This is a genomic window from Pseudomonas sp. BF-R-19 (assembly GCF_019956445.1).
In the GTDB taxonomy this organism is placed as follows: domain Bacteria; phylum Pseudomonadota; class Gammaproteobacteria; order Pseudomonadales; family Pseudomonadaceae; genus Aquipseudomonas; species Aquipseudomonas fluorescens_BH.
This window is the reverse complement of the sequence record NZ_JAHBDN010000059.1, coordinates 170588-284278: the sequence shown is the minus strand read 5'-3', so window position 1 is coordinate 284278 and position 113691 is coordinate 170588. Positions and strand designations below refer to the sequence as shown.

The 113691-nt window shown below is 59.7% G+C and carries 101 protein-coding genes, 8 tRNA genes, 2 pseudogenes and 1 riboswitch (1 of these 112 running past the window's edge); of the genes and pseudogenes, 73 read left to right on the top strand and 38 right to left on the bottom strand.

Annotated elements, in window-relative coordinates; all coding sequences use genetic code 11:
* Together KGB28_RS31700 and KGB28_RS31695 are read right to left on the bottom strand one after the other, a co-directional pair.
* Window positions 1–1218, bottom strand: partial view of a hypothetical protein gene (locus KGB28_RS31700; RefSeq protein ID WP_317853308.1) — the 5' portion only. The gene continues 1008 nt to the left of window position 1, outside the view; 1218 of the gene's 2226 nt are visible here — the first part of the coding sequence; the start codon lies at window positions 1216–1218; its stop codon lies beyond the left edge, outside the window.
* On the bottom strand, window positions 1196–4024 hold the full coding sequence (locus tag KGB28_RS31695; protein WP_317853307.1) for a dermonecrotic toxin domain-containing protein: 2829 nt from the start codon (window positions 4022–4024) through the stop codon (window positions 1196–1198). The genes KGB28_RS31700 and KGB28_RS31695 overlap by 23 nt, the downstream gene beginning before the upstream one ends.
* A 309-nt stretch (window positions 4025–4333) precedes the next feature.
* Between KGB28_RS31695 and KGB28_RS17495 the strand changes: the two genes are divergently transcribed.
* From KGB28_RS17495 to astE, 7 genes are all read left to right on the top strand, one after another.
* The gene (locus KGB28_RS17495) at window positions 4334–5554 is read left to right on the top strand and encodes an aspartate aminotransferase family protein (protein ID WP_150756321.1); all 1221 of its coding nucleotides are present in this window, start codon (window positions 4334–4336) and stop codon (window positions 5552–5554) included.
* Between the two features lie 214 nt (window positions 5555–5768).
* Entirely contained in the window at window positions 5769–6788 is a 1020-nt protein-coding gene (aruF, locus tag KGB28_RS17490) for an arginine/ornithine succinyltransferase subunit alpha (RefSeq protein WP_046042322.1), read from the top strand.
* A 79-nt stretch (window positions 6789–6867) separates the two neighbouring features.
* The gene (gene astA / locus KGB28_RS17485; protein ID WP_110658819.1) at window positions 6868–7893 is read left to right on the top strand and encodes an arginine N-succinyltransferase; all 1026 of its coding nucleotides are present in this window, start codon (window positions 6868–6870) and stop codon (window positions 7891–7893) included.
* A complete protein-coding gene (astD, locus tag KGB28_RS17480; protein WP_223446697.1) occupies window positions 7890–9359 on the top strand; it encodes a succinylglutamate-semialdehyde dehydrogenase in 1470 nt (489 codons plus the stop codon). Before astA ends, astD begins: the two co-directional genes overlap by 4 nt.
* Window positions 9360–9525: 166 nt before the next feature.
* A complete protein-coding gene (gene astB, locus KGB28_RS17475; RefSeq protein ID WP_223446644.1) occupies window positions 9526–10872 on the top strand; it encodes an N-succinylarginine dihydrolase in 1347 nt (448 codons plus the stop codon).
* 61 nt (window positions 10873–10933) lie between these two features.
* Window positions 10934–11224 (top strand): topoisomerase II, encoded by a 291-nt coding sequence (locus KGB28_RS17470; protein WP_223446642.1) that lies wholly within the window; start codon window positions 10934–10936, stop codon window positions 11222–11224.
* A gap of 12 nt (window positions 11225–11236) precedes the next feature.
* Entirely contained in the window at window positions 11237–12247 is a 1011-nt protein-coding gene (astE, locus tag KGB28_RS17465; protein WP_223446640.1) for a succinylglutamate desuccinylase, read from the top strand.
* A 143-nt stretch (window positions 12248–12390) separates the two neighbouring features.
* Here astE and KGB28_RS17460 read toward each other — a convergent pair whose 3' ends face one another.
* Complete coding sequence (locus KGB28_RS17460; protein ID WP_223446638.1) at window positions 12391–12900, bottom strand: 6,7-dimethyl-8-ribityllumazine synthase; 510 nt, start codon at window positions 12898–12900, stop codon at window positions 12391–12393.
* Between the two features lie 103 nt (window positions 12901–13003).
* Window positions 13004–13174, bottom strand: a riboswitch (FMN riboswitch).
* Between the two features lie 196 nt (window positions 13175–13370).
* Here KGB28_RS17460 and ltaE point away from each other — a divergent pair.
* The 7 genes from ltaE (at window position 13371) to KGB28_RS17425 (ending at window position 19338) form a co-directional block, all read left to right on the top strand.
* The gene (gene ltaE, locus KGB28_RS17455; RefSeq protein WP_223446636.1) at window positions 13371–14375 is read left to right on the top strand and encodes a low-specificity L-threonine aldolase; all 1005 of its coding nucleotides are present in this window, start codon (window positions 13371–13373) and stop codon (window positions 14373–14375) included.
* 146 nt (window positions 14376–14521) lie between these two features.
* On the top strand, window positions 14522–17143 hold the full coding sequence (alaS, locus tag KGB28_RS17450; RefSeq protein ID WP_223446634.1) for an alanine--tRNA ligase: 2622 nt from the start codon (window positions 14522–14524) through the stop codon (window positions 17141–17143).
* A gap of 91 nt (window positions 17144–17234) precedes the next feature.
* Window positions 17235–18476 (top strand): aspartate kinase, encoded by a 1242-nt coding sequence (locus tag KGB28_RS17445; RefSeq protein ID WP_007971040.1) that lies wholly within the window; start codon window positions 17235–17237, stop codon window positions 18474–18476.
* 188 nt (window positions 18477–18664) lie between these two features.
* The gene (gene csrA / locus KGB28_RS17440; protein ID WP_002554426.1) at window positions 18665–18853 is read left to right on the top strand and encodes a carbon storage regulator CsrA; all 189 of its coding nucleotides are present in this window, start codon (window positions 18665–18667) and stop codon (window positions 18851–18853) included.
* Between the two features lie 62 nt (window positions 18854–18915).
* Window positions 18916–19006 (top strand) — tRNA-Ser (locus KGB28_RS17435).
* A gap of 107 nt (window positions 19007–19113) precedes the next feature.
* A tRNA-Arg gene (locus KGB28_RS17430) sits at window positions 19114–19190 on the top strand.
* A gap of 71 nt (window positions 19191–19261) precedes the next feature.
* Window positions 19262–19338, top strand: a tRNA-Arg gene (locus tag KGB28_RS17425).
* Window positions 19339–19357: 19 nt separating this feature from the next.
* Here the strand turns inward: KGB28_RS17425 and KGB28_RS17420 are convergent.
* Window positions 19358–19876 (bottom strand): cell envelope protein SmpA, encoded by a 519-nt coding sequence (locus KGB28_RS17420; RefSeq protein WP_223446695.1) that lies wholly within the window; start codon window positions 19874–19876, stop codon window positions 19358–19360.
* Window positions 19877–20197: 321 nt separating this feature from the next.
* Between KGB28_RS17420 and mgtE the strand changes: the two genes are divergently transcribed.
* Window positions 20198–21640 carry a magnesium transporter gene (gene mgtE, locus KGB28_RS17415; RefSeq protein WP_103397747.1) on the top strand — a complete coding sequence of 481 codons (1443 nt, stop codon included), beginning with the start codon at window positions 20198–20200 and terminating at the stop codon, window positions 21638–21640.
* Window positions 21641–21739: 99 nt separating this feature from the next.
* On the opposite strand, the gene KGB28_RS17410 is transcribed toward mgtE, so the two are convergent.
* The gene (locus tag KGB28_RS17410) at window positions 21740–22066 is read right to left on the bottom strand and encodes an Arc family DNA-binding protein (protein WP_003178899.1); all 327 of its coding nucleotides are present in this window, start codon (window positions 22064–22066) and stop codon (window positions 21740–21742) included.
* Between the two features lie 410 nt (window positions 22067–22476).
* A complete protein-coding gene (locus tag KGB28_RS17405) occupies window positions 22477–22656 on the bottom strand; it encodes a PA3371 family protein (RefSeq protein WP_223446632.1) in 180 nt (59 codons plus the stop codon).
* 365 nt (window positions 22657–23021) lie between these two features.
* Between KGB28_RS17405 and KGB28_RS17400 the strand changes: the two genes are divergently transcribed.
* Window positions 23022–23098: transfer RNA gene (locus tag KGB28_RS17400), tRNA-Arg, on the top strand.
* 543 nt (window positions 23099–23641) lie between these two features.
* On the opposite strand, the gene KGB28_RS17395 is transcribed toward KGB28_RS17400, so the two are convergent.
* Window positions 23642–24355, bottom strand: a complete 714-nt coding sequence (locus KGB28_RS17395) for a response regulator transcription factor (RefSeq protein ID WP_223446630.1) — start codon at window positions 24353–24355, stop codon at window positions 23642–23644.
* Window positions 24352–24510: a hypothetical protein gene (locus KGB28_RS17390; protein WP_191628043.1), complete on the bottom strand. Its 159-nt coding sequence runs from the start codon at window positions 24508–24510 to the stop codon at window positions 24352–24354. Before KGB28_RS17390 ends, KGB28_RS17395 begins: the two co-directional genes overlap by 4 nt.
* Before the next feature lie 613 nt (window positions 24511–25123).
* Here KGB28_RS17390 and KGB28_RS17385 point away from each other — a divergent pair.
* The 4 genes from KGB28_RS17385 to KGB28_RS17370 all read left to right on the top strand — a co-directional run bounded on the left by KGB28_RS17385 (window position 25124) and on the right by KGB28_RS17370 (window position 30290).
* Window positions 25124–26728 (top strand): tetratricopeptide repeat-containing response regulator, encoded by a 1605-nt coding sequence (locus tag KGB28_RS17385; protein ID WP_223446628.1) that lies wholly within the window; start codon window positions 25124–25126, stop codon window positions 26726–26728.
* Window positions 26725–27417, top strand: a complete 693-nt coding sequence (locus tag KGB28_RS17380; protein WP_223446626.1) for a sensor histidine kinase — start codon at window positions 26725–26727, stop codon at window positions 27415–27417. The genes KGB28_RS17385 and KGB28_RS17380 overlap by 4 nt, the downstream gene beginning before the upstream one ends.
* Before the next feature lie 201 nt (window positions 27418–27618).
* Window positions 27619–28863, top strand: a complete 1245-nt coding sequence (locus tag KGB28_RS17375) for a glutamine synthetase family protein (RefSeq protein ID WP_223446693.1) — start codon at window positions 27619–27621, stop codon at window positions 28861–28863.
* A 62-nt stretch (window positions 28864–28925) separates the two neighbouring features.
* Entirely contained in the window at window positions 28926–30290 is a 1365-nt protein-coding gene (locus KGB28_RS17370) for an MFS transporter (RefSeq protein ID WP_223446625.1), read from the top strand.
* 63 nt (window positions 30291–30353) lie between these two features.
* Here the strand turns inward: KGB28_RS17370 and KGB28_RS17365 are convergent, their stop codons facing one another.
* From KGB28_RS17365 to flgA, 4 genes are all read right to left on the bottom strand, one after another.
* Entirely contained in the window at window positions 30354–31100 is a 747-nt protein-coding gene (locus KGB28_RS17365) for a flagellar brake protein (protein WP_223446623.1), read from the bottom strand.
* Window positions 31101–31193: 93 nt separating this feature from the next.
* A complete protein-coding gene (locus KGB28_RS17360; RefSeq protein WP_223446621.1) occupies window positions 31194–31661 on the bottom strand; it encodes a flagella synthesis protein FlgN in 468 nt (155 codons plus the stop codon).
* 48 nt (window positions 31662–31709) lie between these two features.
* Entirely contained in the window at window positions 31710–32036 is a 327-nt protein-coding gene (gene flgM / locus KGB28_RS17355) for a flagellar biosynthesis anti-sigma factor FlgM (RefSeq protein ID WP_056728065.1), read from the bottom strand.
* A 166-nt stretch (window positions 32037–32202) separates the two neighbouring features.
* Entirely contained in the window at window positions 32203–32961 is a 759-nt protein-coding gene (gene flgA, locus KGB28_RS17350; protein WP_223446619.1) for a flagellar basal body P-ring formation chaperone FlgA, read from the bottom strand.
* Between the two features lie 83 nt (window positions 32962–33044).
* On the opposite strand from flgA, the gene KGB28_RS17345 reads away from it, so the two are divergent.
* The 6 genes from KGB28_RS17345 (at window position 33045) to flgE (ending at window position 38173) form a co-directional block, all read left to right on the top strand.
* Window positions 33045–33977 (top strand): chemotaxis protein CheV, encoded by a 933-nt coding sequence (locus KGB28_RS17345; protein ID WP_223446617.1) that lies wholly within the window; start codon window positions 33045–33047, stop codon window positions 33975–33977.
* A 45-nt stretch (window positions 33978–34022) separates the two neighbouring features.
* Window positions 34023–34850, top strand: a complete 828-nt coding sequence (gene cheR / locus KGB28_RS17340; protein ID WP_223446616.1) for a protein-glutamate O-methyltransferase CheR — start codon at window positions 34023–34025, stop codon at window positions 34848–34850.
* A 367-nt stretch (window positions 34851–35217) separates the two neighbouring features.
* Window positions 35218–35625, top strand: a complete 408-nt coding sequence (gene flgB / locus KGB28_RS17335) for a flagellar basal body rod protein FlgB (RefSeq protein WP_223446614.1) — start codon at window positions 35218–35220, stop codon at window positions 35623–35625.
* Between the two features lie 3 nt (window positions 35626–35628).
* Window positions 35629–36072, top strand: a complete 444-nt coding sequence (gene flgC, locus KGB28_RS17330; protein WP_007980123.1) for a flagellar basal body rod protein FlgC — start codon at window positions 35629–35631, stop codon at window positions 36070–36072.
* A gap of 15 nt (window positions 36073–36087) precedes the next feature.
* Window positions 36088–36810 carry a flagellar hook assembly protein FlgD gene (gene flgD / locus KGB28_RS17325; RefSeq protein WP_223446613.1) on the top strand — a complete coding sequence of 241 codons (723 nt, stop codon included), beginning with the start codon at window positions 36088–36090 and terminating at the stop codon, window positions 36808–36810.
* 31 nt (window positions 36811–36841) lie between these two features.
* Window positions 36842–38173 (top strand): flagellar hook protein FlgE, encoded by a 1332-nt coding sequence (flgE, locus tag KGB28_RS17320; protein ID WP_317853306.1) that lies wholly within the window; start codon window positions 36842–36844, stop codon window positions 38171–38173.
* A gap of 304 nt (window positions 38174–38477) precedes the next feature.
* Here flgE and KGB28_RS17315 read toward each other — a convergent pair whose 3' ends face one another.
* Window positions 38478–41372, bottom strand: a complete 2895-nt coding sequence (locus KGB28_RS17315) for a ribonucleoside-diphosphate reductase subunit alpha (RefSeq protein WP_223446609.1) — start codon at window positions 41370–41372, stop codon at window positions 38478–38480.
* A 740-nt stretch (window positions 41373–42112) separates the two neighbouring features.
* Between KGB28_RS17315 and KGB28_RS17310 the strand changes: the two genes are divergently transcribed.
* Window positions 42113–42835: a response regulator gene (locus KGB28_RS17310; protein WP_007980115.1), complete on the top strand. Its 723-nt coding sequence runs from the start codon at window positions 42113–42115 to the stop codon at window positions 42833–42835.
* Window positions 42832–44442 (top strand): ATP-binding protein, encoded by a 1611-nt coding sequence (locus KGB28_RS17305; protein ID WP_223446608.1) that lies wholly within the window; start codon window positions 42832–42834, stop codon window positions 44440–44442. The genes KGB28_RS17310 and KGB28_RS17305 overlap by 4 nt, the downstream gene beginning before the upstream one ends.
* Before the next feature lie 140 nt (window positions 44443–44582).
* On the opposite strand, the gene KGB28_RS17300 is transcribed toward KGB28_RS17305, so the two are convergent.
* The gene (locus KGB28_RS17300; RefSeq protein WP_223446606.1) at window positions 44583–45308 is read right to left on the bottom strand and encodes a 4'-phosphopantetheinyl transferase; all 726 of its coding nucleotides are present in this window, start codon (window positions 45306–45308) and stop codon (window positions 44583–44585) included.
* A gap of 233 nt (window positions 45309–45541) precedes the next feature.
* On the opposite strand from KGB28_RS17300, the gene KGB28_RS17295 reads away from it, so the two are divergent.
* From KGB28_RS17295 to KGB28_RS31825, 4 genes are all read left to right on the top strand, one after another.
* Window positions 45542–46144, top strand: coding sequence for a hypothetical protein (locus KGB28_RS17295; RefSeq protein ID WP_223446604.1), 603 nt, complete (start codon window positions 45542–45544; stop codon window positions 46142–46144).
* Window positions 46145–46264: 120 nt separating this feature from the next.
* Window positions 46265–46942: a response regulator transcription factor gene (locus tag KGB28_RS17290; RefSeq protein ID WP_223446602.1), complete on the top strand. Its 678-nt coding sequence runs from the start codon at window positions 46265–46267 to the stop codon at window positions 46940–46942.
* Entirely contained in the window at window positions 46939–48285 is a 1347-nt protein-coding gene (locus tag KGB28_RS17285; protein WP_223446600.1) for an ATP-binding protein, read from the top strand. Before KGB28_RS17290 ends, KGB28_RS17285 begins: the two co-directional genes overlap by 4 nt.
* A 198-nt stretch (window positions 48286–48483) precedes the next feature.
* Window positions 48484–49239: a polysaccharide deacetylase family protein gene (locus tag KGB28_RS31825; RefSeq protein ID WP_263296781.1), complete on the top strand. Its 756-nt coding sequence runs from the start codon at window positions 48484–48486 to the stop codon at window positions 49237–49239.
* Between the two features lie 82 nt (window positions 49240–49321).
* Here KGB28_RS31825 and KGB28_RS17270 read toward each other — a convergent pair whose 3' ends face one another.
* A complete protein-coding gene (locus KGB28_RS17270) occupies window positions 49322–50320 on the bottom strand; it encodes an AraC family transcriptional regulator (protein WP_223446598.1) in 999 nt (332 codons plus the stop codon).
* A gap of 338 nt (window positions 50321–50658) precedes the next feature.
* On the opposite strand from KGB28_RS17270, the gene KGB28_RS17265 reads away from it, so the two are divergent.
* Window positions 50659–51993: a dicarboxylate/amino acid:cation symporter gene (locus tag KGB28_RS17265; RefSeq protein WP_223446597.1), complete on the top strand. Its 1335-nt coding sequence runs from the start codon at window positions 50659–50661 to the stop codon at window positions 51991–51993.
* A gap of 144 nt (window positions 51994–52137) precedes the next feature.
* Window positions 52138–53319: a CaiB/BaiF CoA transferase family protein gene (locus tag KGB28_RS17260; RefSeq protein WP_223446595.1), complete on the top strand. Its 1182-nt coding sequence runs from the start codon at window positions 52138–52140 to the stop codon at window positions 53317–53319.
* Window positions 53320–53439: 120 nt separating this feature from the next.
* Here KGB28_RS17260 and KGB28_RS17255 read toward each other — a convergent pair whose 3' ends face one another.
* The gene (locus tag KGB28_RS17255; protein ID WP_048394212.1) at window positions 53440–53934 is read right to left on the bottom strand and encodes a SprT family zinc-dependent metalloprotease; all 495 of its coding nucleotides are present in this window, start codon (window positions 53932–53934) and stop codon (window positions 53440–53442) included.
* Between the two features lie 157 nt (window positions 53935–54091).
* Window positions 54092–54694, bottom strand: a complete 603-nt coding sequence (locus tag KGB28_RS17250; RefSeq protein WP_056728028.1) for a Yip1 family protein — start codon at window positions 54692–54694, stop codon at window positions 54092–54094.
* Between the two features lie 277 nt (window positions 54695–54971).
* Between KGB28_RS17250 and ttcA the strand changes: the two genes are divergently transcribed.
* Window positions 54972–55796 carry a tRNA 2-thiocytidine(32) synthetase TtcA gene (gene ttcA / locus KGB28_RS17245; RefSeq protein ID WP_008051493.1) on the top strand — a complete coding sequence of 275 codons (825 nt, stop codon included), beginning with the start codon at window positions 54972–54974 and terminating at the stop codon, window positions 55794–55796.
* A gap of 123 nt (window positions 55797–55919) precedes the next feature.
* The gene (locus KGB28_RS17240) at window positions 55920–56594 is read left to right on the top strand and encodes a DNA-3-methyladenine glycosylase I (protein ID WP_223446593.1); all 675 of its coding nucleotides are present in this window, start codon (window positions 55920–55922) and stop codon (window positions 56592–56594) included.
* 118 nt (window positions 56595–56712) lie between these two features.
* Here the strand turns inward: KGB28_RS17240 and KGB28_RS17235 are convergent, their stop codons facing one another.
* From KGB28_RS17235 to arsC, 3 genes are read right to left on the bottom strand one after another with little or no spacing between them, the layout of a single operon-like run.
* A complete protein-coding gene (locus tag KGB28_RS17235) occupies window positions 56713–57138 on the bottom strand; it encodes a DUF2069 domain-containing protein (protein ID WP_223446591.1) in 426 nt (141 codons plus the stop codon).
* A 1-nt stretch (window position 57139) separates the two neighbouring features.
* The gene (gene wrbA / locus KGB28_RS17230) at window positions 57140–57736 is read right to left on the bottom strand and encodes an NAD(P)H:quinone oxidoreductase (RefSeq protein ID WP_223446589.1); all 597 of its coding nucleotides are present in this window, start codon (window positions 57734–57736) and stop codon (window positions 57140–57142) included.
* On the bottom strand, window positions 57733–58086 hold the full coding sequence (arsC, locus tag KGB28_RS17225) for an arsenate reductase (glutaredoxin) (protein WP_223446587.1): 354 nt from the start codon (window positions 58084–58086) through the stop codon (window positions 57733–57735). The genes wrbA and arsC overlap by 4 nt, the downstream gene beginning before the upstream one ends.
* 114 nt (window positions 58087–58200) lie before the next feature.
* Between arsC and KGB28_RS17220 the strand changes: the two genes are divergently transcribed.
* A complete protein-coding gene (locus tag KGB28_RS17220; protein WP_223446585.1) occupies window positions 58201–58668 on the top strand; it encodes a TlpA disulfide reductase family protein in 468 nt (155 codons plus the stop codon).
* 62 nt (window positions 58669–58730) lie between these two features.
* On the opposite strand, the gene KGB28_RS17215 is transcribed toward KGB28_RS17220, so the two are convergent.
* From KGB28_RS17215 to KGB28_RS17200, 4 genes are all read right to left on the bottom strand, one after another.
* Window positions 58731–59135 (bottom strand): META domain-containing protein, encoded by a 405-nt coding sequence (locus KGB28_RS17215; RefSeq protein ID WP_223446583.1) that lies wholly within the window; start codon window positions 59133–59135, stop codon window positions 58731–58733.
* Complete coding sequence (locus tag KGB28_RS17210) at window positions 59135–59569, bottom strand: hypothetical protein (protein ID WP_007988765.1); 435 nt, start codon at window positions 59567–59569, stop codon at window positions 59135–59137. Before KGB28_RS17210 ends, KGB28_RS17215 begins: the two co-directional genes overlap by 1 nt.
* Before the next feature lie 77 nt (window positions 59570–59646).
* Window positions 59647–60639, bottom strand: coding sequence for a 2-hydroxyacid dehydrogenase (locus KGB28_RS17205; RefSeq protein ID WP_223446581.1), 993 nt, complete (start codon window positions 60637–60639; stop codon window positions 59647–59649).
* 95 nt (window positions 60640–60734) lie between these two features.
* Window positions 60735–63488, bottom strand: a complete 2754-nt coding sequence (locus KGB28_RS17200; protein WP_223446579.1) for a response regulator — start codon at window positions 63486–63488, stop codon at window positions 60735–60737.
* A 215-nt stretch (window positions 63489–63703) separates the two neighbouring features.
* Here KGB28_RS17200 and KGB28_RS17195 point away from each other — a divergent pair, with 215 nt between their 5' ends.
* From KGB28_RS17195 to KGB28_RS17160, 8 genes are all read left to right on the top strand, one after another.
* Window positions 63704–64423: a response regulator transcription factor gene (locus KGB28_RS17195; protein WP_150726125.1), complete on the top strand. Its 720-nt coding sequence runs from the start codon at window positions 63704–63706 to the stop codon at window positions 64421–64423.
* Window positions 64413–65834: a sensor histidine kinase gene (locus KGB28_RS17190; protein WP_223446577.1), complete on the top strand. Its 1422-nt coding sequence runs from the start codon at window positions 64413–64415 to the stop codon at window positions 65832–65834. The genes KGB28_RS17195 and KGB28_RS17190 overlap by 11 nt, the downstream gene beginning before the upstream one ends.
* A gap of 168 nt (window positions 65835–66002) precedes the next feature.
* Complete coding sequence (gene cysM / locus KGB28_RS17185; protein ID WP_046043004.1) at window positions 66003–66905, top strand: cysteine synthase CysM; 903 nt, start codon at window positions 66003–66005, stop codon at window positions 66903–66905.
* Entirely contained in the window at window positions 66905–68257 is a 1353-nt protein-coding gene (gene rlmD, locus KGB28_RS17180; protein WP_223446575.1) for a 23S rRNA (uracil(1939)-C(5))-methyltransferase RlmD, read from the top strand. Before cysM ends, rlmD begins: the two co-directional genes overlap by 1 nt.
* Window positions 68258–68379: 122 nt before the next feature.
* The gene (gene relA, locus KGB28_RS17175; protein WP_223446574.1) at window positions 68380–70623 is read left to right on the top strand and encodes a GTP diphosphokinase; all 2244 of its coding nucleotides are present in this window, start codon (window positions 68380–68382) and stop codon (window positions 70621–70623) included.
* A gap of 134 nt (window positions 70624–70757) precedes the next feature.
* Window positions 70758–71591, top strand: coding sequence for a nucleoside triphosphate pyrophosphohydrolase (gene mazG / locus KGB28_RS17170; RefSeq protein WP_150754052.1), 834 nt, complete (start codon window positions 70758–70760; stop codon window positions 71589–71591).
* Between the two features lie 28 nt (window positions 71592–71619).
* Window positions 71620–72162, top strand: a complete 543-nt coding sequence (locus KGB28_RS17165) for a DUF2058 domain-containing protein (protein WP_150754051.1) — start codon at window positions 71620–71622, stop codon at window positions 72160–72162.
* 221 nt (window positions 72163–72383) lie between these two features.
* Window positions 72384–73331 carry a hypothetical protein gene (locus tag KGB28_RS17160; protein ID WP_150754050.1) on the top strand — a complete coding sequence of 316 codons (948 nt, stop codon included), beginning with the start codon at window positions 72384–72386 and terminating at the stop codon, window positions 73329–73331.
* Between the two features lie 67 nt (window positions 73332–73398).
* Here the strand turns inward: KGB28_RS17160 and KGB28_RS17155 are convergent, their stop codons facing one another.
* The 6 genes from KGB28_RS17155 to KGB28_RS17130 all read right to left on the bottom strand — a co-directional run bounded on the left by KGB28_RS17155 (window position 73399) and on the right by KGB28_RS17130 (window position 80871).
* Window positions 73399–73587 carry a hypothetical protein gene (locus tag KGB28_RS17155; RefSeq protein ID WP_150754049.1) on the bottom strand — a complete coding sequence of 63 codons (189 nt, stop codon included), beginning with the start codon at window positions 73585–73587 and terminating at the stop codon, window positions 73399–73401.
* A 333-nt stretch (window positions 73588–73920) separates the two neighbouring features.
* On the bottom strand, window positions 73921–75141 hold the full coding sequence (fabB, locus tag KGB28_RS17150) for a beta-ketoacyl-ACP synthase I (RefSeq protein ID WP_046042997.1): 1221 nt from the start codon (window positions 75139–75141) through the stop codon (window positions 73921–73923).
* Between the two features lie 11 nt (window positions 75142–75152).
* A complete protein-coding gene (fabA, locus tag KGB28_RS17145) occupies window positions 75153–75668 on the bottom strand; it encodes a 3-hydroxyacyl-[acyl-carrier-protein] dehydratase FabA (RefSeq protein ID WP_150754048.1) in 516 nt (171 codons plus the stop codon).
* Window positions 75669–75915: 247 nt separating this feature from the next.
* Entirely contained in the window at window positions 75916–77817 is a 1902-nt protein-coding gene (locus KGB28_RS17140) for an ATP-binding protein (protein ID WP_150754047.1), read from the bottom strand.
* Window positions 77814–78746: an ABC transporter substrate-binding protein gene (locus KGB28_RS17135; protein WP_150754046.1), complete on the bottom strand. Its 933-nt coding sequence runs from the start codon at window positions 78744–78746 to the stop codon at window positions 77814–77816. Before KGB28_RS17135 ends, KGB28_RS17140 begins: the two co-directional genes overlap by 4 nt.
* A 1-nt stretch (window position 78747) precedes the next feature.
* Complete coding sequence (locus KGB28_RS17130; protein ID WP_150754045.1) at window positions 78748–80871, bottom strand: TonB-dependent receptor plug domain-containing protein; 2124 nt, start codon at window positions 80869–80871, stop codon at window positions 78748–78750.
* Window positions 80872–81066: 195 nt separating this feature from the next.
* Between KGB28_RS17130 and KGB28_RS17125 the strand changes: the two genes are divergently transcribed.
* The 5 genes from KGB28_RS17125 to KGB28_RS17105 all read left to right on the top strand — a co-directional run bounded on the left by KGB28_RS17125 (window position 81067) and on the right by KGB28_RS17105 (window position 85268).
* Window positions 81067–82092, top strand: a complete 1026-nt coding sequence (locus KGB28_RS17125) for an NAD(P)H-dependent glycerol-3-phosphate dehydrogenase (RefSeq protein ID WP_150754044.1) — start codon at window positions 81067–81069, stop codon at window positions 82090–82092.
* A 31-nt stretch (window positions 82093–82123) separates the two neighbouring features.
* Window positions 82124–82471 carry a DUF4389 domain-containing protein gene (locus KGB28_RS17120; RefSeq protein ID WP_007974561.1) on the top strand — a complete coding sequence of 116 codons (348 nt, stop codon included), beginning with the start codon at window positions 82124–82126 and terminating at the stop codon, window positions 82469–82471.
* Window positions 82468–82923 carry a phosphohistidine phosphatase SixA gene (gene sixA, locus KGB28_RS17115; protein WP_150754043.1) on the top strand — a complete coding sequence of 152 codons (456 nt, stop codon included), beginning with the start codon at window positions 82468–82470 and terminating at the stop codon, window positions 82921–82923. The genes KGB28_RS17120 and sixA overlap by 4 nt, the downstream gene beginning before the upstream one ends.
* Window positions 82924–83121: 198 nt before the next feature.
* Complete coding sequence (locus KGB28_RS17110; protein ID WP_150754042.1) at window positions 83122–84789, top strand: AMP-binding protein; 1668 nt, start codon at window positions 83122–83124, stop codon at window positions 84787–84789.
* Window positions 84790–84821: 32 nt separating this feature from the next.
* On the top strand, window positions 84822–85268 hold the full coding sequence (locus tag KGB28_RS17105; RefSeq protein WP_150754041.1) for a hotdog fold thioesterase: 447 nt from the start codon (window positions 84822–84824) through the stop codon (window positions 85266–85268).
* A 659-nt stretch (window positions 85269–85927) separates the two neighbouring features.
* Here the strand turns inward: KGB28_RS17105 and KGB28_RS17100 are convergent.
* A complete protein-coding gene (locus KGB28_RS17100) occupies window positions 85928–87037 on the bottom strand; it encodes a TadG family pilus assembly protein (RefSeq protein WP_150754040.1) in 1110 nt (369 codons plus the stop codon).
* Between the two features lie 21 nt (window positions 87038–87058).
* Window positions 87059–87469, bottom strand: coding sequence for a TadE/TadG family type IV pilus assembly protein (locus KGB28_RS17095; RefSeq protein WP_150754039.1), 411 nt, complete (start codon window positions 87467–87469; stop codon window positions 87059–87061).
* 1214 nt (window positions 87470–88683) lie between these two features.
* Between KGB28_RS17095 and KGB28_RS17090 the strand changes: the two genes are divergently transcribed.
* The 5 genes from KGB28_RS17090 (at window position 88684) to KGB28_RS17070 (ending at window position 92991) form a co-directional block, all read left to right on the top strand.
* On the top strand, window positions 88684–89490 hold the full coding sequence (locus KGB28_RS17090) for an alpha/beta fold hydrolase (RefSeq protein ID WP_150754038.1): 807 nt from the start codon (window positions 88684–88686) through the stop codon (window positions 89488–89490).
* Window positions 89487–90341: an alpha/beta hydrolase gene (locus KGB28_RS17085; RefSeq protein WP_150754037.1), complete on the top strand. Its 855-nt coding sequence runs from the start codon at window positions 89487–89489 to the stop codon at window positions 90339–90341. Before KGB28_RS17090 ends, KGB28_RS17085 begins: the two co-directional genes overlap by 4 nt.
* A gap of 50 nt (window positions 90342–90391) precedes the next feature.
* Window positions 90392–91051 (top strand): glutathione S-transferase family protein, encoded by a 660-nt coding sequence (locus KGB28_RS17080; protein ID WP_150754036.1) that lies wholly within the window; start codon window positions 90392–90394, stop codon window positions 91049–91051.
* 8 nt (window positions 91052–91059) lie between these two features.
* Window positions 91060–91866: a DUF4892 domain-containing protein gene (locus KGB28_RS17075; RefSeq protein WP_150754035.1), complete on the top strand. Its 807-nt coding sequence runs from the start codon at window positions 91060–91062 to the stop codon at window positions 91864–91866.
* Between the two features lie 69 nt (window positions 91867–91935).
* Window positions 91936–92991 carry an AI-2E family transporter gene (locus KGB28_RS17070; protein WP_150754034.1) on the top strand — a complete coding sequence of 352 codons (1056 nt, stop codon included), beginning with the start codon at window positions 91936–91938 and terminating at the stop codon, window positions 92989–92991.
* 79 nt (window positions 92992–93070) lie between these two features.
* Here KGB28_RS17070 and KGB28_RS17065 read toward each other — a convergent pair whose 3' ends face one another.
* Together KGB28_RS17065 and KGB28_RS17060 are read right to left on the bottom strand one after the other, a co-directional pair.
* Window positions 93071–94120, bottom strand: coding sequence for a sensor histidine kinase (locus KGB28_RS17065; protein WP_150754033.1), 1050 nt, complete (start codon window positions 94118–94120; stop codon window positions 93071–93073).
* The gene (locus KGB28_RS17060) at window positions 94120–94878 is read right to left on the bottom strand and encodes a response regulator (RefSeq protein ID WP_150754032.1); all 759 of its coding nucleotides are present in this window, start codon (window positions 94876–94878) and stop codon (window positions 94120–94122) included. Before KGB28_RS17060 ends, KGB28_RS17065 begins: the two co-directional genes overlap by 1 nt.
* Window positions 94879–95174: 296 nt before the next feature.
* Here KGB28_RS17060 and pyrF point away from each other — a divergent pair, with 296 nt between their 5' ends.
* Entirely contained in the window at window positions 95175–95873 is a 699-nt protein-coding gene (gene pyrF / locus KGB28_RS17055; protein ID WP_008016546.1) for an orotidine-5'-phosphate decarboxylase, read from the top strand.
* Window positions 95874–95999: 126 nt separating this feature from the next.
* Here pyrF and KGB28_RS17045 read toward each other — a convergent pair whose 3' ends face one another.
* Window positions 96000–97004 (bottom strand): NADP-dependent oxidoreductase, encoded by a 1005-nt coding sequence (locus KGB28_RS17045; RefSeq protein ID WP_150754031.1) that lies wholly within the window; start codon window positions 97002–97004, stop codon window positions 96000–96002.
* A 236-nt stretch (window positions 97005–97240) separates the two neighbouring features.
* Here KGB28_RS17045 and KGB28_RS17040 point away from each other — a divergent pair, with 236 nt between their 5' ends.
* The 4 genes and pseudogenes from KGB28_RS17040 to KGB28_RS31815 all read left to right on the top strand — a co-directional run bounded on the left by KGB28_RS17040 (window position 97241) and on the right by KGB28_RS31815 (window position 101725).
* Window positions 97241–98002, top strand: a complete 762-nt coding sequence (locus tag KGB28_RS17040; protein ID WP_150754030.1) for an SDR family oxidoreductase — start codon at window positions 97241–97243, stop codon at window positions 98000–98002.
* Between the two features lie 264 nt (window positions 98003–98266).
* Complete coding sequence (locus tag KGB28_RS17035; RefSeq protein ID WP_150754029.1) at window positions 98267–99652, top strand: PLP-dependent aminotransferase family protein; 1386 nt, start codon at window positions 98267–98269, stop codon at window positions 99650–99652.
* 108 nt (window positions 99653–99760) lie between these two features.
* Window positions 99761–100864, top strand: a pseudogene (locus KGB28_RS31820) (HAMP domain-containing protein); the annotation flags it as partial.
* Window positions 100844–101725 carry a methyl-accepting chemotaxis protein gene (locus KGB28_RS31815; protein WP_411740589.1) on the top strand — a complete coding sequence of 294 codons (882 nt, stop codon included), beginning with the start codon at window positions 100844–100846 and terminating at the stop codon, window positions 101723–101725. The pseudogene KGB28_RS31820 and the gene KGB28_RS31815, both read left to right, overlap by 21 nt.
* Window positions 101726–101949: 224 nt before the next feature.
* On the opposite strand, the gene KGB28_RS17025 is transcribed toward KGB28_RS31815, so the two are convergent.
* Window positions 101950–102708 (bottom strand): hypothetical protein, encoded by a 759-nt coding sequence (locus KGB28_RS17025; protein WP_191633627.1) that lies wholly within the window; start codon window positions 102706–102708, stop codon window positions 101950–101952.
* Window positions 102709–103092: 384 nt separating this feature from the next.
* Between KGB28_RS17025 and KGB28_RS17020 the strand changes: the two genes are divergently transcribed.
* From KGB28_RS17020 to KGB28_RS17005, 4 genes are all read left to right on the top strand, one after another.
* Window positions 103093–103168: transfer RNA gene (locus KGB28_RS17020), tRNA-Glu, on the top strand.
* Window positions 103169–103170: 2 nt separating this feature from the next.
* Window positions 103171–103246: transfer RNA gene (locus KGB28_RS17015), tRNA-Gly, on the top strand.
* Between the two features lie 104 nt (window positions 103247–103350).
* A tRNA-Glu gene (locus KGB28_RS17010) sits at window positions 103351–103426 on the top strand.
* Between the two features lie 3 nt (window positions 103427–103429).
* Window positions 103430–103505: transfer RNA gene (locus tag KGB28_RS17005), tRNA-Gly, on the top strand.
* Between the two features lie 58 nt (window positions 103506–103563).
* Here the strand turns inward: KGB28_RS17005 and KGB28_RS17000 are convergent.
* Entirely contained in the window at window positions 103564–104433 is an 870-nt protein-coding gene (locus KGB28_RS17000; RefSeq protein WP_150754026.1) for an AraC family transcriptional regulator, read from the bottom strand.
* Between the two features lie 403 nt (window positions 104434–104836).
* On the opposite strand from KGB28_RS17000, the gene KGB28_RS16995 reads away from it, so the two are divergent.
* The 9 genes and pseudogenes from KGB28_RS16995 to KGB28_RS16955 all read left to right on the top strand — a co-directional run bounded on the left by KGB28_RS16995 (window position 104837) and on the right by KGB28_RS16955 (window position 113106).
* Entirely contained in the window at window positions 104837–105034 is a 198-nt protein-coding gene (locus KGB28_RS16995; RefSeq protein ID WP_150754025.1) for a Flp family type IVb pilin, read from the top strand.
* Window positions 105035–105226: 192 nt separating this feature from the next.
* Complete coding sequence (locus tag KGB28_RS16990; RefSeq protein WP_150754024.1) at window positions 105227–105751, top strand: prepilin peptidase; 525 nt, start codon at window positions 105227–105229, stop codon at window positions 105749–105751.
* Between the two features lie 2 nt (window positions 105752–105753).
* Window positions 105754–107082 carry an AAA family ATPase gene (locus KGB28_RS16985; RefSeq protein ID WP_150754023.1) on the top strand — a complete coding sequence of 443 codons (1329 nt, stop codon included), beginning with the start codon at window positions 105754–105756 and terminating at the stop codon, window positions 107080–107082.
* Between the two features lie 15 nt (window positions 107083–107097).
* Entirely contained in the window at window positions 107098–107916 is an 819-nt protein-coding gene (gene cpaB, locus KGB28_RS16980) for a Flp pilus assembly protein CpaB (protein WP_150754022.1), read from the top strand.
* A gap of 141 nt (window positions 107917–108057) precedes the next feature.
* Window positions 108058–108471: pseudogene (locus tag KGB28_RS31675) on the top strand (pilus assembly protein TadG-related protein); the annotation flags it as partial.
* Window positions 108465–109685: an AAA family ATPase gene (locus KGB28_RS16970; RefSeq protein WP_150754020.1), complete on the top strand. Its 1221-nt coding sequence runs from the start codon at window positions 108465–108467 to the stop codon at window positions 109683–109685. The pseudogene KGB28_RS31675 and the gene KGB28_RS16970, both read left to right, overlap by 7 nt.
* Before the next feature lie 3 nt (window positions 109686–109688).
* Window positions 109689–111131, top strand: a complete 1443-nt coding sequence (locus KGB28_RS16965) for a CpaF family protein (RefSeq protein WP_150754019.1) — start codon at window positions 109689–109691, stop codon at window positions 111129–111131.
* The gene (locus KGB28_RS16960; protein WP_150754018.1) at window positions 111128–112114 is read left to right on the top strand and encodes a type II secretion system F family protein; all 987 of its coding nucleotides are present in this window, start codon (window positions 111128–111130) and stop codon (window positions 112112–112114) included. The genes KGB28_RS16965 and KGB28_RS16960 overlap by 4 nt, the downstream gene beginning before the upstream one ends.
* Before the next feature lie 29 nt (window positions 112115–112143).
* On the top strand, window positions 112144–113106 hold the full coding sequence (locus KGB28_RS16955) for a type II secretion system F family protein (RefSeq protein ID WP_150754017.1): 963 nt from the start codon (window positions 112144–112146) through the stop codon (window positions 113104–113106).
* Between the two features lie 302 nt (window positions 113107–113408).
* On the opposite strand, the gene KGB28_RS16950 is transcribed toward KGB28_RS16955, so the two are convergent.
* Window positions 113409–113678 (bottom strand): DUF3613 domain-containing protein, encoded by a 270-nt coding sequence (locus KGB28_RS16950; protein WP_057713690.1) that lies wholly within the window; start codon window positions 113676–113678, stop codon window positions 113409–113411.
* Between the last annotated feature and the right edge of the window lie 13 nt (window positions 113679–113691).

Below are 113691 nucleotides of genomic sequence, written 5' to 3'. Positions count from 1 at the left end.
TTGACGGGTCTGCTGGAAGTGCTGTTTGAGGCGTTCACGGGTTGCGCTGGAAAACGGATTGTTGCCCAGGTCGAAGCCCTCCTGGGTGCTTTGTTGCAATGTGAACAGTGCGCCGGGCAACTCGTTGATCTGGTTGTCATTGAGCAGGGCGGTGCGCAGGCGCGGTCGAGTCAACAAGTCGCGTGGGAGTTCAGTGATGCCCGTCTGCGATAAATCGATGTAATTCAAATCGGGCATGCTGCCGACATCGGGTGCCAGGCCCAAGGGGTTGTTGAATAAGTCCAGAGTGGTCAACCGATGCAGGCCTGAGAGTTCGAGCCGGCTTTCGGGGCTGAGAGTGATCGCGCAATTGCTCAGAATGAGTTCTTCGAGTTGCAGCGATGCAAGGGTGTCCGGCAAGTGGCCAAGGCTGAAGTTGCGCAGTTTCAGGATGCGTAAACCGGTAAAACTGCGCAGAAACTCATGCACGCCTCGCGTGGCACTACTGCCTTCCAGGGTCAGCATTGTGACACCGCTGAAGTCGGTGCTCAGGGTCGGCAATTGGCCGATGATGGGTTGAAAGAAGTTGAAGTTGGCCGTTTCAAGGGCGGTATCGGGAACGGTCCATTGCTGTCGCCAGCAGTCCATCAGATCGAAGGTGAATTGTCGGCGGACCTGCTTTTGTGCCGCGAACTGTTCGGGAGTGATCCTGATTGGCGTGTCTGGAATGAACAGCGGAATTTCATCGCGCCAGGACGACAGCGTCTCCAGCAGTTGCGCGTGTTGAGCCATGAGCCGACTCAGCTCTGCCCGCGGTCCACTGGGATGCAGTTGCAGGCGTTCGACGAAGGCGTCGAGCTCTTCAGCGGATAGATGGGGAAACAGTGTCTGCGCCCGGGTTTGCAAGGTGGGTGTGTTGCCTGGCATTCGACGATACCCGTCACTGCCACCGAGCAAGCGCATCACCTTTGGGTCGTAGGTGGGTTTGAGCTCGGGGTGTTGAATCAGCAGCGCGCGCAATGCATCACGGCTCAAGGCGTGCTGGCGAATCAACTGCTTGAGCCGTTCACCTTCACCGATATTCAGATTCAAGGCGGCGCGTTCGCTGTCCGGCATGGCCTGTAGCAGGCAGGTGTAAAGCGAGCCCATGCCGCTGAGTTCTTCGCCGTCATGATCGAACGCCTGATACGAGCCTTCTTCTCTGAGTACCAACACCTTACGCAGGGGGGGCGTCGGCACTGCCGACGCTGTCGATCAGGAGACCCTCATGGGCGTACTGGCGGATTTCCAGGCGTAGCTCTGCCGTCCAGCCCGGCAGTTTTTCCAGGGTGTGCAAGGCCAGCCGGTCAGTGTCGAGGTTGTTCTCGGTCGATGGCAAATCAAGCCCCTCGTAGGCGCGTGTCACGCGCACTTGCAATCCGGCCTCCCGGCTCAGCTCGGCCAGGCGAGGGGCAATGGTTGCGTTTTTTAGCTGCTGCAGTTCCAGGTCGCTTGCTGTGTCCACAATCGCTCGTGCAACGCTGCGTGGCAGTCCGGGCTCGGCATCCATGACCACTTGTACGGCTGCGCGAGCGCCATGTTCGAGTCTGCGATAACGCTGATCGAACAGGCCTTGCCGTTTCTGTTCGGCAAGCCGCGCGAGTATCTTGCGCAACCGCTGCGCCCGGTTTTCGGGGGTTGAGGAGGGGTGGCCGAATTCTTCGCCCATCAGCGTTCTGGCTTCGCTGTCCGACAGGGTCAGGAGAAAGGTTTTCAGCAGGTCGCCGTCGGTGAGGCGGGCGGTATCGATTTGTACGACGGGCACATCGGGCGCCGGGCTTTGCCAAAGGGTTTGCGCATTGTCGTCGAGCAGTCGCAGGCCTTTGTCTGCTGGCCAGTAGCCGTTTTCATTGAGCAGTTCCAGCTGTGTCACCGGGTCAGCCTTGAGGAAGTGTTCCGGCTGGTCGCTGCCGATCTGATCGATAAAGGCTTGTATGTCCTGATCGATCCCGAAGCGTTTGAGTGTGTCGGCCAATAGCGGCGGCACCTTTCCGGTATTCACGTGCATCTTGCGCAGGACATCTTCGTGGCTGCCGCTGATGTTGAGGATGCGCTCGCGGGTGCTGGCCGAAAATCGCTGCATGTCCGGGCCGACACGGTGCAGTACGGTGGACTGGTCCCAGTTCAACGGCTGGTCGAGTTCAGTTTGCCAGGCACCGCTGCCGTTGTGTCGCAGTTGTGGTTTGTAGGCGTCAGGGCGGGAGGGGTGGTCGATGCGGTACTCGCCGGTTAGCGGGTCCTTGCTCACGGCGTAGTGTTTGTTTTCCAGGGGCAGCAGGTTTTTGCCCTGATGCGGGTGCAGCCCCAGTTCATCCGGTTTTGCATCCTTGGGTAACACTGCAGGGTGTTCATAGGTGCTCAGGTCGGGCTGCCAGTAGCGGGTGTCGCCGTCAGGCCGTTTTACCGTATTGAAGCGGTCGATGAATTCAACGATTTCCCGGGGCAATACTGAGCGAAACTCGCCGGCGGCGATCGCACCCCCTGCGGCAAAGGTCCCCAGTTGCAATGCGGACTCCACCACCCCCATCAAGTGCCCGAAGGCCTCGCGACTCTGTCCCTCGGCCCAGTCGACCACGCTTTCGAAGGTTTCGTCGAGCAACTGGTAGGCCATGTAGCCCAGCATCAGTTCGCCGAGAAACGGCACGAATGGCAGTGCCACGAACGCGGCGATGTTCAGCAGTGCCGAGGCAATTTCCGTGAAGGAATCCCACAGTGCCCAGCGGGCTTTCTGGTCGACCGTTGCAGTGGACACCGCGATCACCCGCGCATCGTTGAGGATCTTGTCGAGCTTGCTCTGGTAGAGGTGAGTCCACAGTTCTGCTGTGACAGGCGTTGCCACGATCTTCAGATCGGCGCGCGGGTTGGGCTGTTCCCGCCAGGTCGGACGAGAATCGCCTGGCTGGACCGGTTGCCAGGTGATCGGGACAAGTAGCTGGTTCAACTGGGCGAAAAAGTGACCGCGATCCTCATGGTTAATGAAGCGGCTGAAAAACTGTTGATACCTGGGGTCGCGCAGGCGCTGGCCCAGTTCCGAGGCGAAGGCCGCGGACGAGGGGTATTCCTTGATCGGCTGTTCGGGGTCGCCCGGTATATAAGCCACCACGCGAACCACTTCCCGGGCGCGCTCCAGGTCCGGGGCAAACAGCAGGATGCCGGTGAGGCGCGCGTTGAGGATCGTCAGGTCATGACAGCGCCATGGCTGCTTGTGCAGGCGTAGATGCGGCAGGTTGTCGAGCAGGCCGAGAATCAGGCTGTGGGTGCCGCTGCCCAGGAGTTTTTGCATCTGCGCCAGGTGTAATGCAGCGGTGATTGCGGATTTCTGGCTGTCGCGGATTTTCCCTTGCAGCAGCGCCGAGTCCACCGGGTTGCCGATACTCAGGTTGTCTTGCAGATAGGTTTTATAGCGTTGGCCAATGTCGAGTTCCCGGCACATACCGGTAAATACCGTGACAGGCATTTTTTCCAGGATCAGCGGCAAGGTCAGGAATTGCCCGTTGGAAGACGGCGCGGTGATGTACGTCGAGGCAGGCTCAAAGGCATCGAAGCGGGTCTCGGCACTTTCGAAGTTGTGTAGTGCGGCGTCCAGCAGCGATACCGTCCAGGTGCGCGCAGCGCCCGACTTCAGCCGTAACCACGGCAGGTGATCAGGCAGGTAGAGGCGCAAAAAAGTTTCGCGCACATTCACATCCAGGCCGAAGCGGCGCTTGAGTTCGGCCTTGAGCAACGGTTCGGCGAAGTCCGCGGGGTTCTGCAGGTTGGCCAGAGCCTTGTCGACCTGATTCTGGCTGGAGACCTGTCGGGCGATCAGCCTGGCGAGTTCGGTGTGGTGATGTTTCGACGCATTCCGTAGTCCGGCGGGCAGCGCGGGGGTGATGTTGCGCAGCGCCCCACGTCTGTGCGGCGCCGCCTGACGGAGCCAGGAGGGGATGACATTCTGCAGATGCTGGAAATGAGCGTCCGGCCTGAAAGCGTCGGAGGCAATAGTGGCAGTGGATTCGGTAATCATCGGGTCAGTGGCCGTTGGCTGTGAAAGACCACTAGGAAAACCCGCGAAGCTGGACGCTGTGCGGTACATATTTACCGCACTCGGACCCTTGGCAAGCGTTACAACGCAGCAAGCCTGCCGCAAACGCCCGCCGCCAGTTAAACTGCGCCTTTGCGACCCTATATGTCGCATTGCCGTAAACCCGGGAAAATCCGGGGTTTGCGCTATAAGAAGTTGTCGCTTGGCGGCAAGGCCGGGCTGAAAACTGTCCTTACAATCCTCACCAAGCTCGCCAGTTTCAGGCGAGTGTTTTCTCTTCAGGAGACTCCGATGTCCGTTGAGCACGCTGCGGTACAACGCGCCGATTTCGATCAGGTAATGGTTCCCAACTATGCGCCTGCCGCATTCATTCCTGTGCGTGGCGCCGGTTCCCGCGTTTGGGACCAGTCCGGTCGCGAGCTGATCGACTTCGCCGGCGGGATCGCCGTTAACGTGCTGGGCCACGCGCATCCGGCGCTGGTCGGCGCCTTGACCGAGCAGGCGAACAAGCTGTGGCACGTGTCCAACGTGTTCACCAATGAGCCGGCCCTGCGCCTGGCGCACAAGTTGGTCGACGCCACGTTTGCCGACCGCGCCTTCTTCTGCAACTCCGGCGCCGAAGCCAACGAGGCCGCCTTCAAGCTGGCCCGTCGTGTCGGTTTCGACCGTTTCGGCAGCGAGAAGTACGAGATCATCGCCGCGCTCAACAGCTTCCACGGCCGTACCCTGTTCACCGTGAACGTCGGTGGCCAGTCGAAGTACTCCGACGGTTTCGGCCCGAAAATCACCGGCATCTCCCACGTGCCGTACAACGATCTGGCCGCGCTGAAAGCCGCCATTTCCGACAAGACTTGCGCCGTGGTGCTGGAACCGATCCAGGGCGAAAGCGGTGTGATCCCGGCTGAACTGGAATACCTGCAAGGTGCCCGCGAGCTCTGCACCGCGCACAACGCGCTGCTGATTTTCGACGAAGTGCAAACCGGCATGGGCCGTACCGGCCATCTGTTCGCCTACCAGCATTACGGCGTGATCCCGGACATCCTGACCAGCGCCAAGAGCCTGGGCGGCGGTTTCCCGATCGCGGCGATGCTGACCACCGAAGACCTGGCCAAGCACCTGGTCGTCGGCACCCACGGCACCACTTACGGCGGCAACCCGCTGGCGTGTGCAGTCGCGGAAGCCGTGATCGACGTGATCAACACCCCTGAGGTGCTGGCTGGCGTCAACGCCAAGCATGACAAGTTCAAGGCCCGCCTTGAGCAGATCGGCGAAAAATACGGCCTGTTCACCAAGGTTCGTGGCATGGGCCTGTTGATCGGTTGCGTCTTGAGCGATGCCTGGAAAGGCAAGGCCAAGGACATCTTCAACGCCGCTGAGCAAGAAGGCCTGATGGTCCTGCAAGCCGGCCCGGACGTGGTGCGTTTCGCCCCGAGCCTGGTGGTGGAAGACGCCGATATCGATGCTGGTCTGGACCGCTTCGAACGTGCCGCAGCAAAACTGACGCAAGCCTGATAGTCCTTTCGACGCCTGCAAGTCAGGCGTCGAACCCAATTTTTGTTCCGGGCCGGATCAAATGTGGGAGCGGGCTTGCTCGCGAAAGCGGTGTATCAGTCAACATTTTTGCTGTCTGACCCAGCGCTTTCGCGAGCAAGCCCGCTCCCACAGTCTCCTGCGGAGATGGCCCGGGATTTTTCTTCTGTAAGTTCTGAGATTAAGGAGTGACACCATGCTGGTGATGCGCCCCGCGCAAATGGCTGATCTGGGCGAGGTACAGCGTCTGGCTGCGGACAGTCCGATTGGTGTCACTTCCTTGCCGGATGACGTTGAACGCCTGAGCGACAAGATCGCGGCAAGCGAAGCCTCGTTCGCCGCTGAGGTGAGTTTCAACGGTGAGGAAAGCTATTTCTTCGTCTTAGAAGACTCTGCTACCGGCAAGCTGGTCGGTTGCTCGGCCATTGTGGCATCGGCCGGTTATTCCGAGCCGTTCTACAGCTTCCGCAACGAAACCTTCGTGCACGCCTCCCGCGAGTTGAAGATTCACAACAAGATCCACGTGCTCTCGCAGTGCCATGACCTGACCGGCAACAGCTTGCTGACCAGTTTCTATGTGCAGCGCGAGCTGGTGGGTTCGCCGTGGTCGGAGCTCAACTCCCGTGGCCGTTTGCTGTTCGTGGCCAGCCATCCGGAGCGTTTTGCCGATTCCGTGGTGACCGAGATCGTCGGTTACAGCGATGAAAACGGCGACTCGCCATTCTGGGATGCCATCGGTCGCAACTTCTTCGACCTCAACTACGCCGAAGCCGAGCGTCTGTGCGGGCTGAAAAGCCGTACGTTCCTCGCCGAACTGATGCCGCATTACCCGATCTACGTGCCATTGCTGCCGGACTCCGCGCAAGAAGCCATGGGCCAGGTACACCCGCGGGCGCAGATCACCTTCGACATCCTGATGCGCGAAGGCTTCGAGACCGATCACTACATCGACATTTTCGATGGTGGCCCGACCCTGCATGCCCGTGTCTCGGGGATCCGTTCGATCGCCCAGAGCCGTGTGGTGCCGGTGAAGATCGGCGAGCCGGTCAAAGGCGTCGGTCGCCAGTATCTGGTCGCCAATGCCCAGTTGCAGGATTACCGCGCAGTGATGCTTGAGCTCGATTACGCGCCAGGCAAACCGGTGACCCTGGACCTGGAAGCGGCCGAGGCCCTGGGCGTCGGCGAGGGTGCCAGCGTGCGCCTGGTGGCGGTTTAACAGCGGCCTGGCCTGATTGCTTGTTTAGAAAGCAGCGAAGTTTCACGGGTGGCGCAAGCGGCCCGTTTGAGGAGATAGCATGATCGTTCGTCCCGTACGCAGCAGCGATTTACCCGCTCTGATCGACCTGGCCCGCAGCACCGGCACCGGCCTGACCACCTTGCCGGCCAACGAAGAGCGGCTGGCCCATCGGGTCGGCTGGGCCGAGAAGACCTTTCGCGGCGAAGCCGGGCGGGGCGACGCGGACTACCTGTTCGTGCTCGAAGATGACGACGCTCGCGTGGTGGGTATTTCCGCCATTGCCGGCGCCGTCGGCCTGCGTGAGCCCTGGTACAACTTCCGGGTCGGTCTGACGGTCAGCGCTTCGCAAGAGCTGAACATCTATCGTGAAATCCCGACGCTGTTCCTGGCCAACGACCTGACCGGCAACTCCGAACTGTGCTCGCTGTTCCTGCACGCCGATTACCGTAGCGGCCTCAACGGCCGCATGCTGTCCAAGGCGCGGATGCTGTTCATCGCCGAATTCCCGCAATTGTTCGGCAACAAGATCATTGCCGAAATGCGCGGTGTTTCCGACGAGGCCGGGCGTTCGCCGTTCTGGGAAAGCCTGGGCCGGCACTTCTTCAAGATGGAGTTCAGCCAGGCTGACTACCTGACCGGCGTGGGCAACAAGGCGTTCATCGCCGAACTGATGCCGAAATTCCCGCTGTACACCTGCTTCCTGTCGCCGGATGCACGCAACGTGATCGGTCAGGTTCACCCGGACACCGAACCGGCGCTGGCCATGCTCAAGAGCGAAGGTTTCAGCTACCAGGGCTACGTCGACATTTTTGACGCGGGCCCGGCGATCGAGTGCGAAACCGGCAAGATCCGCGCCGTGCGTGACAGCCAGGCACTGGTGCTGGCCGTCGGCACACCGGGTGACGACGCTACGCCATTCATCATTCACAACCGCAAGCGCGAGGACTGCCGCATCACTGCTGCGCCGGCACGTCTGGCCGCCGGCACCCTGGTGGTCGATCCGCAGACCGCCAAACGTCTTCAACTCAACGCTGGCGATCAAGTGCGCGCCGTAGCGTTGTCCGCTGCTCGGGAGTCGAAATAATGAAGTCGCTTTACATCGCAGGTGAATGGCTGGCAGGTGGGGGCGAAGCCTTCGAGTCGCTGAACCCGGTGACCCAGCAGGTGCTGTGGTCCGGCGTCGGCGCCACCGCCGCTCAGGTCGAGTCGGCTGTGCAAGCGGCGCGTCAGGCGTTCCCGGACTGGGCGCGGCGTACCCTGGAAGAGCGTATCTCGGTACTGGAAGCCTTTGCCGCAGCGCTGAAGAATCACGCTGACGAACTGGCCCGCACCATCGGCGAAGAAACCGGCAAACCCCTGTGGGAAGCGGCGACCGAAGTCACCAGCATGGTCAACAAGATCGCGATCTCGGTGCAGAGCTACCGCGAGCGTACCGGCGAGAAGAGCGGCCCACTGGGCGATGCCACCGCTGTGCTGCGCCACAAACCACACGGTGTGGTGGCGGTGTTTGGTCCTTACAACTTCCCGGGGCACCTGCCGAATGGCCACATCGTGCCGGCACTGCTGGCCGGTAACAGCGTGCTGTTCAAGCCAAGCGAACTGACACCGAAAGTCGCCGAGTTGACGGTCAAGTGCTGGATCGAGGCTGGCCTGCCGGCCGGCGTATTGAACCTGCTGCAAGGCGCTCGTGAAACCGGCATCGCCCTGGCGGCGAACCCGGGCATCGACGGGCTGTTCTTCACCGGTTCCAGCCGCACCGGCAATCACCTGCATCAGCAATTCGCCGGACGTCCGGACAAGATCCTCGCGCTGGAGATGGGCGGTAACAACCCGCTGGTGGTCGATCAGGTCGCCGACCTCGATGCCGCGGTTTACACCATCATTCAGTCGGCGTTCATCTCCGCCGGCCAGCGTTGCACCTGTGCCCGTCGCTTGCTGGTGCCACAAGGCGCCTGGGGCGACTCGCTGCTGGCGCGCCTGGTGGCGGTCAGCGCGACGATCGAAGTCGGTGCTTTCGATCAGCAACCGGCACCGTTCATGGGCTCGGTGGTTTCCCTTGGCGCGGCAAAAGCGTTGATGGATGCGCAAGAACATCTGCTGGCCAACGGCGCCGTGGCGCTGCTGGAAATGACTCAGCCTCAGGCTCAATCGGCCTTGCTGACCCCGGGCATCCTGGACGTGTCCGCTGTTGCCGATCGTCCTGACGAAGAGCTGTTCGGCCCGTTGCTGCAGGTGATCCGCTACGCTGATTTTGCAGCGGCGATCGCTGAAGCCAACGACACCGCCTACGGCCTGGCCGCCGGTCTGCTGTCGGACTCCGAAGCGCGTTACCAGCAATTCTGGCTGGAAAGCCGTGCCGGTATCGTCAACTGGAACAAGCAACTGACCGGTGCCGCAAGCAGCGCGCCGTTCGGCGGCGTCGGCGCCTCGGGCAACCACCGCGCCAGCGCCTACTACGCGGCGGATTACTGCGCTTACCCGGTGGCCTCGCTGGAAACGCCGAGCCTGGTGATGCCGTCGGCCCTTACGCCTGGCGTGAAAATGGCGTAACGCCCATTCGCGGGCAAGCCCGCTCCCACAAGGACTGCGTCGAACACAAAATTTGTGAACACTGCTGAACCTGTGGGAGCGGGCTTGCCCGCGAAGGCCGCGACTCGGTCGCACTGAACAGTTAGTTACTGAAGCCATAACAACAGATTCTCGTGGAGCCTCGCTGATGAAATCCTATGAAGTCAATTTTGACGGTCTAGTGGGGCCGACCCATAACTACGGCGGCCTGTCCTACGGCAACGTCGCGTCCCAGAGCAACAGCCAGCAGTCTTCCAACCCCAAGGAAGCGGCGCTGCAAGGCCTGGCAAAGATGAAAGCGCTGATGGAAATGGGTTTCCAGCAAGGCGTTCTGGCACCGCAAGAGCGCCCGGATGTGGCCGCACTGCGTCGCCTGGGTTTTGGCGGCACCGATGCTGAAGTGATCGAGCGCGCTGCCAAAGACGCGATGCCGCTGCTGGTGGCCAGTTGCTCGGCTTCGAGCATGTGGGTGGCCAACGCCGCCACCGTCAGCCCGAGCGCCGACACCGCTGACGGCCGTGTGCATTTCACCGCCGCCAACCTCAACTGCAAATATCACCGCAGCATCGAACACCCGACCACCAGCCGCGTGCTGGGGGCGATGTTCGCTGACCAGAAACACTTCGCCCACCATGCGGCCTTGCCAGCCGTGGCGCAGTTCGGTGACGAAGGCGCGGCCAACCACACGCGTTTCTGCCGTGAATACGGCGAAGCCGGTGTCGAGTTCTTCGTGTTCGGCCGCAGCGCGTTCGACACCCGCTACCCGGCACCGCAGAAGTACCCGGCGCGCCAGACCCTCGAAGCGTCCCAGGCCGTAGCCCGTTTGCATGGCTTGAGCGATGACGGCGTGGTCTACGCCCAGCAGAACCCGTCGGTGATCGACCAGGGCGTGTTCCACAACGACGTGATTGCGGTCGGTAACGGCGAAGTGCTGTTCTATCACGAGGACGCGTTCCTCGAGACCGAGAAGATGCTCGCTGAATTGCAGAGCAAACTCGCCAAAGTCGGTGGGAAATTTCAGTCAGTCTGCGTACCGCGTTCCGCGGTAAGCGTGGAAGACGCGGTACGTTCCTACCTGTTCAATAGCCAGCTGCTGTCGCGTCCTGACGGCTCCATGCTGTTGATCGTGCCGGAAGAATGCCGTGGCAACGAGCGTGTCTGGCAATACTTGCAGGGTTTGACCAGCTCCGGCGGCCTGATCCGCGAAGTGAAAGTCTTCGATCTCAAGCAGAGCATGCAGAACGGCGGTGGCCCGGCTTGCCTGCGGTTGCGCGTCGCACTCAACGAAACCGAACTGGCGGCCGTCAACCCAGGGGTTATCATGACGGCACCGTTGTACGGCACACTGACCGAATGGGTCGAGAAGCACTACCGCGACCGCATGACCGAAAACGATCTGGCGGACCCGCAATTGCTGCTTGAGTGCCGGACGGCACTGGATGAACTGACGCAAATCCTTAAACTGGGCGCGGTTTATCCATTCCAGATCAATTGATCGACGGCGCGCCGCCTTCTACGGCAGCGCGCTGCTTCATCTCAAACGAGAGCGTAAAGACATGAGCGATACCCTGCAGCTGATCCTTGAAGACACCGACGGCGAGCAACTGACGACTGTCTGCACCCGCGTCGCGGTCATGTGGCAAGGCAAAGAGCTGTGGATCCAGCAGGACGGCCGCGGCCAACTGTTGATCGGCGTGGACGTCGAAGAAGGCGACGCCGAATACGCCAACCTGCTGTTGCGCCCATTGGCGACTAATCTGGTAAGTCTGCAACTGGAGATGGAACCGGCTGAACTCGGCGACGACGAGGATCACGTTCACGGCCCGGATTGCAACCACGACCACTAAGGAAACCGCTCTATGCTCGCCCTCGGCAAACTGCTTGAACTGACCCTCGCCGGCCGCGAACCGGCGGAGAAGACTCAACTGACTGTCGAAGGCGTGCGCATGCGCTGGTTGAGCGAAGGTGCGCTGGAAGTCCGGCCACCTGAAGCGCGTGACAATGGCCTGGACCTGCTGCTGTCGGCGGGGATCCATGGCAACGAAACAGCGCCGATCGAGTTGCTCGATCGCCTGTTGCACGACATTGCCCGTGGCGACTTGAAGCCGCGCGCACGTATCCTGTTCCTGTTCGGCAACCCGGAAGCGATTCGCAAGGGCGAGCGTTTCGTCGAGCAGGACGTCAATCGGCTGTTCAACGGTCGTCACGAACAAAGCAGCGGTTGCGAAGCCCTGCGTGCCTGTGAACTGGAGCGTTTGGCAGCGAGTTTCTTCAGCCTGCCGGACCGTCAGCGTCTGCATTACGACCTGCATACGGCGATTCGTGGCTCGAAAATCGAGCAATTCGCCTTGTACCCGTGGAAAGAAGACCGCCAGCATTCGCGTCAGGAACTGGCTCGTTTGCGCGCCGCTGGCATGGAAGCGGTGCTGCTGCAGAACAAGCCGTCTATCGTGTTCAGCGCCTACACCTACGACAAGCTGGGTGCCGAGGCCTTTACCCTGGAGTTGGGCAAGGCGCGGCCGTTCGGTCAGAACGCCGGGGTCAACGTCTCGCTGCTGGAGAAGCGCCTCAAGCAGATCATCGAAGGCACCGAGCCGGAAATGACTGAAGAAGCACTGGACGGTTTGCAGCTGTACAGCGTGGCGCGGGAAATCATCAAGCACAGCGACAGCTTCCGCCTGAACCTGCCAGCGGACATCGAGAACTTTTCGGAGCTGGAAGTGGGCTACCTGCTGGCGGAAGACATCGCCAACACCCGCTGGATCATCGAGGAGGAGGGCGCCCGGATCATCTTCCCGAACCCCAAGGTGAAGAATGGTTTGCGTGCCGGCATCCTGGTCGTGCCGACCACCGACGAAAACCTGGCTTGAAATCAGCGTAGAACCAATGTGGGAGCGGGCTTGCTCGCGAAGACGGTGGCACATCCAGCATCGATGTGACTGTTACACCGCTTTCGCGAGCAAGCCCGCTCCCACATTTGGTTTTGAGTGAGGCCATAGACCTCACTTAGCCTTTAGACGGCTACTGCGCGCGGCTCAGTGCGACGCAGGCTACGGATCTTCAGCAACGTATCCGCACAGGTCTTCGCCGCTTCCTGGCCTTTATGCAGGAAATGCTCGAAGAAGAACTTCTGGTGCTCTTCGCCGGCATGGAAGTGGTGCGGGGTCAGGGACACCGAGAACACCGGCACTTCGGTTTCCAGTTGTACCTGCATCAGGCCGCTGACCACCGACTGGGCGACGAACTCGTGACGGTAGATGCCGCCGTCCACCACCAGGGCTGCCGCGACGATGCCGGAATAACGACCGGTCTTGGCCAGCAACTTGGCGTGCAGGGGCATTTCAAAGGCGCCGCCGACTTCGAAGCAGTCGATGTCGGACTCCTGATAACCCTGGGCAATCATTTCGGCGACGAAGCCTTTGCGGCTCTGGTCGACAATGTCTTTGTGCCAGCAGGCCTGGATGAACGCAACGCGCTCGCCGTGATGGTGTTTGCTTTTGCTGTCGATTGCGGTGGGTTGCATGTTCTGACTCCTGTTTGTGTGAAAAACAGGGCGTTATGAATCGAAGGGGATCTGAGGGTACGCACGCTCGCACGAATGCCGGCGGACGGCCCTTTGTTGTCAATCCCGTTCTCTCTTCATCCGGACTATGACCGTCGGCCCCGGGATCACACCGGGTCTGCTGACCTTGCTGCCAGGCACCGCCGAAGCCGTGCTGTCACCAAGCGCTCGCGGGCTATGCGCATTGTGCGCAATTACCGCCGGTGGGGAGTTGCACCCCGCCCTGAGAACGTTTTTGCCGCCGGAATGTTTGGCGGCGCAGCGTTTTTATCACATATTTCCGGTATGCGCATGACCCCTTTTGGATGATTGTCATCGACTTTTCCGTTGGTTTAATCGGCCTTTTCCTACGCGAGGGTTGATTAATCGTCGCCATGCCCGCAGTAATTCTTTCCTGAAAGGGATTTCCCCTGCTTACCGAGGCCAGATTCATGAGCGTTATCGATCTTCGCAGCGACACCGTCACCCAACCTTGCGCCGGCATGCTCGAGGCAATGACCAAGGCCGCCACCGGCGATGACGTGTATGGCGAAGATCCGACGGTCAATCACCTGGAAGCCGAACTGGCCAGGCGCCTGGGTTTTGCCGCGGCACTGTTCGTACCGACCGGCACCATGAGCAACCTGCTGGGGTTGATGGCCCACTGCGAGCGCGGGGACGAGTACATCGTCGGCCAGCAGGCCCACACTTATAAGTACGAAGGGGGTGGCGCGGCGGTGCTTGGCTCGATCCAGCCACAGCCGCTGGAGGTGCAGGCCGATGGTTCGCTGGACCTGGCGCAGGTTGCAGCGGCGATCAAGCCGGATGACTTCCATTTCGCCCGCACCCGTTTGCTGGCGCTGGAAAACACCATGCAAGGCAAGGTCCTGCCGTTGGAGTACCTGGCGCGGGCGCGCAGTTTTACCCGCGAGCATGGCTTGCAACTGCACCTGGACGGCGCACGCCTCTACAACGCGGCAGTGAAACTGGGCGTGGATGCCCGGGAAATCACCCAACATTTCGATTCCGTCTCGGTGTGCCTGTCCAAAGGCTTGGGTGCACCGGTCGGCTCGGTGCTGTGCGGCTCAGCCGAGTTGATCGGCAAAGCCCGGCGACTGCGCAAGATGGTTGGCGGCGGCATGCGTCAGGCCGGCATTCTGGCGGCGGCGGGCCTGTATGCACTGGATCACAACGTAGAGCGCCTGGCCGACGACCACGCCAATGCGCAATACCTGGCCGAAGGCCTGCGTGCGGCAGGCTTCGAGGTCGAGCCGGTGCAGACCAACATGGTTTACGTGCAGATGGGCGACCAGGCCGAGGCCATCAAGGCCTTTGCCGTCGAGCGCGGGATCAAGCTCAGTGCCGCCGCACGTCTGCGCATGGTCACGCACATGGACGTCAGCCGTGCGCAAATCGAGCAAGTCGTCGCGACATTCGTCGGCTTTTCGCGCAAGTGATAGCGTTAGCGCTCCAATTGAGCGTTTCTATCGTATAAACACGCTGTACCCCGCGCGCAGGGCCGATATAATGCGGCCCTTTGCCGTCGCTTCGTCTGTTGACGTTTCGAACAGGCCTTTGGCCGCAGCCTCCGTGGAAGAACCTAATGAAAAGCGCAGAAATCCGTGAAGCCTTCCTTCGCTTCTTCGAAGAGCAAGGCCACACCCGTGTAGCCTCCAGCTCTTTGATTCCGGGCAACGACCCAACCCTGCTGTTCACTAACGCGGGGATGAACCAGTTCAAGGACTGCTTCCTGGGCCAGGAAAAGCGCGCGTACACCCGCGCCGTCAGCAGCCAGAAATGCGTGCGCGCCGGCGGCAAGCACAACGACCTGGAAAACGTCGGTTATACCGCTCGTCACCACACCTTCTTCGAAATGCTGGGTAACTTCAGCTTCGGCGACTACTTCAAGCGTGACGCCATCACCTACGCCTGGAACTTCCTGACGTCCGACAAGTGGCTGAACCTGCCAAAGGAAAAGCTCTGGGTCACTGTCTACGCCAGCGATGACGAGGCGTACGACATCTGGACCAAGGAAATCGGGGTTCCGGCCGAGCGTATGGTGCGCATCGGCGACAACAAGGGCGCGCCGTACGCCTCCGACAACTTCTGGACCATGGGCGATACCGGCCCGTGCGGTCCTTGCACCGAGATTTTCTACGATCACGGTGCCGACATCTGGGGTGGCCCACCGGGCTCGCCGGAAGAAGACGGCGACCGTTACATCGAAATCTGGAACAACGTGTTCATGCAGTTCAACCGCACCGCCGATGGCGTGTTGCACCCGCTGCCAGCGCCGTCGGTCGACACCGGCATGGGCCTGGAGCGGATCAGTGCCGTGCTGCAGCACGTTCACTCGAACTATGAAGTCGACCTGTTCCAGAGTCTGCTGAGCGCTTCGGCCAAGGCCATCGGCTGCACCAACGACGCCCAGGCTTCGCTGAAAGTGGTGGCTGACCACATCCGTTCCTGCGGCTTCCTGATCGCCGACGGCGTGCTGCCGTCCAACGAAGGCCGCGGCTACGTGCTGCGCCGGATCATCCGTCGCGCCTGCCGTCACGGTAACAAGCTGGGCGCCAAGGGCAGCTTCTTCTACCAGATCGTCGCGGCCCTGGTTGCCGAGATGGGCGAGGCGTTCCCGGAGCTGAAATCCCAGCAGGCGCACATCGAGCGCGTGTTGAAGGCCGAAGAAGAGCAATTCGCCAAGACCCTGGAGCAAGGCCTGAAAATCCTCGAGCAGGATCTGGCTGAGCTCAAGGGCGACGTGGTGCCGGGCGACGTAGTGTTCAAACTCTACGACACCTATGGCTTCCCGATGGACCTGACCGGCGACATCGCTCGCGAGCGCAGCCTGACCATCGACGAAGAAGGTTTCGAGCGTGAAATGGAGGCCCAGCGCGTCCGTGCCCGTTCCGCGAGTTCCTTCGGCATGGACTACAACAGCCTGGTCAAGGTTGACGTGGCCACCGAGTTCACCGGTTACATCGCTCACAGCGGTTCCGCAAAAATCGTTGCGCTGTATAAAGATGGCCAGTCGGTCGACGTATTGAGCGAAGGCGATGAGGGCGTGATCGTTCTCGACAAGACGCCGTTCTACGCCGAGTCCGGTGGCCAGGTCGGTGATTGCGGTTACCTGCAGGCGGGCAGTGCGCGTTTCGACGTGCGTGACACCACCAAGACCGGCGGTGCATTCCTGCACCACGGTATCCTGGATTCGGGTAGCCTGATCGTCGGTGCGCCGGTCGAGACCCACGTTGACGCCGAGGTGCGTCACGCCACGTCGTTGAACCACTCCGCGACCCACTTGCTGCACGCTGCATTGCGCCAGGTGCTGGGCGATCACGTTCAACAGAAAGGCTCGTTGGTCGACAGTCAGCGCCTGCGCTTCGACTTCAGCCACTTCGAAGCCATCAAGCCTGAACAGCTGAAAGCGCTGGAAGACATCGTCAACGCCGAAATTCGCAAGAACTCCGAAGTCGAAACCGAAGAAACCGATATCGAAACCGCCAAGCAGAAAGGCGCCATGGCGCTGTTCGGCGAAAAATACGGCGACAACGTGCGTGTGCTGAGCATGGGCGATTTCTCCGTTGAGCTGTGCGGCGGTATCCATGCCAACCGTACCGGCGATATCGGCCTGCTGAAAATCATCAGCGAAGGCGGTGTGGCATCGGGCGTACGTCGTATCGAAGCCGTCACCGGTGCGCAAGCGCTGGCCTACTTGAACGCGGCGGAAGAACAACTCAAGGAAGCGGCCAGCCTGGTCAAGGGCAGCCGCGACAACCTGATCGACAAGCTGTCGGCTGTGCTGGAGCGCAACCGTCTGCTGGAGAAGCAACTCGAGCAGTTGCAAGCCAGGGCTGCCAGTGCCGCGGGCGACGATCTGTCGGCCCAGGCGCTGGACGTCAAGGACGTTAAAGTGCTGGCCGTGCGTCTGGACGGTCAGGATGGCAAAGCGCTGCTGGCGCTGGTCGATCAACTGAAAAACAAACTCGGCCGCGCAGTGATCCTGCTCGGCAGTGTCCATGAGGAAAAGGTCGTTCTGGTTGCAGGCGTAACCAAAGACCTGACTGGCCAACTCAAAGCCGGTGATTTGATGAAGCAAGCCGCTGCGGCAGTGGGCGGGAAGGGTGGTGGTCGTCCAGACATGGCGCAAGGCGGCGGTACCGACGCCGGCGCACTGGATGCGGCACTGGCCCTGACCGTTCCGTTTGTAGAGCAGGGTCTATAAGGCAGTACTTGCGGCCCGCAGTCTAGTGGTGGGCCGCAACGCTGTTTGAGTGATTATTTGGGCGCCCTTCATGGGCAGAGGCGGCTTTGAAATGGCTTTGATCGTACAGAAATTTGGAGGCACCTCGGTCGGCACTGTCGAGAGAATCGAGCAGGTCGCCGACAAGGTTAAGAAATTCCGCGATGCCGGCGATGACCTGGTGGTTGTGCTGTCTGCAATGAGCGGCGAAACCAACCGTCTGATCGATCTGGCCAAGCAAATCAGTGGCGACGGCCAACCGGTTCCGCGCGAGCTGGACGTGATCGTCTCCACCGGTGAGCAGGTGACGATTGCCCTGTTGGCCATGGCGCTGATCAAGCGTGGCGTGCCAGCGGTGTCGTACACCGGCAACCAGGTGCGGATTCTGACGGATAGCGCGCACAATAAAGCGCGTATCTTGCAGATTGATGACCAGAAGATTCGCGGTGACCTGAAAGCAGGTCGTGTGGTGGTTGTCGCCGGTTTCCAGGGCGTCGACGAGCACGGCAACATCACCACCCTCGGTCGTGGCGGTTCCGACACCACCGGCGTGGCGCTGGCGGCAGCCCTGAAGGCTGACGAATGCCAGATCTACACCGACGTCGACGGTGTCTACACCACCGACCCGCGTGTAGTGTCCGTGGCTCAGCGCCTGGACAAGATCACCTTCGAAGAGATGCTGGAAATGGCCAGCCTCGGTTCCAAGGTGCTGCAGATCCGCGCGGTCGAGTTCGCCGGCAAGTACAACGTTCCGCTGCGCGTACTGCACAGCTTCAAGGAGGGTCCGGGCACCCTCATTACTATTGATGAAGAGGAAACCATGGAACAGCCGATCATTTCCGGTATCGCTTTCAACCGCGATGAAGCCAAGCTGACCATCCGTGGCGTGCCAGACATCCCGGGCGTTGCCTTCAAGATTCTCGGCCCGATCAGTGCCGCGAACATCGAAGTCGACATGATCGTGCAGAACGTCGCGCACGATAACACCACCGACTTCACCTTCACCGTGCACCGCAACGACTACCAGGCGGCGCAAGCCGTGCTGGAAAAGACCGCTGGCGAGCTGGGTGCCCGTGAAGTCGTGGGCGACACCAAGATCGCCAAGGTGTCGATCGTCGGCGTTGGCATGCGTTCTCACGCAGGCGTGGCCAGCCGCATGTTCGAATCCCTGGCCAAGGAAAGCATCAACATCCAGATGATCTCGACGTCGGAAATCAAAGTCTCCGTAGTGATCGAAGAGAAGTACCTGGAACTGGCTGTGCGCGCTCTGCACACAGCTTTCGAACTGGACGCACCGGCCCGCCAGGGCGAGTGATGCGTTTGCCAAAAGGCGCGGTCTGACCGCGCCTTTTGTTTTTTTGAATGGCGTGACCCCCGAGGCTGTTCTTTTGCTCGCGCTAGTCAATACTCAGGCATGTAGGGCTGCGACCGCTCCGGTTGTGGGTCGAGTGCCTTTTTTTTGCAGACTGTTGTCCCTGAAATGTAATGCGTGAGGAGAAAGGTATGCTGATTCTGACTCGTCGGTGTGCAGAAAGCCTGATTATCGGTGATGGCGAAATCACCGTGACCGTGCTCGGCGTCAAAGGAAATCAAGTGCGCATCGGTGTTAATGCCCCCAAAGAGGTAGCTGTTCACCGGGAGGAAATTTACCTGCGTATCAAGAAAGAGAAGGACGAAGAACCAAGCCATTAATTTTTATCGTTTTTTATGTTTGCAAACGGGGAAGAAGCTGGTTAATATACGCCCCGTGTTGCGGAGAGCTGGCCGAGTGGCCGAAGGCGCTCCCCTGCTAAGGGAGTACACCTCAAAAGGGTGTCGGGGGTTCGAATCCCCCGTTCTCCGCCATTATTTGCGTAGTACGTTGTAATCTGGCTTCTTCGGTAAGTTGTTGAAATTACTAGAAAAAGTGCTTGACATAGAGATTAGACGGCCTATAATGCGCGGCAACAAATGCACTCGTAGCTCAGCTGGATAGAGTACTCGGCTACGAACCGAGCGGTCACAGGTTCGAATCCTGTCGAGTGCACCATTTAAGAGTTAGTTGCAGTAATGCAAGTAACTTGGCTTCAGCCAGTTGTGGTCTGGTCTAAAAACACAAATGCACTCGTAGCTCAGCTGGATAGAGTACTCGGCTACGAACCGAGCGGTCACAGGTTCGAATCCTGTCGAGTGCACCATACAACAGAAAGCCCGCATTTAATGCGGGCTTTTTGCCGTCCGGGATTTGGCTTTTCCTTTCGTGCATCCCCTCTCGTCGAACTCCACCTGTGCGCTGCGACCTCGCTGGGTGTCGTAGCGGTAGCTCGTGGCTGAATTGCGAATACTGATCTTGTCCGGCTTGCCGAGCGCGCTTTCGACGTCTTGCTGGCTCATGCCGGCGACCACTCGCTGATTGATGATCGCCTCCCGGCGCTGCCTGGCACTGATCAGGTTTCCGCACTTGTCCTGCGCCTGACCGACCACGGTCGGCTCTTTCCTTTGGATTTTCATTCCTGATGTTTCACGGGGTTCGGCTGGCGGCATAAGCGCCATCGTGCTGCCGGGTGTAAAAGCACGGACGTCCTGAAGTGAAACACTCTCTCCCGCGGCACAACTCAGTGTGGTGAAAGTAATGCGCCCATTGGCCGCCTCGCAGCGCTGAACGGTGGTGGCGAGCGCCAGGGGCAAGGGGCTGACCAGGCCGAGCAGTAAAAAGAATTGTGCAACTGATGGCATCAGGCGTCCTCCATGACGTTCCTTTTCAAGGGTAGCGGCTACAATTTTCGAAGGGTGGTGTGTTTTCTTTTCAGAATACGTCGTCGCATTTTCATGGATCAGGACGATGCTCAAGTTTGTTGTGCAAGCGCTTGTTTCAGCCAAGATTTTTTAACGTTTAAAACCGTCAGGCGGTGTATCATTGCGCCCGTCAGCCCCGCCGGGGCTTGTGGAATACCTCCATGGACTTACCCAGTAGTTACTCAGTACCCCGTTTCACCAATCATGAATTGACTGATTGATCCTTCCGGCGTGCCCCGCTGCTGGGAGTGGAGTTCGCCTATGTCCGATGTTGAAGTAAAGAAAACGCAGGAAAGCTTGCAGGATCGCCTGGCTCAGGTGGTTGAGTTGCTGCAGCGCCAGCGAGTGGTAGAAGACCTGACTCACCGCCAGGAAGGCCCGCATCATGACCGGGTCGAGAACCTGGTCCACCGGCAGAACCTCGTCGAGTTGCAGCGCAAACTCGATGACCTGCACTCCGCCGACGTCGCCTACATCCTTGAAGCCTTGCCGCTGGACGATCGTCTGACGCTCTGGCAACTGGTCAAGGCCGATCGCGACGGCGACATCCTTCTTGAAGTATCCGATTCGGTCCGTGAATCGCTGATCGCCGACATGGACGATCACGAGCTCCTGGCAGCCGCCAAGGACATGGATGCCGACGAACTCGCTGACCTGGCCTCCGAGCTGCCGCGAGACGTCGTCCATGAGCTCATGGAGACCCTGGACCAGCAACAACGCGAGCGCGTGCGTTCGGCACTGTCCTACGACGAGGAGCAGGTCGGCGCGTTGATGGACTTCGAGATGGTGACCATCCGCGAGGACGTCAGCCTTGAAGTGGTCTTGCGTTATCTGCGTCGTCTCAAGGAGTTGCCGGGCCACACCGACAAACTGTTCGTGGTCGATTACGACGGCGTCCTCAAGGGCGTGTTGCCGATCAAGCGTTTGCTGGTCAACGATCCGGACAAACAGGTTTCCGAGGTGATGGCCAGCGATCCGGTGAGTTTCCACCCGGACGAAGACGCCTACGATGCGGCTCAGGCGTTCGAGCGTTACGACTTGATCTCCGCGCCTGTGGTCGACAAGAACGGCAAGCTGATCGGCCGTCTGACCATCGATGAAATGGTCGACCTGATCCGTGAAGAGAGCGAAAGCGAAGTTCTCAACATGGCGGGTCTGCGTGAAGAAGAAGACATTTTTGCGTCGGTCTGGAAATCCCTGCGTAACCGTTGGGCCTGGCTGGCGATCAACCTGATTACCGCGTTCGTGGCTTCTCGGGTCATCGGTTTGTTTGAAGGTTCGATCGAGAAGCTCGTGGCGCTTGCGGCGTTGATGCCGATCGTGGCGGGGATCGGCGGTAACTCGGGTAACCAGACCATCACCATGATTGTTCGGGCCATGGCGCTGGACCAGGTGAGCACCGGCAATACCTCGCGCCTGATGCGCAAGGAATTGGCGGTAGCGCTGATCAACGGCGTGATCTGGGGTGGGGTGATCGGTGTGGTTGCCTACCTGCTCTATGGCAGTTGGTCATTGGGCGTGGTGATGACCGCCGCGATGACGCTCAACCTGTTGCTGGCGGCGTTGATGGGGGTCTTGATCCCGATGACCCTGGCGAAGATGGGACGCGATCCGGCAATGGGGGCCAGTGTGATGATCACGGCCATGACCGACAGCGGCGGCTTTTTCATCTTCCTCGGGCTTGCGACAATCTTCCTGCTCTAAAGTCCGTTTCACTAAAACCCGCCATCAGGCGGGTTTTTTGTGCCCGGATTTCAGGCAAAAAAAGCCAGCGATCAGGCTGGCTTGAGCTTTTTGGGTGAATCAGGACGCGTCGGCGGCCATTTCAGCGTCATGGGCGATCAGCGAAACCAGGGCGTTCTGCTGACGATGGGAGAGTTGGCGGAAGCGCTGCAGCAGTTCCCGTTCGTGCAAGGAAAGCTCCGGGCTGTCCAGGCGCATGCTCAACTCTTCTCCCAGTGCGCCTTCCTGAATAAGACTCTGCTCAAGGCGCGCAATGATTTCGGAGTTCATGCTGCGATGATGATTGCGAGCCACCTCGGCAATGCGTTCACGCATTCCGTCTGGCAGACGTACGACGAACTTGTCAGCCGTACGGCTGGAATAAATTGCCTGTTTCAATGGGCGCATATATTTAACCGGTTAGTTCAGGGGAGCGGTTTTCGGGATTGGCCGCAGGATGTCTGGTAGGACAAGCGCTCTGACCAAATGTTCAACCTGAATTGATAGGCGCGCATCATGCCTCAAACAAGCCAGATCCTTGGCGTCAATTCTGTGACAAATATTGAACTGTATAAAGGCTTTCTGCCAGCACCAATTATCAGAAATGCAGACTGGTTTGAAAAGTTCGACCGGGCCGTATCGCTTAGCGCTTTCTCCAACCCACGAAAGGCTTCTGACGGGCAGAAAAAGCCGACTCGATCCCTGTTCCTTGCCTTTTACAGAATAGTGGCAAATGGCCGATTTACTAGGGGAGGTCGTATAGAGGGGGTGAATTCAGGATGGATGGCAGGCCCTTGCACTGGATCTGCCATGTCGGATCAACGCAGTACCGGATCAAACTTGATCTTGCGTCCGGCAATCAATGCGAGCACGAACAGGGCGCTGAATACGCCACAGGCGATCAGGGGGAGGGTGACGACCATGTCCTGGGTCAATGACAGATGAAAAATGCCACTCAACATGGCGAGGATGAAGAAACTCGCGGCTGATCTGGACATGCTGTGCTCCTGGTGGGGGTCATTTCAAAATACCAAGCGTTCGGCAGATGGAGCCGGTACCAGGATGTTTTCCTGGCTGACAAAGCCGTGCTGGTCGCTTGTCGCTGCCAGCAGCTCGCACGCCAGAGTCTATCGGCAATTAAATTCTTTAAAAACAATGAATTAAGTTATTTTTGGTAAAACGCATTATTGCATTTTTCAATGATGGCTTTTTGCGGTGATGCAATTTGCACGGTAAACAAGTCCGCGCCCGGCCGAGGCGACTGCCTACACTTAAAAAGCCCTACGGACGACATGACAAAAGCCAGCCCGGCCGTTAACATGCACGCCGTCCATCGCATCGCGTTTCGTCGCGGTCAACGTGTGTCTCAGTAGCTCAATTGGATAGAGCATCCCCCTCCTAAGGGGAAGGTTGGCAGTTCGAACCTGCCCTGGGACACCATATTTTGCAGCTCCCCTGCCTGTTTCAACGCTTCGTTTTCACGACTTGTAGATAAAGTTCGACAAATTCAGGTGCCAGGGATTTTCGAAGCCATCAACTTTACCTTCGTGACGTTCCATCTCTTCTCCGTAGTCTGAATCTCCCATCCCGCCTGTACACGCCGATCGTCACCACTTCGTGGTACGTGAATCCCGACGACTCGGCAGGCGCGACCCAGCAGGAGACGCTGACGACAACGACACCCAGAGTTTCGCCGCCAACTTAAAACAACGACCATCACCTTGGTCGGGGTCGATCTTCAGAGTAACGACATCTTTTTTGGCAGTGCCTGAGGCATCGCGCGTGAACGGATCCGCCGTGAACTATCGAGCAGCACAAGGCTTAATGAGCGCGGCGGGTAGATACAGGTTAACGCGGCAGGGGATACCAGGAACGACATCAGCATTGCGGGTACCCTGTTCTGGGTCTTCGACAAGGACGGCGACACAATGACGACCTACCCCCTGAAAGTGAAGGGCAGACCGTCTTGTATTGACTTGAAATTCAATCCAGTTCCACCCAGGCGGACTCGGTCGGTGCTTCGTTGGTGAGCCCGTGTTTCAGCGCATACATCAACAAGTCGATGCGGTTGATGAGATTAAGCTTCTGATAGATGTTGCTGAGGTGGTTGTGCACGGTGTGCTCGCTGATCCCCAGGCGCCCGGCGATGCTCACATATTTGGCGGACGGTTCGCCCACGATGGCGCGAATCAGTTCTCTCTCGCGCAGCGTCAGCCGCGCCTGTTTCGCCCGCTCCAGATTGCATTTCAAGGGTATGTGCCCGGTCGCGGAATAGCCGGAAAGGCCGCCAGCCCAGGCTCTATCCATTGCGAAGTCGCTATGGTGGACCTTGAGGATGGCCTGGATAATCGATTCCGTCGGGTCTTCCGCCAGTACGATGCCGCGAGCGCCAGCCTCTATCGCCTGGGCAGCGGGGACGACTTCGTACAGACCCTTGAGCAGCAGCACTTTCATTTCGGCGCTACGGGTGAGTCCCGCGACGATCTCCAGAGGATTAAGTGCATCCGGAAAGAAACTGAAAAAAATGACATTGGGCCGCAACTGATCGGCAAGATCCAGCGCACTGGTATAAGTGGTGGCCTGTGCTATCACTTCCATCTGGGGCTTTCTGGCATTGATCAAGTCGTGAAGGCCCTTAAGCACGAGGGGGCGACAATCGATCAACATCACGCGAATGTGTTCTTTTTGGTCAGTCATGATCTTCCTGACCCCCTTGAAAAACCAGCGATGGCCTCCAGAGGTCCTTGGGCCATTTCCATCAACAGCACCGGCAGGGAGGGCGAACGTTTCCAACAGGCAGACAAAGCCCGGGAGAGAAGATCAATACGAGTAATTTTCAATGGTTTGCGCATGATGATGTGCTCCCTCCCGCCTCTCAACTGATTCTAGGCCAGCCCGGAGCGCTACCTGTCTGCCCATCCGTCGGTCCTCGATGCAAGCCCCGTGCGAGTAGGCCTGACCGCTGTTCTCAAGAGGGGGGGTAACCCTCGAAAATCAAGGTATTAGGCTCGCCACGGGTGGCCAGTGGCCAAGGTCTGATCCTGATTGAAATCGTCAATTAATCGACGAGTGGTGTTCACTTAGGAGTGCCAATATCGACTTAGTCAATTTATCGGCGAATTCTGCCTGGCCAGCCACCGGCATTTGCTGATGTTCATGTATTGCTGGTGTTCATGTATCAGCATTTTTTTGTGCGCGAGGTGTCGTTTTCAGTAAGGGCTTCACATATTCAGAATGAGCGTCGGGGAAGGTTCTCAAGGGAACGCTGTTGCTGGCCGATAACCCGGACAGTCAGGGGCTTGTTCGTCTCTTCCGGTCGGCATGGGGGCTCATTGTCTATGCGAAGGTGTTTGATAGCCTAGTGCCACCCTTTATCATCTGCGCGCCAAATCAAGGGCTGCGAAGCTGAGTCCGTCCGTGTATTTGTCTTTGGGTTCTTCTTCTTAAATTGCCTGGAAATCTTCGATGCTGTCGTATCACCAAAAGCGTTTTCTGATCGTCGATGATTTCTCGGACTTTCGCAGTTCGGTCAGGTCGATGCTGCGCGAACTGGGCGTCAAGGAAGTGGACACTGCCGATACCGGTGAGCAGGCGCTGAAAATGTGCTCGCAGAAGGCCTACGATTTCATCCTGCAGGACTTTCACCTGGGTGACGGCAAGAAGAATGGCCAGCAGGTGCTCGAAGACCTGATGGAAGAAAGGCTGATCAGCCATGAAGCGGTGTTCGTCATGGTCACCGCCGAAACCAGCCAGGCCATGGTACTCAGTGCGTTGGAACATGAACCCGATGCCTACCTGACCAAGCCATTCAACCGTTCCAGCCTGGCCCAGCGCCTGGAGCGCCTGGAGCAGCGCAAGACCCTGCTCAAACCGATCCTGCAGGCCCTCGACCAGGGCAAGCCGATGGAAGTGCTCAACGCCTGCATCGCCCTGTGCAAGCAAGATATCCGTTACTCGCCATTGTGCCTGCGCTATCGCGCCGATGCCCTGCGCGACCTGAATCAGAACGAAGCGCTGGAGCGCCTCTATGACGGCATCATCGCCGACCGTCCGTTGCCATGGGCGTTTGCCGGGTTGGGCAAGTTGCTGTTCAAGCGCGGTCAGGTCGGGCAGGCCAAGGGCATTTATGAAAAAGCCCTGAAAGTCTTCCCGATGATGCCCGCGCTCTACGACGGCATGGCTGACGTGCTGGTCGCCGAAGGGGACACCAAGGGTGCGCAGCGCGTTCTGGAGGAGGCGATTCGCCTGTCGCCGCTGGCGGTGCGCCGGCAAGCGTTGCTCGGTAAGCTGGCGATGACCAACGAGGACTTCGACACGGCGGCCAAGGCCTATCGCCAGGCAGTGAGCCAGGGCGCGCAGTCGCGGTTCAAGGATGCCGAGAGCAACCTCGGCCTGGCCCATGCGTTGATCAGCAAGGGCAGCGAAAGGGGCCTGGACACGCGGACCCGACTGGAAATCAACACCACATTGAGCGCCGTGGCCAAGGAAAACCCTTCCGATCCGGGCCTGCAAATCCGGGCGCGCCTGATGAAAGCCACCAGCCTGTTGCTCAACGATGCCGAGACGGCGGACAAGCTTACCGAGCAAGCCTTGTTGCGCCTGGATGGCATGGAGCAATTCATGAGCGCCGAAGCGGCGTTACTGGTGGCCAAGCAACTGAAAATGCTCGGGCAGACCGAGGCCGGTACCGCGATGCTGAAAAACTGCGTGGAAATCTACGGCGACGATCCGGTGGTCATGAAGGACATCGCCAAGCAGACCGACGACCCGAGCATCCTCAACTCCGGCAACGCTGCCGCGGAACTCAACCGTCAGGGCGTGCGCGTGTATAAGACCGGCAACCTGGTGGAGGCCCGGCAGGTATTCCGCGAAGCCCTGGCGATGCAACCGAAGAACATCAGTATCGCCCTGAACATGGCGCAGTCGTTGTTGCATGGCACCGATACCAGTGCTCCTTCGGCGGAGCTGGAGGAGTGCCGGACCTGCCTGAAAATGGTCGGCCTGATGCCCGACTCCGACGCGCGCTATCCGCGTTACCAGAAGCTCAAAAGCAAGGCATTTGGCCAATGAGCGACAACCAACAAGCACTGGATTTTTCCACGGTGATCGCCTCTACCGTGCACGACATGAAGAACTCGCTGGCCATGCTGATGCAGGCCCACAGCCAGTGGCTGGGGCGATTGCCGGAGGCGGCGCAGCAGACGCCGGAGCAGGGCGTGATCGACTTCGAGTTCGCCCACCTCAACGGCATGCTGGTGCAGCTGCTGGGGCTGTATAAGCTCGGCGTCAACCAGATGCCGTTGCAACCGGCCTACCATGAACTGGACGACTTCATCGAAGCGCAACTGGCATGCCATCAGGAGGTGTTCGCCAGTCGCGGCATCATGGCCACCTTTGAAGTGGACCCGCTGAGCCCGCTGGGTTTCTTCGACCGTGAGTTGATCGCGTCGGTATTGGCCAACTGCATCAACAACGCCATTCGCTTTGCACGGCATGCCGTTTTGATCAGCGTCAGCGACGAAGCCGGGCAACTGGTGTTGACCATCAATGACGATGGTGAGGGATACCCGGTGCAGATGCTCGAGCGTCAGGCCGATTACGTGCAGGGCATCAATCAAAGCACTGGCAGCACCGGGCTGGGCCTGTACTTTGCCGGGCGAATTGCCGCACTGCATCAACGCAACGGCGTGGGTGGGCGTACCGAAATCAGCAATGGTGGTCCGTTGGGCGGTGGGGTGTTCCGCCTTTACCTGCCCTGACAGGCAGCATATTTTTCGACGCTGCTTGAAATTCCGAACACGCGGAGCCTATTTTGTACGGTCGCCGTTCGCGGCCCGCACAATAACAAGGATAGCGTCATGAGGACCGTTGGCCTGAGTTCACTCGCGCAGCGATTGACGGGCATTGATGAAGTTGAGTGTGTCACGCCGGATTTGAATGGCGTTCCACGGGGCAAAGTGATGACCTGCGAGGGCTTTCTCGACGGTCGACGTTTGCAGATGGCGCGGGGCGTGCTGCTGCAATGCATCATGGGCGGATACCCGCCGGCGCGTTTTTACGGCAGCGATGATGGCGACCTGGCGCTGATCCCGGACCCAGCACAAATCCACCGCTTGCCCTGGAGCCATCCACCGCGGGCCTTGGCCATTTGCGACGCGAATGAACTGGGCACCACCACCAGCTCCAGCCTGTCGACCCGTGGTCAGCTCAAGGCGGTGATTGCCCGTTACGCGGCCCGTGGCCTGGCGCCCGTGGTGGCGACCGAGCTTGAGTTCTTCGTTTTTGCGCCTAACACCGACCCGACTCAGTCGTTCCAGCCGCCGTTGGGGCTGGACGGTCGCCGCGAAGACGGTCTGTCGGCGTTCAGCGTCAGTTCCAATAACGGCTTGCGGCCGTTCTTCAATGAAGTCTACGAGTGCATGGCGGCGTTGGGGTTGCCTCGCGATACCTTCATGCACGAAATGGGCGTCAGCCAGTTCGAGATCAATTTGCTGCACGGTGATCCGTTGGTGCTGGCCGACCAGACGTTCCTGTTCAAGCACTTGCTCAAGGAAGTGGCCCTCAAGCACGGCCTGAGCGTGGTGTGCATGGCCAAGCCGTTGCCGCATACGCCGGGCAGTTCGATGCATATTCACCAAAGTGTGGTGGAGATCGATTCGGGGCGTAACGTGTTCAGTGATGAAGCGGGGCAGGAGACGCCGACGTTCCGCCACTTCATTGCCGGTCAGCAAGTTTGCATGGCCGACTTCACCGCGTTGTTTGCGCCGAACGTGAATTCCTATCAGCGCTTGTGCCACCCTTACGCCTCACCGAATAATGCCTGCTGGTCCCACGACAACCGGGCGGCCGGCCTGCGCATTCCGGCCAGTTTGCCGGTGGCCCGTCGGGTCGAGAACCGCTTGCCGGGGGCCGATGCCAATCCGTATCTGGCGATTGCCGCAAGCCTGGCGGCGGGCTTGCATGGTATCGAGAACGCACTGGAACCGAGTGCGCCGATCCAGGGTGAGTTCGAAGTGCCGGACAATCTTTCGTTGCCGTGTACCTTGCATGCGGCACTTGAGCGTCTGAAACGTAGCCAGTTGGCCAAGGAACTGTTCGGCGCGGAATTCATCGAAGGCTACATCGCTTCGAAGACCCTGGAACTGAGCAGTTTCCATGATGAAATTACGCCCTGGGAGCGTCGTGTTTTAGCGACCCAGGCCTGACGATCCGTCGACATCCGGCTATCGTTTAGCGGTAGCCGATTCTCACTGCAAGGAGCCGCTCGTTGCGCCAAATCTGGAAATCCTTTCGAGCGCTGTATTTCGCCTCGCTGATGATGTTGATCGGCTCGGGCCTGTTGAGTACTTACCTGGGCCTGCGCCTGGCGGCCGACCATGTCGACAGCCTGTGGGTCGGTGCTTTGATGGCCGCCAACTATTTCGGCCTGGTGCTGGGGGGCAAGATCGGTCACCGGTTGATTGCCCGGGTCGGGCATATCCGGGCCTACTCGGCCTGTGCCGGGATTGTCGGCGCGGCGGTGTTGGGTCATGGCCTGACCGATTGGTTGCCGGCCTGGCTGTTCCTGCGGGTGATCGTCGGCCTCGGCATGATGTGCCAGTACATGGTGATCGAGAGCTGGCTGAACGAACAGGCCGAGGCCACGCAGCGCGGGTTGGTATTCAGCGGTTACATGATCGCCTCCTACCTGGGCCTGGTGATGGGGCAACTGATTCTGGTCATGCACCCGGCGCTGGGGCTGGAGCTGCTGATGCTGGTCGCCCTGTGTTTCGCCTTGTGTCTGGTGCCCGTGGCCCTGACGCGGCGGATCCACCCGGCACCCTTGCATCCGGCACCGATGGAGCCACGGTTCTTTATCAAGCGCGTGCCACAGTCATTGAGCACGGTGCTCGGGGCAGGCCTGATCGTCGGTTCGTTCTACGGTCTGGCGCCGCTGTATGCTTCGCAGCAAGGGTTGTCCACGGAGCAGGTCGGTCTGTTCATGGGTAGCTGCATTTTTGCCGGGCTGCTGGTGCAGTGGCCATTGGGCTGGTTGTCCGACCGCTACGACCGGGCCGTGTTGATCCGCAGTTTTGCATTCAGCCTGGCCCTGGCTGCACTGCCGCTGGCGATCATGCCGCAGGTGCCGTTGGAGGTTCTGTTTATCGCCGGTTTCGTCTGTTCGCTGGTGCAGTTCTGCCTGTATCCGTTGGCGGTGGCGTTCTCCAATGACCACGTCGAAGGTGATCGTCGGGTGTCCCTGACGGCGATGTTGCTGGTGACCTATGGCGTGGGTGCGAGTATCGGGCCGCTGGTGGCGGGCGTGCTGATGAAGCTGTTCGGCAGCCAGATGCTCTACGCGTTTTTCAGCTTCTTTGCGTTGGTACTCGTATGGCGAATTCGTCCGAAAGCGGTGACCAACCTGCATCAGGTGGACGATGCACCGCTGCATCACGTGGCCATGCCGGACAATATGACGAGTTCGCCACTGGTGGCGGCGCTGGATCCGCGGGTCGATGAGCAGGTGGTGCAGGATCAGATGTGCAACCCGGTGAATCCGGAGCCGTCAGCCGAACCTGAATCTGAACCCGATCAACCGCCAGAAGACCCTGATTCGGGGCGCGAGCAAAGCTTTACCGAGGCCAGGCCTTAAAATCGGGGCACAAAAAAACGGGTAGTCACCGCAAGGGGCTGCCCGTTTTTTGTTGACGCTCTATCAGATGTCGTCTTTGTCGAAGCGACGTGCTTCGCGTTGCAACTGATAGACGAAGCGCTCGACCTGACGCTGCACCAGCCCGCTCATGTTGTGGAAGCGAACACCGGCGAAGGTGGTGGAGATCTTTTCTTCGAAGTGCAGATAACGCAACTCGACTGGCGCGGTCATCTTGCCAAAGGGCAGTTCGGCGCTGAAGCGGTCGTACACCTGACCCAGTTGCAGGCTGCCAGTGATGTCGCCGTCGAAGCGCAGTTTGCAGCCGGTAGCGGAAATATCCAGCAGCTTGCCGCTGATGGGGGCCTTGAGCTTTTCGCCGTCGAGGTTGACGTTGACCAGTTGTGCCAGTTTCAGCGCGGCGCGGAACGCATTGCGGCGCTGGTGGTACACCACTTCATCGGGCAGGGCACCGCGATAGCAGCGGCTGCCAGCGGATTCGTCGATGTTCAACCGGCCGGTGCTTTCCCAGGCAATGCGTACGCCTTCGTGGAAGCCTTCGACCCTGAATGGCTCGCCCGCCAGCAGGTAGCGCTCGCCATCACGGGGGATCATTTCGTCCAGGGCAATCATGTTGCTGTCACGGTCAAGGTCCACCAGATAGCTCTGGAAGCGCTGGCTGCGCTCGTGGAACGTGATGATCAGCGGGTCATGGCTTTCGAGCAGCTGGCGCAGGTTGCTGGAGATTTCCAAGGGCGTGGAGAGCACCTTGGGTGGCTGCGGAGCATCGTCCACGGATAAGGCATTGGACACGGTTAATCAATCTCCAGACAAAATTTGACTACGGCAGGATAGCAGTTTGCCAGTATGTTGCGTGTCTTGATAGAGCGGGGGGCATTGACCGGCTCATGCCTGACTGAGCGGGCGTGGCTTGGCACGCTTGGAGAATGTTCCGCTGGCATCGTAAAGCGCCGGGGTTTCACCGCCGGTGAGGATTTTCAGCTGGGTGGCCGTAGCGGCCTGCTGAGTGAGGATCGACTGGCCGTTGTTGGCGTTGATGGCCTGGCACTGGGCCAGGAGATCGGTCAGCACGTCACTTTGCGCCAGCAACTGCTCGCCAATGCTCGACTGGCCGGCCAATTGCTCCAGACCGCCACGGTTGGTCGGCAGGTTGAGGCTGGCGAGGATTTCACTGCGCTTGCGGCCATGCTGTTCGAGCAAAACGACCAATGCCTGTTTCTGCGCCAGGATGTTCTCGAGCAATGGCATGTCGCGGCCATGCAAGGCGAGGGATTCGGTCTGCAGTAACTCCAGCAGGTGTTGCGCCGGGGCAAAGTCGTCGGTGATCAGTTGCAGTAGATGAGTGTCGTGCATGGCTGGCCTTGGGTTTTAAGCGTCCAAAAGCCTGGCGCCGGCGGTGGCCTAGCGCTGGGCTTCGAAGTTGAGCAGTTTGCTGGCTACACGGTTGCTGTCGACTTTATAGCTGCCATCGGCAATCGCTGCTTTCAACTCGGCCACGCGGGCGTTGTCGACGGCAGGCTGATCGCGCAGCTTGTCAGTGACCTTTTGCAACTGTTGAGCCTCATTGCTGAGATGTACCGATTCCCCGCTTTTGACGGTACCGGCCTGCTCGGCCGCGGACTCCAGCGGCGCGGATTTGCCGGCCTCGGCACTTTCCTTGCTGGCGCTGGTACGTGTACTGCCCGTAAGGGACGAGGAGCTGTTCAAACGGCTGAAATCGATGACCATGATAAAAACCTCTGGGAATTTGGACGCTTGCCATGGTTTCGGCCATTCCCTGGAAAACTTTAGGCCCATTTATCAATGAACCTTGCGCGCGCCAGCGCTTGCCGTGCCTGGAACACAGTCTAGGGAACAGCCGCGGCAAGCGCCACATTCTGATGAGCAGAGCGCCTTACATGGACACTTCCACCTGCCCCGGCGCCATGACCTGCGCCTTGATGACTCGCTGGGAGTTGAGGTTTTTCACCCGGATCTGTTCGCTCAGGCTGCCATTTGACAGCGCTTCGCCCGGCATGCGCACGCTGAGCGTACCGCTGCGGGCGGTAATCACCACCTGATCACCCTTGCGGATGACCTCGGCCTGTTCGATATGCACCAGGGTAATCACCTGGTCGGCGACCATTGGTCGGGTCAGTCGTTGCCCGATCGCCTGATCGAGGGAGGTCAGGTAGCCCTGGCTGGTGAGGCTGATATCGCGCTCGCGCAGGACCACATCCCCAGGCTCGACAATGGCGGCGCGGCGCAGTGGCCGGGCGCTGGTGACGACATCGCGAAACAGGCGGATTTGAGCGGGCACGAAGACTGTCCAGGGGGAAACGCCCTCGCAGCGGACCTTGACCGTAACCCGTCCCAATGGCTTGGGACTCTCAAGCGTTGCTGTCAATTCCCTGTCGCACATGGGCATGTGCATGCGCGGATCGAGCGGGTTGACCTGGATCTCGTAGCGACCTTCCGTTTGGCTGGTAGCCAGATAGTCTTCTACGGTGAATTCAAGAAAGCCCTGAGTGACGCCGATAAGCATGTCAGGCAAGGTAACCGCGTCAGCAAGGGCAGGGCTGCCAGCGTTGAACAGGCAAACAGCCGCCAGCACGCCGAGCAATTTTTGGCAGGGTGTGATCAGGCGTCGGAAAAATGTCGGTTCTGTGTTCATAACGATTAAAAAAGCAAGCGCCGTGCCGTTTAGTGATGAAGGCGCGTCGCAACAACACTTGGCGTTGGTGTAGGAGTCTGGGCATGGCGGGTGTAATGGATTCGGTAAACCAGCGCACGCAACTGGTGGGGCAGAATCGCCTTGAGCTGTTGTTGTTCCGTCTCGACGGCCAGCAACTGTACGGGATCAACGTGTTCAAGGTTCGGGAGGTGCTGCAATGCCCCAAACTGACGCTGATGCCCAAGTCCAGTCCTGTCGTGTGCGGCGTGGCGAACATTCGGGGGGCGACCATCCCGATCCTTGATCTGGCGATGGCGACTGGCTCCGGTGCGTTGAAGGACAAGCACAATCCGTTCGTGATCATCACGGAGTACAACACCAAGACCCAGGGTTTCCTGGTCCGCTCGGTGGAGCGCATCGTCAACATGAACTGGGAGGAGATCCATCCGCCGCCCAAGGGCACCGGGCGCGATCACTACCTGACGGCGGTGACGCGGGTCGATAACCAGCTGGTCGAAATCATCGACGTCGAGAAGGTGCTGGCGGAAGTGGCGCCGACACCGGAAGCGATTTCCGTGGGCGTGGTGGATGTCGAAACCCAGCACAAGGCGCTTTCGTTGCGCGTGCTGACGGTCGACGACTCATCGGTGGCGCGCAAGCAGGTCACGCGTTGCCTGCAAACGGTCGGCGTCGAAGTGGTGGCGTTGAATGACGGTCGGCAAGCGCTGGACTACCTGCGCAAACTGGTCGACGAGGGCAGGAAGCCGGAAGAAGAGTTCCTGATGATGATCTCCGACATCGAGATGCCGGAGATGGACGGGTACACCCTGACGGCGGAAATTCGCAACGACCCGCGCATGCAAAAGCTTCATATCATCCTGCACACTTCGTTGTCGGGGGTATTCAATCAGGCGATGGTCAAGAAGGTCGGTGCCGATGACTTCCTGGCCAAGTTCCGTCCTGATGACCTGGCATCCCGGGTAGTCGACCGGATCAAAGCAGCAGATATCAGCTAGGGGTTCGCACCCCTGGCAGTCAACACGATTTAAGAGGCGGCATCATTGTCTACGGGTAATTTGGATTTCGAACAGTTCCGGGTATTCCTGGAAAAAGCCTGTGGCATTTTGCTCGGTGAAAACAAGCAGTACCTGGTCTCCAGCCGTCTCAACAAACTGATGGAACAGCAAGGCATCAAGTCTTTGGGGGAGCTAGTTCAGCGTATGCAGACCCAGCCGCGCAGCGGTTTGCGCGAGCAGGTGGTGGATGCCATGACCACCAACGAAACCCTGTGGTTTCGTGACACCTACCCGTTTGAAGTCTTGAAGAACAAGGTACTGCCCGAGGCGATCAAGGCCAGTCCCGGCCAGCGCCTGCGCATCTGGTCGGCGGCGTGCTCGTCGGGCCAGGAGCCGTATTCGCTGTCGATGTCCATCGACGAGTTCGAGCGTGTCAACCTGGGCCACTTGAGGATGGGCGTGCAGATTGTTGCCACCGACCTGTCCGGTACCATGCTGAACAACTGCAAGACCGGCGAGTACGACAGCCTGGCCATCGGCCGCGGTTTGTCACCCGAGCGCCTGCAGCGTTATTTCGACCCGAAAGGGCCGGGGCGCTGGGCGATCAAGGCGCCGATCAAGAGCCGGGTGGAATTCCGTTCCTTCAACCTGCTGGACAGCTACGCGAGCCTCGGCAAGTTCGACATCGTGTTCTGCCGCAACGTGTTGATCTACTTCTCCGCCGAGGTGAAGAAGGACATCCTGTTGCGTATCCACAGCACGTTGAAGCCGGGCGGTTACCTGTTCCTCGGTGCTTCCGAAGCGTTGAACGGTTTGCCGGATCATTACCAGATGGTCCAGTGCAGCCCGGGGATCATTTACCAGGCGAAGTGATTCGCTGGTGTCATCAAAAAACGGGAGTCCTCTGGGGCTCCCGTTTTTTTGTCCGCAATATCTCCCCCACACACCACAAATCCCCCTGTGGGAGCGGGCTTGCTCGCGAAAGCGTCTTGTCAGTCAGTACTTGTTTTTCTGACACACCGCTTTCGCGAGCAAGCCCGCTCCCACAGTTGTTAGGTGGTGTTCTCGAAAGTGGATCAAGCGGCAGAAAAGCGGCATCCGGCGGAAAACCGTTGCCGCTTTTCTGGCATTGCCGCGTTGCCATGGCCGGCAAAGCCCCGGTTTCCGGGGTTTTTTGAATTGGCATGGGGCTTGCTAAGTTGATCCTACGAAAAATCAGGTCACCCGAAGGTTTCCCGACATGAGCATCAGCTTCGATAAAGCGCTCGGTATCCACGAACAAGCCCTGGGCTTCCGCGCCCAGCGTGCCGAAGTCCTGGCCAACAACATCACCAACGCCGATACCCCGAACTACAAGGCTCGGGACCTGGACTTCTCGAAAGTGCTCGCCGAGCAGAACGAGAAAACCAAAAGCGGCACCTTCGCCTTGAACATGACCAACAGCCGTCACATCGAAGCTGAAGGCCTGGGCAATGGCGACGAGTCGTTGCTGTATCGCACGCCGATGCAACCGTCGATCGACCAGAACACCGTGGACGCTCAGCTGGAACAGTCGAACTACGCGGAAAACGCGATCGGCTTCCAGGCCAGCTTCACCCTGCTCAACAGCAAATTCAAAGGGCTGGTGTCAGCCCTGCGCGGAGAGTAAGCCATGTCTCTATCCAGTGTTTTCAACATTGCCGGTAGCGGCATGAGTGCGCAGACCACGCGCCTGAACACCGTCGCTTCGAACATCGCCAACGCCGAGACGGTCTCGTCGAGCATCGACCAGACCTACCGCGCGCGCCACCCGGTATTCGCCACCATGTTCCAGGGCGGCCAGAGCGGCGGCAGCGACTCGTTGTTCCAGAGCCAGGATGCCGCCGGCCAAGGCGTGCAGGTGCTGGGTGTGGTCGAAGACCAGAGCAACCTCGAAGCGCGCTACGAGCCGAACCATCCGGCGGCCGATGCCAAGGGTTATGTCTACTACCCGAACGTCAACGTGGTGGAGGAAATGGCCGACATGATTTCCGCGAGCCGTTCGTTCCAGACCAACGCCGAAATGATGAACACCGCCAAAACCATGATGCAGAAGGTCCTGACCCTCGGTCAGTGATAAGGGGCGACTCAGATGAGTGTTACCGATTCCACCAGTGGTTTGAGCCTCAACGACATCCTGGCCAACTCCTCGATCAAGACCAACACCACGACTGACGGCCTCGTGTCGGCAACCGGCAGCGCCACGGGCAACCAGGCCCTGGGCAAGGATGCATTCCTGCAGTTGCTGGTGACCCAGCTGAAAAACCAGAACCCGCTGGAGCCCCAGGACAATGGCGCGTTCGTGGCCCAGTTGGCGCAGTTCAGCAGCCTGGAAGGCATCACCACGCTCAACAGCACCGTGAGCGGCCTGGCCAGCAACTACAACTCGTCCCAGGCCTTGCAGGCATCGTCACTGGTGGGCCGTTCGGTCATCGCGCCGGGCGACAAGGCCGTGGTCGATACCACCAAGAGCCTCAGCGGCACGGTGGTGGTTCCGTCTTCGGTGGCGTCCGCCACCCTGAAGATCACCGACGCCGACGGCAAGACCGTGCGCACCATCGACCTCGGTTCGCAGAAGGCCGGCAACGCCAGCTTCATCTGGGACGGCAAGAACGATGCGGGTGAGACGGTACCTGCGGGCACCTACACCTTCGGCGCCACGAGCACGATCGATGGCCAGTCCGTCGCGTTGATCACCAACCTGCCCGCCACCGTCAACAGCGTGACCATCAGCCAGACCGGCGGTGAGTTGATGCTCAATCTGGCCGGGCTGGGCAGCGTTGCCCTGTCCAAAGTACAAACCATTGGTATGTAGAGCCGACTAACACGGCACAAAGGAGTGGATGATGTCTTTCAATATCGGCCTTAGCGGTCTCTATGCAGCCAATAAACAACTGGACGTGACCGGCAACAACATCGCCAACGTCGCGACCACCGGTTTCAAATCGTCCCGCGCAGAATTCGAAGACGTGTACTCGGCGACCCGCCTGGGCACCGGCAGCAAGACCGTCGGCAACGGCGTGCGCCTGGCCAACGTTTCCCAGCAGTTCGGCCAGGGTGACGTGAGCAACACCGGCAACGTGCTCGACATGGGTATCCAGGGCAACGGCTTCTTCGTCCTGAGCAACAACGGTTCGCTGACCTACACCCGTGCCGGTACGTTCAAGACCGACAAGGAAGGCTACGTCACCAACAGCGACGGCACTGCCCGCCTGCAAGGTTACGGTGTGGATGCCAACGGCAAGATCGTCAATGGCGTGCTGACCGACCTGCGGATCGACACCTCCAACCTGGCGCCGAAGTCCACCAGCACCGTGTCGTCGACGATCAATCTGAACTCCACCTCGGCGGTGATCGACCAGACAGTGGCGGCGAACAAGTTCGACCCGTCCAAGACCGAGACCTTTACCAAGTCGTTCAGTACCCCGATCTTCGATACTCAGGGTAACCAGCACACCATGGATCAATACATGGTCAAGACTGGAGCGAACACGTGGGACACCTACACGCTGATCGATGGCCGCAATCCGGATGGCAGTGATCCTACCGTTACCGCGCCGGTTGCTTCGACCATGTCGTTCGATTCCACCGGCAAACTGACTTCGGTCAGCACGCCCGTGACGCCACCAACCACGCCACCGACTTCGGTGATCAGCAGTGACCTGAAAATCACCAACTGGACGCCGGGCAGTGTCACCAATGGCGTCTGGACAACCAACGGCGCCGCAGCCGATCCAGCAGGTTTGACCATCGCCATGGCCAACACCACCCAGTTCAACGCCGACACCGCGCGTTCGATTCCGGCACAGAACGGTTACGCCACGGGCCAGATCACCAACCTGACCATCGATGGCAGCGGTGTGCTGCTGGCCAACTTCAGCAACAACCAGACCAAGCCGATCGGCCAGATTTCCTTGGCCAGCTTCACCAACGAACAGGGTCTGCAGCCAGTAGGCGGCACCAGCTGGAAGGAAACCTACGCGTCGGGCATCCCGGGCTACGATGCGCCGGAGACCGGCACCCTGGGTTCGATCGTTTCCAACTCCCTGGAAGAGTCCAACGTTAACCTGACCAACGAACTGGTCGACCTGATCAAGGCGCAGAGCAACTACCAGGCGAACGCCAAGACCATCTCCACCCAGAGCACCATCATGCAGACCATCATTCAGATGACTTGATGCTGGATAGTGCTGCACAAAAAAGCCCCTCGAGAGAGGGGCTTTTTTGTGCCTGAGGATTTTTGTTGTGTGCCGATATTTTGGTGGTTTGTGATATCGCCATCGTCGGATCGCCGCCCGGAGCAAGCTCGCTCCCACAGGTGATCGAGTTTCTTCATGGAAATGCGGTCCCCTGTGGGAGCGAGCTTGCTCGCGATGAGGCCAGTCCAGCCACTAACTTCTTACAGGCAAAAGAAAACCCCCGACCCGCCAGAGGCTGATCGGGGGTTTCGAGTAAGCGCCTTGCGACGCTTACCGGCTCAGCTTATTGGCAAGCTTCGCAGTCCGGCTCGTCGATGGCGCAAGCCTTCGGCACTGGAGCAGGGCCGGCAGGCGCTGCCAGGACCGAGTCGTCACCGTGGTTGCCGCCGCTGGAAACAGCGTTCAGCTTGCCGGTGTTGATGGTCGACTTCTCGGTGCTGGTCGCAGCCAGGGCACGGAGGTAGTAAGTGGTTTTCAGACCACGGTACCAGGCCATGCGGTAGGTCACGTCCAGCTTCTTGCCCGAAGCGCCAGCGATGTACAGGTTCAGCGACTGAGCCTGGTCGATCCACTTCTGACGACGGCTGGCGGCGTCGACGATCCACTTGGTGTCCACTTCGAACGCGGTCGCGTAGAGCTCCTTGAGTTCTTGCGGGATGCGCTCGATCTGCTGCACCGAACCGTCGTAGTACTTCAGGTCGTTGATCATGACCGAGTCCCACAGACCGCGAGCCTTGAGGTCGCGAACCAGGTACGGGTTGATCACGGTGAATTCGCCCGACAGGTTCGATTTCACATACAGGTTCTGGTAGGTCGGTTCGATCGACTGCGAGACGCCAGTGATGTTGGCGATGGTCGCGGTCGGTGCGATGGCCATGATGTTGGAGTTACGGATGCCTTTCTGTACACGGGCGCGAACCGGTGCCCAGTCCAGGGATTCGTTCAGGTCGACATCGATGTACTTCTGGCCACGGGACTCGATCAGGATCTGTTGCGAATCCAGCGGCAGGATGCCTTTGGACCACAGCGACCCCTGGAACGTCTCGTAGGCGCCGCGCTCGTCGGCCAGGTCGCAGGAAGCCTGGATCGCGTAGTAGCTGACCGCTTCCATCGACTTGTCGGCGAACTCGACGGCAGCGTCGGAGCCGTAAGGGATGTGCTGCAGGTACAGCGCGTCCTGGAAGCCCATGATGCCCAGGCCGACCGGACGGTGCTTGAAGTTGGAGTTCTTCGCTTGCGGCACCGAGTAGTAGTTGATGTCGATCACGTTATCGAGCATGCGCACGGCGGTGTTCACGGTGCGTTGCAGCTTGGCGGTGTCCAGCTTGCCGTCGACGATGTGGTTCGGCAGGTTGATCGAACCCAGGTTGCAAACGGCGATCTCGTCCTTGTTGGTGTTCAAGGTGATCTCGGTGCACAGGTTCGAGCTGTGGACCACGCCCACGTGCTGTTGCGGGCTGCGCAGGTTGCACGGGTCCTTGAAGGTCAGCCATGGGTGGCCGGTTTCGAACAGCATGGACAGCATCTTGCGCCACAGGTCTTTGGCCTGGATGGTCTTGAACAGCTTGACCTTGCCTGGGTACTCGGTCAGGGCTTCGTAGTACTCGTAGCGCTCTTCGAAGGCCTTGCCGGTCAGGTCGTGCAGGTCCGGTACTTCGGATGGCGAGAACAGGGTCCACTTGCCGTCATCGAAGACGCGCTTCATGAACAGGTCAGGGATCCAGTTGGCAGTGTTCATGTCGTGGGTACGGCGACGGTCATCACCGGTGTTCTTGCGCAGTTCGATGAACTCTTCAATGTCCATGTGCCAGGTTTCCAGGTAGGCACACACAGCGCCTTTGCGCTTGCCACCCTGGTTAACGGCTACAGCGGTGTCGTTCACTACCTTGAGGAACGGAACCACGCCTTGCGACTTGCCGTTGGTGCCCTTGATGTACGAACCCAGCGCACGCACCGGCGTCCAGTCGTTGCCCAGGCCGCCAGCGAATTTCGACAGCATGGCGTTGTCGTGGATCGCGTGGTAGATGCCCGACAGGTCATCCGGCACGGTGGTCAGGTAGCAGCTCGACAGCTGTGGACGCAGGGTGCCGGCGTTGAACAGTGTTGGCGTCGACGACATGTAGTCGAAGGACGACAGCAGGTTATAGAACTCGATCGCACGGTCTTCTTTCTGCTTCTCTTCGATCGCCAGGCCCATGGCCACGCGCATGAAGAAGATCTGCGGCAGTTCGAAGCGGATACCGTCCTTGTGGATGAAGTAACGGTCGTACAGGGTTTGCAGGCCCAGGTAGGTGAATTGCTGATCGCGCTCGTGGTTGATCGCCTTGCCCAGTTTTTCCAGGTCGAAGGAGGCCAGCACAGGGTTCAGCAGTTCGAACTCGATACCTTTGGCGATGTAGGCCGGCAGTGCCTTGGCGTACAGGTCGACCATTTCGTGGTGAGTGGCGCTTTCGGCCACGCCCAGGAAGCCCAGGCCTTCGGCACGCAGGGTGTCCATCAGCAGGCGCGCAGTCACGAACGAGTAGTTCGGCTCACGCTCAACCAGAGTACGGGCGGTCATCACCAGGGCGGTGTTGACGTCGGTCAGGGCCACGCCGTCGTACAGGTTTTTCAGGGTTTCGCGCTGGATCAGGTCGCCGTCGACTTCTTCCAGGCCTTCGCACGCTTCGGTGACGATGGTGTTCAGGCGGCCCATGTCCAGCGGCGCCAGGCTGCCGTCGGCACGGGTGATGCGGATTGACGGGTGAGCATTGACCGCTTCTTCGGCCGGAGCGTGGGCAGCGCGTTCTTTCGAACGACCGTCACGGTAGATCACGTAGTCGCGAGCCACTTTCTGCTCGCCGGCACGCATCAGGGCCAGTTCGACCTGGTCCTGGATTTCTTCGATGTGGATGGTGCCGCCCGATGGCATGCGACGCTTGAAGGTCGCGGTGACCTGTTCGGTCAGGCGGGCAACGGTGTCGTGGATTCGCGACGAGGCAGCAGCGGTGCCGCCTTCAACTGCGAGGAACGCTTTGGTGATGGCGACGGTGATCTTGTCATCGGTGTAGGGAACGACAGTGCCGTTACGCTTGATCACACGCAGTTGACCTGGCGCGGTGGCGGACAGATCCGAATTCGAATCAGCGGCCTGCGGCAAGGTGCCCTGCGGGTTCTCGCGAGTTGTGTCGGTTTGCATGGGGGAGTGTCTCCACATTCTCTATGTTTGTTTGGGCACCATCACGGTGCCCACCGTTCCGTCCTGAAGCACTACAACCGGCGAGCGCCGGGCATAACAACTTCGGGACAGTAGGAAGGGGGCTTTATCGAGCGCCGCTTCCATGCCGAAGTCTTTGGTCTCACGCCTTGGGCCTGAAACCTTGGTCCTTTGCAGGTGACAGTTGGGACTGCAACACCCGTACCGTTTTCACCACTCGGGGCCGAAACACAGTAGCCATCCGCATGCGCGGTTTGGTCTTTCAAAAATACGTATGGTTCAACCGGACAGAGGCAATAAAAGCGCTTGAAATTGGTGTCTGGTTTGTGTTTGGTTTTTTGCGCAAAACCCTACATCTAGGGTTTTTTTAGCGCCGGGCTACAAGATAATGCGTTTTGGGGGGCGATTGCAACGTACTGCCTGTGGATAAACCTGTGCGTAAATTGTGTGTGAAAGAGGGAACCGGCGTGTAGGCCGCGACCTTGCTGGACCGGACCTTTTTTCAGCGATTTTCAACGATCGAAAACGGCCGGGCGGATTTTTAAGGGCGCGAACCCTATCACAAAAAACCCTGTTGTCCGAACGCATTTACCCGCTTGTGTTCTCGACGAGCGACGTTTATACAATCGGCCCAGCGTGTATACATTTTTATCCCCCCGAATCATTACAAAAAGACGGGCGGATCCTTCCTTATTGGTGTTTTTGGCAAGCAGAGGTCACCCGTGGAGCAAGAAGCCTGGCAGGTATTGATTGTGGAGGACGACCAGCGACTGGCCGAACTGACCCGCGATTACCTGGAAGCCAATGGCCTGCGTGTATCGATCGAAGGGGATGGTGCGCTCGCTGCGAATCGCATCATCAAGGAACAACCGGACCTGGTGATCCTCGACCTGATGCTCCCCGGTGAAGATGGCCTGAGCATTTGCCGCAAGGTCCGCGCCCGCTATGACGGCCCGATCCTGATGCTCACCGCCCGCACCGATGACACCGACCAGATTCTCGGCCTGGACCTGGGTGCTGACGACTACGTCTGCAAACCGGTACGCCCGCGCCTGTTGCTGGCACGCATCCAGGCGTTGCTGCGACGCAGTGAAACGCCCGAAGTCGCCCCGGAAAAACAGCGGCGCCTGCAGTTCGGCCCACTGATCGTCGACAACGCCTTGCGCGAAGCCTGGTTGCAGGGCAACGGCATCGAGCTGACCAGCGCCGAATTCGACCTGCTCTGGCTGTTGGTGGCCAATGCCGGGCGCATCCTCTCCCGGGAGGAGATCTTCACCGCGCTGCGAGGCATCGGCTATGACGGTCAGGACCGCTCCATCGATGTGCGCATCTCGCGCATCCGCCCGAAGATCGGCGATGACCCGGAGCATCCACGGCTGATCAAGACCGTGCGCAGCAAGGGCTATCTGTTCGTTCCCGAGGCTTGCGTAGACCAGACCCTGTGAACTCGATCTTCCTGCGTATCTATGGCGGCATGTGCGCCGCGCTGATTCTGGTGGCGGTGCTCGGTGTGCTGGCGTTGCACCTGCTCAATGAGGTGCGCAGCGAGCAATACCGCGAGCGCCTGGCCCACGGCACGTTTTCGCTGATGGCCGACAACCTGCAACCGATGAACCAGACCGAGCGCCACCGGGCCTTGCTGGTGTGGGAGCGGCTGCTGGGGATTCCGCTGGCGCTGAAAACCTTTGCCGAGACTGACCTCGACCTGACCCAGCGCACCCGTGTGTTGCGCGGCCAGGCATTGGTGGAACAGACCGGGCCGCACGCGGCGAAGGTCTACAAGCTGGTCAGCGACAAGGAGCAGTTGATGCTCACCGGGGAGGTGCAGCAGATCAGCGAGCAACTGGCCCGGGCGACCATCTACCTGTTGACCGATGAACTGGTGCGCACCCCGGTTGCCGACCAGCCCTTGCGCCTGGCGCAATTGAAGGAAAGCAAGGGCTTCGGCTTCGACCTGCGGCTGGTCACGGTCGATCAGGCGGACATGGACGAAGACCAGAGCCGCCGGGTGTCCGAGGGCGACACGGTGATGGCGCTGGGCAAGGGGGGCGACTCGATCCGGGTATTTGCCGGCATGGTCGGCACGCCGTGGGTCCTGGAAATCGGCCCGTTGTATCAGATGAATCCTTATCCGCCGGAATGGCTGGTGCTGATCGCCGCGCTGGGCCTGACGCTGATCGGTTTGATCGTCTATCTGCTGGTGCGTCAGCTCGAGCGACGCTTGCGTGGCCTCGAAGCCGCCGCCACGCGCATCGCCAAGGGCAGCCTGGAAACCCGCGTGCCGGCGCGCGGCGCGGACTCGGTGGGGCGGCTGGCCTCGGCGTTCAACGGCATGGCCGAACACTTGCAGCAGTTGCTGGCGATCCAGCGCGAACTGGTGCGCGCGGTGTCCCACGAATTGCGCACGCCGGTGGCGCGCCTGCGCTTTGGCCTGGAGATGATTGGCTCGGCCACTACACCGCAAGCCCTGGAAAAATACTGCCAGGGCATGGACCACGACATCGAGGACCTCGACCGGCTGGTGGACGAGATGCTGACCTACGCGCGGTTGGAGCAGGGCTCGCCGGCGCTGAACTTTCAGCGGATCGATCTGGATGCCTTGGTCGACCAGGTGATCGAAGAACTGGCGCCGTTGCGCGCCGACGTCACGGTGCAACGCGGGTTGTGCCTGTCGGCTGCCGATAACGACGACGCCTGGGTCGAGGCTGAACCGCGCTATCTGCATCGGGCGATCCAGAACCTGGTGACAAATGCCATGCGCCACGCGCAATCACGGGTGACCATCAGCTATCAGGTGGGGCAGCAGCGTTGCCGGGTGGATATCGAGGATGACGGGCCGGGCGTGCCGGAGTCAGCGTGGGAGAAGATCTTTACGCCGTTCCTGCGTCTTGACGACAGCCGTACCCGCGCGTCTGGAGGCCATGGGTTAGGCCTGTCCATTGTGCGCCGCATCATCCATTGGCATGGCGGGCGCGCGTTGATCGGCAAGAGCAAGAGCCTGGGCGGGGCGTGCTTCAGTCTGAGCTGGCCGCGCAATCAGGAGAAGCGTTGAGCCTTGTGTTGCCTGTTGCGGCCCCATCGTCGGATCGCCGCCCGGACCAAGCTCGCTCCCACAGGGATTTGTGGCGTGACATAGATCCAGTGTGGGAGCGAGCTTGCTCGCGATGGGGCCCGACCAGGCGCCAATAAACCTCAGGTCTTGATGCTGACCAGACTCAACAACTGCCCATCCTTGACCCCGAACTGCGCATCCAGCTCGGTGCCATTGCGCCATTCTCTGGACAAATCAGTAAGCAATCGCAACCGCACCTCACCCGACTCACTCCATTCCAGCACTTCGGCGTGTTCGAAATAAAAACGACGCCGAACGATCGGATAGAGCGCCTTGAACAGGCTTTCCTTGACCGAGAACGTCAAGGTGACCAGCAACGCCCGTTGATCGTGATCACCGGCCGCCATGCGCTGTAGCTCCGGCGGATTGAGGATTTCCCCGGCCAGGCGTTCGGCCCGTTCGGCATTGAGCAGGTTTTCCAGGTCCATGCCCAAGCCGCGCCAATGGCTTTTGTTCGCCACGATCGCCGCGGCCCGACCAGTGCTGTGGGTGATCGAGCCAGCGATATGAGCAGGCCAGACCGGTGCCCGGTCTTCACCGATGGCCGGAATGAAGCTCAATCCTTCGAGCTGCTGTAACGCGGCCCGGGCACACACTCGCCCAGCGAGAAACTCCGCCTGCCGTTTGGCGACGGAGCGCTGAATGCTCGCCGGCGCTTCGACAGCGCTGCGCTGAAAGTCATCGCTGGCCAGCCGGGCGCTATCGAAGTGAGTACTCAACAGGACCGTATCGGGCAGCACAAACGGCAGCGGCCAACGGTCATCGAGGGGCGTGCAGCAGACGGGCAGGGCGGGGGTTGGATTCATATCTGGCATTTTGCCGGGTTGGCTTGAGGCTGGGTAGTGCAAAGCTTCTGACGAATGGGTAGTCGGCGCCGACCTTGTCCATTGCATGGTCGGATTTCCTGTTGAAACGTGTCGAAATATTCAGGGCGGGTCGGTTCAGCCCAGGTTCAGAGTGTGTTCAGGGGGAGTTCAGGGCGCGGTGCGTAACCTTGCCCCGTACCCAAAAAGCAAACGACACATGAGGAAACTCCCCAATGACTGGATTCAAAAAACTGCTTCTGGCATTCACGATTCTGGGCGCAAGCACCGCGGCTTTCGCGTCCGACGATAACTTCGCCAGCCTTACTCTTGGACAGACCAGCGACAAGGTCAAAAAATCCCACGCCTTGAACGACAACCTCAATCACCCGAACGCCGATGGCGTGATCGGCAAGGACACCACCTGGGGTGTTCGTCTGGGCCAGCAAAACACTAAGAGCCGCTACTACGCCACTTACGACAATGTGTCGGGCTCGCACAACGGCATTAAGCTGCGTCAGGAAAACCTCCTGGGCAGCTACGATCTGTTCTACCCGGTAGGCGGCAGCACCAGGCTGTTCGGTGGCGCCACAGCCGGCCTGACCAAAATGACTCAGGAGTCGCCAGGCTTCAGCCGCGACAGTGATATCGGCTACGCCATCGGCGGCCAGGTGGGTGTGCTGCAACAGGTTTCGCAGAGCACCTCGGTTGAACTGGGTTACCGTTACCTGCGCAGCAACGCCAGCACCGAGATGAGTGAACGCGGCGGCAGCAAGCAGGGTTCGCTGGACCTGACCAGCAGCGCCCAGACTTACCTGTCCGCCAACTACGCTTTCTGACAAGCGTTTCGTGAGCGGCCTGCGCCGGATCAGCCCGAGTGACTGATCCGGCGTTGCCATGTTAGCTATTGAGGTGCGACGTTGTGCCTCTGGAGATGTTGATTTGCCCGGGAGAGCGTTATGAAACTGCTGGTTGTCGAAGATGAAGCGCTGCTGCGTCATCACCTGCAAACCCGCCTGACGGAGAGCGGCCACGTGGTCGAGTCCGTGGCCAACGCCGAGGAGGCGCTGTACCAGACCGCGCAGTTCAACTTTGACCTGGCGGTGATCGACCTCGGTCTGCCGGGCATGAGCGGGCTCGACCTGATCCGCCAGTTGCGCTCAAGTGGCAAGAGCTTTCCGATCCTGATCCTCACCGCGCGCGGCAACTGGCAGGACAAGGTCGAAGGCCTGGCCGCCGGTGCCGACGATTACGTGGTCAAGCCATTCCAGTTCGAAGAGCTGGAGGCCCGCCTGAATGCCTTGCTGCGCCGCTCCAGTGGTTTCACCCAGTCGACCATCGTTGCCGGTCCCTTGCTGCTGGACCTGAACCGCAAGCAGGCGTCCCTCGACGAACAGCCGCTGGCACTGACCGCGTATGAGTACCGCATTCTCGAATACCTGATGCGTCACCATCAGCAAGTGGTACCCAAGGACCGCTTGATGGAACAGCTCTACCCGGATGACGGCGAGCGTGATCCGAATGTGATCGAGGTGCTGGTCGGCCGTCTGCGCCGCAAACTGGAGGGGCCGGGCGGGTTCAAGCCGATCGACACCGTGCGCGGCCTGGGCTACCTGTTCAATGAGCGTTGCACTTGATCCGTTCGCTGCGCATTCGCTTGATGCTCGCCGCCACGCTGTTGGCGGTGTTGTTCATGCTGGCGTTGCTGCCGGCGATGCAGGGTGCCTTCAGCCTGGCGCTGCAGGACTCCATCGAGCAGCGTCTGGCATCCGACGTGACCACGCTGATCTCTGCCGCCCGAGTGGAGAACAACAGCCTGCAGATGCCTGCGCAATTGCCCGACGAACGCTTCAACCTCACCGATAGCCGATTGCTCGGCTACATCTATGACCGTGAAGGGCATCTGGTCTGGCGTTCGAAGGCGACCCAGGAAGAACGCATCAATTACAAGCCGCGCTACGACGGGCGTGGCAACGAGTTTGCGCGGATCCGCGAAGCCAATGGCCAGGAGTTCTTCGTCTACGACGTCGAGGTCAAGTTGCTCGGCGGCAAAAGCGCAGCCTTCAGCATCGTGGCGTTGCAGCCGGTTCGCGAGTATGAGGTGACCCTCGAAGGCCTGCGGGAAAATCTCTATCTGGGTTTTGGCGCAGCACTGCTGGTGCTGCTGGCGTTGCTGTGGATCGGCCTGACCTGGGGCTTGCAGGCATTACGGCGCTTGAGCCAGGAACTGGACCAGATCGAAGGTGGCACCCGCGAAAGCCTCAGTGAGGAACATCCCCGGGAATTGTTGCGCCTGACCGGCTCTCTCAACCGTTTGCTGCACAGTGAGCGTGAGCAGCGTAGTCGCTACCGTGATTCCCTCGACGACCTGGCCCATAGTCTGAAAACGCCCCTGGCGGTGTTGCAAGGCGTCAGTGAAGACCTGGCCCAGCGTCCCGAGGATCGCGATCAGGCCTGGGTGCTGCAAACCCAGATCGAACGCATGAGCCAGCAGATCAGCTACCAGTTGCAGCGCGCCAGCCTGCGAAAAAGCGGCCTGGTACGTCATCAGGTGCACTTGCGGCCGGTGCTGAAAAGCCTGTGCGACACGCTGGACAAGGTCTATCGCGACAAGCGCGTGCACATCGCGTTCGACCTGCCCGACCCGTGCTACGTACCGATCGAACAGGGCGCTCTGTTGGAGATGATGGGCAACCTGCTGGAAAACGCCTATCGCCTGTGCCTGGGCGAAATACGCATCAGTGTGCGTGAAACCCTCAGCGGCACCGAGTTGTGTGTCGAGGACGACGGCCCCGGCGTACCACAGGATCAGCGCTCACGGATTCTCGAGCGCGGAGAGCGCCTGGACCGCCAGCACCCGGGGCAGGGCATCGGCCTGGCGGTGGTCAAGGACATCATCGAGAGCTACAGCGCCAAGCTGACCCTGGGCGATTCGCCGATGGGCGGAGCGGCGTTCCGGATTCATTTTCCGGCGCTTTGAACGGGTATTTGATAGCGGTCTTTTCGGGCCGCTACAGGCATCAAGCGTTAAACGACCGGCAACAATGTTTTGTTGGCGTTCAGCCGTTTGCTGGCAGGTAATAAGCCTCGCCTTATTGACGACATGCACACGCAGAGCCTGTGTTGGTGCATGAGTGGATAGGGGCTGAAGCGTTACAAGCCACCAAAGGAGATAAAAATGGAAAGGAAGAAAGTTTGGCTGACGTTTGACGATGGTCCTCGGCAAACCCAGACCGAAACCGTGCTCGAAACACTGGCGCTGTTTGATATCAAGGCAACGTTTTTTATTGTTGGCAATCTGGTTGCCAGGCATGGCGAGCGTATCAAGCGCATCCTGGGCGAAGGGCACCGGATCGGCAATCACACTTACGATCATCTAAGGCTGGTCGGCCAGGACAAGGACACGATCATCGATCAGATCAAAATGACGGAGCAGGCACTGGCTCCCTACCAGCAGCCGGACCTGATCATGAGGCCGCCTTATGGCGCTCACGATGCGCTGGTCGATCGCACTGTCGCCGAGTTGGGGTACCGGCAGGTTCTCTGGAGCGTGGATACCCTGGACTGGAACAGCAACTACCAACCGGGAGGCTGGGTATCCCATGGTGTTGAGCAAATAAGGAACAGAAAGAACTCCATTGTGCTCATGCATGACATACACGCGACCACGGCCAATAATCTTGGCCGGTTCATCGAACAGATAAACCTGCTGGGCGATGTGGATTTCGAATCACCGGCCACACTGGCGATTCCGCCGGTCAGTCAGTTGAATATGTATGTGGTTGTAAGGGGCGATACATTGTCCAAGATTGCCAGAGAGTTTTATGGTGATGCTGCCAAGTACCCACTGATCTTTAATGCGAACAGGTCGGTGCTGGATCATCCAGATAAAATTTACCCTGGCTTGTCACTGATCATCCCGCCTTTAGAGTAAGCGTTCGCAAAACCTGGACGGGGTATTTTCGAGTGTGTTCGCACGGGCGCCAGTGATCACTGTGCAACGCGGGTGCTGAAACTCAGCTCTCCTGCGCCCGATAAGCCCCCGGTGTCAGCCCCGTCCACTTCTTGAACGCCCGGTGAAACGCCGACGGCTCGGAAAATCCCAGCTGCTCGGCGATCTGTTGCAACGACAGGTCAGCGCGACTCAGGTGATAAATCGCGATGTCCCGGCGCAACTGGTCCTTCAATTCCTGAAAGCTCGAACCCTCTTCCCGCAAATGCCGGCGCAAGGTCTGAGGGCTGATGTGCAGGTGCGCGGCCACGGCTTCCAGGTCGGGCCAGCGTGAGCTGTCGCGACTGAGCAAGCGCCGCAGGCGACTGCTCAAACTGTCGCCATCGTCCGGGCGCGAGAGCAGGTCGGCGGGGGAGCGCTCGAGGAAATGCTTGAGGGTCCGTTCATCCTGCAACAGCGGCATGGTCAGGTAGCGGCTGTGAAACAACAAGCTGCTCTGGGGCCTGGAAAACTCAAGCGGACAGGAAAACAGCAGGTCGTACTCGGCGCCGTGTTCCGGCCGGGGGTAGCTGAACGTGGCCTGTTCCAGGCGAATGCGCTGGCCGATCAGCCAGCTGCCGAAACGGTGCCAGATCACCAGCAGGCTTTCGCTGAGGAAATGATCCGGGTCCCAGAGTTGCGAGTCGTCCAGGCTCAGGCGCACCCATTCATCTTCGCGGCTCAGGGTCAAACGCGGAGCCCCGGGGAATAGGCTATAAAACAATAAGCCGCGATTGAGTGCCTTATCCAGGTTGCGGCAGTGAATCACGGCATGGCACATCATCGCGAAGCTGCCCGGCTTGCTTGGGGCTTGCCCGAATCCCAGGTACTCGTCGTCCAGTGCCAGCCATAATGCCTGGATCAATTGGGTGAATTGCTCCGGAGCGATGCGTGCCCGGGGCTCGTCCAGCAACTCGGGGCTGATTCCCAGTTGCTGTAGCAGGGCCGAATAGTCGTAGCCGTGCCGACGCGCACCACCTAGGGCGGCGCGGGCGAAATGACTGGCGATGGTGCGTTCGCGCATGGCAGCAGATCTGACCGTTGATCGACGGATGTTAGCTGCGCACCGCGGGCATGAACAGGGCGGATATCCGCCAAATAGCAGGACGACTTTTAATGGAAGGGCGGAAATCCGCCACATGCTTGTAGCCGTTCGGTGACAAGGAATTCGCTGCAACCCCAGAGATCAAAAGGCTTGCAGGGATTTTACGGAAGGTGGCACGGGCCTTGCGATAGAACGAGCAGATGCCTGCCGTTGCGCAGCTCGAAAAAACAAATCCCTCCAGTGCAGGAGGGTTCGCAATTGCGGTGTTGCGGGCAACAGATGGATGTTGTCACCGGGCACCCTTGAGGAACTTTGCAATGACGACTCGTCAGCCACTGTACAAATCCCTGTATTTCCAGGTGATCGTTGCAATTGTCATCGGTATCGCACTCGGTCACTTCTATCCACAGTTTGGTGTGGCCGTTAAACCACTGGGTGACGGGTTCATCAAGCTGATCAAAATGATCATCGCCCCGATCATCTTCTGTACCGTTGTCAGCGGTATCGCCGGCATGCAGGACATGAAATCGGTCGGCAAGACCGGCGGCTACGCGCTGCTGTACTTCGAGATCGTTTCGACCATCGCCCTGCTGGTCGGTCTGGTCGTGGTCAACATCGTGCAGCCAGGCAATGGCATGCACATCGACGTCGCCACCCTTGATGCCTCCAAGGTTGCCGCTTATGTTGCGGCCGGCGCTGACCAAAGCGTCGTCGGCTTCCTGCTGAACGTGATCCCGGCCACCATCGTCGGCGCCTTCGCCACCGGTGACATCCTGCAAGTGCTGATGTTCTCGGTGATCTTCGGTTTCGCCCTGCATCGCCTGGGTGCCTACGGCAAGCCGCTGCTGGACTTCATCGATCGCTTCGCCCACGTGATGTTCAACATCATCAACATGATCATGAAGCTCGCGCCAATCGGTGCCTTCGGTGCCATGGCTTTCACCATCGGCGCCTACGGTGTCGGCTCGTTGGTGCAACTGGGTCAACTGATGGCGTGCTTCTACATCACTTGCCTGCTGTTCATCCTGATCGTGCTGGGCTCCATCGCCCGCCTGCACGGCTTCAGCGTGCTGAAAATGATCCGCTACATCCGTGAAGAACTGCTGATCGTGCTGGGTACTTCTTCTTCGGAATCGGTACTGCCACGCATGCTGATCAAGATGGAGCGTCTGGGCGCGCAGAAATCTGTCGTGGGTCTGGTGATCCCGACCGGTTACTCGTTCAACCTCGACGGTACTGCCATCTACCTGACCATGGCCGCGGTGTTCATTGCCCAGGCCACCGACACCCACATGGACATCACGCACCAGATCACCCTGCTGGTGGTGTTGCTGCTGTCCTCCAAAGGCGCTGCGGGCGTGACCGGTAGCGGTTTCATCGTACTGGCTGCGACCCTGTCCGCCGTCGGCCACCTGCCGGTTGCCGGCCTGGCGTTGATCCTCGGCATCGACCGCTTCATGTCTGAAGCCCGTGCCCTGACCAACCTGATCGGCAACGCCGTTGCCACTGTCGTCGTGGCCAAGTGGGTCAAGGAACTGGACACCGATGTGTTGCAAGCGGAGCTGGCCTCGGGCGGTCGCGGCATTGCCGACGAGCCTAAAGACGATGTTTTGGGCCACGTCGAAGAGGTAGCCCCGGCTAACGCCAAGTAAGCCTTGTTGTAATGAAAAACCCGCTTCGGCGGGTTTTTTCATGCCCGGCGATTGAGCGTAACGGTCACTGCACGTGGCGTATAAGGTGATTGCTGCAAAGCGATCGGCTGCCTAGGCTGTGGGCATCGTCAAGGGAGAACGCTCATGCTCGGTCCACTGGCATCACTCAAGGTTCTGGATTTCTCGACACTGCTGCCGGGGCCGTTCGCCTCGTTGCTGCTGGCGGACATGGGCGCCGAGGTGCTGCGCATCGAATCACCGACGCGCATGGATCTGCTGCGGGTATTGCCGCCCCACGATCAAGGCGTGTCAGCCAGTCATGCCTACCTCAACCGCAACAAGCGCAGCCTGGCCCTGGACCTCAAGCAACCTGAGGCGCTGGAGGTGATCAGGTCGTTGCTGCAGGATTACGACATCGTGCTCGAGCAGTTCCGCCCGGGTGTCATGGAACGTCTGGGCCTGGGTTACGAAGCCCTGAAGGCGATCAATCCGAAACTGATATATGTGTCGATCACCGGCTACGGCCAGACCGGCCCCTACAAGGACCGCGCCGGCCATGACATCAACTACCTGGCCCTGTCCGGGCTGGCGAGTTACACCGGCCGAACCGACAGTGGGCCGCTGCCGTTGGGCATGCAAGTGGCGGATGTCGCCGGCGGTTCGCTGCACGGGGTGATTGGCTTGCTGGCGGCGGTCATTGCACGGCAGCAAACCGGGCAGGGCCAGCACCTGGATGTGAGCATGACCGACTGTGCGTTCAGCCTGAATGCGATGGCGGGTGCCGGGTATCTGGCCTGTGGCGTCGAGCCGGGGCCGGAAAACCAGGTGCTCAACGGCGGCAGCTTCTACGATTACTACCGCTCCCGGGATGGGCGCTGGCTGTCGGTGGGCAGCCTTGAGCCGGCCTTCATGAAACAGTTGTGTACGGCGTTGGGGCTGGAGGAATTGGCCGGCCTCGGCCTGTCACCGCAACCGGCGCATCAGAAACAGCTTAAAGACGCGCTGAGGGTCGAATTCGAAAAGCATGACTTCGTCGATTTGCGCGCGCTGTTCGCCGAACTGGATGCTTGTGTCGAGCCGGTGTTGAGTCTGGGAGAAGCGCTGTGTCATCCGCAGTTGCAGGCGCGGGAATTGGTGACCGACGTGCCCCGTGGCGATGGCTCGTCCCAGGCACAGATGGCGTGCCCGCTGAAATTTTCGCAAGGTTTGCCTGAGCCTCGGCATATTGGCGTGGCGCTGGGGCAGCATACGGATCAGGTGTTGGGGGAGTTGGGGTTCAGCATCGAGCGGATCGAGCAGTTGCGACGATCCAAGGTGATTCTCTAGTGCCTGTCAGGCCGCCATCGCGAGCAAGCTCGCTCCCACAGGGGATCAGTGGCGCGACACAAACTCAATGTGGGAGCGAGCTTGCTCGCGATGGCGGCAGCACATACACCGGAAATCCAGCTACTCGACCCGCATCTCCCCACTGAACACCAGGGTATTGCGACACCGCCGGCACAAATACCGCCGACCTTGCCGAACCAGGCCGTGGCGCTGCGCCGAGAACGGGAAGTCGCTGTCGGCGCACGGGCACTTGTAAATGTAGCGGGTCACGCTGCGGCGTTTGACGTCATAGGTGTGGCAGCGGTTGGGCGGCAGTTCGTACACGCCGCGCATGATCAGTTGCCACTCTTCACCATGGGGCTGGATGCGGTCGCCGAACAGCTGGTGGGCGATCAGGTGCGCGACTTCATGAGCCACGGTCTGCTTGAGGAAATCTTCGGTGTTTTCCCGGTACAACTGTGGATTGAAGCGCAGCAGGTTCTCGTGCAAATGCGCGACACCGGCTTTTTGCCCGCGCAGCTTGAGGCTCACCACGGGGCGCTTGAAAGGTCGTTTGAAAAAGGATTCGGCTTGTTGGAAACAGTCTTCGACGCGGGTATTGAGTTGCTCAGGCATGCTTGATGGATCTCCAGAGCGCTCGAGTATGCCGCAACCCTCGGACCTTGCGAATCGCCAAGTTGCCGAATGGTCGTGTGCGTTTTCGTTGCTGAAGAATGAAAAGGCCGCCTTGCGGCGGCCTTTGTCGGCAGTTCTGATTATCAGTGATGAGCGGCTAACTGGTGTAGACCGGGCCCACGCCGAGTCCCCAGACAATTACAGTGAATGCCATGATGGCGACCAGCACCACCAAGCCTACGGCGAGCACCGAACTTGAAAACAGGAAGCCCTCGTCAGATGGAATGTTCATGAACGTCGGTAAGCCCACGTACAGCAAATACACCGTGTAGCAGATGGCGGCGGTGCCGATGATCATCCCCAGCCACAAGTGCGGGTACAAGGCGGCGAGGCCGCCGATGAACAGCGGTGTAGCGGTGTAGGTGGCAAACGCAATGCAGCGGGCGAGGCTTGGGTTGGCGTCATAGGTGCGGGCCATCCAGTGGATGAACGCGCCCATTACCGCGACACCGCCGAGCATCGCCAGGTACGACATGATCGTCATCCATATCGCGCTTTCTACGGTCAGCATTACGGGAGGCCGATTGCCGATGACCCAGCCGACCTGTGTGGTGCCAATAAAGGCAGACACGGCGGGGATCGCCGCCAGGATCAGCGTATGGGTCAGGTACATGTGGCTGATGCTTTCCTCTTGGTCGCCACGGATTTCTTTCCATTCTTGGTCAGGGTGGGTGAAGAGCCCCACTACGTGATGGATCATGCCAGTCACTCCTCTTGTTTTTACCGTCGCCCCCCAGTGGAGCGCCTACGGGCCAATGTGGCCAAGTAAGTCATAGGTCTGAATTTGTATGTGACCTTATGTCGCAGTATAGGGAGGAGTTTCCCCAGAGGGAGTAGGGGCTTTAGAGCAAATCGCGCTGTAAACACAGTTGTTAATCGCCGCCGGGTCTGTAGGTGAACTGGAGATGTGGCCGCCACAAGTGCAAAGAATTTGCGTAAAATGCCGGCCTTTCGTCACACCTCACGGATTTCGCGTCATGGGCACTCTTACGGTCAACCAGAACAAACTGCAAAAGCGCCTTCGCCGACTGGCCGGTGAGGCGGTTGCCGATTTCAACATGATTGAAGATGGCGACAAGGTCATGGTCTGCCTGTCCGGTGGCAAGGACAGCTACACCATGCTCGATGTGTTGATGCACTTGCAGAAGGTCGCGCCGATCAAGTTCGAGATCGTGGCCGTGAACATGGACCAGAAGCAGCCTGGCTTCCCGGAGCACGTATTGCCGGCCTACCTGAAAGAACTGGGTATCGAGTACCACATCGTCGAGAAAGACACTTACTCGGTGGTCAAGGAACTGATTCCGGAAGGCAAGACCACCTGCTCGCTGTGCTCGCGCCTGCGTCGCGGCACGCTCTACACCTTCGCCGATGAAATCGGCGCGACCAAGATGGCCCTCGGTCACCATCGCGACGACATCGTCGAAACGTTCTTCCTGAACATGTTCTTCAACGGTTCGCTCAAGGCCATGCCACCGAAGCTGCGCGCCGACGATGGTCGCAACGTGGTGATTCGCCCACTGGCCTACTGCAACGAAAAAGACATCCAGGCCTACTCAGACTTCAAGCAATTCCCGATCATCCCGTGCAACCTCTGTGGTTCCCAGGAGAATCTGCAGCGTCAGGTGGTCAAGGAAATGCTGCTGGACTGGGAGCGTAAGACCCCGGGCCGTACCGAGAGCATTTTCCGCAGCCTGCAGAACGTGATCCCGTCGCAACTGGCGGATCGCAATCTGTTTGACTTCACCAGCCTGAAGATCGACGAAAGCGCGGCTTCGCGTTTCGTCAACGTGGTCAACCTCTGATCAAAATTGTGGGAGCGGGCTTGCTCGCGAAATCGGTGTGTCTTCAGTATTGATGTTGGCTGACACTACGTCTTCGCGAGCAAGCCCGCTCCCACAGGTTTTTCGTTTACCTCAGGAGAGGGCATGCGCGATTACAAGTGGCTCAATGAATACTGTCTGAACCGCTTCGGTTCGGCAGCTGAACTGGAAGCCCATCTGCCCGTTCCCAAAACCCCGGCGCAACTGCGCAAGATCAGCGACGATCGCTACCTCTCGATGATGGCGCTACGGGTATTCCGCGCCGGGCTCAAGCACAGCCTGGTGGATGCCAAGTGGCCGGCCTTCGAAGAAGTGTTCTTCAAGTTCGACCCGGAAAAAGTCGTGCTGATGAGCGCCGAGCACCTGGAGCGCCTGATGCAGGACACGCGGATCATCCGTCACCTGGGCAAGCTCAAGAGTGTGCCGCGCAATGCGCAGTTCATACTGGACGTGGCCCATGAAAAGGGCAGCTTCGGTGCGCTGATCTCCGATTGGCCGGTGACCGATATCGTCGGGCTCTGGACCTTCCTGAAAAAACGCGGACATCAGTTGGGCGGGCTGTCAGCCCCGCGCTTCCTGCGCATGATCGGCAAGGACACTTTTGTGCCGAGCTACGACGTGGTAGCGGCATTGAATGCGCAGGACATCATCGACAAGGTGCCGAGCAGTCTGCGCGACCTGGCGTTGGTGCAGGACGTGTTCAACCAGTGGCATGAGGAAAGTGGCGGGCGGCCGATGAGCCAGATTTCGATGATGCTGGCTTATACCGTCAATCATTGAGACCGAGTTGCCCCCTTCGCGAGCAAGTCGAATCGTCGCACCGCCGCTCCCACATTTGATCGCATTTCAATGTGGGAGCGGCGGTGCGACGATTCGACTTGCTCGCGAAGGCGTCAGATCAGGCGACGGAAATCTCACCCTCGCCAGCCAATTTACGGTCCAACTGATACCGCCAGCGCACATACAACAGCGCCGAGCAAAACACCGCCAAACTCGCGCCCATTTCCAGCAAACCGAAGATTTGCCGGTTCGGGTCATAGGCCGCCAATGCGCCCTTGATGAAATACAGGTTCACCACAAAGCACATCCACGAATGCCCGCGAGGGCTGCCGATGATCATCCCTGGTGCCAGAATCAGCAGTGGCACCAGTTCGATCAACAGGATCACCCAGGGGCGTGCCCCATGCAGGTCGGCTATCGCCAGGTAGTAAGCACACAGCAGTCCCACCAGGCCGAAAAAGCACAGCAGGCTGATGGCGCGCATCGCCTTGACGCGTGGTTCGAGCCATTCGAGGGCGGGCAGAATCTTCGGTTTCTTGGCCACCTCAGCTCTCCAGTTTCTGTGCGGTCTTGGCCAGGCGCATACCCAGCGCGCGGCACAGCGCCACTTCATGGGCATCCAGACCGCTTTTGCCATCTGCACCGGCGTGGTGGCTGGCGCCGTAAGGCGTGCCGCCGCCCTGGGTTTCCAGCAGTGCCGACTCGCTGTAGGGCAGGCCGGTGATCAGCATGCCGTGGTGCAGCAACGGCAGCATCATCGACAGCAGCGTGGTTTCCTGGCCGCCGTGCAGGCTCGCGGTGGAGGTGAATACACCCGCCGGTTTGCCCACCAGGGCGCCGGTCAGCCACAGGTTGCTGGTGCCGTCGAGGAAATACTTCAGTGGTGCCGCCATGTTGCCGAAGCGGGTCGGGCTGCCGAGTGCCAGGCCGGCGCAGTTCTTCAGGTCGTCGAGGCTGGCATAGAGCGCGCCTTCGTCGGGAATCTCCGGCGAAACGGCTTCGCACTCACTGGAAATCGCCGGCACCGTGCGCAGGCGGGCCTCAAGCCCGACCTGTTCGACGCCGCGGGCAATCTGCCGGGCCATTTCGTTGGTCGAGCCGCTGCGGCTGTAGTACAGAACCAGAATGTACGGTGCACTCATGGCAACAGTTCCAGGATCTGCTCCGGTGGGCGGCCGATGATGGCTTTGTCACCGGCCTCGAGAATAGGTCGCTCCATCAGTTTCGGGTGGGCGGCGATGGCGGCGATCAATTGCGCTTCGCTCAGGCTGCTGTCAGCCAGGTCGAGGGTCTTGTACTCGTCCTCGCCGGTGCGCAGCAATTGCCGGGCGCTGATCCCGAGTTTGCCTAGCAGGCTCTGGATCTGCGCGGCGTCCAGCGGGGTTTCCAGGTAACGGACCACGGTCGGCGTCAGGCCACGGGCTTCAAGCAGTTCGAGCGCACCGCGGGATTTCGAGCAGCGCGGGTTGTGATAAAGCGTCAGATCGGTCATGAGCGGGTCGCATCTTGCGTAAGGTGGCGGCTATTCTAACTGTGCAGCGCGCAATCCAGAACCGTGAGAGGCGATGGGTCGCAGGCGCATTCAATTTTTGACAAGGAACACGACATGACAAGGCGACTGGCAGCAGCATTGACGATCATCGGAGCGTTGATGCTGGGGGGCTGCGGTAATGACTATGGCATCGACCAGGACGGTCATAAAATCGCCTCTGACCGCCTGGACGGCAAATGGCTGGTGCTCAACTACTGGGCAGAATGGTGCGGGCCTTGCCGTACCGAGATCCCGGAATTGAACACCCTGGCCGAGCAGCTCAAGGACAAGAAAGTCGGTGTGTTCGGGGTCAACTTCGACAACGTCCAGGGGCAGGAACTGAAGAGCGCGAGCGAGAAACTGGGAATCAGGTTCACCGTGCTGGCCCAGGACCCTTCCGAACTGTTCGAGCTTCCGCGCAGCGAGGCGTTGCCGGTGACCTACATCATCGATGACAAGGGCAAGGTGCGTGAGCAGTTGATGGGTGAACAGACGGCGGCGGGTGTGATGGCCAAGCTTGAGGCGTTGCAGGCTAAAAACTGATCATTCAATTTGGCGAAGGGGTAAGCCCCTCGCCATAGTCATTCATATGGACAGAGGCAGGATCAACCCTCCTCAAGCCACCAACGCAGCGGCTTGCCTTCGGCTGGCCAGAAGCGCATCTGCTCGATCGGGGAGACGTCCCAGCTCTGGACATTTTCCAGCGCCTGAAGGAAGCGTTTTTCCTGTTCCATCAGCGCCGGCGCACACAGTTTGCGGGTGCTGCCGATTTTGCCGAAGGTCAGCTTGTGGCCTTCGAGGGTGTACGGCGCGAACCAGTGGTTGCAGCCGCCATTGCCGTAGGCCCGGCCGTCTTCGCCGAGGGTGATGGTCAGGTGGCTGTAGTCCATCAACGGCCGCTCGCCGATCCACTCCAGAATGTAGCTGCGGTTCTGTTGCAGTTGCACCGGCTCGGCGGCGCAGCCCAGCAGGCTGGCGCCGACCATAGCGGTCAGAGCGAGGCGTTTCATCACGCAGGCTCCTGGCATTTCGGGCACAGGTGTTTTTCGCCAACGGTGGTCCAGCCCAGCTCGGCAATCCGCGCGGTGGCGGCAGGCTTTTCGGCCTTGTTGCCCAGCTTGGCATCGACGGCGAACTCGAAGCTCAGCTCTTTGGCGCAGCTGTCACAGTTCACTTGCCAGGTGTGGATGGCCAGTTCACCGAACACCGGGCCACTGGCCACCGCGACCCATTGGCCGGGCGGGTTGATCAGGTGGCGAACCGTTTCGACGGTCAGGCGCATGGACAAGTCCTTGGCACCCTTGAGGGTCACGACCAGCACGTCATTGTTGCGAATCGAACCACCGTTGCCGGTGACTTGATAGCGCCCCGGCACCAGGGCGCGGCATTCGGTGAGGGTGTGTTGCGGGTTCATCAGGCTGTAGCGGAAATCGTGTTCGACCATGGGTCCTCCAAATATGCGCGATATGCTATCACGGGCTTGAACGCCGCATCGCGCAGGCAGACGACCTTCGATCCGTTTCAGTCTCCCGTCACCTGGTTTTCCGGTGTGCCCGCCGTCCAGGCTGCAATGTTGCGCAACGTGGTGGTGGCAATTGCGTCCAGCGCTTCGCGGGTCAGGAAGGCCTGGTGCGCGGTGACGATCACGTTGGGGAAGGTCAGCAGCCGTGCCAGCACATCGTCTTGCAACGGCAGGTCGGAGCGGTCCTCGAAGAACAACTGCGCCTCTTCCTCGTACACATCCAGCCCCAGGTAACCCAGGCGACCGTCTTTCAAGGCATCGATCAGCGCCGGGGTGTCCACCAGGCCGCCACGCCCGGTATTGATCAGCATCGCGCCCGGTTGCATGTGCGCCAGGGATTGGCGGTTGATCAAGTGCTTGCTCTGCTCGTTGAGCGGGCAGTGCAGGCTGATGATCTGCGATTCGGCCAGCAGCTGCGACAGGCTCAGGTAGCGCGCGCCGAGGGCTTCGACCTGCGGGTTGGGGCAGGGGTCGTAGGCCAGTAGCTTGCAGCCGAAACCGTTCATGATTTTGGCGAAGGTGGCGCCAATCTGACCGGTGCCGACCACGCCGACGGTCTTGCCTACCAGATCGAAACCGGTCAGCCCCTGCAGCCTGAAATCCCCTTCGCGGGTGCGGTTATAGGCTCGAGGCAAGCGGCGGTTGAGTGCGAGGATCAGCGCCACTGCATGTTCGGCCACCGCGTGGGGCGAATAGGCCGGGACGCGCACAATGGCCAGTCCCAGGCGTCTTGCGGTCGGCAAGTCGACATGGTTGTAACCGGCCGAGCGCAGGGCGATCAGGCGTGTACCACCGGCGGCCAGGCGTTCGAGTACCGCCGCGCCGAGGTCATCATTGATGAACGCGCAGACTGCTTCATACCCTTGGGCGAGCGCCACTGTGTCGAGGCTCAGACGCGCCGGCTGAAATTGCAGCTCGATGCCGGCCGGTTGTTCGGCAGCGAGAAAACTGTCGCGGTCGTAGTTCTGGCTGCTGAAAAGAATCGTACGCATGCGGTGCTCCTTGAAGGTGGCCTGCGCCGTTGAGCAAGCCGGCATTCGACAGTCGTCAGGTTAGCTCGCCGGCAGCCCTTCGCGATTGCGCTGCATCAAGCATTCATGCGCGCCTGGGTTGCCAGGCGATTGATTGCCCGGTCGAGCTCTTCCAGTGCCACGCCGGCTTTCGGGTCCTGTTGCTTGAGCAGGGTTTCGCTGCGTTGGCAGGCCGCACGTAATTGCGGTACGCCGCAGTAACGTGTCGCGCCATGCAGGCGATGGACCCGTTCGATCAGGGCGTTGTGGTCGTTGCTTTGCTGAGCGAGGAGGATGGCTTCGCGGTCAGCCTCCAGGGACGCCAGCAGCATCGCCAGCATGTCCGCCGCCAGATCAGCCTTGCCGGCGGCCAGGCGCAATCCTTCGTCGTGGTCGAGCACCAACAGGTCGTGGGCGCCTGCATGCCCATCGCCGGAGCGCTCCGGGCTGTGATTGCGCAGCGCCAGACCGCTCCATTTCAGCACCACCTGGGCCAATTGCCGTTCGCTGATCGGTTTGGTCAGGTAGTCGTCCATGCCACTTTGCAGCAGCGCGCGTTTTTCGTTGGCCATGGCGTGAGCGGTGAGGGCCACGATCGGTAGCGGCGTGCAATGACGTTCGCTTTCCCACTGGCGGATCGCCTCGGTGCTCTGGCGACCGTCCATGCCGGGCATCTGTACGTCCATCAATACCAGATCGAATGTCTCGTTCTGCACCGCCTTGATGGCGGCGTAACCGCTTTCCACCGCGAGCACCTTGGCGCCCATGTCTTCGAGCAGGGTCTGCACCAGCATCAGGTTGGCCGGATTGTCGTCGACGCACAGCACCTTCGGGGCACGGCTGGACACCGGTTCGCTCGGCTCGCTGCGCATCGGGCGCGGGTTGACCAGGTCAGACAGGGAGCGTCGCAGCTTGCGGGTGCAGGCCGGTTTCGCCTGGAGCTGGCTGTGGGGGTTGGGCACGGAAAGGTGGAACAGCGTCTGTTCCGTGGTCGGGCACAGCACCAGCACTTTGCAGCCAAGATGCTCGAGGTCCCAGATGTGCTGGTTGAGGCGTTCCGGCGGCATGTCGTTGCTGGTGATGCCGAGCACTGCAAGGTCGATCGCCTGATCGGTCTGGTGGGCGGCGGTGACGCCATTGGTCAGGCTTTCCAGGGTGTTGAACGGTGTGGTGCTGAGGCCGCAGTCTTCCAGTTGGTGCTGCAACGCCTGCCGGGCCAGTTCATGGTTTTCCAGCACCGCCACCCGGCGCCCGAGCAGCGGTGCAGCGGGCAGGTCTTCGGCATCGTCGCGGGTTTTCGGCAGGCTCAGGCTGATCCAGAATTCCGACCCTTCCCCCGGCGTGCTGTCGACGCCGATCTCGCCGCCCATCTGTTCGATCAAGCGTTTGGAAATCACCAGGCCCAGGCCAGTGCCGCCAGGTTGCCGCGACAGCGAGTTGTCGGCCTGGCTGAAGGCCTGGAACAGGGCGCGTACGTCCTGGTTCGACAGGCCGATGCCGGTGTCCTGAATGCTGATGCGCAGCTGCACGGTGTCTTCGTGTTCTTCTTCGAGCATGGCGCGGGCGACGACAGTGCCTTCGCGGGTGAACTTGATGGCATTGCTCACCAGGTTCGTCAGGATCTGCTTGAGCCGCAGCGGGTCGCCCACCAGTGACAGCGGCGTATCCCGATACACCAGGCTCACCAGTTCCAGCTGTTTGGCGTGGGCGGCCGGGGCGAGGATGGTCAGGGTGTCCTGGAGCAGGTCGCGCAGGTTGAACGGAATATGGTCGAGCACCAGCTTGCCGGCTTCGATTTTCGAGAAGTCGAGAATCTCGTTGATGATGCCCAGCAGGCTGTCGGCGGATTTTTCGATAGTGCCCAGGTAGTCGAGCTGGCGTGGGGTGAGCTCGCTTTTTTGCAACAGGTGGGTGAAGCCGAGAATGCCATTGAGCGGCGTGCGGATTTCGTGGCTCATGTTGGCCAGGAATTCGGACTTGATCCGGCTCGCTTCCAGGGCTTCCTTGCGCGCCAGATCCAGCTCGATGTTCTGGATTTCGATGGTTTCCAGGTTCTGGCGCACGTCCTCGGTGGCCTGGTCGATGCTGTGCTGCAATTCTTCCTGGGCATTTTGCAGGGTGCCGGCCATGCGGTTGATGCCGGAAGCCAGTTCATCCAGTTCCTGGCTGCCGAGGGGCGGCAGGCGGGTCTCCAGGTGGCCGTCCTTGAGTTGGGCCACAGCCTGCTTGATCTGGCTCAACGGCCGATTGATCGTGCGGCCCATGCGCACGGCCAGCAGTGCCGCACCCGTCAGTCCCGCAGCGATCAGCATCAGGCTGGCGAACAGGCTGCGGTAACCGCGCAACAGCATGCCGTTATGGGACAGTTCAAGCTCGACCCAGCCGAGCAGGCGGTCGGCTTCTTCGGGTATCACGTCCCCGGCCAGGTTGCGGTGTTTGCCGAATACCGGCAGCAGATAGCGGGTCGCATCGCTGCCACTGCGGCGCAGCATTTGCGTGCCACTGCCAGAGGGCGTCTGATTGAGCATGGTCGGGCCAGCGTGGGCCAGCGACGTGCGGTCGGGAGCCAGGAGGGTCACGGCCCGTACGTCGGTTTGTTCCAGGGCCTGGGTGGCGATGCGTTCGAGGAGTTCGTTGTCCTGATGGCCCATGGCTGGCGCCACCAGTGGAGCCAGCTGCTCGGCGATCATTTCGCCGCGCTGCATGAGTTGGGTTTGCAGGTCAGCCTGTTGCATCCAGGTAAAATAACCCCCCAGCACCAGCGCCATCAGGCTGGTGGGCAACAGGGTCAGCAACAGCACGCGGCCTTTGATTCCCAGTTTCTTGAGCACGCATCTCTCCTGCATCCCGCTATTTATAGGCCTGCACATGCATCCGCCATGCACCACTTGCGCAGTGTAGCGATTTGCTCGCGGGCAATCCTCGTAAAAATGGTGCCGTCATTCGTCGGCCCGGACGACTCAATGGCGATACGGACAAACGGTGGGTTGCCCCTGGCGAGGCAATCTTGAATAATCGCTCAACTGAGAATTATTTGCAGATAGCCATGACTCCCATCACTGCTGGCCTCCCTCGAATCCTGTCCATCGAAGACGACCTTGTGCTCGGAGCCTATGTTCATGAGCATCTGGACCGCAGCGGCTTCCAGGTGACCTGGTGCCAGAACGGCCAGGAAGGCCTGGACATTGCCCGCCGGCAGCCTTTCGACGTGGTGTTGATGGATATCCTGCTGCCGGGCATGGACGGCCTGGCGGTACTGACCCAGTTGCGCCAGAGCCATTCCACCCCGGTGTTGCTGATGTCGGCGCTCGGGGCCGAGGCCGATCGCATCAGCGGCTTTCGCCTGGGGGCCGATGATTATCTGCCAAAGCCCTTCAGCATGGTGGAGTTGCGGGTGCGCATCGAAGCCATTCTGCGGCGGGTGGCACTCGACCGCCGGCCCGCACCCGCAGTGCCAGCCCCGTCGATGGACTGCCTGCGTTTCGACGATGAAAGCTTCGAGGTCTTTTACGGTGAACAGGCCGGTGGCCTGACCCGCAGCGAGTATCGGTTGCTGGAGACGCTGCACCGCAGCGCCGACGAAGTACTGAGCAAAGCCTTCCTTTATCAACAGGTGCTGCAACGCGGTTACGCGGCCCATGACCGCAGCCTGGACATGCACATCAGCCAGATCCGCCGCAAGCTCAAGGCCATTGGCTACACCGATCGCGAAGTGCGTACGGTATGGGGCAAGGGTTACATCCTGAGCGCCGCCGATGAAATGTAACTTGCCGGGCAGGCATTCGCTGTTCTGGAAACTGGCCTGTCTATTGGTCGCTTTCTGTCTGCTGATGATCTGGTTGAGTTGGTCCTGGGGCCGTTACATGGAGCAGCGCAACCAGTTCCTCTCCGATGAAGCCCGCGGCACCCTGACGCGCTACGCCACCGAAGCCGAACAGGCCTGGCAGCAGCGCCAGAGCGCCGGCATCGATGACTGGCTGCAGAGCATGCATCAGCGGGAAAAAGGCTGGGTAGGTGTCATCGGCGGTGATTTGCAGTCCTTGAGCAACCAGTCGCTGACGGACAAGGAAGTCGAACGCCTGACTTTTTTACGCGGCCTCGATTGGCCGATCCACAAGAAAGGCCGGCCGTGGATGCGCATACCGTTTCCCGGTGACCCGTCCGCCGGCAGCCTGGTGATCGAGTTGCCCGAACGCTTTCTGCCTGGGCAATACCGGGTGTTCTGGCGGGTGATCACCAACGGCGTGATTCCGGGGCTGTTCACTTTGCTGCTGTGCGTCGGGCTCTACCGTTTGCTGGTGGTGCCACTCAACCACTTGCGTGAGCAGGCCAACGCCTGGCGTGCCGACCAACTGAATGTGCGCCTATCGAGCCGCACCACCAATCGTTCGGATGAACTGGGCGAGTTGGGCAGGGCGTTCGATCACATGTCCGAGCGCCTGCAAAGCACCGTGGCCTTGCAGCAGCAACTGCTGCGCGACTTGTCCCACGAGTTGCGTACACCTTTGAGCCGCCTGCGGGTGGCCAGTGAAAGCGAGCAGGGGCTGGAGCCATTGCGCGAACGCATCGGCCGTGAGGTCGATGGCATGCAGCGCCTGGTGGAAGACACGCTGCAACTGGCGTGGCTCGATACCGAGCGCACCCGATTGCCCGACGAAGCGATCCAGATCCAGGCCCTGTGGGAAATGCTCACGGAGAACGCCTGCTATGAAAGTGGCTGGCCCGAAACGCAGTTGCAATGCACGGTGGATGCATCCTGCTGGGTTCGTGGTCATCTCAACACCCTGGCCCAGGCGTTGGAAAACATCCTGCGTAATGCCATTCGTCATTCGCCGGCGGGAGGCATTGTCCAATTGGGCGGTCGTCGTGATGGCGATTTCTGGCACCTGTGGCTGGAGGATCAGGGCGGTGGAGTGGCAGAAGCTGATCTGGAGCGGATCTTCCTGCCGTTTACCCGACTGGACGGTTCGCGGCCGGGGGATGGTGGATTTGGGTTGGGCTTGAGCATCGCCCGCAACGCGGTGCAGCGTCAGGGCGGACAGCTTTGGGCGCAGAACACCGGGACCGGGTTGCGCCTGAATATGCGCTTGTTGGCGGATGATGGTGATGCTCTTGACGACGCCATCGCGAGCAGGCTCGCTCCCACATTGACCGTGTTTCAACCGCAAAATGTGTGATCACCTCAGCCCTCTGTGGGAGCGAGCCTGCTCGCGATGAGGCCCTTCCACACACCGATAAATCCGGGCTTATTCCCATAAACCATAAGCACCGCACTTTGCGTGATATGGCCTGCGAACGTTTGCCGGTATGATAGTCGCCCCCGCAGTCTGGATTGCGAATACGCCATGACCTTGCAGTACCCAACCATCGCCGATTGCGTCGGCAACACTCCGCTGGTCCGTTTGCAGCGCCTGCCCGGCGCCACCAGCAATACCCTTTTGCTCAAGCTCGAAGGGAACAACCCGGCGGGTTCGGTCAAGGACCGTCCGGCGCTGTCGATGATCACCCGCGCCGAACTGCGCGGGCAGATCCACGCCGGCGATACGCTGATCGAGGCGACCTCGGGCAACACCGGGATCGCCCTGGCCATGGCCGCTGCGATCAAGGGTTACAGGATGATCCTGATCATGCCGGACAACTCCAGCGCCGAGCGCAAGGCGGCCATGACCGCCTATGGCGCCGAGCTGATTCTGGTCAGCCAGGAACAGGGCATGGAAGGCGCCCGTGACCTCGCGCAGAAGATGGAAGCCGAAGGTCGCGGCAAGGTGCTGGATCAGTTCGCCAACGGTGACAACCCCGAGGCGCACTACACCACCACCGGTCCGGAAATCTGGCGCCAGACCCAGGGCACCATCACCCATTTCGTCAGCTCCATGGGCACCACCGGTACCATCATGGGCGTGTCGCGCTACCTCAAGGAGCAGAACGACAACGTGCAGATCATCGGCCTGCAACCGATGGAAGGCTCGGCGATCCCGGGTATCCGCCGCTGGCCTCAGGAATACCTGCCGAAGATCTACCAGGCCGACCGCGTGGACCGCATCGTCGACATGGCCCAAAGCGAAGCCGAAGACGTGACCCGTCGTCTGGCCCGCGAAGAAGGCATTTTCTGTGGCGTGTCCTCGGGCGGTGCCGTGGCGGCAATGCTGCGTCTGTCCAAAGAAGTTGAAAACGCGGTGATCGTCGCGATCATCTGCGACCGTGGCGACCGTTACCTGTCGACCGGCATTTTCGACGCGCCCAACTGATGGCCAAACATGAAAGAGGCCTGCGCTTCCAGCCCACCGGCGGCAGCAAGGCCCCGCAAGTCCCGACCGGCAAAAAGCAGCGCCTGACCATCGAGCGCCTGGCCAATGACGGTCGCGGTATCGCGTTTTTCGAAGGCCGCACCTGGTTTGTCATCGGCGCATTGGCCGGTGAAGAGATCGAGGCGCGGGTGCTCGGTGCCCACGGCAAAGTGGTCGAGGCGCGCACCGAACGGGTGTTCAAGGCCAGCGAATTACGCCGCCCGGCACCGTGCGCCCATGCCGGCCGCTGCGGCGGTTGCAGCGTGCAGCATCTGCCCCACAACGAACAGCTTGCCCTGAAACAGCGCATGCTCGCCGAGCAGTTGTCGAGGGTCGCGGGCGTCGAACCCGAAGAGTGGGCGGCGCCATTGAGCGGTGCGGAATTCGCTTACCGGCGTCGCGCCCGCGTGGCGGTGCGCTGGGACATGAAGGCGAAAAAACTCGAAGTCGGTTTCCGTGCCGCCGGCAGCCAGGACATCGTTGGCATCGATGACTGCCCGGTGCTGGTACAACCCTTGCAACCGATCATGAGCCGCTTGCCCCAGATGCTGCGGCGCTTGAGCAAACCCCAGGCACTCGGGCATGTGGAGTTGTTCAGCGGCTCGACGCTGGCCGTGTTGCTGCGGCACATGGCGCCGTTGTCCGACGCTGACCTGACGATCCTCAAGGATTTCTGCGCGTTCCATGAAGCCCAGTTGTGGCTGCATGGCGACGGCGAACCGCAACCGGTCGAGGCCGATCAGTCGTTGGGTTATCGCCTGGAACAGTGGGATCTGGAACTGGCTTACCGGCCAGGGGATTTCATCCAGGTCAACGCCGCCGTCAACGAAGCGATGGTCGCCCAGGCGCTGGACTGGTTGAAGCCGACAGCGGATGAACGTGTACTCGATCTGTTCTGCGGCCTGGGCAACTTTGCCTTGCCGCTGGCCAAGGCCGCTCGTGAAGTGGTGGCGGTCGAAGGCGTGCAGGTGATGGTCGATCGGGCGGCGGCGAATGCGGCTAGCAATAATCTGCATAACGCGAAGTTTTTTCAGGCCGATTTATCCCAGCCTTTGACGGACGCCGAATGGGCCGCCGAAGGCTTTTGTGCGGTACTCTTGGACCCACCGCGTGACGGTGCTTTCGAGGTCGTGCGCAAGCTCAAGAGCCTTGGCGCCGAACGATTGGTGTATGTGTCGTGCAACCCGGCAACGCTGGCGCGCGACACGGGCGAATTGATCAAGCAGGGCTACCGGTTAAAACGTGCCGGGATTCTCGATATGTTTCCTCAAACGGCACATGTCGAGGCCATGGCGTTATTTGAAGCGAGCTAGGATGCTCGTCTGGTCCGACTGGCCCGCCCGTGCAGCCGCGCACCCAGCCCGACGTGGGCGCACGGGCAACGAAGGTCAGCGATTTGACGCATTGAATCTGCGTCGTAGGGAAGGTAAGCAAGATGGTACAGGTGAGAGCACACCAGCCGATCAACACCGACGGCAGTATCAATCTCGAGGCTTGGCTCGATCATGCGGTCAGTGTCGATCTGGCACTGGATCGCGAAGCCTTGAAAGAGGCCTGCGAGTACGCTCGCGAGGCCGAACAACAAGCCAATGCGGCACAGAATCTGTGGTCGGAAGGTAACTCGACTTTCCGTACCGGGCTTGAGATCGCCGAGATCCTCGCCGACCTCAAACTCGACCAGGACTCTTTGGTCGCCGCGATCCTGTATCGAGGCGTGCGCGAAAATCAGATCAAGTTGCCGGCCGTCAGCCAGCGCTTCGGTCCGGTGGTGTCCAAGCTCATCGATGGCGTGCAGCGCATGGCCGCGATCAGCGATAGCCTGAGCCCGCGCAAATCCCTGGTGCTGGGCACCCAGGGTCAGGTGGAAAACCTGCGCAAGATGCTGGTGGCCATGGTCGACGACGTTCGCGTCGCCCTGATCAAGCTGGCCGAGCGTACTTGCGCAATCCGTGCGGTGAAGACCGCTGACGACGAAAAGCGCAACCGCGTGGCCCGGGAAGTCTTCGACATCTACGCGCCACTGGCCCATCGCCTGGGTATCGGTCACATCAAGTGGGAACTGGAAGACTTGTCCTTCCGTTACCTGGAACCGGACCAGTACAAGCAGATCGCCAAGCTGCTCCATGAGCGGCGACTGGATCGCGAGCGTTTCATCAGCGACGTGATGAGCCAGCTGAAAAACGAATTGCAGGCCACTGGCGTCGATGCCGACATCAGCGGCCGGGCCAAACACATCTATTCGATCTGGCGCAAAATGCAGCGCAAGGGTCTGGAGTTCAGCCAGATCTACGACGTGCGTGCCGTTCGCGTGCTGGTGCCGGAAATGCGCGATTGCTACACCGCGCTCGGCATCGTCCACACCCTGTGGCGGCACATCCCGAAAGAGTTCGACGACTACATCGCCAACCCCAAGGAAAACGGCTATCGCTCGCTGCACACGGCGGTGATCGGGCCCGAGGGCAAGGTGCTGGAAGTGCAGATCCGCACCCACGCGATGCACGAAGAAGCCGAGCTCGGCGTGTGCGCGCACTGGCGCTACAAGGGCACTGACGTCAAGTCCGGTTCCAATCACTACGAAGAGAAAATCTCCTGGCTGCGTCAGGTGCTCGAATGGCACGAAGAGCTGGGCGACATCGGTGGCCTGGCGGAGCAGCTGCGGGTCGATATCGAGCCGGACCGGGTCTACATCTTCACCCCGGACGGTCACGCCATCGACTTGCCGAAGGGCGCGACCCCGCTGGACTTCGCCTACCGCGTCCACACCGAAATCGGTCACAACTGCCGTGGCGCCAAGATCAACGGGCGCATCGTACCGCTCAACTACAGCCTGCAAACCGGTGAACAGGTCGAGATCATCACCAGCAAGCACGGCACCCCGAGCCGCGACTGGCTGAACCCGAACCTGGGTTATGTCACCACGTCGCGGGCACGGGCGAAGATCGTTCACTGGTTCAAGCTGCAGGCTCGCGACCAGAACGTCGCGGCCGGTAAAACCCTGCTTGAGCGCGAGCTCAATCGCCTCGGTCTGCCGGCGGTGGATTTCGACAAGCTGGCCGACAAGGCCAACATGAAAACCGCCGAAGACCTGTTTGCCGCCCTCGGCGCCGGGGACTTGCGCCTGGCGCAACTGGTCAACCTGGCGCAGCAACTGGTCGAACCGGAGCGTGGCAACGAACAGCTTGAACTCATACCGCGCAAGGCCACCGGCTACAAACCGGGCAAGCGCGGCGATATCCAGATCCAGGGCGTCGGCAACCTGATGACCCAGATGGCCGGCTGCTGCCAACCATTGCCGGGTGATGCCATCGTCGGTTACATCACCGTGGGGCGCGGCGTGAGCATTCACCGCCAGGACTGCGCGTCGGTGCTGCAACTGAGCGGGCGCGAGCCGGAGCGAATCATCCAGGTCAGCTGGGGCCCGGTGCCGGTACTCACCTATCCGGTGGACATCGTCATCCGCGCCTACGACCGTTCCGGGTTGCTGCGTGACGTCTCGCAGGTGCTGCTCAACGAGCGGATCAACGTGCTGGCGGTCAACACCCGCTCGAACAAAGAGGACAACACCGCGTTGATGTCCCTGACCATCGAGATTCCGGGGCTGGATGCATTGGGGCGGTTGCTGGGGCGGATTTCCCAGTTGCCGAACATCATCGAAACCCGGCGTAACCGGACGCCTTGATGGCATGTTTAGCGTCGATCCACTGTGGGAGCGAGCTTGCTCGCGATGACGGCTCAACATTCAGCACATGTGTTGTCTGACAGTCTGCTATCGCGAGCAAGCTCGCTCCCACAGGTTCTCGCAGAGTTTGATAAATGTATTCACTTGAAGATTTATTGCACCTGATGAACCGCCTGCGCGACCCGCAGTACGGCTGCCCGTGGGACATCAGGCAAACCTACGCCACTATCGTCCCGCACACCCTTGAAGAAGCCTACGAAGTCGCCGATGCCATTGAGCGAGGGGACTTTGATCATCTGCAGGGTGAACTGGGCGATCTGCTGTTCCAGGTGGTGTATTACAGCCAACTGGCCCGGGAAGAAGGGCGCTTCGAGTTCGCCGGCGTGGTCGACAGCATCACCCGCAAGCTGATCCGTCGTCATCCCCACGTGTTCCCTACGGGCGATCTCTATGCGCCGCTGGATGTCCCGCGCCTGAGTGAAGAGCAGGTCAAGCAGCGTTGGGAGGAGATCAAGGCCGAGGAACGCGCGGAGAAATCTTCAGCGCCCGAACAGTTGTCGTTGCTTGATGACGTCCCTGCTGCATTACCGGCGCTGTCACGTTCGGCCAAGTTGCAAAAGCGCGCAGGGCAGGTCGGTTTCGACTGGCCGGACGCCTTGCCGGTGCTCGACAAAGTGCGTGAAGAGCTCGATGAAGTCCTCGAAGCCATGTCGGAAAATGATCCCGAAGCCGTGGCCGACGAGATCGGTGACCTGCTGTTTTCCGTGGTCAATCTGGCGCGTCATCTCAAGGTTGATCCGGAAACCGCACTGCGTGGCGCCAACGGCAAGTTTGAAAGACGCTTTCGTTTTATCGAACAGGCATTGCGCGACACCCGCCGTCCCATGGAAGATTGCACCCTCGAAGAGTTGGACGCCTTGTGGGGCGAAGCCAAACGTCAGGAAAAGAATTTGCCCAGCTGCGGTTGAGCAGTGGCCTAAGTGAGTAATAAGCACCATGAGCATTTCCCTTCGCGACCAGTTGCTCAAAGCAGGGCTGGTCAACCAGAAGCAGGCCAAGCAGGTCAGCAAAGACAAGCAGAAACAGCAGCGCCTGGCCCACAAAGGCCAGATCGAGCTGGATGACTCCCAGCAGCGCGCGGCACAGGAAGCCATGGCCGAGAAGGTCAAGCGCGACCAGGAACTCAACCGTCAGCAGCAGGAAAAGGCTGAGGCCAAGGCCCGTGCCGCACAGGTCAAGCAATTGATCGAAGTCTCGCGCCTGCCGAAATTGACGACCGAGGATTACTACAACTTCGTCGACGACAAGAAGGTCAAGCGCATCTGCGTCAACACCCTGATGCGCAACAAGCTCAGCAGCGGTTCGCTGGCCATCGTGCATCACGCTGGCGGCTACGAAGTGATTCCGCGCGAGGCGGCGCTGAAGATTCAGGAGCGCGACCCGCAACGCATCGTGCAGCTGAATGTGCAGACCGAAGAAGTCAGTACCGAGGACGATCCGTACGCCGCCTATAAGATTCCTGATGATCTGATGTGGTAATCGATCCGCTGGCTTTACATGTTTGCTAGTACATTGCTGGATTAATCAATTGAACCCGAAAGATCGTATCGATACGATCTTTCGGGTTTTCTTTTGTCAAAATCATTCTCATCTTGAATGAGCGGTTAAATACCTTTCTGGTGTGCTGTTGTTCGTTTTGAGTGTATTTATTGTTGAAGGAAAATTAATGGAATGAATTTTAATGGATAAGGATATCTTTAATGCTGGTAAGTATCGCTTCGTTGCGCCAACCCACTTTCACGTCGCCGTTATCACAGCCGCGACAGCCCGATCAAACCATTCACGATTACTTGGACGATGAGCTGGCCGTGCGTGCTGAGCTTGTACGCCGAAAAATAAAGATCGCTGCAAAGGCCGCCCGTGAGGATCATGGCGGGTCCGCTTGTGTGTTCTTTACCCTGCCTGAGTTTTTCTGGAACATTCCCTGGCACGAAGTCCGCAGTGTGGAGGAACTCCACGAGTTGAACTCTGCCTATTTGCAAAAGGTCCCCGAGTGTGTGGCGTTGTTGATGAGTGATCTGCCAATGGAGCAGTACGGCAAGATCGTATTGCTGGCGGGAAGTTGTGCGACGCTTATCAAAGTGGGAGAGGGGGAGTCGAGTTATTACGACGTCATTAATTATTTGCTGACGGTGACCAATAAGGAATATGAAGTTGATGTGCCGCTGAAGTCGATGTGGCCGAAGCGCCATGTGTCACGAATCGATTTCGGAAGGCACGTAGGGGATGAAGGTGAGTACTGGTTTTTTAAGTTGTTTGATGAGGTTGTAATAAAAGTTAAAAAGGTCAGTAGTGTGCGGGCCGAGCACAGTTACTTTGGTGGTTACGAAGGAACGTTTATCAACAGTCTGGTTCCGGGCTGCCCATTCGGCATCAACTTGTGCCTCGATTATGCGGTGTTGAAAGACGGTGAGCGGGACAAGGAAATTGAACTGGCGGGGGCGAAAATCGATTTTCTGATTGCCTGTGGCATGAGCTTCGATTACGGCAAGCGTCATCCATCGTCGGTTCAGTATTCGATCCGCAATGACGGCATGGACGATGGTGAGTGCGAGGTGGTGAAACTTGAGCTGGGCCGGATCGTCGGAGTTGTCCCTTCGATGGTGATCGACGACTCCCTTTATCTAGCGGCCATTCAGATTGCCTGAGTCGAGTGATCCGGTCGCAGCCTGCTCGTGCGGGAAGGGGCAGGCTGCACGGTGGTGGAATCTGTCTTCAACCGGTTGCGAGCTCGCGTTTGCGCTCGAGCATTTCCAGTTCGGCCCTGTAGTTTTGCGCGTCGGTCTCGCAATGGAACATCCCGACCAACAGGTCTTGTTGATGCACGTCCCAGATGCGGATACCGGCGGCTACACCCTCGTGGGATTTATGTGAATCGTCGCGTTCAGTTACTTTTACAGTCATCTGCTAGCTCCAATCTCTGTTATCTGCAGCAAGGCATGTGCAGGCCTCTTTTATAGGGTTTGGTAGTTTGCTAAGTAAATGACTGAGTTTGGTAAGGGTTTTTTGCAAAAACGGCAACAGTGCTGCAGCCCGCGGAATTCGCGACATTCAGTCGCAGGGCTTTTGGTTTCATGACAAAAGCTTCATGTTGGAAGCACCGAAAATCCGGTGTAAAGCACAAAAACCTGTGGGAGCAAGCTCGCTCCCACAGGTTCTGTGACCATTTTCAGACGCACAAAAAAAACGCCCCGAACCAGTCGGGGCGTTTTCATGTGCGGCGTTATGGCGGGGGTATTACTTACCCTGCCAGCGCTTCAGTACCAGGGTGGCGTTGGTGCCACCGAAACCGAAGCTGTTGCTCATCACGGTGTTGATGGTGGCGTTTTCGCGGGTCTTGGTCAGCACCGGCAGGTCGGCCACTTCAGGGTCCAGCTCGTCGATGTTGGCGGAACCGGCAATGAAGTTGCCTTCCATCATCAGCATGCAGTAGATCGCTTCGTGAACGCCGGCGGCGCCCAGGGAGTGACCCGACAGGCTCTTGGTGGAGCTGATGGCCGGAGCCTTGTCGCCGAACACTTCACGCACACCTTTCATTTCCGCGACGTCGCCGACCGGGGTCGAGGTGCCGTGGGTGTTCAGGTAGTCGATCGGGGTGTCGACGGTGGAGAGCGCCTGCTGCATGCAGCGGATCGCGCCTTCGCCGCTCGGGGCGACCATGTCGTAGCCGTCGGAGGTCGCGCCGTAGCCGACGATTTCCGCGTAGATCTTGGCACCGCGGGCCAGAGCGTGTTCCAGCTCTTCAACCACGACCATGCCGCCACCGCCGGCGATGACGAAACCGTCACGGTCGGCGTCGTAGGCACGGGAGGCCTTTTCCGGAGTGTCGTTGCGCTTGCTGGACAGGGCGCCCATGGCGTCGAACAGGAACGACTGGCTCCAGTGCTCTTCTTCACCGCCGCCGGCGAAGACGATGTCCTGCTTGCCCATCTGGATCTGTTCCATGGCGGTACCGATGCAGTGAGCACTGGTGGCACAGGCAGAAGCGATGGAGTAGTTCAGGCCCTTGATCTTGAACGGAGTGGCCAGGCAAGCGGAAACGGTGCTGCTCATGGTCCGCGTTACGCGGTATGGGCCGACGCGCTTGACGCCTTTCTCGCGCAGGATGTCCAGCGCTTCCATCTGGTTCAGGGTCGATGCGCCACCGGAACCGGCGATCAGGCCGGTACGCGGGTTTGACACCTGCTCTTCGGTCAGGCCGGAGTCGGTGATGGCGTCTTTCATGGCCAGGTAGGCATAAGCTGCGGCGTGGCCGACGAAGCGATAGATCTTGCGATCGATCAGTTCTTCAAGGTTGAGGTCAATGGAGCCGGAAACCTGGCTACGCAGACCCATTTCGGCATATTCCGGGTTGAACCGGATGCCAGGGCGGCTTGCACGCAGGTTAGCGGAGACGGTCTCTTTGTCATTGCCCAGGCAAGAAACGATGCCCAGACCAGTGATAACGACGCGGCGCATGCGGATAACCCTTAGAAGTTGTCAGTGGAGGTGAACACGCCGACCCGGAGGCCTTCGGCGGTGTAGATTTCGCGACCGTCGACAGTCACCGAACCGTCGGCAATGGCCAGGTTCAGCTTGCCCTTGAGGACGCGCTTGATATGAATGTTATAGGTGACTTTCTTGGCGGTCGGCAGGACCTGGCCGAAGAATTTCACTTCGCTCGAACCCAGCGCACGGCCACGGCCCGGAAGGCCTTGCCAGCCCAGGAAGAAGCCGACCAGTTGCCACATGGCGTCGAGGCCCAGGCAGCCCGGCATCACCGGATCGCCTTCGAAGTGGCAGGCGAAGAACCACAGGTCCGAATTGATATCCAGCTCGGCGACCAATTCACCTTTGCCGTACTTGCCACCTTCTTCGCTGATCAGGGTGATGCGATCAACCATCAGCATGTTCGGGGCGGGCAGTTGCGCGTTACCAGGGCCGAACAGCTCACCGCGACTGCAGCGCAGCAGGTCTTCCCGGGTAAAGGCGTTTTGTTTGGTCATGCGAGCTCCTCAATAGTCCCATGCGGCAGGTGGGGCAAATCTTCCCGGCCGATCGAAGCGTTCATGCCTCGAACCGGCAGCCTACTCATAGACTATTGCGTTGTGGTGAAAGTCACAGCACCAAGGACATGAATGTACACTTGTGCACTGAAATTATTATTCAAGCCCCTTTTCGGGCCTGTTCGGGGGCTTAAGACTGCCGCACTTTCGCCTTTCACGCCAGTCGCAGATGCTCGAAAGGCCTGTACTACTGCACCCATCGCTGCAGAATTTGCTGCAGATCAGTCCGTTTGAACGGCTTGGCCAGGTAATCGTTCATCCCCGCCGACAAACAGGCTTCGCGGTCACCCTGCAAGGCATTGGCGGTCAGGGCGATAATCGGCAGGTCGGTGCAACCGGGTAGCTTGCGGATTTGTCGGGTGGCTTCATAACCATCGATGATCGGCAAGCGGCAATCCATCAGGATCGCTTCGAAAATCAGGCTCTCGGCACTGCGTACCGCCTGAGCGCCGTCGGCGGCGACACTGACCTTGAAGCCCAGGCTGCGCAACATGGCTTCGATGACCGTCTGGTTGACCGGGTTGTCTTCGACCAGCAGCACATTGCACCCTTCGCCGCCGCTGTTGCCGGTTTGCGTGCGCGGGGGCAACAGTGGCGGCGTCTGCTGGTGCAGTGCCAGGGGGATTTCCAGGGTGAACACAGAACCGCGGCCTTCCTCACTCTGCGCGCGCAAGGTGCCACCCATGCGTTCGGCGAGGGTACGGGCAATCGGCAGGCCCAGCCCCGTGCCGCCGTAGCGCCTTGAAATGGAGCTGTCGGCCTGCTGGAACGCGTTGAACATCAATTCCAGGCTTTGCGCCGGGATGCCGATGCCGCTGTCGCGCACGGTGCAGGTGAACCACAGCAACTCGTGGTCCAGTGACTGCCACTGCGCCTCGATGGTGACGCGGCCCTGCTCGGTGAACTTCAGCGCATTGCCGATCAGGTTGACCAGTATCTGCCGGATCCGCGTCGGGTCGCCCTTGACCTGCAAGCCGCGCATGTCATCGGGGATCATCAGTTGCAGGTCGAGACCGCGTTGCGCGGCGCTGTGCTGGAACGACTGGGCGCAACTGCCGATCAGTTCGACGAGGTTGAACGCAATGTGCTCCAGTTCCAGCTCCGAACGTTCGATCCGCGAGAAATCCAGGATGTCGTTGATGACCTTGAGCAAGTGCTCGGTGGATTCCGAGGCCAGCGCCGCGTACTCCAGCTGTTCCTCGGTCATATCGGTGGTTTCCAGCAACTGCAGCATGCCCAGTACGCCATTCATTGGCGTGCGCAGTTCATGGCTCATCATGGCGAGGAAGTCGGATTTGGCGTTGTTGGCTTTTTCCGCTTCTTCGCGGGTCTGGATCAACTGCGCCATGGCCTGATGCTGTTCGCGGCTGGCCTGCTCGAGACCGCTGGCGAGGTTGTTGATGTGTTGCGACAGCGCTCCCAGTTCGGTGTCGTCGACAATCGGCAGCGGTGTTTTGTAGTCGCCGTCCTGGATCGCCTTGACCGCATTGCCGATATCACGGATCGGTTGCGACAGGCTGCCCGCCAGACGCCGCGCCAGGAAGAAGGTAAACAGCAGGGCAAACAGGGCCAGAATGGCGGCCTTGAGCACGATTTCCTGCTGGCGCCGGCTGAAGGCATCGTTGGACAGCCCGACGATCACCCGGCCGAGATAGTCTTCGGTGGGGGCCGCGCTGGCGGTTTTGCTGCTCTGGAAAAAATCGTTGTGCAACGCGATGCGCTGGAGCCGTATCGGTGCCTGGAACACTTCGAGCTGTTGCGCGCGATTGTAGTGTTCGCTCGGTTGTTCGACGTACACCAGAACCCGGCTGGCGCTGTCCTGGATTTCCAGAAAGCTCACGTTAGGCGTGGCCAGCGTGGCCTTGAGCAAAGTTTCGAGCACTTCGATGTTGCCCGAAATCACTCCGTACTCGGTGGCCGGGGCCAGTTGATTGGCGATCAACTGGCCGGTGTGGGTGATTTCCTGACGCAGATCCTGGATGCGCACAAACGTGAAGAAGCTGATCAGCAACAACGTCAGCAGCAGAGCAGGGCCGAGGCTGATGAGTTGGGTGCGGGTATTGATGTCCCAGCGACGGCGAAAGTTCATGGGCGGCGTTCTCCTTCAGCCAGCAGTGTGGCGACCGACGCGTCGTTTATCTCTTCGATACCCAATGAGCGCGCCACCTGCGGATTGCTCGCGACTTTGAACCGATGGGGATAGTGCGTGCGCGGCCAGGTGGCGGGTGGCCGGTCGAGCAATTCGTCGAGGATCGCCAGCCAGTCGCTCTGATCGCTGTAGGTGCTCGCCAGGCTTCCGGCCTTGACGAAACCTGCGTTGGGTCCGATCAGCGCGATTTGCCGTGAATAGCTGCTCAGCAGCAGGTTCTTTGCGGTTTGCGGGTTGTACAGGTCGGCATCGTCCAGGCCCAGCAACACGTCGCTGTTATTCAGCAGGGCCTGTAACGGACGACTGTCGTGAATGTTGTCCCAGCGCTGGGTGACCACTTCCAGACCCAAGGGGAGGGCAGCCTGACGCAGCTCATTCAAGAGGAATTCACTGTGGTTGTTGTAGAGCACGCCGATGCGTCTGGCTTGGGGCAACAGGGTGCGGGTCAAGCGCAACTGGCGGTCCAATGGTGGATCGCTCCATAGCAGGGAAAGACGTGCAGGCAGAGTGTTGTTCAAGCGTTGCCGGGCTTGCAGGCGGCTGATGCGCAACACCAGTGTCGCCGGGCCCTGGGCGTCCTGCAGGCGCCAGTCGAGGCTGGGCAGGTCGAGCAGTATCAAGCGGATGTTTTCCGGCAGTTTGTCCGGTATCGGCAAACTGGCCAGTGTCTGGAATCGTACGTTATCGCGCGGCCGCAACTCGCTCAGGGCGTGGGTAAACGCCCGCACACCGGGGCTGTCTTCGGCCCCCGTGAGCAAAATGTCGGCCGCGTTACCCGGCAGGCTACCGAGCATGCTGCTGAACAATAGACAAAGCACGACCAGCAGCCGGCGCAGGGGCGGCGCTTTCCAGGCCGAACGATACGGCATCTTAAAGCTCCAGCTCCGCGCTGAAATACATCACGTGGCGCTGGTCATAATTGTTGTCGATGAAGGTGGTTGGCTGATTGTCCAGCCGTTGCTGGAGCACCCCGGCCAGTTCCAGGCTGGCCTTGCCCAAGGCGATGCGTTTGGCGAGGCGCGCATCGACCCGTTCGAAGCGGTAGCCGTTGAGGGCGTCATCGCCGTAATAGAAAAGCGCACTGTTCCAGCCCTGGCCCCAATCGCGCAGCCATCCGGCCGAACCACTGTTGTTTGCAGTCTGCCTGGCATCCAGCGGGTTGCTGGCGTCGGCATCGACGTAGGCATAGGTCAGTCGCAGGCGATCGAGGCTGCCGACACGCCAGTCGAGCTGGGTTTCGCCCCCCGAAAAACGCGCTTTGTTGGCGTTGCTGGCGATGTACTGATTGTTGCGCAGCGGTTCACTGATCATGCCGCTGATTTCGTCGTGGAACAGCTTCACGTCGAGCGCCAGCCCCGGTCCGGGGAAATAGCCGTTGTAGCCCAGCTCCCGGGAGCGCATGCGCTCTTGATCGAGGTCGCCGGGGCCACGGGTCTTGACGAAATAGCGGGCGCTGGACTGGCCAAAGGCACCGGGTCTGAGGTTGGTGACCTGATAACTCCAGTTGACGTTGTTCTCGAACATGTCCGGCGAACGGATGGCCTCGGAGTACACCGCACGCAAGCCGTGGCGCGGGTTGATCAGGTAGTTGACCGCCATGCGAGGTGTCAGCGAGCTGCCGGTCAACCGGCTGTCCTCGAACATGGCACCGCCTTGCAGCAGCCAGTGTTCGGTGGCACGCCACTCGAACTGGCCGAACGCCCGCCAGATCGTGTCATCGAGAGTGCCATTGAAGTAGGTCTCGGAATCCGCCCGGTCGTAACGATAGTTCATCCCGCTGACCAGCCGCAGGTTATCGGCAAGGCTCAGGGTGTCCTGCAGTTCGAGGTCGTAGCGCGATTCCCGGGTGCTCTGGTCGATGTCGCCGCAAACCGTCTGGCTCGCGCCGTTGCGCCATTGATCGAGCACCTGGTTGGCCAGCGCCTGCTCGGCGGGCGTGCCGGCCGGCGCACCAGGACCGATGAAGCGCGTGATATTGCGAGCCAGGCGTTCGGTGTAGTTCGGGTTCAATTGCCAGAGTTCGGTCAGTTGCGGGCTGAACGAGATTTCTGCGTCGCAGGCGCGCCAGGTTTGCTGGCGATCCCAGTGTTGCGCCGAACCCTGGATATAAAGGCTGTGGTCGGGATTGATGTCCAGATTCCAGCGCAATGACCCGGCGTAGTCCTTGGCGGTGACGTCGGAGTCGTTACCCGCGCGGGTAATCCCCGGGAACACCGGGCGGTAGGTATAGGGTCGCTGGTTGGTGCCGTCCTTGGCATTCAATTGCCAGTCGAGGCTTTGCCGTTCGTCGAGGCTCTGGCTGACGGCGAGATTGAAGCGATCGAGGCGACGGCTGTCATGGTAGTCCGCGCCGGTTCGGTCGGTGTCGAAGCCGTCGTCTTGCTGGCCGGACAGGGACAGGCGTAAGTCACCATCCTCCCAGCCCATGCCCTGGCTGGCGTAAAAGTCGTTGATGCCGCGCTGGCCCCGGGTGACCTTCATGCGCGTACCGTGACTGTCGGCCGGCCGCCGGGTAATGATGTTGACCACCGCCATCAGGGCATTGGCGCCGTAGCTGACGGTATTCGGCCCGCGAAAGACTTCGATGCGCTCGATGTCTTCCATGGCCACCGGAATGTCGCTCCAGTCGACGGTGGCCAAGCCGGCGCGATACACCGAGCGCCCGTCGATCAGCACTTGCATGCGTCGCGCTTCAGTCGCATTGGTGCCGTGGTAGTTCACCGCTGCCTGGTTGCCGCTGATGTTGCCGACCATCATTCCCGGCACCAGGCGCAGCAGTTCGCTGATGTCGCGGGCACCGCTGGCATGGATCAGGGCGCTGTCGATCACCGTCATGCTTCCCGGAACGGCCGCCGGCGACTGCTTCAGACGTGTGGCGGTGAGCACTTGCGGCAGCGGTTCGCTGTCCAGGAACAAGTCGTCGGCAAGCACTGGCGAGCTGAATATCAGCGCCAGTACCAGAGGCGAATGCGGTGAAGGAGAGCCCGGAGACACAACACATTCCTGTCAGTGATTGATGGCGCGCATGTTAACCGAGCTGAATGACTTTTCCATTCACGATGTCTGCATTTTCCTCGGTTTTATCGGTCTTCTTCCTACGGGTGCAGGTATTTGATGTCGGGGCTGGCCGCCGGTGGGCTGCCCCGTATAATGCCGACATCGCCACTGGTATGGATTAACGGATTGCATATGACTGAACAGCACCCGATTGCGGTCCTGGGAGGCGGAAGTTTTGGAACCGCCGTGGCTAATCTGCTGGCCGAGAACGGGCATCAGGTCCTTCAGTGGATGCGTGACCCCGAACAGGCCGAGGCCATCCGGGTCAATCGCGAGAACCCGCGTTACCTCAAAGGCATCAAGATTCTGCCCGGCGTCACGCCGGTCACCGACCTGCAAGCCACCCTGGACGCCTGTGACCTGTGTTTTGTCGCATTGCCCTCCAGCGCACTGCGCTCGGTGCTGGTGCCGCACGCCGAACGCTTGACCGGCAAATTGCTGGTGAGCCTGACCAAAGGCATCGAAGCCCACACGTTCAAGTTGATGAGCGAGATCCTCGAAGAGATCGCCCCGCAGGCGCGCATCGGCGTCCTGTCCGGGCCCAACCTGGCCCGCGAAATTGCCGAACATGCACTGACTGCCACGGTGGTCGCCAGTGAAGACGAAGAACTCTGCCAGCAGGTTCAGGCCGCGCTGCACGGGCGCACCTTTCGTGTGTACGCCAGCGCCGACCGTTTCGGCGTGGAATTGGGCGGGGCATTGAAAAATGTCTACGCGATCATCGCCGGCATGGCGGTGGCGCTGGGCATGGGGGAAAATACCAAGAGCATGCTGATCACCCGGGCATTGGCGGAAATGACCCGCTTCGCGGTGAATCAGGGCGCCAACCCGATGACCTTCCTGGGACTGGCGGGCGTGGGCGATCTGATCGTGACCTGTTCGTCGCCCAAGAGCCGCAACTATCAGGTCGGCTTCGCCCTCGGCCAGGGCCTGAGCCTGGACGAGGCCGTCACGCGCCTGGGCGAAGTCGCCGAAGGGGTCAATACCCTTAAAGTGCTCAAGGCCAAGGCCCAGGAGGTTGGCGTGTACATGCCGCTGGTCGCCGGGCTGCACGCGATCCTGTTCGAGGGGCGCACGCTGGAACAGGTCATCGGCCTGTTAATGCGTGGCGAGCCGAAAACCGACGTCGACTTTATTTCCACCAGTGGTTTCAACTAATCACGCTTGCCAGAAAAGCAGGGAGTTGCGCATGAACGATCCAAAAGTAGAAGCCAAGTATGAGTCCATCCTGCTGCGGGTGCTGTGGATGATCGTCTTCGTGCTGGTGTGGCAAGTGGCGCAGTTCATCCTCGGCGCCGTCGTGCTGGTGCAGTTGATCTATCGTTTGTTCTATGGCGCCCCAAGCGCCAGCTTGATGAATTTCGGCGACAGCCTGAGCCAGTTTCTGGCGCAGATCGGTCGTTTCGGCAGCTTTCACAGCGACCAGAAGCCCTGGCCGTTCGCCGACTGGCCGACGCCGCGTACACCGGAAGGTGAGGCGCCGCATGTCGTGGCACCGGCACCGCATCCGGCTCGAGATGAGGAACCCAAGCTATGAAACTCTGGGTATTGCGTCATGGTGAAGCTGTACCGCACGGGTCCCGCCCCCACGATTCGGAGCGGGAGCTGACGGATAACGGTCGCAAGGAAGTATTGAAAGTCGCCGCAGAGCTGGTGGGTCAGCCGCTGACCGGCATTTACGCCAGCCCGTACCTGCGAGCGCAGCAAACAGCGCAGCTGGTACGGGATGCATTGGGTTTCGAACCGGAAATCCGCACCGTCGAGTGGCTGACACCGGACACGGAGCCGGACAAGGTGGCCGAACAGATGGTTGCGGTCAGCAACGTGCTGCTGGTCAGTCACAACCCGCTGGTGGGGAATCTGCTGAGCTACCTGCAACATGGTGCCGGACATCCGCCGGAAAGGGTCAGCACTGCCGGTCTGGCGGAGCTCAAGGGTGATGAGCTGCTGGTCGGGTCGATGAAGCTCGACAGCATCAAGCACCCTTAGCGCCGCTTTTCTGTGGGAGCGTGGCTTGCCCGCGAAGGCATCGACTCGGTTTACCTGATAAACCGCGGCGCCTGCATCGCGGGCAAGCCACGCTCCCACAGGTACGTCATACCCCGAAAGTTTTGTATGAAATAGTCAACCAAGCACTTGCTTGGTTGACTACGCTTGCTCCAGACCAAAATCACAGGAGCGAGTCGCATGTCTGCTGCTTTTCGTTTGCCACTGGACGTTTTCTACGAGCGTGAGGCCCGTCATCCCCGCCAGCGCTTTCTGATCCAGCCTGTCGGAGGCGGTCAGGTCGAGACCTTGACCTGGGCGGACGTCGGTCATCAGGCCCGTTGCGCGGCCCACTGGTTGCGGGCACGGGAGCTGCCGCAGGGCAGCCATATCGCCCTGATCTCGAAGAACTGTGCGCACTGGATCATTGCCGACCTGGCGATCTGGATGGCCGGGCATGTCTCGGTGCCGTTGTACCCCAACCTCACCGCCGAGACCGTTGCCCAGGTACTCGAACATTCGCAAGCGACGCTGGCGTTCATCGGCAAGCTCGACGACTGGCCGGGCATGTCCCGTGGCGTCAGCCCCGACCTGCCGATCATCAGCCTGCCGCTGCATCCTCCCGGTGACTTTGATTTCAGCTGGGACGACCTGCAACGCAACTCGCCCATCCAGGACAATCCCAAACCTGCCGCCGATCAACTGGCGACCATCATTTACACGTCCGGCACCACGGGCATGCCCAAGGGCGTGATGCACAGCTTCGGCAACCTGGGGTTCGCCACCACACGCGGCACTGCGTTGTTCGGCCTCAACGAGTCGGACCGGTTGTTGTCCTACCTGCCGCTGTGCCACGTCGCCGAGCGGATGTTCGTCGAACTGGCGTCGATCTATACCGGCCAAACGGTGTTTTTCGCCGAGAGCCTCGATACCTTCCTCACCGATCTGCAGCGTGCGCGCCCGACCGCGCTGTTTGGCGTGCCGCGCATCTGGACCAAATTCCAGATGGGTGTGTACAGCAAGATCCCGGCAAAACGCCTCGACTTCCTGCTCGGCCTGCCGATCATCGGCAAACGGGTCGGGCATAAAGTCCTCGCCGGGTTGGGGCTGGATGCGTTGCGCATCGCGTTGTCCGGCGCAGCTCCGGTGCCGCAGACCTTGTTGCAGTGGTACCGCAAGCTGGGGCTGGACGTGCTGGAGGTCTACGGCATGACCGAGAGTTGCGGCTACTCCCACATCGGCATGCCGGGCCAGAACAAACCGGGCTGGATCGGCAAGCCGTGCCCGGAAGTCGAAGTGCGGATCGCCGAGACGGGGGAAGTCATGGTGCGCAGTGGTGCGACCATGCTCGGGTATTACAAGGAACCGGAAAAAACCGCCGATACCATTACCGAGGACGGCTTCCTGCGCACCGGCGACAAGGGCGAGGAAGACGCCGAAGGCAATCTGCGCCTGACCGGGCGCCTGAAGGAAATCTTCAAGACCAGCAAAGGCAAGTACGTGGCCCCGGCACCGATTGAAAATCGCCTGGCCGTGCATTCGAGCATCGAGCAGGTCTGCGTGGTGGGCGATGGCTTGAGTGCGCCGCTGGGCTTGTGCGTGTTGTCGGCGGTCGGCCAGCAGGATGCCGGCGGGGCCGCGCGCGCCGGCCTGCATTCGAGCCTGGAAAAACTGCTGGAAGAGGTCAACTGCGCCCTCGACAAGCATGAACAACTGCGGCGCCTGGTGGTGGTCAAGGACAGTTGGGCCGTGGAAAACGGCTTTCTCACCCCGACCCTGAAGATCAAGCGCAACGTGATTGAGGCGGCTTACGGAGAGCGCTTTGAGGAATGGAGCGAGCGCAGCGAAGCGGTGCTGTGGCAGGATTGATCCACGAATAAAACCAACGAGGAACCTCTGCGATGAGCCTGTGGCGCACCACCCCGAACATCGAGCAGTTGAACGCAATCCAGAAAAACACCATTGGCGAAGTGCTGGACATCCGTTTCGAAGCCTTCGACGACGACTCCCTGACCGCCAGCATGGTCGTCGATCACCGCACCCACCAGCCTTATGGCTTGCTGCATGGCGGTGCCTCGGTGGTGCTGGCCGAATCGGTCGGCTCGATGGCCAGCTACCTGTGCATCGATGCCAGCAAATTCTATTGCGTGGGCCTGGAAATCAACGCCAACCATTTGCGCGGCCTGCGCAGCGGACGGGTGACGGCGGTGGCCAAGCCGATCCACATCGGCCGCACGACCCATGTCTGGGACATTCGCCTGACCAGCGATGAGGGCAAGACCAGCTGCGTGTCGCGGCTGACCATGGCGGTGGTGCCGTTGGGGGAGACACCGCCGAGCAGATCATAACGTCGACGGCTCTCTCTGCCGGCAGATTCAAATGTCGTGGACGCTGTGGCGCCGGGTGATAGTTCTGTCGGGAAATATGGCTTCTGTCGTCTGAGCGTCCGCACTCATGCTGTTCGCAACTTGTGGGTTAAGTTGACGATACCCATCCCGAGCGGCCTGCATGATCGCGCCTCGATATTCGGTAGCCGCAGAGAGAATGCCGCTTGCACCACCGCTCAGGATGGTTGCCAGCGCCCCTCGCTCGGAGTTGGGTAGTGCGGTTGCCAGTTGGGTGATGGCTTCAACGGCCCTCGCCGCACCGTAGCTGTACACAGACCCGGTCACCCTGCCGGCCGACCCATATAGGGTATCGAGCGGCGGCGGTGTCTGTAGCGAGAGGGAACCTGTACTGTGCCTGGTTCCCGGATGAAGGCCTCGCAGCCATGTGCCGATGAACCCATCTATCCCCTCCATCATGGGAGATAGATAAGAACGACAAAGCCGAGTTGGAGGATCTCGCAATAAAACCAGGTGTGGCTGTAGAGGACCTAATTGTTCCTCCTTCGGTAAAGATAGAAGCCCGGTAAGTCTAGCCATTCAGATGTTCGAAAAATAGAAAGCCTGAACAGCAGTACGACGATACCCCGTAAGCGGTACCAATGATGGCTATCGTTTTTGCACTACTGAACAAGTCGTGGTGGTGTAATGGCGCCATACGCCGGGCCAATGCCACTTGAGTTAAGAGGGGTGCACTTTGTACTCATTTCACCTTGAATGTATTTTTCCGATCCTCCAACCGCTAAGTCGATGTGGAGGCAAGCAAAAGCCACAATGGGGACAGACGAATGAGTGGATATATCTACAACGATCGGTATCGTAACATACTCGCAACTTTTGTTCCCTGCCGCACTGCAGTCATTTACCGAACTGAAAACTGTATTTTGAGTGCCCGGCTGAATCCATGTATTAGTCCCGATACTGAGTGGTGTTGGGTTTCCTTGAGTAATAAGATCTCTTATTGTTGGAACGTTATTGGTGTCTTGAGTAAATGATGTCCATTGCCCAGATTCGCATGGTCCGTAATGATAGGCTGATCCAATTTTAAATACATAGGGCTTTCCCGTGGCAGGGTCATTTTTCGGTTGATTTGAGCTTGAATCCCAAAAATTATCGTACATACATTGAGTCATTGCGATGGGGAGAAGCCCCTGCGCAACGGTTCCGGGGCTTGATATTATTGCAGTGGCAGTGGAGGTAATAGGTACGGTGTCAATACCAAAAATGCGTGCAAAAAAAGTATTTACAGGTCCGCCGTTTAGGCCTGTATCTTTTTTGATAGTCACTTGCACAGCTGGAAAATGTGATGCGCCCGGAAAGGCTTGCATGCCACTTGAAGGGTTTGTAACATTCCAGTAACCGGTTACGATACTACCGTTGGTTATAGTGGTGTTTGCGGTTTTATTTAGTGCAAGCGCCGTATTTGCGCGACTAGATGCTGTGGTGAAATCTGGTGCGCTGCTAGTTGAATTTCCACATTCAATGCGCGGGTATATACATCCCGTACCTGCAAGAGCAGTGGCGTCAGCGGCGTTTTGAAGTTCGTTACGCACAACGTAAGCATAAGCAAAATCTACAGCCAATGCTGAAAGACCCAATAGTACGGGCAGTGCAAGGACAGCCAAAATCAACACTGCGCCTTGCTGGTTTTTCTTGATCTCAATATGGCCTGCTATTTTTTTTTGGCTGTATTGGCGTGTGGCAATGCTTTTGGTTTTAATCGCTGTACACATGGTGAGCATCCTAAATTGAAGTCACTCATTTAGCATCACTGTTGTCGCCGACAAGCTCATGGGATTATCGACTACGTGGAGAATGCCGCCAAGAATCATGGTGGAGTATTGATATGTAATCTGGACGGTGAGTGACGTTCCAAAAAGTCCTCCATTCGCTTGTGTAACACTTACCACCGGGGTGACGGAAGAGCCAAATGTTATCAAGTGAGAACCTAAATAATTATTGGCAACACTCTGAATTTGAGCGGTGGTGGGTTTTGGCGATTTTAATACTATGCCAGCTCTTGCTGCTTCTCGGCTGGCATTTGTTATTATGGCTTTGTTATAAAGGGCAAGACTAAATTCTATAATTACAAATAAGATTAGAAAGAGAACTGGCAGCACGATCGAAAGTTCGACAGCGGCAAGCCCTTGTTGTTTTTTTCTCATGCTACCCACCTTTGTTACCTGAGCCTTCTTGTACGACAATGCATGCTCTAGACTTGCATACGCCACTTAACTGGTGACTTCGTTGCTTCATAAACAATCAGCCGTTTACGTATTTACCATAGATTCATTTGGCCAAAAGTAAAGCCTGTCTAGCGTTAATTTGTGGGGTTTTTGGTTGTGTAGTTGGCTGCTGAAGTAACTGCCGCAGAAGCCAGCTTTCACTCGATCTGACGCATTATCGATAGAAATCAACAGTATAAGTCAGTGCGCGATACTCACCCATTAATCGAGGGTTTATTTCAAATCGCTCCATGGGACTGTAGCTATCCAAGTTTTTGCAATATTAATCGCGAGTTGAAGTGGTTTGCTTGCTTCGATATAGCCGTACTCTATAGGGCTGAGGGTTATCAGTCGGATTGCGTCAATTGATCGAATCAGAGTTGTCGCTTGTGCGTAGTGGTCGTCGCTAATGGCCGTTATCTGCCTGATGTAGACGCAGTTAGCCATAGCGAAAAGGTGGATTGAGAGAGCTTGGTGGTACGGAACTGCTACGAACGGAACAGAAGGCTGCTGTAACCCTTTGTCTTAAAGGGCTTTATGGATAGTTATTCCAATCCATCATCGGGCTGATCCAGCTACGCATGGATTCCGGCACGAATTGACTGAACGCACCGTTGAGCCCGGTCAGTACGGAATAGGCAAGCGCTGTCCTACCGATGGTCGGCAACCGTTGCCATACATTGACGCTGCCCCAAGGGAAGTTTGAACCGTGGCCTCTGAGTATTTGCTGTGAGACTTCTGACCCCGCCGCCGCACCGATTCGATTGATGGCAACTTGGTTGAGTTCGACCTCTCCAGTATTTCCGCCCCGTCGTTGGCGCTCCAGATCGCGGGCTGGATACCAACAATGAGCCCTAAAACGGCGCCGAACACCACCGCGCCAGGATGAATTCTGGCAGCCAGCCCGCGAGGATCGAGCGCTTTGATAGCAGGGGTGTTGGCGTGGGTCATTACGATCGTGCCCATGACTTGGCGTGACAGACTCTTATCCGCGTCGGAAGGATTGACTGTCAACTGTCAGAAATAACAGGCATTACCACGCACGGCGTTTTAACCACGGCAGGTCTGTCACCCTTCCTGGCAGTTACGGTCATTGCTGTAGGACGCGGTCTTGCGGACAATCAACGCCTGTTCTCGCTCATGGATTTGCAGGTATGTCGCAACAGATCTTTTTCGCCCACGCCAATGGTTTTCCTTCGGGGACCTACGGCAAGTTGTTTGCGGCGCTGGCACCCGAGTTTCAGGTGACACATCTGGAGCAGCACGCCCACGACCCGCGTTTCCCGGCGGACGACAACTGGTACAACCTGGTGGATGAGCTGATCCATCACCTGCAACAACAGGCCGAGCCCGTGTGGGGCGTCGGTCACTCCTTCGGTGGCGTGTTGCACCTGCATGCGGCCTTGCGCTGCCCGGAGTTGTATCGGGGGGTGGTGATGCTCGACTCGCCAGTGCTGACCCGAACCGACCAATGGGTCATACGGGCGGCCAAACGTTTCGGTTTCATCGACCGCTTGACCCCGGCCGGCCGTACCCTGGGTCGCCGTGAAGAATTCGCCGACCTGGAAAGCGCCCGGAAGTATTTCGCCGGTAAAACCCTGTTCCGCGGCTTCGACCCGGAATGCTTCGATGCCTACCTGCAACACGGCTTGCATCAGGTCGGCGACAAGCTGCGCCTGCGGTTCGACCCGGCCACGGAAATCAGCATCTACCGTGGCGTGCCGCACACCAGCCCGGGCAGCACCCGGCAGTTGCAAGTGCCGCTGGCGGTGGTACGCGGGCACAACAGCCGCGTGGTAATGCGCCATCACGCCAGTTCGGTCGACCGCCTGCCGCTGGGCGAGTCGTTGACCATGCCTGGCGGCCACATGTTTCCGCTCGAACGTCCCCTTGATACCGCTGACATGCTCAAAGGCCTGTTCTATCGCTGGGATGGCCGTCGACAACAGGATTGCGCATGAACCACGTCGTCGAAGAGGTCCGCCTGAGCCTGCCACACATCGAACTGGCGGCGCACCTGTTCGGTCCTGAAGACGGATTGCCGGTGATTGCCCTGCATGGCTGGCTGGACAACGCCAACAGCTTTGCCCGTCTGGCACCCAAACTCAAAGGCTTGCGCATCATCGCGCTGGACATGGCCGGTCACGGTCATTCCGGGCATCGTCCGCCGGGAGCCGGTTACGCCATGTGGGACTACGCCCACGATGTGCTGCAAGTCGCCGAACAGCTTGGACTGCGCAAATTTGCGCTGATGGGGCATTCGATGGGCGCCATTGCTTCGTTGATCATCGCCGGGTCGATGCCTGAGCGGGTCACCCACCTGGCGTTGATCGACGGCATCATTCCTCCTACAGACAAAGGTGAAAACGCTGCCGAGCGCATGGGCATGGCCCTGCAGGCGCAACTGAATCTGCGGGAAAAGCGCAAACCGGTCTACGACACCCTCGACCGAGCCATCGAAGCGCGCATGAAGGGCCTGGTGGCGGTCAGCCGCGAGGCCGCTGAACTGTTGGCGCAGCGTGGTCTGATGCCGGTGCCGGGCGGTTACACCTGGCGCACCGACAATCGCCTCACACTGCCATCGCCGCTGCGTCTTACCACCGAACAGGCCATGGCCTTCGTCCAGCGGATCAAGTGTCCTGCAACATTGGTGGTGGCTGCCGACGGCATGCTCGCCAAACACCCGGAATTGCTGGAGCGTCTACCCTTTAGCCGGGAACAGCTGCCAGGCGGCCACCATTTGCACCTGAATGACGAGTCCGGTGCCGAGCTTGTCGCAGACTGTTTCAATCGGTTCTTCGCCATTCCTTGACTTGCGCCGGGCAACTGTCGAGGCTTGGCGGGTTGAAATGGGAGACAACCATGATAGATCTCTACACCGCTGCGACCCCGAATGGCCACAAGGTCTCTATCGTGCTCGAGGAACTCGGCCTGCACTACACGGTGCATGCCCTGAGTTTCGACAAGAAGGAACAGAAGTCCACGGACTTCCTCAAGATCAACCCCAATGGCCGGATTCCGGCGATTGTCGATCGCGCCAACGGCGACTTCGCCGTGTTCGAATCCGGCGCCATCCTGATTTACCTCGCTGAACAGGCCGGCAAACTGATGCCTTGCGACCCGAAGGGACGTTCGCTGGTATTGCAGTGGCTGATGTTCCAGATGGGGGGCATCGGCCCGATGCAGGGTCAGGCCAACGTGTTCTTCCGCTACTTTCCGGAAAAGCTCCAGGGCGCCATCGACCGCTATCAGCATGAAACCCGCCGCCTCTACGAAGTGCTCGACACGCGGTTGCAAAGCGTGGAGTTCCTCGCCGATCAGTACAGCATTGCCGACATCGCCACCTTTCCCTGGGTGCGCGGTTACGAGTGGTCGGGCGTCTCGGTAGAGGGCTTGACGGCGTTGCAACGCTGGATGGCAACCATGGAGGCCCGGCCGGCGGTGCAGCGTGGTCTGCAGGTACCGATACGCGCCGATGAAGCCAGTGTCATCAAGGGCGCCCAGGCCATGCTGATCCGATGAGTCTATCCATGCGTTCATTCAGTTTGCTGGTGCTGGGCAGTTTCAGTCCCTTGTTGTTCGCCGCCGATGTTCCGGGCAGTCAGGACCTCTCGATAGTGCCGCGCATGGTCGACGCCCAGATTGTCGACTATCGCCCCGCCGCCGAACTGGAGCGGATCTACCCGTTGGGCTCGATCCGTAAAATCAGTGGCCAGTTACGTTTCGACGGCCAGGTCAGTGCCCGCGGCAACGTCACTTCGGTGACCTACGAGTTGCCACCGGAGCATTCATCCATCCAGGCGTTCACCGCTGCCCGCGAGGCTTTGCAACAGCAGGACGCCGGGTTGCTCTTTTGGTGCCAGGCGCGCGATTGCGGCGAAAGCAGCCTCTGGGCCAATGAGGTCTTCGGCAATGCCAAGCTGTACGGCGCCGACGATCAACAAGCCTATCTGCTGCTGCGACTTGCCGCTCCACGAGACAACACGCTCGTCGCGCTGTACAGCATCACTCGGGGTAATCGCAAAGCTTACCTGCATGTCGAGCAGTTCGACGCTTCGGCACCGCTGGGCGAGTTGTTGCCGACTTCCGCGACCTTGCTGCGTGAACTCAAGAGCACCGGCGAGCTTGATTTTCCCATGTTGAACAGCGCACCTGACGAGACATGGCTACGCCTGATTTCTCGCGGACTGAATCTGGACACCACCTTGCGGGTCAGCATTTCCGGAGCGAACGCCGAAGCCTGGCGTCAGGCACTGATTGCCCAGGGCGTGCGTGCCGCGCGGATGGAAACCGGCAGCGCCGAAGGCTCTGGCCTGCACATCGAGCTATTGCGCTAGGCTGTACCGGGCGAGCGTGCAAGCTGCGTTCGCCTACTCTTTTGCTGACTGACTTTTTCGAGACTTTTGATGATCAATAACGATCGCCTGTTGGTGCAGATCCTGCTCGTGGTGTTGTTCGGCGCGAGCTTCTGGGTGATGGCGCCGTTCTGGTCGGCGATGTTCTGGGGCGCGGTCCTGGCGTTTGCCAGTTGGCCGCTGATGCGCTTGCTGACCCGTTGGCTCAATGGCCGCGAGTCGCTGGCGGCGGCATTGCTGACGCTGGGCTGGATGGTGCTGGTAGCGGCACCGCTGGTGTGGCTGGGCTTCAACCTCGCCGATCATGTGCGCGATGCCACCGCATTCATCAAGGATGCGCAGGTCGAGGGGTTACCCGAAGCACCGGTGTGGTTGGGTTCGATTCCCTTTGTGGGCGAGCGGCTGGTAGGCATCTGGAACAGTATCGATGAGCAGGGCGCGGCGATGATGGTGTCGCTCAAGCCTTATCTGGGGCAGGTGGGTAACTGGTTGCTGGCGCGCAGCGCGCAGATCGGCGGCGGTATTCTCGAGCTGACCCTGAGCATTGTCTTCGTGTTCTTTTTCTATCGTGACGGACCGCGCCTGGCGGCGTTTGTACACACATTGCTGGAGCGGCTGATCGGTCAGCGGGCCGGCTACTACATTGAACTGGTGGCGGGCACGGTGCAGCGGGTGGTGAACGGTGTGATCGGCACCGCGGCGGCCCAGGCGATCCTGGCGCTGATCGGGTTCCTGATCGCTGGCGTACCGGGCGCGCTGGTGCTCGGCATCGTGACGTTCATGTTCAGCCTGATCCCGATGGGCCCGCCGCTGGTGTGGATTCCGGCGACCGCGTGGCTGGCCTGGAAAGGCGAGTACGGGATGGCCATATTCCTCGGCATCTGGGGCACATTCGTCATCAGTGGTGTCGACAACGTGCTCAAGCCGTACCTGATCAGCCGTGGCGGTAATCTGCCGTTGGTCATCGTGCTGCTTGGGGTGTTTGGCGGGTTGATTGCCTTTGGTTTCATCGGCCTGTTCATTGGCCCGACATTGTTGGCGGTGGCCTACAGCCTATTGATCGACTGGAGCAAGACTCAGGCACGGGTTGAAGATCGCCGGCCCTGAGATTTGTATTCTGCTTAGGGCCTCTTCGTCGGAACGCCGCCCGGAGCAAGCCCGCTCCCACAAGGGGCCGGTGTGGCTTTCAAGTGCGTGGCAGATGGATAACTGCCGTCAGGCCACCGCCCGGGGTTTCTTCCAGTGTCAGCTGCCCGCCCATCCGTTGCGCGGCCTCGCGGGCAATGGTCATGCCCAGGCCAACGCCGCCGGAATTGCGATTGCGCGAGCCTTCAAGGCGGAAGAAGGGTTCGAACACCGCTTCGCGTTGCTCTGCGGCGATGCCCGGGCCATGGTCGATGACCCGAATCACCAACTGCTCACGGTGGTCTTGCAGGGTAATCAGCGCCTGGCCGGCATAGCGCAGGGCATTGTCCATCAGGTTGTTGATGCAAGAGCGCAAGGCCATCGGCTGCACCTGCAAGGGGGCGCAGTGGCCGCTGGCCTGGACGTTCGCGCCCTGGTCCTGGGCATTTTCGCTCAGGGACTCCACCAACGCCTGCACGTCCATCCACTGCGGCGCTTCGCTGGTGCGCTGTTCATGCAGGTAGGTGAGGGTGGCGTCGAGCATGCTGATCATGTCGTCGAGGTCCTGGCGCATCTGGCCTTGCAGCTTGTCGTCGTCGATTTTCTCCAGCCGCAGCTTGAGCCGCGACAACGGCGTGCGCAGGTCGTGGGACACGGCGCCGAGCATGCGTGAGCGCTGCTTGACCTGTTCCAGGATGCGCCGCTGCATTTTGTTGAACGTGTGCGCCGCCTGCCGCGCTTCCCGTGGTCCCGATTCATCCAGTGGCGGGCTGTCGAGGTCTTCGCTCAAGCGCTCGGCCGCGTCGCTCAGGCGCTGGATCGGCCGGCTCAGCAGTTTGGCGCCGTACCAGGCGGCAATGATCAGTGTGACCAATTGAAACGTCAGGGGCACCAAGGGGCCGCCGAACCACGGCCGTGGTGGCCGTTTCTCGAGGTTGAGGTCCAGTGGCGGGCGTGGCCCGTCCAGGCCTTCGGAAAACTCCGGTGGCGGCGGCGGTGGCGGCGGGCCGTAATGGTGAAACCAGGCAAAGGCCAGCAGGTGCGCGAGGATAATCGCCAGCAACAGCACGCCAAACAGGCGGCCGAACAGCGTATCGAAGCGCCCGCGCATCAGCCGATGTCTCGGGCATCGAACAGGTAACCCTCGCCGCGAACGGTCTTGATCAACTGCGGAGCCTTGGGATCGTCGCCGAGTTTCTGGCGCAGGCGCGACACCAGCAGGTCGATGCTGCGGTCAAAGGCTTCGATCGAACGACCACGGGCGGCGTCCAGCAGTTGTTCACGGCTGAGCACGCGGCGCGGACGTTCGATAAACACCCAGAGCAGGCGGAATTCGGCGTTGGACAGCGGCACCACCAGGCCATCGTCGGCAATCAGTTGCCGCAGCACGCTGTTCAGGCGCCAATTGTCGAAACGAATGTTCGCCCGCTGTTCGCTGCGGTCATCGCGCACTCGGCGCAGGATGGTCTGGATCCGCGCCACCAGCTCGCGGGGCTCGAACGGCTTGGCCATGTAGTCGTCGGCGCCGAGTTCGAGGCCGATGATCCGGTCGGTGGGTTCGCAGCGGGCGGTCAGCATCAGGATCGGGATGTCCGACTCGGCGCGCAACCAGCGGCACAGCGACAGACCGTCTTCACCGGGCAGCATCAGGTCGAGCACCACCACATCGAAATGCTCCGCCTGCATCGCCAGGCGCATCGCGGCGCCATCGGTGACGCCGCTGGCGTGGATGTTGAACCGGGCCAGGTAGTCGATCATCAGTTCGCGGATCGGGACGTCATCGTCGACGATCAGGGCGCGAATGCTCCAGCGTTTGTCGTCACCAGGCGTCTTTTGGTCGTCGTTCACGGGTGCTTGGGTGTTGTGCATGCGTGCGTTCATCTGCCAGGTAGGCTGCCAACCACAAAGATAGGCTGCGAGGTTGTGGTTCCAGCATAGGCGTCCGGCCCGGAGGCGGGAAGTGCTGTTGCAAGGACCTGTTGCGGTTGCCGAGGGTAGCGGGCCGGGGTATTGCGGGCGTGTCGTGTGTGTATCGAACTCGACACAATCGCCTCAAGGGCTAGTCTTGCCGGAGCCGTCGCGACGATTTACCGATCATCGGGTCCCGCAGCGGCGCTGGTTCCGCTACAATGCGCGCCGATTTCGACTTGCCTGAGAGCCCACTCATGTCCGCCTGCCAGACTCCTATCATCGTCGCCCTGGATTTCCCTACCCGTGACGCCGCACTGAAGCTGGCCGATCAGTTGGACCCGAAGCTGTGCCGGGTCAAAGTCGGCAAGGAGCTGTTCACCAGCTGCGCTTCGGAAATCGTCGGTACCCTGCGCGACAAGGGTTTCGAAGTGTTCCTGGACCTCAAGTTCCACGACATCCCGAACACCACCGCGATGGCCGTCAAGGCGGCTGCGGAAATGGGCGTGTGGATGGTCAACGTGCATTGCTCCGGCGGCCTGCGCATGATGGCCGCGTGCCGTGAAGTGCTGGATCAGCGCACCGGTCCCAAGCCGTTGCTGATCGGCGTGACCGTGCTGACCAGCATGGAGCGTGAAGACCTGGCGGGCATCGGCCTGGACATCGAGCCCCAGGAGCAGGTGCTGCGCCTGGCCGCCCTGGCGGAAAAAGCCGGGATGGACGGCCTGGTGTGCTCGGCCCTGGAAGCCCAGGCGCTGAAAGCGGCGCATCCGTCGCTGCAACTGGTGACCCCGGGGATTCGTCCTGCGGGCAGCGCCCAGGACGATCAGCGCCGCATTCTGACGCCACGTCAGGCGCTGGATGCAGGTTCCGACTATCTGGTGATCGGCCGTCCGATCAGCCAGGCGGCGGATCCAGCCAAGGCATTGGCCTCGGTCGTGGCCGAACTGGCCTGATCAGACAACGCAGAACCCATTGTGGGAGCGGGCTTGCTCGCGAATACGGTGTGTCATTCAACATTGATGTCGGCTGACACTCCCTCTTCGCGAGCAAGCCCGCCCCCACATTGGTTTGTGGTTGCCTTAGATCTTCAACACCAACTTCCCGAAATTCTCGCCGCTGAACAATTTCATCAGCGTCTCCGGGAAAGTCTCCAGTCCTTCGACGATGTCTTCCTTGCTCTTGAGCTGCCCCTTGGCCATCCAGCCGGCCATTTCCTGGGCGGCGCTGGCGTATTGGGCGGCGTAATCCATCACCACAAATCCTTCCATGCGCGCACGGTTGACCAGCAGTGACAGGTAGTTGGCCGGCCCCTTGACCGCTTCCTTGTTGTTGTACTGGCTGATGGCACCGCAAATCACCACCCGTGCCTTCATGTTCAGGCGGCTCAACACCGCGTCGAGAATGTCGCCACCCACATTATCGAAATACACGTCGACGCCTTTCGGGCACTCGCGCTTGAGGCCAGCGAGGACGTCTTCGCTCTTGTAGTCGATAGCGCCATCGAAGCCCAGTTCATCGATCAGGAACTTGCACTTGTCGGCGCCGCCGGCGATGCCAACCACCCGGCAGCCTTTGATCTTGGCGATCTGCCCGGCGATGCTGCCCACGGCGCCGGCTGCGCCCGACAGCACCACGGTGTCACCGGCCTTCGGAGCACCGACGTCGAGCAGGGCGAAGTACGCCGTCATCCCGGTCATACCCAGCGCGGACAAGTAACGTGGCAGCGGTGCCAGTTTCGGATCGACCTTGTAGAAGCCTCGCGGCTCGCCGAGGAAAAAATCCTGCACGCCGATGGCACCGTTGACGTAATCCCCGACCGCGAACCCCGGGTTGTTCGACGCAATGACTTTGCCCACACCCAAGGCGCGCATGACTTCGCCAAGCCCGACCGGCGGGATGTAGGACTTGCCCTCGTTCATCCAGCCACGCATGGCCGGGTCCAGAGACAGGTATTCGTTTTGAACAAGGATCTGACCCGCCGCCGGCTCGCCGACCGGCACTTGCTGATAAGTGAATGTCTCGCGGGTCGCCGCGCCAACCGGACGTTTGGCGAGCAGGAATTGGCGATTGGTCTGGGAGGTCATGGCAGGCACTCAAGATGAATGAAGCTTTGTTGATAGCCGGTCAGCGCCGATGTCGCAAGTTCGGCTGATGCGGCGAATGCAGGTTGATCCAGTGCAGTGATAGTTGGTACGGCAGTTCCATCACTGCAACTCATGGGCGCCCAACCGGAGCCTTGATAGTGCTGCCGTGTTCAAGACCTCCATGGCTAGACTGGTCCCACGCGATTCCCCGCATTCTTCTTTTTGAGGACATAACAATGAGCATGACGTTTTCCGGCCAGGTGGTCGTGGTGACAGGCGGGGCGGCCGGTATTGGCCGCGCGACCGCCCAGGCATTTGCCGCCGAGGGCCTGAAGGTCGTGGTGGCCGATATGGACGTGGCGGGCGGCGAGGGCACGGTGGAGCTGATTCGTACAGCCGGTGGCGAAGCGACCTTCGTGCGCTGCAACGTTACCCTGGAAAGCGATGTAAAAAATCTGATGGAGGAGGTAATCAATACTTACGGTCGCCTCGACTATGCCTTCAACAATGCCGGCATCGAAATCGAGAAAGGCAAGTTGGCCGAAGGTACGCTCGACGAGTTCGACGCGATCATGGGCGTCAACGTCAAAGGTGTCTGGCTGTGCATGAAATACCAATTGCCGCTGCTGCTGGCGCAAGGGGGCGGCGCGATCGTCAATACAGCATCGGTGGCCGGCCTCGGGGCCGCGCCGAAAATGAGCATTTATGCAGCCTCTAAACACGCAGTGATCGGCCTGACCAAGTCGGCGGCCATTGAATACGCCAAGAAGAAGATCCGGGTCAACGCAGTGTGCCCGGCGGTGATCGACACGGATATGTTCCGCCGTGCTTATGAAGCCGACCCGAAAAAAGGCGAGTTCGCCAACGCCATGCATCCGGTCGGTCGCATCGGTAAGGTCGAAGAGATCGCCAGCGCGGTGCTGTACCTGTGCAGTGATGGGGCGGCGTTCACTACCGGCCATTCGCTGGCGGTGGATGGCGGCGTTACTGCGTTCTAAAGCAACGCATCTCTACCAAAGAAGCGTTGCAACCTGTGGGAGCGAGCTTGCTCGCGAAGGCGTCGTTTCAGTCGATATCACTGTTGCCTGACACACTGCTTTCGCGAGCAAGCCCGCTCCCACTTTTTTTGGGGTTCCGTTAAAGGGCCGGGCAATGTGTTTCAAATGATTAGAACAAAGGGTTTTGGCGGCGTTGTCGCACATGTTTTCGAACACTCCTGTGATTAACTGCTTCTCGCAAAATCAACAGGAGTTTGCTTGCTCATGGAATTGAGAATCGACCGACAGGCGCTGGTGCCCGTCGTACAGCAAATTGTTGACGCACTGACCTGCTGGCTTCATTCCAGCGGGGTATTGCCCGGTACGCGCCTACCTTCGGTGCGACAGATCGCGCGGATCAATTTGCTCAGTCAGTTAAGCGTGGCTCAGGCCTGTGAACGCCTGGTGACGCAGGGGATGCTGGTGTCCGGCCATGGGGCCGGCTATACGGTTGCCGACCCGGCATTGGCCGCGAGCGCAAAGCATGAGCCTGCGTGGTTCGAGGGGGCTGAGCCCGAGTACGGGCCTTTTTCGAGTGAATTGAGGCTGGGCTGTGGCGGGCTGCCTGAAAGCTGGCGCGAGACCGACGATCTGATTTACGCGATTCGGCAAGTCAGTCGTACCGATACGGCCAGCCTGTTCAACTACGGCACGCCGCTGGGATTGCCAGCCTTGCGACAACAGATAATCAAGCGCCTCAGGCAACTGGATATCCCGGTGCAGGACAGCCGGATCATGACCACGGCGGGGGCCAGTCAGGGGCTCGACCTGGTTGTGCGGACACTGTTCAAGGCCGGTGACTGTGTGGTCGTTGAGAGTCCCGGTTATCCGCTGCTGTTCGATTTTCTCAGGCTGCACGGCATCCACATGGTCGAGGTGCCGCGAACACCACGAGGGCCGAACGTTGAAGTGCTCGAATCGGTGCTGGTCAAACACCGGCCTCAAGGGCTGTTCATCAATAGCTTCTATCACAACCCGACCGGCAGCAGCCTTGCACCGGTGGTGGCGCGCCGCGTGCTGCAACTGGCCAGGACCTTTGGCGTGCAGGTGATCGAAGACGACGTTTATGCGGACTTGCACAGCGGTTCCGGTACGCGACTGGCTGCGCTGGACGACAACGTGATCTACGTGGGCAGCTATTCCAAGACCCTCAGCAGTTCCTTGCGGGTCGGTTTCGTGGTGGCCGGTTCCGAAGTCATTACGCGTCTGGCCGAGGTCAAGATGATCAGTGGCATGGGCGCCTCACGATTTTGCGAGTCGGTGCTGGCGTGCCTGTTGGCTAACGGTGCCTACGGCAACCTGGTGCAGCGTCAGCGCCAACGCTTGAGCAGCGGCCGGCTGACGGTGTTGCAATTGCTCGAAGATGCCGAATGGGAGGTTTTCGGCAAGCCGACGGGAGGCCTGTTCATCTGGGCGCGATCACCAATGTCTGACTTCGATAAGGTGCGGACCCAGGCACGGCGTCTGGGTGTACTGCTGTCATCGAAGACCGCCTTCAACCCCTCGGGTGAGGCCAGTGACTGGCAGCGTATCAACGTGGCCTATGCCTGCGACCCGCGTGCCCGTGCGCTCTTTCAGGCCACCGCCCGGGATCGACCTCAAGCGTTCTGAAAACGACGTTGATGTAGCTTTTTGCCATTATTCAGGCGCCAGAGCCTTGTGTTGCTACTGGCCCGTTGCGAATCTGCGACTACAGACTTTGGCAGGGGACTAAGTGCAATGAATTCGGCCGTGCAAGGACGTTTTGCCAACCTCGGTATGGCGAAAAAACTGGGTGTCGGGTTTGTCCTGGTGCTGTTGTTGACTGCACTGGTGGCGGGGATTGGTGTCTGGTCCCTGCAAACCATCAGCCAGCGCTTCGACGGGCTCAAGCAAATGTCATCGCTCAACAGCGGTTTGCTCAAGGTGCGGCTACTGGAGCGGGAGTACGCCTTGCACGGCAATCCGAAAACCGTCGATGCCCTGCACGAGGGCGTCGATGGCCTGATCGCTCTGGCCGGCCAGCTGAAGGCCGCGTCTGCGGCCAACGTGCCGGTGATGAATGATGTCGAACAGTCCCTGGGGGACTATCGCAAGGCCTTCGACGAGTTTGTCTCGCTCACCCAGGCCAAGGACCTGGCGTTGGAAATGGCCAGTTGGTCGGTCTCCAGCGTGGCCAATAATCTTGATGTATTGCAATCCGGGCTCGCCGATGACGGCGCCTATACGCTGAAAGATTCCGAAGGCAAGGACGGTGCGCAGTTCATCGAGCAGGCCAGCCAGGTCAGCCAGGTTTCGCGCTTGATGCTGCAAGCCATGAATGAAGCGCGTGTGCGCCTGGATCAAAGTCGCAAAGGCGACGACAGCGCCGGGCAGGGCAAGATCGAACAGGCGAGCCAGGCACTCGCCCAGGCCGAGCAGCTCAAGACTACGGTCAAGGATGAGGGGTACCAGACCGTCCTCAATGAGGTGACAGGTCATATCGCCAGTTTCAGTGACAGGCTCGCCGAGTACACCGGCTTGCTGGAACAGGAAAAAACCGTCTACCAACAATTGCACCAACGTGCTGCCCACGTGGTCGAGCGGGTGGATCAGGCTTATGTCGCGCAAGACTTGGCGATGCAGGCTGAACTGAAAAAGAACTCGCTGCTGATCATTGGCTCCTCGGCCCTGGCCTTGCTGGTTGGGCTGGTTGCCGCGTGGTTCATCACCCGTTTGATCGTGGCACCCCTGCGCAGAGTGATCCAGGTGGCGCAGCAGATTGCCTCGGGGGATTTGAGTGCGACCATTGACGTGACCCGCCGTGACGAAATCGGTCAGTTGATGCAGGCAATGCAACAAATGGGCGCGGGGCTCAGCCACATAGTCAGCGGCTTGCAGTCGGGTATCGAGCAGTTGGCGACTTCGGCCCAATCGTTGTCGGCGGTGACTGAACAGACCAACCTCGAAGTCAGCACGCAGAAAGAGGAAACCGAACAGGTCGCCACCGCAATGAATCAGATGACGGCCACGGTGCATGATGTCGCGCGCAATGCCGAGGAAGCGGCCCTGGCCGCGCAAACGGCTGACGGCAAGGTTGAAAGCGGTCAGCAGGTGGTGCGCCAGAGCATGGCGCGGATCGAGCAGTTGGCGGACTCGGCCACCTCGGCCAGTTCGAGCATCGAAAGCCTGAGTGCGGAAATCCAGAACATCGGCACGGTGTTGAGTGTGATCAAAAGCGTGGCGGAGCAGACCAACCTGCTGGCATTGAACGCGGCGATCGAGGCGGCCCGGGCCGGCGAGCAGGGCAGGGGCTTTGCAGTGGTGGCCGATGAAGTGCGTGCGTTGGCCAAGCGAACCCAGCAATCGACCGAGGAAATCGAACGCCTGGTCAGCGCTTTGCGCTCGGCGGCGCAGTCGTCGGTGCAGCAGATCCAGGGCAGTGGCGAGCTGGTGAAGCTGGCGGTTAGCGATGCTTTGCAGACCGAGAGTGCGCTGGGCAGTATTGCCGCGGCGGTGTCGTTGATCCAGCAGATGAATCAGCAGATCGCCGCGGCGGCCGAGGAACAGAGCTCGGTGGCCGAAGAGATCAACCGCAGTGTCACCAGTATTCGCGCCAGTGCCGATCAGTCATCGCTGGCGATGCAGGGCAATGCAGCATCCAGTATTCAGTTGGCACAACTGGGGGTTGAGTTGAAGTGGATGGTGGGGCATTTCAGGCTTTGAAATGATCATCGGCAAGGCCAAAAAAAGCCACCTCTCGGTTAATACTGATCAGTTAACACACGAAACCTGTGGGAGCGAGCTTGCTCGCGATGGCGGACTGTCAGGCACCCCTTGTGTGACTGTCCAACCGTCATCGCGAGCAAGCTCGCTCCCACAAGGATTGCAGTGTTCAAACCCTTAACTGATCGGCATAAACCTCTCGGTGGCTTTTGTGTTTTCGCTGATCAGTCGTAGATCACTTTCTTTTTCCAGTCCGCGTCAGCCTCGACGTCCTTGAGGCCTTCGGTCAACGGGTTGACCTCGCCTTCGACCGGCGCGATGCGATCCATGACCTGGTCGTTGGCGCGGGCCAGGAGTTTTTCCAGGTACTCCAGTTGCTCGGCGTAGACCTGTGGTTCCTGCTGTTTGCGCAGGTATTGCACGCCGCGCTCGAATGCCAGGCGGGCCTGCCCGGGCTGATTCTGTTGCAGGGAGTGCTGGCCGAGGTTGTTGAAGAACTCGATGTGCAGCAGCACCAGTATGTGGCGCACCTCACGAATCCAGCGCTTGGCCTCGTTGGGTGGCAAAAAGCCGTCCTGTGCCGCGCGGGTAATCTGGCCGTGCAGGGCTTCGAGCAGGAAGCGGACATCCTTGGCCTTGGCTTCGGTCTGGATCGGTGCTGGCGGGTTGTTGACCGGGATGGATTCACCCTGGCCGACAAGGGCCTCCAGTTCGGCGATCCGTGCCTTGAGGTTGGCGCTGGATTTTTCCAGGTTAAGCAGACGCTGGCAGACGTTCAGTTCCAGGCGGGCCAACAGCAGCTTGATCACCGGGGTCATCAGTTGGCCGGGGAACGTCTCGGTGATTTCGCCGCAGCGTCGCAGGCGATCGTTGAGCTCGATCTTGGTACGGGCCTTTTCCAGCTTGTTGTTTTCCACCACATGGTTCATGTAGCCAATGGCGATCAACAGGGCGATCCCGGCTACGACTAGCAGGGTGATCATGAGTGGCGTCACCGGTAAGACCTCTTTATAGGTTACGCATGCGAGTCTGGTGGCTTGGCATTTGAGCGCCCAGGTCCGCACGACGGGTTGGTTCGGACATGCTTGTGCTTATATCGGCCGCAGCCCCGTTTCTATGAATGATGGCACTCGATGCATAGATTGCCATCATTGGGTGGGCAATAACGTCTTGGCGGGTGCCAGAATTTAAGCGTCAAACGCCGGGCAGCGGAAAACCGCAACGGCTCCCAAAAGCAGGGTGAAGTCATTGATTTAAATAAATTTATATCAGGGGGTTGACGACATCTCAATCCATCCATAGAATGCGCGCCACTTGCAGCGTAAAGCACACAGCGAAACGAAGCAGGGAGTGAATGTAGTATGTGTGTCCCCTTCGTCTAGTGGCCTAGGACACCGCCCTTTCACGGCGGTAACAGGGGTTCGAGTCCCCTAGGGGACGCCAATGCGGGAATAGCTCAGTTGGTAGAGCACGACCTTGCCAAGGTCGGGGTCGCGAGTTCGAGTCTCGTTTCCCGCTCCAATTTTAAACAGCGTTGCTTTCGGGCAGGGCTGAGTGAAACCAGAACCAAGTCTTTGGATGCGGCTCTGGACACCGAAACACACACCATGTGTTCCGGGTAGCGTGTCCCCTTCGTCTAGTGGCCTAGGACACCGCCCTTTCACGGCGGTAACAGGGGTTCGAGTCCCCTAGGGGACGCCATTTGCGGGAATAGCTCAGTTGGTAGAGCACGACCTTGCCAAGGTCGGGGTCGCGAGTTCGAGTCTCGTTTCCCGCTCCATATTTAACGAAAACGCCGCTCATCGAGCGGCGTTTTTGTGTGCGCGTAAAAAACCGGATCAACCGCTGAGGGTTTGTACCAGGCTTTCGAGCGCTTCAATGGTTTTGTCATCCTGCACCGGTTGCGTAGCGGCAGCCGCTTTGATTTGGCGTGCCAGGCGGTATTCGCTGGGCGTGCAGTTGGCGAACTGCTTGAAGGCACGGGCGAAGTAGGAAGGATCCTTGAAGCCGGCCTCGTAGCCGATGCTGGTAATAGGCATTTGGCTGTTGTCGAGCAGGTCTTTGGCGAAGTTCATGCGCTTGTCCAGGATGTAATCCGTGAAGCCAAGCCCATTGGCTTCCTTGAACAGGCGGCTGAAGCGAAATGTCGTCATGCCGCAGCGTTGCGCCAATTCCCTCTGATCGATGCTGTCTCGAAAGTGCTGCTCGATGTACAGCATGACATTGCTCAGCGCCTGGTGTTTTTGGTGTCCTGAGGTCCGACGGATGCTGTCCGGCAGGGTCGGGGAGTGGTCGATCTGCGATGACTTGCCCCGGCCCTGGGCATTTCGGCGCAGCTCGCAGAGCTGCACCACCGCCGTCAGGTAACGCTTCCTCTCTGTGGTCGAGAGCGGGAGCACCATGTATTCCCAAACGCTGGAGCGCATGGCCCATACAGCCAGTTCCTCCGAGTGCTGCACGGTGAACATGGTGATTGGGATGCTGGGGGTGGTGCGTTTGATCTCCAGCAACAGCCGCAAGCCTGGCGTGTCGGGGCGATCAAAATGAATGCAGATCATGTCTGCCGGTTCCCCGATGGGCAACACGGAGTTTTTCGCCAGTTTGCAGTCGCAGGTACCCTCGAACTGCGCGACGAGTTCTTTCGTGGACCGATCATGAGTCAGATCGAACCACAGGAGCGATGGCCTTTTGGTCAAGTTGGACGTCATGTCTCTACTCTGGGGTTCTTGGTGACTCACTTCGCTAGTATTGCCAATGTGCTATCACCTTGCAGATTTAATCCCGATAGGAAAGACGGTTTTTAGTTCTATTCGCTCTATGGGTTGCCTGGAAGGCAGCCCGGGCGAGTGTTTGTTGGTGTGTTTTCGACAAACCGCGTTTAACCGCTTGTCGCTTGTGAATCAATGACAATTGCCTTTGCGTTTCAATGCCTTGTTTACCCCCCCGTTACTTCTGCAAAGGCCAATGCTGTGTATTTGGCCTCCCCGCAAAAAAGTCCTATCGATGCGCAAAATCCTCCTAACGCCTATGCCTTCATCCTGACTAGGGTTGCATCAGGCAGAGCAGAAAGCACTGCCTCAGAAAAAACAACATTCGAGTGAGGTGGGCAAAATGATCATGCAAACAATCAAGGCTTCGGTAGTGAAGTTCGTCAAAGATGAAGACGGTCTGACCATTGTGGAATACGCGGTGGCGGGTGGGTTGGTTACGGCGCTTGTCGTCGGATTGTTCTCGGTCCTTGGACAAGCGGTTCTGACCAAAATACAGGCGCTGTGCGACGCGATCAACGAAGGCGTTTGCACACCATAATTCCCGCTGGGGGACGCGTCGATGTCCATGGGACAGCCGGTGCCGCTATTTCTGATAGGGCGCCGGCAACTTTCTTCATGGACTTCGCGTTGTCTCCGTCGACGTGCGTAGAGAGTGCAAATCACTTCGCTGTTCAAGGCCACCAATAGCAACATTGCGTGCTAACGATTAATACCTGCAGGGAGACTTGCCATGTCCACGGAACTGCTATCGATGGTTTTACTGATAGGACTTTTGGGCGTGGCGGTGGTGAGCGATCTGCTTCGCCACCGCATTCCCAACATGCTCGTCCTGGTGGGCCTTGTCTTGGGATTGATCGGTCAAATGTATTCAGGTGGTGTCAGCGGATTGGGTGACAGCCTGCTGGGCATCCTGATCTGTTTTGCGCTGTTTCTGCCGATGTACGCCTTCGGTGGCATGGCTGCCGGTGACGTCAAGTTGATGGCCATGGTCGGCAGTTTTCTACCGTTTCAGTTCGCGTTGTGGGCTGTAATGTTCAGCCTGATAGCCGGCGGCGTATGCGGTTTATTGATCGTGCTGGTTCGCGGTCAATTGCGTCAGACCCTGGGGCGCTATTGGCTGATTCTAAGGGCGCAGGCTTATCTGGCGCCAACTTCAGATGAAGTAGCCGGCAAGCCTTTCCCATATTCGATTGCAATATTGATCGGCACTTTGAACAGCGTCTACTGGCAAGTTGCCGGTGGATTCGGAGGTTAGACATGCACGTCATCGTCGATAGTGATGCCTACCCTAGCGATCGGAGCGCGGTGCAACGCCTGGCGCCTCAGCCCTGCACTATCCGCGAAACCGGCCTGACCGACAGTTTTCTCGGCGAGTTGGTGTGCAAGCATTTGTTTGATGCCGGTGTTCTGGACATGTCGCGGCTGGTGGAACGCCTGGCGCTGACCGGCGCGGTACTTGAAGAGGTCCTGGCGTTTCTGCGCAAGGATGGCCGTGTCGAAGTGCTTGGCCAGGCGAGTCAAACGGGCGGGCAGATGCTGCGTTATGGCCTGACCGAACGTGGTCGCAGTGCCGCCCGCGATGCCCTGTCGCGCAGTGGCTATATCGGTGCGGCACCCTTCCCGGTGAGTACCTACCGCTCCCTGATCAAACTGCAGACCATTCACCATGGTCGCATCAACGCCAACGATATGCGCAATGCCCTTGCTGGCGTAGTGCTGACGGAGGAGATGCTCGATCAGTTGGGTGTGGCGATGAACTCCGGGCGCGCAATCATGATTTATGGCCCCGCGGGTACCGGCAAGACTTATGTCAGCAGTCGGTTGATCCGTCTGTTCGCCGAGGCCATCTGGGTCCCCCATGCCATCGTCATCAACGAGTCGGTGATCGAGATCTATGACCCGCAGGTGCATCAGCGGCTCGATGACAACGCTCAACAGAACAATCTGATGCTCAACGAAGGGGTCGACCGCCGACTGCTGTGTTGCAAGCGCCCGATCGTGATCACGGGCGGTGAGTTGACCATGGAACAGCTGGACGTTCGCTATGACCCCTTTACCCGTCAATACCAGGCCGCCTTGCAGCTCAAGGCCAGTAATGGCCTGTTCATCATCGACGACATGGGGCGCCAGCGCATGGCACCCGCCGAGCTGTTCAATCGCTGGATCGTCCCGATGGAAGAGAAACGCGATTTCCTCAACCTGGGCGGCGGTCGGCATTGCGAGCTGCCGTTCGATCTGATTCTGGTGTTTTCCACCAACCTCAATCCCTTGGAGCTGGCCGATGAGGCCTTCCTTCGCCGGATTGGCTACAAGCTGCAATTCGGTTACCTGAAGCCCGAGCAGTACGAAAAGATCTGGCGTCAGGAAAGCGAGCGCTTGGGCATTTCTTATGACCCGCTGCTGGTGCGTTATGCGCTGCAAAGGCTTTATGCAAGTGAAGGCATGCCCCTGGTGCCTTGCCATCCCCGAGATCTCCTGAACATGGCGCTCGATCGCCAGCGTTATATCGGCGGTTCCGGACCATTGTCACCGAAAGAGTTGGAATGGGCCTGGCACAACTACTTCGTCCAGCTCGACTTTCTTTGATACGGAGATACTGACATGAGCTCTCGTACGCTTACCCTCATCGGCGTTTCTCTGGCCATGGGCCTTGGTGCTGCATGGATGGCCGACTCCTGGCTGAGCGCGCGGCTCAATGCCAGCCCGGATGATCACCTTCGAAGCGTGGTGGTCGCCACGGTAGAGATTCCATTCGGGCAGATGGTCGAGGCCCAACAGGTCACGACCGTACGCATGCCCATGGATACGATCCCGGACGATGCCTTCGATGCCAGCGAAAAAGCCGTGGGCAAGATCGCAACGTTCGACATTCTGCGGGGCGACATCGTGCGCGGTGCGCGTCTGAGCGAGCACCTGGGGGGCAGCACCCTGGCCTCTTTGATTGCGCCTGACAAACGTGCCATATCGGTACGTGTGGACGATGTGGTCGGCGTGGGCGGATTCCTGTTGCCGGGTAACCGGGTCGATGTACTGGCGACCAAAACCACCAATGGCGGCAGTAACAGCGCCACCTCCAGGACCATCCTCGAGAATTTGCGGGTGTTGGCGGTGGACCAGACTGCAGGTACCGACAAAACCCAACCGGTGGTGGTGCGTGCAGTGACGCTGGAGATGACGACCGCAGAGGCTGAAACCCTGGTCACGGCGCAATCGGAAGGGAAATTGCAATTGACCTTGCGCAACCCGCTGAACGCCGAGAAAAAAATCGCGACCGTTGCACCTGCCGCACCCGCCGCACCGGTCATGGCGGTGGCTACCGCCACAGAGCCAAAACACGTGGTACAGCGTGGTAATGGAGAGGGTGGCAGATCCGTCACCATTATTCGCGGAGTCCAGGCCAGTGTAGTGAACATGCGTTGACAGGGCGATAGGGGCGCCTGGGCACCCAGGTATTGGCGGAGCCGATCCGGATCAGTATCGGCAATCGAGGGCTTGATGATGAATCTTCGTATTCAGCGGCCGTTCACTTCGACGCCAAGGCGCCAGGAAGGATCGGTGAGTGTATTGATGGTGATCGCGTTGGCGGCGATGGCCATGATGGCGGCGTTGGCTTTGGACGGCGGGCATGTGATGCTGAACAAAACGCGCCTGCAGAACGCTGTAGATACTGCCGCCCTGAGTGGCGCCAAAACCCTTCGGCAGATGGAAGGCGGTGTCGACACTCCCACCATTGCCAACGCGACACGCGCTGCCGCGCTCAATACGCTGACCTTCGGTGAGTTCGGCCGCATGCTCTATCAGTACAACGTGCTGCTGCAGGCCAGCCGCGATGCCCAGTTGAGTCTGCCAAACTTCGTTTTCAATCTGTTCATTCCCGGGTTCGGCGTGTCCATTACCTTGCCTGCATTCAGGGCAACGTTGCCACGTGAAAGCCTCGGGCGTCATTCCGATTCCGGGGAGATCACGCCATGCTGAATACCAGGGACACTCCACTCTCCAGTTCGACCGGCAAAGCCGGGCTCAGGTTGCTTATCAGCAGCCGAGATGCCACGTCGTTGCGCGACCTGCAGAGCGTCTGCCAACGCATGCCCAGCCTGGAGGTGAGCACTCGCCTGGTGAGCAATGGGCATGTCGACCCGCTCTACGGTCTGGACCGGATGCCCGATCTGTTGCTGTTGCGCGTCAGCCACCTGTGGCGTGAAGAGCTGGCGGCACTGTTGCAGCGCCCGGCCCATGAACGTCCGCCGATGTTGGTGTGCGGACTGTTGAGCGAACAGGAAGGCATGCGCCTGGCGATGCAGGCCGGCGCCCGTGACGTGCTGCCGGAGCCCGTCGCCGAGACGGAACTGGTTGCCGCCTTGAATCGGCTGGTCATGGAGGTTCGGACCGGCAGCGGGACAGAAGGGAAATTGCTCGCCGTGATCAGCGCCAAGGGCGGATCCGGCGGCACCATGCTCGCCTGCAACCTGGCTCAGCAGCTCAGCATGAAGGGTGGCAGTACCCTGTTGCTGGACATGGACCTGCAATTTGGCAGCGTGACGCATTACCTGGATGTGGCGCAAACCCACAGCCACCTGGAGGTGTTGCATCAGATCGACGGCATGGACAGCGTCGCGCTACGGGGTTTTTGCAGCCACTTCAGCCCGACTTTGCATGTACTGGGTGGACGGGCCGGCGAGCTGTGTCTACCGCAGGATGCCCAACCCGAGCAACTTGACACCCTGATGCAGTTGGCCCGCGCCAGTTATGACTGGGTAGTGATCGATCTGCCACGGCAAATCGACCACCTCACCGGCTCCGTGCTGGAACAGGTGGATCGGGTGTACGTGGTGGTGCAGCAGAGCGTCAGCCATCTGCGCGATGCCAGCTCTCTGGTGCGGATTCTTCGCGAAGACCTGGGCGTGCGCGGGGATCAGTTGCAGATAGTGGTCAACCGCTATGACAAGGCGGCGGCGGTCAGCCTCAAGGATATCGGCGAGGCGCTGCGCTGCACGAACCTGTCGAAATTACCCAACGACTTCAACCTGGTCAGCCAGAGTCAGAACACGGGCGTGCCGTTGGGGCTGCATGCGCCGAGGGCAGCGATCACTGCTGCTCTGCGTGGCATGACCGAGGAACTGGTCGGCAACCAGATGGCTGGAAACAAAGGCTTGCTCAAACGCGCCTTCAACCGTTTTTTCGGGGGGTGACCCATGATCAGCGACTTTCGTAACCGCTTGCGCAAACAATCCGCTAAACCCGCTCCATCGTCGGCTGGCCAGCCGGGTGACGACCAGTCGGATCCGGCAGAGGAAATAATGGCGTGGGAACGTGCAACGCCGGACGTTGTTTACGAAACCAGAAGTCAGGTCACCCCGGTGGAGGCTGAGTGGCGAGAAAAGATCTACCAGCAATTGCTCAAGGTCATGGACCTGTCCTTGCTGGACTCCCTTGAACAGGCGGAGGCCGCGCGACAGATTCGCGATATTTGCCAGCGCCTGCTCGATGAGCATTCGGCACCGGTGAGTACTTCCAGTCGTCAGTTGATCATCAAGCAGATCACCGACGAGGTACTCGGCCTTGGCCCCCTGGAGCCGTTGCTGGCCGATCACAGCGTGTCCGACATTCTGGTCAATGGTCATGCCTCGGTCTATGTCGAGCGCTTTGGCAAATTGCAACGCACCGATGTGCGCTTTCGCGATGATCAGCATTTGCTGAACATCATCGACCGCATCGTCTCCAGCCTGGGTCGGCGTATCGACGAGTCCTCGCCGTTGGTGGACGCCCGGCTCAAGGACGGTTCGCGGGTCAACGCGATTATCCCGCCGCTGGCCATCGATGGCCCGAGCATGTCGATCCGGCGCTTTGCGGTGGACCTGCTCAATACCGACAGCCTGATCCAGGTGGGAACGTTGACCCCGGCCATCGCGCTGCTGCTCAAGGCGATTGTCCGCGGGCGCTTGAACGTGCTGATTTCCGGCGGTACCGGCAGCGGCAAGACCACCATGCTCAACGTCCTGTCCAGTTTCATTCCGCACAACGAGCGGATCGTCACCATCGAAGACTCGGCCGAACTGCAACTGCAGCAGCCCCATGTGGTGCGTCTGGAAACCCGGCCTTCGAATATCGAGGGACGTGGCGAGGTGAGCCAGCGGGAGTTGGTGCGCAACAGCCTGCGGATGCGGCCGGACCGTATTGTGATCGGCGAAGTGCGCGGCGTCGAGGCGCTGGACATGTTGACAGCGATGAACACTGGCCACGATGGCTCGTTGACCACGATCCATGCCAACACCGCGCGCGATGCGTTGGGGCGGGTCGAGAATATGGTGTCGATGACCGGGGCGACCTTCCCGATCAAGGCTATGCGTCAGCAGATCGCTTCGGCCATCGATGTGGTCATCCAGCTGGAACGCCAGGAGGACGGCAAGCGCCGCCTGGTCAGCGTGCAGGAGATCAACGGCATGGAAGGCGAGATCATCACCATGACCGAAATCTTCTCCTTCGCGCGCCATGGCATGGGCGAAAACGGCGAAGTGCTTGGTGATTATCGGCCCAGCGGCATGATCCCCGCCTTCCGCGATGTGCTGGCCAAGCGCGGCATCGAGTTGCCGCTGACGATGTTCAGGCCTGAGTGGATGGAGGCACGGCAGTCATGAACCAGATTCCTGGTGAGTTCATTCTGATGTTCCTTGGCATGGTGTTTATCGCCGTCTTCCTCCTGTCCCAGGGCGTGGTGGTGCCGGTGTTCGGCGAAGCCGGCAAGATGCGCAAGCGCATCCGTGGCCGTCTGCACGTAATGGAGAAAGCCAATAATTTGCCCAACATGCAGACGGTGTTGCGGCAGAAATACCTGACGCGTTTGTCGCCATTGGAGGCCAGGCTTGAGCAGCTGCCTTTTATGGAGGCATTGACGCAAATGATCGAGCAGTCCGGGCACGAATACCGGGCCTATCGGGTATTGCTGCTCGGGCTGGTGCTGGGTGTCTGGGCGGGTATATTGATCTGGATGGTTTGGTCAGTCTGGTGGATGGCGCTGCTGGCGGGTTTCGCGATCTTCTGGTTACCCATACTGAAAATCTCTCGCGACCGTGGCAAGCGTTTCGCTGAGTTTGAGGAAGGTCTGCCGGATGCGCTGGACTCCATGTGCCGTGCTTTGCGCGCCGGGCACCCCTTTAACGAAACCCTGCGTCTGGTGGCCGAGGAGCACAACGGGTCGGTCGCACATGAGTTCGGTCTTACCTTCGCCGATATCAACTATGGCAACGATGTGCGCCGGGCCATGCTCGGCCTGCTGGAACGCATGCCGAGCATGACGGTGATGATGCTGGTGACCTCGATCCTCATCCATCGCGAGACTGGCGGTAATCTGACCGAGGTGCTGGAGCGTCTGAGTCAGCTGATTCGCGGGCGCTTCCGTTTTCAGCGCAAAGTCAAAACCCTGTCGGCGGAAGGGCGCATGTCGGCCTGGATACTGGTGGCGGTTCCCTTTGTGCTGGCGATCGTGATCTTTCTCACCACCCCGAAGTACATGCCTATGCTGATCAATGATCCCTTGGGCCGCAAGATGATCATCGGGGCGTTCGGCGCCATGTTGATCGGGATTTTCTGGATACGCAAAATCATCCGGATTCAGGTTTGAGCGGAATTCGCTACCGGGAGGTACAGATCATGGATTTTTTGCTCGGGTTGTTCAGTCGGGTCACGGGGAACGAGGAGATGGCGCGCCTGTTGTTCCTTGGCGCGATCGGTTTGAGTGTGGCGCTTGCGGTCGTCGCCGTGATCTTGCTGATGCAGGGTCTTCAGGACCCGGTGCAGCGTCGTCTGACGTTGATCAAGCGTGGTCATTTAGGCAACACGACCGGGCAGGAAGCTCCGGGTAACCTGCAACTGTTGCTGGAACGGGTCGGCCAGCGCTTTGCCTCGGCTGAATCGGCTCAGACGTCCGTCACCCAGACCCTATTGATGCATGCGGGATACCGCTCCTCGTCGGCGGTGCAGATGTACTGGGCAGTGCGCTTGATGTTGCCGCTGTTATTGATCGGTATTGCGTTGCTGCTGTTGCCGATGATTCCCAAGGTGTCCCTGATCATGGGGCTGCTGTTGGTGGCCATGGCGGCCGGTATCGGATGGTTGGTGCCAGCGATGTATGTCGCCAAGCGCAAGCAGTTGCGACAAGGCCGGCTGCGTGCCGCGTTTCCGGATGCACTGGATCTGATGGTGGTGTGCGTGGAGTCGGGCCTGGCCTTGCCCACGACGATCGAACGGGTGGCTGAGGAGATGTCGGTCAGCCAGGTCGAACTGGCTGAAGAACTGGCCCTGGTCAATGCGCAAATCCGCGCGGGCATTTCCAGTACCGAGGCGCTCAAGCAACTGGCCGTGCGCACTGGCCTGGATGACGTACAAGGGCTGGTCAGCCTGTTGGCGCAGAGTATCCGCTTTGGTACCAGCGTGGCCGACACCTTGCGCATCTATGCCGATGAGTTCCGTGACCGGCGTACGCAGGCCGCCGAAGAGATGGGGGCGAAAGTTGGTACCAAGCTGGTATTTCCGCTGATTTTTTTCCTGTGGCCGAGCTTCTTTCTGGTAGCCATCGGCCCAGCCCTGATCGGGGTATTGAGAGTATTCAGGTGAGCTCAAACGGCTTGAGGCTGTCGAGTGCGACAGCCTTGCCACCCGAGTCTGACCTGCACTTTCCTGCCATAGGTTTACACATCCCCTGTAGGAGCTGCCGAAGGCTGCGATCTTTTGAACTTCCTGCGATATCACGATCGCTAAAGTCAAAAGATCGCAGCCTTCGGCAGCTCCTACGGGGTAATCCGGCCAGGATTGGATAATGTGTAGATTCCAATGCTTTTCTGCGCACAACGCCCGGCCCGGCTTTGCGGCCAGGCCACTCTGGACGACGCCAGAGGCTGATCACCCATCGACAGGCCTCAGTTGCCGATGGTCATTTCTCCCGCTGCATCCTGGTCATAAAATTCCGGAATCGGGTAGTTGAAGCTATTGAGCCAGCGCTGCATGGCCAGGTCACGCTCGGTGGCCGAAGCGGTTTGCAGTTTAGGGGAGGCAACCACACCGCGAATCTGCAGCTGCAGCCACTGTTCTGTGCCTTGTTGATACGGCGAAGAGGGGCCCGGCTCAATGGCCCAGGCAGTGGTTGACAGGCAAGCCGTGCACACGATCAACAGCCGTTTGGTATTCATCTCGACTCCTCGT

Excerpts from the sequence above, each read along its gene's own strand:
- flgB (WP_223446614.1), top strand. The coding sequence starts at position 35,218 with ATGAGCATCAGCTTCGATAAAGCGCTCGGTATCCACGAACAAGCCCTG.
- KGB28_RS17070 (WP_150754034.1), top strand. The coding sequence starts at position 91,936 with ATGATCAATAACGATCGCCTGTTGGTGCAGATCCTGCTCGTGGTGTTG.
- KGB28_RS17495 (WP_150756321.1), top strand. The coding sequence starts at position 4,334 with ATGTCCGTTGAGCACGCTGCGGTACAACGCGCCGATTTCGATCAGGTA.
- KGB28_RS17405 (WP_223446632.1), bottom strand. The coding sequence starts at position 22,656 with ATGTCCAGATCAGCCGCGAGTTTCTTCATCCTCGCCATGTTGAGTGGC.
- KGB28_RS17420 (WP_223446695.1), bottom strand. The coding sequence starts at position 19,876 with ATGCCATCAGTTGCACAATTCTTTTTACTGCTCGGCCTGGTCAGCCCC.
- rlmD (WP_223446575.1), top strand. The coding sequence starts at position 66,905 with ATGGCCAAACATGAAAGAGGCCTGCGCTTCCAGCCCACCGGCGGCAGC.
- KGB28_RS16960 (WP_150754018.1), top strand. The coding sequence starts at position 111,128 with ATGAACCAGATTCCTGGTGAGTTCATTCTGATGTTCCTTGGCATGGTG.
- KGB28_RS17295 (WP_223446604.1), top strand. The coding sequence starts at position 45,542 with ATGACTGGATTCAAAAAACTGCTTCTGGCATTCACGATTCTGGGCGCA.
- KGB28_RS17090 (WP_150754038.1), top strand. The coding sequence starts at position 88,684 with ATGTCGCAACAGATCTTTTTCGCCCACGCCAATGGTTTTCCTTCGGGG.
- flgA (WP_223446619.1), bottom strand. The coding sequence starts at position 32,961 with ATGAACACAGAACCGACATTTTTCCGACGCCTGATCACACCCTGCCAA.
- KGB28_RS17125 (WP_150754044.1), top strand. The coding sequence starts at position 81,067 with ATGACTGAACAGCACCCGATTGCGGTCCTGGGAGGCGGAAGTTTTGGA.
- KGB28_RS17345 (WP_223446617.1), top strand. The coding sequence starts at position 33,045 with ATGGCGGGTGTAATGGATTCGGTAAACCAGCGCACGCAACTGGTGGGG.
- KGB28_RS17260 (WP_223446595.1), top strand. The coding sequence starts at position 52,138 with ATGCTCGGTCCACTGGCATCACTCAAGGTTCTGGATTTCTCGACACTG.
- fabA (WP_150754048.1), bottom strand. The coding sequence starts at position 75,668 with ATGACCAAACAAAACGCCTTTACCCGGGAAGACCTGCTGCGCTGCAGT.
- KGB28_RS17390 (WP_191628043.1), bottom strand. The coding sequence starts at position 24,510 with ATGCGCAAACCATTGAAAATTACTCGTATTGATCTTCTCTCCCGGGCT.
- ltaE (WP_223446636.1), top strand. The coding sequence starts at position 13,371 with ATGAGCGTTATCGATCTTCGCAGCGACACCGTCACCCAACCTTGCGCC.
- KGB28_RS16950 (WP_057713690.1), bottom strand. The coding sequence starts at position 113,678 with ATGAATACCAAACGGCTGTTGATCGTGTGCACGGCTTGCCTGTCAACC.
- flgC (WP_007980123.1), top strand. The coding sequence starts at position 35,629 with ATGTCTCTATCCAGTGTTTTCAACATTGCCGGTAGCGGCATGAGTGCG.
- KGB28_RS31695 (WP_317853307.1), bottom strand. The coding sequence starts at position 4,024 with ATGATTACCGAATCCACTGCCACTATTGCCTCCGACGCTTTCAGGCCG.
- KGB28_RS17065 (WP_150754033.1), bottom strand. The coding sequence starts at position 94,120 with ATGCGCGGGCGCTTCGATACGCTGTTCGGCCGCCTGTTTGGCGTGCTG.
- astB (WP_223446644.1), top strand. The coding sequence starts at position 9,526 with ATGAAATCCTATGAAGTCAATTTTGACGGTCTAGTGGGGCCGACCCAT.
- KGB28_RS17315 (WP_223446609.1), bottom strand. The coding sequence starts at position 41,372 with ATGCAAACCGACACAACTCGCGAGAACCCGCAGGGCACCTTGCCGCAG.
- KGB28_RS17000 (WP_150754026.1), bottom strand. The coding sequence starts at position 104,433 with ATGACGTCCAACTTGACCAAAAGGCCATCGCTCCTGTGGTTCGATCTG.
- wrbA (WP_223446589.1), bottom strand. The coding sequence starts at position 57,736 with ATGAGTGCACCGTACATTCTGGTTCTGTACTACAGCCGCAGCGGCTCG.
- KGB28_RS17025 (WP_191633627.1), bottom strand. The coding sequence starts at position 102,708 with ATGATCACCCTGCTAGTCGTAGCCGGGATCGCCCTGTTGATCGCCATT.
- KGB28_RS17360 (WP_223446621.1), bottom strand. The coding sequence starts at position 31,661 with ATGCACGACACTCATCTACTGCAACTGATCACCGACGACTTTGCCCCG.
- mgtE (WP_103397747.1), top strand. The coding sequence starts at position 20,198 with ATGTCCGATGTTGAAGTAAAGAAAACGCAGGAAAGCTTGCAGGATCGC.
- KGB28_RS16995 (WP_150754025.1), top strand. The coding sequence starts at position 104,837 with ATGATCATGCAAACAATCAAGGCTTCGGTAGTGAAGTTCGTCAAAGAT.
- astE (WP_223446640.1), top strand. The coding sequence starts at position 11,237 with ATGCTCGCCCTCGGCAAACTGCTTGAACTGACCCTCGCCGGCCGCGAA.
- KGB28_RS17100 (WP_150754040.1), bottom strand. The coding sequence starts at position 87,037 with ATGTGTACAGCGATTAAAACCAAAAGCATTGCCACACGCCAATACAGC.
- KGB28_RS17375 (WP_223446693.1), top strand. The coding sequence starts at position 27,619 with ATGACCTGCGAGGGCTTTCTCGACGGTCGACGTTTGCAGATGGCGCGG.
- flgE (WP_317853306.1), top strand. The coding sequence starts at position 36,842 with ATGTCTTTCAATATCGGCCTTAGCGGTCTCTATGCAGCCAATAAACAA.
- KGB28_RS31815 (WP_411740589.1), top strand. The coding sequence starts at position 100,844 with ATGCAGGCAATGCAACAAATGGGCGCGGGGCTCAGCCACATAGTCAGC.
- KGB28_RS16985 (WP_150754023.1), top strand. The coding sequence starts at position 105,754 with ATGCACGTCATCGTCGATAGTGATGCCTACCCTAGCGATCGGAGCGCG.
- mazG (WP_150754052.1), top strand. The coding sequence starts at position 70,758 with ATGTATTCACTTGAAGATTTATTGCACCTGATGAACCGCCTGCGCGAC.
- KGB28_RS17460 (WP_223446638.1), bottom strand. The coding sequence starts at position 12,900 with ATGCAACCCACCGCAATCGACAGCAAAAGCAAACACCATCACGGCGAG.
- relA (WP_223446574.1), top strand. The coding sequence starts at position 68,380 with ATGGTACAGGTGAGAGCACACCAGCCGATCAACACCGACGGCAGTATC.
- pyrF (WP_008016546.1), top strand. The coding sequence starts at position 95,175 with ATGTCCGCCTGCCAGACTCCTATCATCGTCGCCCTGGATTTCCCTACC.
- csrA (WP_002554426.1), top strand. The coding sequence starts at position 18,665 with ATGCTGATTCTGACTCGTCGGTGTGCAGAAAGCCTGATTATCGGTGAT.
- KGB28_RS17190 (WP_223446577.1), top strand. The coding sequence starts at position 64,413 with ATGAAATGTAACTTGCCGGGCAGGCATTCGCTGTTCTGGAAACTGGCC.
- KGB28_RS17470 (WP_223446642.1), top strand. The coding sequence starts at position 10,934 with ATGAGCGATACCCTGCAGCTGATCCTTGAAGACACCGACGGCGAGCAA.
- KGB28_RS17385 (WP_223446628.1), top strand. The coding sequence starts at position 25,124 with ATGCTGTCGTATCACCAAAAGCGTTTTCTGATCGTCGATGATTTCTCG.
- KGB28_RS16970 (WP_150754020.1), top strand. The coding sequence starts at position 108,465 with ATGCTGAATACCAGGGACACTCCACTCTCCAGTTCGACCGGCAAAGCC.
- KGB28_RS17075 (WP_150754035.1), top strand. The coding sequence starts at position 91,060 with ATGCGTTCATTCAGTTTGCTGGTGCTGGGCAGTTTCAGTCCCTTGTTG.
- flgD (WP_223446613.1), top strand. The coding sequence starts at position 36,088 with ATGAGTGTTACCGATTCCACCAGTGGTTTGAGCCTCAACGACATCCTG.
- KGB28_RS17205 (WP_223446581.1), bottom strand. The coding sequence starts at position 60,639 with ATGCGTACGATTCTTTTCAGCAGCCAGAACTACGACCGCGACAGTTTT.
- arsC (WP_223446587.1), bottom strand. The coding sequence starts at position 58,086 with ATGACCGATCTGACGCTTTATCACAACCCGCGCTGCTCGAAATCCCGC.
- KGB28_RS17395 (WP_223446630.1), bottom strand. The coding sequence starts at position 24,355 with ATGACTGACCAAAAAGAACACATTCGCGTGATGTTGATCGATTGTCGC.
- KGB28_RS16990 (WP_150754024.1), top strand. The coding sequence starts at position 105,227 with ATGTCCACGGAACTGCTATCGATGGTTTTACTGATAGGACTTTTGGGC.
- KGB28_RS17160 (WP_150754050.1), top strand. The coding sequence starts at position 72,384 with ATGCTGGTAAGTATCGCTTCGTTGCGCCAACCCACTTTCACGTCGCCG.
- KGB28_RS31825 (WP_263296781.1), top strand. The coding sequence starts at position 48,484 with ATGGAAAGGAAGAAAGTTTGGCTGACGTTTGACGATGGTCCTCGGCAA.
- aruF (WP_046042322.1), top strand. The coding sequence starts at position 5,769 with ATGCTGGTGATGCGCCCCGCGCAAATGGCTGATCTGGGCGAGGTACAG.
- KGB28_RS16955 (WP_150754017.1), top strand. The coding sequence starts at position 112,144 with ATGGATTTTTTGCTCGGGTTGTTCAGTCGGGTCACGGGGAACGAGGAG.
- KGB28_RS17095 (WP_150754039.1), bottom strand. The coding sequence starts at position 87,469 with ATGAGAAAAAAACAACAAGGGCTTGCCGCTGTCGAACTTTCGATCGTG.
- KGB28_RS17105 (WP_150754041.1), top strand. The coding sequence starts at position 84,822 with ATGAGCCTGTGGCGCACCACCCCGAACATCGAGCAGTTGAACGCAATC.
- KGB28_RS17040 (WP_150754030.1), top strand. The coding sequence starts at position 97,241 with ATGAGCATGACGTTTTCCGGCCAGGTGGTCGTGGTGACAGGCGGGGCG.
- KGB28_RS17380 (WP_223446626.1), top strand. The coding sequence starts at position 26,725 with ATGAGCGACAACCAACAAGCACTGGATTTTTCCACGGTGATCGCCTCT.
- KGB28_RS17165 (WP_150754051.1), top strand. The coding sequence starts at position 71,620 with ATGAGCATTTCCCTTCGCGACCAGTTGCTCAAAGCAGGGCTGGTCAAC.
- KGB28_RS17410 (WP_003178899.1), bottom strand. The coding sequence starts at position 22,066 with ATGCGCCCATTGAAACAGGCAATTTATTCCAGCCGTACGGCTGACAAG.
- KGB28_RS17035 (WP_150754029.1), top strand. The coding sequence starts at position 98,267 with ATGGAATTGAGAATCGACCGACAGGCGCTGGTGCCCGTCGTACAGCAA.
- cpaB (WP_150754022.1), top strand. The coding sequence starts at position 107,098 with ATGAGCTCTCGTACGCTTACCCTCATCGGCGTTTCTCTGGCCATGGGC.
- KGB28_RS17210 (WP_007988765.1), bottom strand. The coding sequence starts at position 59,569 with ATGGTCGAACACGATTTCCGCTACAGCCTGATGAACCCGCAACACACC.
- astA (WP_110658819.1), top strand. The coding sequence starts at position 6,868 with ATGATCGTTCGTCCCGTACGCAGCAGCGATTTACCCGCTCTGATCGAC.
- KGB28_RS17250 (WP_056728028.1), bottom strand. The coding sequence starts at position 54,694 with ATGATCCATCACGTAGTGGGGCTCTTCACCCACCCTGACCAAGAATGG.
- KGB28_RS17045 (WP_150754031.1), bottom strand. The coding sequence starts at position 97,004 with ATGACCTCCCAGACCAATCGCCAATTCCTGCTCGCCAAACGTCCGGTT.
- sixA (WP_150754043.1), top strand. The coding sequence starts at position 82,468 with ATGAAACTCTGGGTATTGCGTCATGGTGAAGCTGTACCGCACGGGTCC.
- flgM (WP_056728065.1), bottom strand. The coding sequence starts at position 32,036 with ATGGTCATCGATTTCAGCCGTTTGAACAGCTCCTCGTCCCTTACGGGC.
- KGB28_RS17110 (WP_150754042.1), top strand. The coding sequence starts at position 83,122 with ATGTCTGCTGCTTTTCGTTTGCCACTGGACGTTTTCTACGAGCGTGAG.
- fabB (WP_046042997.1), bottom strand. The coding sequence starts at position 75,141 with ATGCGCCGCGTCGTTATCACTGGTCTGGGCATCGTTTCTTGCCTGGGC.
- ttcA (WP_008051493.1), top strand. The coding sequence starts at position 54,972 with ATGGGCACTCTTACGGTCAACCAGAACAAACTGCAAAAGCGCCTTCGC.
- KGB28_RS17270 (WP_223446598.1), bottom strand. The coding sequence starts at position 50,320 with ATGCGCGAACGCACCATCGCCAGTCATTTCGCCCGCGCCGCCCTAGGT.
- KGB28_RS17080 (WP_150754036.1), top strand. The coding sequence starts at position 90,392 with ATGATAGATCTCTACACCGCTGCGACCCCGAATGGCCACAAGGTCTCT.
- KGB28_RS16965 (WP_150754019.1), top strand. The coding sequence starts at position 109,689 with ATGATCAGCGACTTTCGTAACCGCTTGCGCAAACAATCCGCTAAACCC.
- KGB28_RS17140 (WP_150754047.1), bottom strand. The coding sequence starts at position 77,817 with ATGAACTTTCGCCGTCGCTGGGACATCAATACCCGCACCCAACTCATC.
- KGB28_RS17120 (WP_007974561.1), top strand. The coding sequence starts at position 82,124 with ATGAACGATCCAAAAGTAGAAGCCAAGTATGAGTCCATCCTGCTGCGG.
- KGB28_RS17135 (WP_150754046.1), bottom strand. The coding sequence starts at position 78,746 with ATGCCGTATCGTTCGGCCTGGAAAGCGCCGCCCCTGCGCCGGCTGCTG.
- KGB28_RS17300 (WP_223446606.1), bottom strand. The coding sequence starts at position 45,308 with ATGAATCCAACCCCCGCCCTGCCCGTCTGCTGCACGCCCCTCGATGAC.
- KGB28_RS17085 (WP_150754037.1), top strand. The coding sequence starts at position 89,487 with ATGAACCACGTCGTCGAAGAGGTCCGCCTGAGCCTGCCACACATCGAA.
- KGB28_RS17195 (WP_150726125.1), top strand. The coding sequence starts at position 63,704 with ATGACTCCCATCACTGCTGGCCTCCCTCGAATCCTGTCCATCGAAGAC.
- KGB28_RS17060 (WP_150754032.1), bottom strand. The coding sequence starts at position 94,878 with ATGCACAACACCCAAGCACCCGTGAACGACGACCAAAAGACGCCTGGT.
- KGB28_RS17240 (WP_223446593.1), top strand. The coding sequence starts at position 55,920 with ATGCGCGATTACAAGTGGCTCAATGAATACTGTCTGAACCGCTTCGGT.
- KGB28_RS17220 (WP_223446585.1), top strand. The coding sequence starts at position 58,201 with ATGACAAGGCGACTGGCAGCAGCATTGACGATCATCGGAGCGTTGATG.
- KGB28_RS17290 (WP_223446602.1), top strand. The coding sequence starts at position 46,265 with ATGAAACTGCTGGTTGTCGAAGATGAAGCGCTGCTGCGTCATCACCTG.
- KGB28_RS17265 (WP_223446597.1), top strand. The coding sequence starts at position 50,659 with ATGACGACTCGTCAGCCACTGTACAAATCCCTGTATTTCCAGGTGATC.
- KGB28_RS17445 (WP_007971040.1), top strand. The coding sequence starts at position 17,235 with ATGGCTTTGATCGTACAGAAATTTGGAGGCACCTCGGTCGGCACTGTC.
- KGB28_RS17155 (WP_150754049.1), bottom strand. The coding sequence starts at position 73,587 with ATGACTGTAAAAGTAACTGAACGCGACGATTCACATAAATCCCACGAG.
- alaS (WP_223446634.1), top strand. The coding sequence starts at position 14,522 with ATGAAAAGCGCAGAAATCCGTGAAGCCTTCCTTCGCTTCTTCGAAGAG.
- cysM (WP_046043004.1), top strand. The coding sequence starts at position 66,003 with ATGACCTTGCAGTACCCAACCATCGCCGATTGCGTCGGCAACACTCCG.
- KGB28_RS17255 (WP_048394212.1), bottom strand. The coding sequence starts at position 53,934 with ATGCCTGAGCAACTCAATACCCGCGTCGAAGACTGTTTCCAACAAGCC.
- KGB28_RS17215 (WP_223446583.1), bottom strand. The coding sequence starts at position 59,135 with ATGAAACGCCTCGCTCTGACCGCTATGGTCGGCGCCAGCCTGCTGGGC.